General features: G+C 66.3%; 108 protein-coding genes and 1 tRNA gene (2 of these 109 cut by a window edge). 54 read left to right on the top strand and 55 right to left on the bottom strand.

Translation table 11 applies throughout. From position 1 onward, the window contains the following. The 3 genes in view from K4G53_RS07465 to K4G53_RS07455 are tightly spaced (at most 60 nt apart) and all read left to right on the top strand, a layout consistent with a single transcriptional unit that may run on beyond the window. Nucleotides 1-938 carry the 3' portion of a circularly permuted type 2 ATP-grasp protein gene (locus tag K4G53_RS07465; RefSeq protein ID WP_221385076.1) on the top strand. Its footprint begins 619 nt before the window's first position, so only the last 938 of its 1,557 coding nucleotides appear in the window; the start codon falls outside the window, past its left edge; it ends in the stop codon at nt 936-938. A gap of 60 nt (nt 939-998) precedes the next feature. Then, the gene (locus K4G53_RS07460; RefSeq protein WP_221385075.1) at nt 999-1,925 is read left to right on the top strand and encodes an alpha-E domain-containing protein; all 927 of its coding nucleotides are present in this window, start codon (nt 999-1,001) and stop codon (nt 1,923-1,925) included. Beyond that, on the top strand, nt 1,922-2,773 hold the full coding sequence (locus tag K4G53_RS07455) for a transglutaminase family protein (protein WP_221385074.1): 852 nt from the start codon (nt 1,922-1,924) through the stop codon (nt 2,771-2,773). The genes K4G53_RS07460 and K4G53_RS07455 overlap by 4 nt, the downstream gene beginning before the upstream one ends. Nucleotides 2,774-2,832: 59 nt before the next feature. Here K4G53_RS07455 and K4G53_RS07450 read toward each other — a convergent pair whose 3' ends face one another. The 3 genes from K4G53_RS07450 to glgC form a co-directional block, all read right to left on the bottom strand. Beyond that, entirely contained in the window at nt 2,833-3,300 is a 468-nt protein-coding gene (locus tag K4G53_RS07450) for a pyridoxamine 5'-phosphate oxidase family protein (protein WP_221385073.1), read from the bottom strand. Between the two features lie 18 nt (nt 3,301-3,318). Next, nucleotides 3,319-4,770: an SDR family NAD(P)-dependent oxidoreductase gene (locus K4G53_RS07445; RefSeq protein WP_221385072.1), complete on the bottom strand. Its 1,452-nt coding sequence runs from the start codon at nt 4,768-4,770 to the stop codon at nt 3,319-3,321. Between the two features lie 91 nt (nt 4,771-4,861). Continuing rightward, the gene (glgC, locus tag K4G53_RS07440; RefSeq protein ID WP_221385071.1) at nt 4,862-6,274 is read right to left on the bottom strand and encodes a glucose-1-phosphate adenylyltransferase; all 1,413 of its coding nucleotides are present in this window, start codon (nt 6,272-6,274) and stop codon (nt 4,862-4,864) included. A gap of 102 nt (nt 6,275-6,376) precedes the next feature. Here glgC and glgA point away from each other — a divergent pair, with 102 nt between their 5' ends. Then, a complete protein-coding gene (glgA, locus tag K4G53_RS07435; protein ID WP_221385070.1) occupies nt 6,377-7,582 on the top strand; it encodes a glycogen synthase in 1,206 nt (401 codons plus the stop codon). Nucleotides 7,583-7,679: 97 nt separating this feature from the next. Here the strand turns inward: glgA and K4G53_RS07430 are convergent, their stop codons facing one another. Together K4G53_RS07430 and K4G53_RS07425 are read right to left on the bottom strand one after the other, a co-directional pair. Then, a complete protein-coding gene (locus tag K4G53_RS07430; protein WP_221385069.1) occupies nt 7,680-9,794 on the bottom strand; it encodes an acyl-CoA dehydrogenase in 2,115 nt (704 codons plus the stop codon). Nucleotide 9,795: 1 nt separating this feature from the next. Continuing rightward, complete coding sequence (locus K4G53_RS07425; protein WP_308287845.1) at nt 9,796-10,509, bottom strand: TetR/AcrR family transcriptional regulator; 714 nt, start codon at nt 10,507-10,509, stop codon at nt 9,796-9,798. Between the two features lie 61 nt (nt 10,510-10,570). Here K4G53_RS07425 and K4G53_RS07420 point away from each other — a divergent pair, with 61 nt between their 5' ends. The 3 genes from K4G53_RS07420 to K4G53_RS07410 are packed head-to-tail and all read left to right on the top strand — an operon-like array spanning nt 10,571 to nt 14,214. Beyond that, nucleotides 10,571-11,929, top strand: a complete 1,359-nt coding sequence (locus K4G53_RS07420) for an acetyl-CoA C-acetyltransferase (RefSeq protein WP_221385068.1) — start codon at nt 10,571-10,573, stop codon at nt 11,927-11,929. Between the two features lie 9 nt (nt 11,930-11,938). Beyond that, nucleotides 11,939-13,279 carry a 3-oxoacyl-ACP reductase gene (locus K4G53_RS07415; RefSeq protein ID WP_221385067.1) on the top strand — a complete coding sequence of 447 codons (1,341 nt, stop codon included), beginning with the start codon at nt 11,939-11,941 and terminating at the stop codon, nt 13,277-13,279. Beyond that, nucleotides 13,276-14,214: a MaoC/PaaZ C-terminal domain-containing protein gene (locus K4G53_RS07410; RefSeq protein WP_221385066.1), complete on the top strand. Its 939-nt coding sequence runs from the start codon at nt 13,276-13,278 to the stop codon at nt 14,212-14,214. Before K4G53_RS07415 ends, K4G53_RS07410 begins: the two co-directional genes overlap by 4 nt. Here K4G53_RS07410 and K4G53_RS07405 read toward each other — a convergent pair. The 5 genes from K4G53_RS07405 to K4G53_RS07385 form a co-directional block, all read right to left on the bottom strand. Beyond that, on the bottom strand, nt 14,211-15,263 hold the full coding sequence (locus tag K4G53_RS07405; protein WP_221385065.1) for an aromatic acid exporter family protein: 1,053 nt from the start codon (nt 15,261-15,263) through the stop codon (nt 14,211-14,213). The genes K4G53_RS07410 and K4G53_RS07405 overlap by 4 nt on opposite strands. Nucleotides 15,264-15,357: 94 nt before the next feature. After that, nucleotides 15,358-16,467 (bottom strand): serine hydrolase domain-containing protein, encoded by a 1,110-nt coding sequence (locus tag K4G53_RS07400; protein WP_221385064.1) that lies wholly within the window; start codon nt 16,465-16,467, stop codon nt 15,358-15,360. Between the two features lie 31 nt (nt 16,468-16,498). Then, on the bottom strand, nt 16,499-17,581 hold the full coding sequence (locus K4G53_RS07395; RefSeq protein ID WP_221385063.1) for a glutathione S-transferase family protein: 1,083 nt from the start codon (nt 17,579-17,581) through the stop codon (nt 16,499-16,501). A gap of 9 nt (nt 17,582-17,590) precedes the next feature. Beyond that, entirely contained in the window at nt 17,591-18,331 is a 741-nt protein-coding gene (locus K4G53_RS07390; RefSeq protein WP_260323384.1) for a M50 family metallopeptidase, read from the bottom strand. Between the two features lie 125 nt (nt 18,332-18,456). Continuing rightward, nucleotides 18,457-18,759 carry a DUF4193 domain-containing protein gene (locus tag K4G53_RS07385; protein ID WP_221385062.1) on the bottom strand — a complete coding sequence of 101 codons (303 nt, stop codon included), beginning with the start codon at nt 18,757-18,759 and terminating at the stop codon, nt 18,457-18,459. A 204-nt stretch (nt 18,760-18,963) separates the two neighbouring features. Between K4G53_RS07385 and K4G53_RS07380 the strand changes: the two genes are divergently transcribed. The 3 genes from K4G53_RS07380 (at nt 18,964) to K4G53_RS21270 (ending at nt 21,640) form a co-directional block, all read left to right on the top strand. Next, nucleotides 18,964-20,103 (top strand): glycosyltransferase family 9 protein, encoded by a 1,140-nt coding sequence (locus K4G53_RS07380; RefSeq protein WP_221385061.1) that lies wholly within the window; start codon nt 18,964-18,966, stop codon nt 20,101-20,103. Further along, nucleotides 20,100-21,071: a glycosyltransferase family 9 protein gene (locus K4G53_RS07375; protein WP_221385060.1), complete on the top strand. Its 972-nt coding sequence runs from the start codon at nt 20,100-20,102 to the stop codon at nt 21,069-21,071. Before K4G53_RS07380 ends, K4G53_RS07375 begins: the two co-directional genes overlap by 4 nt. A 194-nt stretch (nt 21,072-21,265) precedes the next feature. Further along, nucleotides 21,266-21,640, top strand: coding sequence for a three-helix bundle dimerization domain-containing protein (locus K4G53_RS21270; protein ID WP_260323383.1), 375 nt, complete (start codon nt 21,266-21,268; stop codon nt 21,638-21,640). A gap of 28 nt (nt 21,641-21,668) precedes the next feature. Here K4G53_RS21270 and K4G53_RS07365 read toward each other — a convergent pair whose 3' ends face one another. Both K4G53_RS07365 and K4G53_RS07360 read right to left on the bottom strand, forming a co-directional pair. After that, entirely contained in the window at nt 21,669-22,067 is a 399-nt protein-coding gene (locus K4G53_RS07365; protein WP_221385059.1) for a nuclear transport factor 2 family protein, read from the bottom strand. A gap of 45 nt (nt 22,068-22,112) precedes the next feature. Then, entirely contained in the window at nt 22,113-23,135 is a 1,023-nt protein-coding gene (locus K4G53_RS07360; RefSeq protein WP_221385058.1) for an NADPH:quinone reductase, read from the bottom strand. Nucleotides 23,136-23,340: 205 nt separating this feature from the next. On the opposite strand from K4G53_RS07360, the gene K4G53_RS07355 reads away from it, so the two are divergent. Beyond that, on the top strand, nt 23,341-23,877 hold the full coding sequence (locus K4G53_RS07355; RefSeq protein WP_221385057.1) for a GNAT family N-acetyltransferase: 537 nt from the start codon (nt 23,341-23,343) through the stop codon (nt 23,875-23,877). Between the two features lie 117 nt (nt 23,878-23,994). Here the strand turns inward: K4G53_RS07355 and K4G53_RS07350 are convergent. Further along, nucleotides 23,995-24,077: transfer RNA gene (locus K4G53_RS07350), tRNA-Leu, on the bottom strand. A gap of 168 nt (nt 24,078-24,245) precedes the next feature. Between K4G53_RS07350 and K4G53_RS07345 the strand changes: the two genes are divergently transcribed. Further along, complete coding sequence (locus tag K4G53_RS07345) at nt 24,246-25,550, top strand: M20/M25/M40 family metallo-hydrolase (RefSeq protein WP_221385056.1); 1,305 nt, start codon at nt 24,246-24,248, stop codon at nt 25,548-25,550. A gap of 7 nt (nt 25,551-25,557) precedes the next feature. Next, entirely contained in the window at nt 25,558-26,721 is a 1,164-nt protein-coding gene (locus tag K4G53_RS07340; protein ID WP_221385055.1) for an acyl-CoA dehydrogenase family protein, read from the top strand. A 50-nt stretch (nt 26,722-26,771) separates the two neighbouring features. Here K4G53_RS07340 and K4G53_RS07335 read toward each other — a convergent pair whose 3' ends face one another. Next, nucleotides 26,772-27,005 (bottom strand): DUF5703 family protein, encoded by a 234-nt coding sequence (locus tag K4G53_RS07335; RefSeq protein WP_221385054.1) that lies wholly within the window; start codon nt 27,003-27,005, stop codon nt 26,772-26,774. Between the two features lie 40 nt (nt 27,006-27,045). On the opposite strand from K4G53_RS07335, the gene K4G53_RS07330 reads away from it, so the two are divergent. Continuing rightward, entirely contained in the window at nt 27,046-27,312 is a 267-nt protein-coding gene (locus K4G53_RS07330) for a hypothetical protein (protein WP_221385053.1), read from the top strand. Between the two features lie 22 nt (nt 27,313-27,334). Here the strand turns inward: K4G53_RS07330 and K4G53_RS07325 are convergent, their stop codons facing one another. Continuing rightward, a complete protein-coding gene (locus K4G53_RS07325) occupies nt 27,335-28,267 on the bottom strand; it encodes an aldo/keto reductase (RefSeq protein WP_221385052.1) in 933 nt (310 codons plus the stop codon). Between the two features lie 51 nt (nt 28,268-28,318). Between K4G53_RS07325 and K4G53_RS07320 the strand changes: the two genes are divergently transcribed. Both K4G53_RS07320 and mshC read left to right on the top strand, forming a co-directional pair. Further along, entirely contained in the window at nt 28,319-29,152 is an 834-nt protein-coding gene (locus K4G53_RS07320; RefSeq protein WP_221385051.1) for an undecaprenyl-diphosphate phosphatase, read from the top strand. A 15-nt stretch (nt 29,153-29,167) separates the two neighbouring features. Further along, a complete protein-coding gene (gene mshC / locus K4G53_RS07315; protein WP_221385050.1) occupies nt 29,168-30,445 on the top strand; it encodes a cysteine--1-D-myo-inosityl 2-amino-2-deoxy-alpha-D-glucopyranoside ligase in 1,278 nt (425 codons plus the stop codon). Nucleotides 30,446-30,539: 94 nt separating this feature from the next. On the opposite strand, the gene K4G53_RS07310 is transcribed toward mshC, so the two are convergent. Continuing rightward, nucleotides 30,540-31,445, bottom strand: a complete 906-nt coding sequence (locus K4G53_RS07310; RefSeq protein ID WP_221385049.1) for a PAC2 family protein — start codon at nt 31,443-31,445, stop codon at nt 30,540-30,542. A gap of 151 nt (nt 31,446-31,596) precedes the next feature. On the opposite strand from K4G53_RS07310, the gene K4G53_RS07305 reads away from it, so the two are divergent. From K4G53_RS07305 to K4G53_RS07220, 18 genes are all read left to right on the top strand, one after another. Beyond that, nucleotides 31,597-32,307 carry an HAD family phosphatase gene (locus K4G53_RS07305; RefSeq protein WP_221385048.1) on the top strand — a complete coding sequence of 237 codons (711 nt, stop codon included), beginning with the start codon at nt 31,597-31,599 and terminating at the stop codon, nt 32,305-32,307. Then, nucleotides 32,300-33,466, top strand: coding sequence for a site-2 protease family protein (locus K4G53_RS07300; RefSeq protein WP_374226152.1), 1,167 nt, complete (start codon nt 32,300-32,302; stop codon nt 33,464-33,466). Before K4G53_RS07305 ends, K4G53_RS07300 begins: the two co-directional genes overlap by 8 nt. Nucleotides 33,467-33,561: 95 nt before the next feature. Then, nucleotides 33,562-34,626: a tRNA (adenine-N1)-methyltransferase gene (locus K4G53_RS07295; protein ID WP_260323380.1), complete on the top strand. Its 1,065-nt coding sequence runs from the start codon at nt 33,562-33,564 to the stop codon at nt 34,624-34,626. Nucleotides 34,627-34,708: 82 nt separating this feature from the next. After that, on the top strand, nt 34,709-36,460 hold the full coding sequence (arc, locus tag K4G53_RS07290) for a proteasome ATPase (protein ID WP_221385047.1): 1,752 nt from the start codon (nt 34,709-34,711) through the stop codon (nt 36,458-36,460). Continuing rightward, a complete protein-coding gene (dop, locus tag K4G53_RS07285) occupies nt 36,457-38,130 on the top strand; it encodes a depupylase/deamidase Dop (protein ID WP_221385046.1) in 1,674 nt (557 codons plus the stop codon). Before arc ends, dop begins: the two co-directional genes overlap by 4 nt. Nucleotides 38,131-38,216: 86 nt before the next feature. Then, the gene (locus tag K4G53_RS07280; protein ID WP_221385045.1) at nt 38,217-38,420 is read left to right on the top strand and encodes a ubiquitin-like protein Pup; all 204 of its coding nucleotides are present in this window, start codon (nt 38,217-38,219) and stop codon (nt 38,418-38,420) included. 80 nt (nt 38,421-38,500) lie between these two features. Next, nucleotides 38,501-39,322: a proteasome subunit beta gene (gene prcB / locus K4G53_RS07275; protein WP_221385044.1), complete on the top strand. Its 822-nt coding sequence runs from the start codon at nt 38,501-38,503 to the stop codon at nt 39,320-39,322. A 1-nt stretch (nt 39,323) separates the two neighbouring features. Continuing rightward, complete coding sequence (gene prcA / locus K4G53_RS07270) at nt 39,324-40,034, top strand: proteasome subunit alpha (RefSeq protein WP_221385043.1); 711 nt, start codon at nt 39,324-39,326, stop codon at nt 40,032-40,034. 8 nt (nt 40,035-40,042) lie between these two features. Continuing rightward, complete coding sequence (gene pafA / locus K4G53_RS07265; RefSeq protein ID WP_221385037.1) at nt 40,043-41,407, top strand: Pup--protein ligase; 1,365 nt, start codon at nt 40,043-40,045, stop codon at nt 41,405-41,407. A gap of 131 nt (nt 41,408-41,538) precedes the next feature. Next, nucleotides 41,539-42,504 carry an FKBP-type peptidyl-prolyl cis-trans isomerase gene (locus K4G53_RS07260; protein WP_221385035.1) on the top strand — a complete coding sequence of 322 codons (966 nt, stop codon included), beginning with the start codon at nt 41,539-41,541 and terminating at the stop codon, nt 42,502-42,504. 63 nt (nt 42,505-42,567) lie between these two features. Continuing rightward, a complete protein-coding gene (locus tag K4G53_RS07255) occupies nt 42,568-42,963 on the top strand; it encodes an FKBP-type peptidyl-prolyl cis-trans isomerase (RefSeq protein ID WP_221385027.1) in 396 nt (131 codons plus the stop codon). Nucleotides 42,964-43,063: 100 nt separating this feature from the next. After that, nucleotides 43,064-45,049, top strand: coding sequence for a YafY family protein (locus K4G53_RS07250; RefSeq protein ID WP_221385025.1), 1,986 nt, complete (start codon nt 43,064-43,066; stop codon nt 45,047-45,049). Nucleotides 45,050-45,058: 9 nt separating this feature from the next. After that, nucleotides 45,059-45,406 carry a hypothetical protein gene (locus K4G53_RS07245; RefSeq protein WP_221385023.1) on the top strand — a complete coding sequence of 116 codons (348 nt, stop codon included), beginning with the start codon at nt 45,059-45,061 and terminating at the stop codon, nt 45,404-45,406. Nucleotides 45,407-45,438: 32 nt separating this feature from the next. Then, nucleotides 45,439-45,711, top strand: coding sequence for a Sec-independent protein translocase subunit TatA (gene tatA / locus K4G53_RS07240; protein ID WP_045731378.1), 273 nt, complete (start codon nt 45,439-45,441; stop codon nt 45,709-45,711). Between the two features lie 48 nt (nt 45,712-45,759). Beyond that, nucleotides 45,760-46,554, top strand: a complete 795-nt coding sequence (gene tatC / locus K4G53_RS07235; RefSeq protein WP_221385021.1) for a twin-arginine translocase subunit TatC — start codon at nt 45,760-45,762, stop codon at nt 46,552-46,554. A 20-nt stretch (nt 46,555-46,574) separates the two neighbouring features. Beyond that, entirely contained in the window at nt 46,575-49,493 is a 2,919-nt protein-coding gene (locus K4G53_RS07230) for an RNA helicase (RefSeq protein WP_221385019.1), read from the top strand. Nucleotides 49,494-49,546: 53 nt separating this feature from the next. Further along, nucleotides 49,547-51,202 (top strand): amidohydrolase, encoded by a 1,656-nt coding sequence (locus K4G53_RS07225; RefSeq protein ID WP_221385017.1) that lies wholly within the window; start codon nt 49,547-49,549, stop codon nt 51,200-51,202. A gap of 92 nt (nt 51,203-51,294) precedes the next feature. After that, complete coding sequence (locus K4G53_RS07220; protein ID WP_221385016.1) at nt 51,295-52,041, top strand: polyprenol monophosphomannose synthase; 747 nt, start codon at nt 51,295-51,297, stop codon at nt 52,039-52,041. Nucleotides 52,042-52,154: 113 nt separating this feature from the next. On the opposite strand, the gene K4G53_RS07215 is transcribed toward K4G53_RS07220, so the two are convergent. From K4G53_RS07215 to K4G53_RS07195, 5 genes are all read right to left on the bottom strand, one after another. Then, a complete protein-coding gene (locus K4G53_RS07215; protein WP_018761356.1) occupies nt 52,155-52,502 on the bottom strand; it encodes an RNA polymerase-binding protein RbpA in 348 nt (115 codons plus the stop codon). 255 nt (nt 52,503-52,757) lie between these two features. Continuing rightward, the gene (locus K4G53_RS07210) at nt 52,758-53,702 is read right to left on the bottom strand and encodes an SPFH domain-containing protein (protein WP_221385014.1); all 945 of its coding nucleotides are present in this window, start codon (nt 53,700-53,702) and stop codon (nt 52,758-52,760) included. Between the two features lie 22 nt (nt 53,703-53,724). Then, on the bottom strand, nt 53,725-54,198 hold the full coding sequence (locus K4G53_RS07205; protein ID WP_221385012.1) for an NfeD family protein: 474 nt from the start codon (nt 54,196-54,198) through the stop codon (nt 53,725-53,727). 127 nt (nt 54,199-54,325) lie between these two features. Continuing rightward, nucleotides 54,326-55,210 (bottom strand): putative RNA methyltransferase, encoded by an 885-nt coding sequence (locus K4G53_RS07200; protein ID WP_221385005.1) that lies wholly within the window; start codon nt 55,208-55,210, stop codon nt 54,326-54,328. A 59-nt stretch (nt 55,211-55,269) separates the two neighbouring features. Then, nucleotides 55,270-55,950 carry a peptide deformylase gene (locus K4G53_RS07195; RefSeq protein ID WP_221385003.1) on the bottom strand — a complete coding sequence of 227 codons (681 nt, stop codon included), beginning with the start codon at nt 55,948-55,950 and terminating at the stop codon, nt 55,270-55,272. A gap of 53 nt (nt 55,951-56,003) precedes the next feature. Between K4G53_RS07195 and K4G53_RS07190 the strand changes: the two genes are divergently transcribed. Then, on the top strand, nt 56,004-56,417 hold the full coding sequence (locus K4G53_RS07190; RefSeq protein WP_221385001.1) for a nuclear transport factor 2 family protein: 414 nt from the start codon (nt 56,004-56,006) through the stop codon (nt 56,415-56,417). Here K4G53_RS07190 and K4G53_RS07185 read toward each other — a convergent pair. The 3 genes from K4G53_RS07185 to K4G53_RS07175 are packed head-to-tail and all read right to left on the bottom strand — an operon-like array spanning nt 56,414 to nt 59,501. Then, the gene (locus K4G53_RS07185) at nt 56,414-57,580 is read right to left on the bottom strand and encodes an NAD(P)/FAD-dependent oxidoreductase (protein ID WP_221384999.1); all 1,167 of its coding nucleotides are present in this window, start codon (nt 57,578-57,580) and stop codon (nt 56,414-56,416) included. The two genes, K4G53_RS07190 and K4G53_RS07185, sit on opposite strands and share 4 nt — an antisense overlap. Before the next feature lies 1 nt (nt 57,581). Continuing rightward, nucleotides 57,582-58,265 carry a class I SAM-dependent methyltransferase gene (locus K4G53_RS07180; RefSeq protein ID WP_221384998.1) on the bottom strand — a complete coding sequence of 228 codons (684 nt, stop codon included), beginning with the start codon at nt 58,263-58,265 and terminating at the stop codon, nt 57,582-57,584. A 27-nt stretch (nt 58,266-58,292) separates the two neighbouring features. Continuing rightward, nucleotides 58,293-59,501: a type III polyketide synthase gene (locus K4G53_RS07175; RefSeq protein WP_260323413.1), complete on the bottom strand. Its 1,209-nt coding sequence runs from the start codon at nt 59,499-59,501 to the stop codon at nt 58,293-58,295. A gap of 558 nt (nt 59,502-60,059) precedes the next feature. On the opposite strand from K4G53_RS07175, the gene K4G53_RS07170 reads away from it, so the two are divergent. Further along, nucleotides 60,060-60,461 carry a DUF3054 domain-containing protein gene (locus K4G53_RS07170; protein WP_221384996.1) on the top strand — a complete coding sequence of 134 codons (402 nt, stop codon included), beginning with the start codon at nt 60,060-60,062 and terminating at the stop codon, nt 60,459-60,461. Nucleotides 60,462-60,569: 108 nt separating this feature from the next. Next, nucleotides 60,570-60,851: an Lrp/AsnC family transcriptional regulator gene (locus K4G53_RS07165; RefSeq protein WP_221384994.1), complete on the top strand. Its 282-nt coding sequence runs from the start codon at nt 60,570-60,572 to the stop codon at nt 60,849-60,851. 8 nt (nt 60,852-60,859) lie between these two features. Here K4G53_RS07165 and trpD read toward each other — a convergent pair whose 3' ends face one another. Further along, nucleotides 60,860-61,915, bottom strand: coding sequence for an anthranilate phosphoribosyltransferase (gene trpD / locus K4G53_RS07160; RefSeq protein ID WP_221384992.1), 1,056 nt, complete (start codon nt 61,913-61,915; stop codon nt 60,860-60,862). Nucleotides 61,916-62,027: 112 nt separating this feature from the next. Between trpD and K4G53_RS07155 the strand changes: the two genes are divergently transcribed. The 4 genes from K4G53_RS07155 (at nt 62,028) to K4G53_RS07140 (ending at nt 66,396) form a co-directional block, all read left to right on the top strand. Next, complete coding sequence (locus K4G53_RS07155; RefSeq protein WP_217509392.1) at nt 62,028-62,702, top strand: heme-copper oxidase subunit III; 675 nt, start codon at nt 62,028-62,030, stop codon at nt 62,700-62,702. Between the two features lie 86 nt (nt 62,703-62,788). After that, on the top strand, nt 62,789-63,577 hold the full coding sequence (locus tag K4G53_RS07150) for a cytochrome c (RefSeq protein ID WP_221384990.1): 789 nt from the start codon (nt 62,789-62,791) through the stop codon (nt 63,575-63,577). 100 nt (nt 63,578-63,677) lie between these two features. Then, complete coding sequence (locus K4G53_RS07145; RefSeq protein WP_221384988.1) at nt 63,678-64,748, top strand: ubiquinol-cytochrome c reductase iron-sulfur subunit; 1,071 nt, start codon at nt 63,678-63,680, stop codon at nt 64,746-64,748. Beyond that, complete coding sequence (locus K4G53_RS07140; RefSeq protein ID WP_221384987.1) at nt 64,726-66,396, top strand: ubiquinol-cytochrome c reductase cytochrome b subunit; 1,671 nt, start codon at nt 64,726-64,728, stop codon at nt 66,394-66,396. Before K4G53_RS07145 ends, K4G53_RS07140 begins: the two co-directional genes overlap by 23 nt. A 114-nt stretch (nt 66,397-66,510) precedes the next feature. On the opposite strand, the gene K4G53_RS07135 is transcribed toward K4G53_RS07140, so the two are convergent. Continuing rightward, on the bottom strand, nt 66,511-67,281 hold the full coding sequence (locus K4G53_RS07135) for a GntR family transcriptional regulator (RefSeq protein WP_221384985.1): 771 nt from the start codon (nt 67,279-67,281) through the stop codon (nt 66,511-66,513). A gap of 167 nt (nt 67,282-67,448) precedes the next feature. On the opposite strand from K4G53_RS07135, the gene K4G53_RS07130 reads away from it, so the two are divergent. After that, nucleotides 67,449-67,742 carry an HPr family phosphocarrier protein gene (locus tag K4G53_RS07130; protein ID WP_221384983.1) on the top strand — a complete coding sequence of 98 codons (294 nt, stop codon included), beginning with the start codon at nt 67,449-67,451 and terminating at the stop codon, nt 67,740-67,742. A 74-nt stretch (nt 67,743-67,816) separates the two neighbouring features. Here the strand turns inward: K4G53_RS07130 and K4G53_RS07125 are convergent, their stop codons facing one another. The 5 genes from K4G53_RS07125 to K4G53_RS07105 all read right to left on the bottom strand — a co-directional run bounded on the left by K4G53_RS07125 (nt 67,817) and on the right by K4G53_RS07105 (nt 73,013). Next, a complete protein-coding gene (locus K4G53_RS07125) occupies nt 67,817-68,218 on the bottom strand; it encodes a cytochrome c oxidase subunit 4 (protein WP_221384981.1) in 402 nt (133 codons plus the stop codon). Then, nucleotides 68,215-69,942, bottom strand: coding sequence for a cytochrome c oxidase subunit I (ctaD, locus tag K4G53_RS07120; protein WP_221384979.1), 1,728 nt, complete (start codon nt 69,940-69,942; stop codon nt 68,215-68,217). Before ctaD ends, K4G53_RS07125 begins: the two co-directional genes overlap by 4 nt. Nucleotides 69,943-69,952: 10 nt before the next feature. Next, entirely contained in the window at nt 69,953-70,825 is an 873-nt protein-coding gene (gene coxB, locus K4G53_RS07115) for a cytochrome c oxidase subunit II (RefSeq protein WP_221384977.1), read from the bottom strand. A gap of 188 nt (nt 70,826-71,013) precedes the next feature. Further along, on the bottom strand, nt 71,014-71,400 hold the full coding sequence (locus tag K4G53_RS07110; RefSeq protein ID WP_221384975.1) for an iron-sulfur cluster assembly accessory protein: 387 nt from the start codon (nt 71,398-71,400) through the stop codon (nt 71,014-71,016). A 173-nt stretch (nt 71,401-71,573) separates the two neighbouring features. Continuing rightward, complete coding sequence (locus K4G53_RS07105) at nt 71,574-73,013, bottom strand: dipeptidase (protein WP_221384974.1); 1,440 nt, start codon at nt 73,011-73,013, stop codon at nt 71,574-71,576. 91 nt (nt 73,014-73,104) lie between these two features. Here K4G53_RS07105 and K4G53_RS07100 point away from each other — a divergent pair, with 91 nt between their 5' ends. Continuing rightward, entirely contained in the window at nt 73,105-73,707 is a 603-nt protein-coding gene (locus K4G53_RS07100; RefSeq protein WP_221384972.1) for a DUF3043 domain-containing protein, read from the top strand. A 79-nt stretch (nt 73,708-73,786) separates the two neighbouring features. Here the strand turns inward: K4G53_RS07100 and K4G53_RS07095 are convergent, their stop codons facing one another. Continuing rightward, nucleotides 73,787-74,857: a quinone-dependent dihydroorotate dehydrogenase gene (locus K4G53_RS07095; protein ID WP_221384970.1), complete on the bottom strand. Its 1,071-nt coding sequence runs from the start codon at nt 74,855-74,857 to the stop codon at nt 73,787-73,789. Nucleotides 74,858-74,958: 101 nt separating this feature from the next. Between K4G53_RS07095 and K4G53_RS07090 the strand changes: the two genes are divergently transcribed. Then, entirely contained in the window at nt 74,959-75,951 is a 993-nt protein-coding gene (locus K4G53_RS07090; RefSeq protein ID WP_221384968.1) for an alpha/beta hydrolase, read from the top strand. 27 nt (nt 75,952-75,978) lie between these two features. On the opposite strand, the gene K4G53_RS07085 is transcribed toward K4G53_RS07090, so the two are convergent. From K4G53_RS07085 to leuA, 3 genes are all read right to left on the bottom strand, one after another. Beyond that, a complete protein-coding gene (locus K4G53_RS07085) occupies nt 75,979-76,830 on the bottom strand; it encodes an isoprenyl transferase (RefSeq protein ID WP_221384961.1) in 852 nt (283 codons plus the stop codon). A 2-nt stretch (nt 76,831-76,832) separates the two neighbouring features. Beyond that, on the bottom strand, nt 76,833-77,585 hold the full coding sequence (recO, locus tag K4G53_RS07080) for a DNA repair protein RecO (protein WP_221384959.1): 753 nt from the start codon (nt 77,583-77,585) through the stop codon (nt 76,833-76,835). A gap of 84 nt (nt 77,586-77,669) precedes the next feature. Then, entirely contained in the window at nt 77,670-79,409 is a 1,740-nt protein-coding gene (leuA, locus tag K4G53_RS07075) for a 2-isopropylmalate synthase (protein ID WP_221384957.1), read from the bottom strand. Nucleotides 79,410-79,662: 253 nt separating this feature from the next. On the opposite strand from leuA, the gene K4G53_RS07070 reads away from it, so the two are divergent. Beyond that, a complete protein-coding gene (locus K4G53_RS07070) occupies nt 79,663-81,615 on the top strand; it encodes a M13-type metalloendopeptidase (protein ID WP_221384955.1) in 1,953 nt (650 codons plus the stop codon). Between the two features lie 115 nt (nt 81,616-81,730). Here K4G53_RS07070 and K4G53_RS07065 read toward each other — a convergent pair whose 3' ends face one another. From K4G53_RS07065 to K4G53_RS07045, 5 genes are all read right to left on the bottom strand, one after another. After that, nucleotides 81,731-83,200 carry an LCP family protein gene (locus tag K4G53_RS07065; RefSeq protein ID WP_221385103.1) on the bottom strand — a complete coding sequence of 490 codons (1,470 nt, stop codon included), beginning with the start codon at nt 83,198-83,200 and terminating at the stop codon, nt 81,731-81,733. Between the two features lie 214 nt (nt 83,201-83,414). After that, nucleotides 83,415-84,374 (bottom strand): GTPase Era, encoded by a 960-nt coding sequence (gene era, locus K4G53_RS07060; RefSeq protein ID WP_221384953.1) that lies wholly within the window; start codon nt 84,372-84,374, stop codon nt 83,415-83,417. Further along, nucleotides 84,358-85,689 carry a hemolysin family protein gene (locus K4G53_RS07055; protein WP_221384951.1) on the bottom strand — a complete coding sequence of 444 codons (1,332 nt, stop codon included), beginning with the start codon at nt 85,687-85,689 and terminating at the stop codon, nt 84,358-84,360. The genes era and K4G53_RS07055 overlap by 17 nt, the downstream gene beginning before the upstream one ends. Beyond that, nucleotides 85,686-86,159 carry an rRNA maturation RNase YbeY gene (gene ybeY, locus K4G53_RS07050; protein ID WP_221384949.1) on the bottom strand — a complete coding sequence of 158 codons (474 nt, stop codon included), beginning with the start codon at nt 86,157-86,159 and terminating at the stop codon, nt 85,686-85,688. The genes K4G53_RS07055 and ybeY overlap by 4 nt, the downstream gene beginning before the upstream one ends. Beyond that, nucleotides 86,156-87,244, bottom strand: coding sequence for a PhoH family protein (locus K4G53_RS07045; protein WP_221384942.1), 1,089 nt, complete (start codon nt 87,242-87,244; stop codon nt 86,156-86,158). The genes ybeY and K4G53_RS07045 overlap by 4 nt, the downstream gene beginning before the upstream one ends. A 419-nt stretch (nt 87,245-87,663) precedes the next feature. Between K4G53_RS07045 and K4G53_RS07040 the strand changes: the two genes are divergently transcribed. Further along, nucleotides 87,664-88,584, top strand: coding sequence for a GerMN domain-containing protein (locus K4G53_RS07040; protein WP_221384940.1), 921 nt, complete (start codon nt 87,664-87,666; stop codon nt 88,582-88,584). Here the strand turns inward: K4G53_RS07040 and K4G53_RS07035 are convergent. The 3 genes from K4G53_RS07035 to hrcA form a co-directional block, all read right to left on the bottom strand. Beyond that, the gene (locus tag K4G53_RS07035; RefSeq protein WP_221384938.1) at nt 88,571-89,350 is read right to left on the bottom strand and encodes a 16S rRNA (uracil(1498)-N(3))-methyltransferase; all 780 of its coding nucleotides are present in this window, start codon (nt 89,348-89,350) and stop codon (nt 88,571-88,573) included. The genes K4G53_RS07040 and K4G53_RS07035 overlap by 14 nt on opposite strands. A gap of 2 nt (nt 89,351-89,352) precedes the next feature. Further along, complete coding sequence (gene dnaJ, locus K4G53_RS07030; protein WP_221384937.1) at nt 89,353-90,480, bottom strand: molecular chaperone DnaJ; 1,128 nt, start codon at nt 90,478-90,480, stop codon at nt 89,353-89,355. A gap of 90 nt (nt 90,481-90,570) precedes the next feature. Then, the gene (gene hrcA, locus K4G53_RS07025) at nt 90,571-91,584 is read right to left on the bottom strand and encodes a heat-inducible transcriptional repressor HrcA (RefSeq protein ID WP_221384935.1); all 1,014 of its coding nucleotides are present in this window, start codon (nt 91,582-91,584) and stop codon (nt 90,571-90,573) included. Nucleotides 91,585-91,764: 180 nt separating this feature from the next. Between hrcA and K4G53_RS07020 the strand changes: the two genes are divergently transcribed. Both K4G53_RS07020 and K4G53_RS07015 read left to right on the top strand, forming a co-directional pair. After that, nucleotides 91,765-92,613, top strand: a complete 849-nt coding sequence (locus K4G53_RS07020; RefSeq protein WP_221384933.1) for a DUF3097 domain-containing protein — start codon at nt 91,765-91,767, stop codon at nt 92,611-92,613. A gap of 75 nt (nt 92,614-92,688) precedes the next feature. After that, nucleotides 92,689-93,099, top strand: a complete 411-nt coding sequence (locus K4G53_RS07015) for a DUF4870 domain-containing protein (RefSeq protein WP_221384931.1) — start codon at nt 92,689-92,691, stop codon at nt 93,097-93,099. A 73-nt stretch (nt 93,100-93,172) separates the two neighbouring features. Here the strand turns inward: K4G53_RS07015 and hemW are convergent, their stop codons facing one another. Beyond that, nucleotides 93,173-94,402, bottom strand: a complete 1,230-nt coding sequence (gene hemW / locus K4G53_RS07010) for a radical SAM family heme chaperone HemW (protein WP_221384929.1) — start codon at nt 94,400-94,402, stop codon at nt 93,173-93,175. Nucleotides 94,403-94,438: 36 nt separating this feature from the next. After that, entirely contained in the window at nt 94,439-96,292 is a 1,854-nt protein-coding gene (lepA, locus tag K4G53_RS07005) for a translation elongation factor 4 (RefSeq protein WP_221384927.1), read from the bottom strand. Nucleotides 96,293-96,458: 166 nt separating this feature from the next. On the opposite strand from lepA, the gene K4G53_RS07000 reads away from it, so the two are divergent. Continuing rightward, nucleotides 96,459-97,034, top strand: coding sequence for a type II toxin-antitoxin system PemK/MazF family toxin (locus K4G53_RS07000; protein WP_221384919.1), 576 nt, complete (start codon nt 96,459-96,461; stop codon nt 97,032-97,034). A gap of 140 nt (nt 97,035-97,174) precedes the next feature. Continuing rightward, nucleotides 97,175-97,435, top strand: a complete 261-nt coding sequence (gene rpsT / locus K4G53_RS06995; protein ID WP_221384918.1) for a 30S ribosomal protein S20 — start codon at nt 97,175-97,177, stop codon at nt 97,433-97,435. Nucleotides 97,436-97,540: 105 nt separating this feature from the next. Here the strand turns inward: rpsT and holA are convergent, their stop codons facing one another. The 10 genes from holA to K4G53_RS06945 all read right to left on the bottom strand — a co-directional run bounded on the left by holA (nt 97,541) and on the right by K4G53_RS06945 (nt 112,027). Beyond that, nucleotides 97,541-98,557: a DNA polymerase III subunit delta gene (gene holA, locus K4G53_RS06990; RefSeq protein ID WP_221384916.1), complete on the bottom strand. Its 1,017-nt coding sequence runs from the start codon at nt 98,555-98,557 to the stop codon at nt 97,541-97,543. After that, nucleotides 98,491-100,350 (bottom strand): ComEC/Rec2 family competence protein, encoded by a 1,860-nt coding sequence (locus K4G53_RS06985; RefSeq protein ID WP_308287844.1) that lies wholly within the window; start codon nt 100,348-100,350, stop codon nt 98,491-98,493. The genes holA and K4G53_RS06985 overlap by 67 nt, the downstream gene beginning before the upstream one ends. A 298-nt stretch (nt 100,351-100,648) precedes the next feature. Beyond that, nucleotides 100,649-101,536, bottom strand: a complete 888-nt coding sequence (locus K4G53_RS06980) for a helix-hairpin-helix domain-containing protein (protein ID WP_221384912.1) — start codon at nt 101,534-101,536, stop codon at nt 100,649-100,651. A 156-nt stretch (nt 101,537-101,692) separates the two neighbouring features. Beyond that, nucleotides 101,693-102,499 carry a hypothetical protein gene (locus tag K4G53_RS06975; RefSeq protein WP_221384910.1) on the bottom strand — a complete coding sequence of 269 codons (807 nt, stop codon included), beginning with the start codon at nt 102,497-102,499 and terminating at the stop codon, nt 101,693-101,695. Between the two features lie 82 nt (nt 102,500-102,581). Beyond that, nucleotides 102,582-103,403 carry a hypothetical protein gene (locus tag K4G53_RS06970; protein WP_260323376.1) on the bottom strand — a complete coding sequence of 274 codons (822 nt, stop codon included), beginning with the start codon at nt 103,401-103,403 and terminating at the stop codon, nt 102,582-102,584. A 487-nt stretch (nt 103,404-103,890) separates the two neighbouring features. Then, nucleotides 103,891-104,871, bottom strand: a complete 981-nt coding sequence (locus K4G53_RS06965) for a DegV family protein (protein ID WP_221384907.1) — start codon at nt 104,869-104,871, stop codon at nt 103,891-103,893. 76 nt (nt 104,872-104,947) lie between these two features. Beyond that, a complete protein-coding gene (leuS, locus tag K4G53_RS06960) occupies nt 104,948-107,476 on the bottom strand; it encodes a leucine--tRNA ligase (protein WP_221384905.1) in 2,529 nt (842 codons plus the stop codon). A gap of 339 nt (nt 107,477-107,815) precedes the next feature. Further along, on the bottom strand, nt 107,816-109,330 hold the full coding sequence (glpK, locus tag K4G53_RS06955; RefSeq protein WP_221384903.1) for a glycerol kinase GlpK: 1,515 nt from the start codon (nt 109,328-109,330) through the stop codon (nt 107,816-107,818). 38 nt (nt 109,331-109,368) lie between these two features. Continuing rightward, nucleotides 109,369-110,118 (bottom strand): MIP/aquaporin family protein, encoded by a 750-nt coding sequence (locus K4G53_RS06950; RefSeq protein ID WP_221384901.1) that lies wholly within the window; start codon nt 110,116-110,118, stop codon nt 109,369-109,371. A gap of 91 nt (nt 110,119-110,209) precedes the next feature. Then, nucleotides 110,210-112,027, bottom strand: coding sequence for a glycerol-3-phosphate dehydrogenase/oxidase (locus K4G53_RS06945; RefSeq protein WP_221384899.1), 1,818 nt, complete (start codon nt 112,025-112,027; stop codon nt 110,210-110,212). Nucleotides 112,028-112,153: 126 nt separating this feature from the next. Here K4G53_RS06945 and K4G53_RS06940 point away from each other — a divergent pair, with 126 nt between their 5' ends. The 4 genes in view from K4G53_RS06940 to K4G53_RS06925 are tightly spaced (at most 19 nt apart) and all read left to right on the top strand, a layout consistent with a single transcriptional unit that may run on beyond the window. Next, nucleotides 112,154-113,119, top strand: a complete 966-nt coding sequence (locus K4G53_RS06940) for a sugar-binding transcriptional regulator (RefSeq protein WP_221384897.1) — start codon at nt 112,154-112,156, stop codon at nt 113,117-113,119. Between the two features lie 19 nt (nt 113,120-113,138). Then, nucleotides 113,139-114,008, top strand: a complete 870-nt coding sequence (locus K4G53_RS06935) for an aldo/keto reductase (protein ID WP_221384895.1) — start codon at nt 113,139-113,141, stop codon at nt 114,006-114,008. 8 nt (nt 114,009-114,016) lie between these two features. Then, the gene (locus K4G53_RS06930) at nt 114,017-114,946 is read left to right on the top strand and encodes an alpha/beta fold hydrolase (RefSeq protein WP_221384893.1); all 930 of its coding nucleotides are present in this window, start codon (nt 114,017-114,019) and stop codon (nt 114,944-114,946) included. Next, nucleotides 114,943-115,343, top strand: partial view of a glycosyltransferase family 1 protein gene (locus K4G53_RS06925; RefSeq protein WP_221384892.1) — the 5' end (the start) only. 676 nt of this gene lie beyond the right edge of the window; the window shows 401 of its 1,077 coding nt (coding positions 1-401); it begins with the start codon at nt 114,943-114,945; the stop codon falls past the right edge of the window. The genes K4G53_RS06930 and K4G53_RS06925 overlap by 4 nt, the downstream gene beginning before the upstream one ends.

Below are 115,343 nucleotides of genomic sequence, written 5' to 3'. Positions count from 1 at the left end.
GGCTGCTCTCGGCCCTGCGCAAAACCGCGCCTGCCGGCGTCGACGACCCCACCGTCGTCGTCCTCACCCCCGGCGTCTTCAACAGCGCCTACTTCGAGCACACCCTGCTGGCCGGCCTGATGGGCGTGGAGCTGGTGGAGGGCCGGGACCTGATCTGCCGCGGAAACCGTGTCTACATGCGCACCACCGCCGGCGAACAGCGCGTTGACGTCATCTACAAGCGGATCGACGACGACTTCCTGGACCCCCTGCAGTTCCGCGCGGACTCAATGCTCGGCTGCCCAGGGCTGGTCAACGCCGCGCGCGCCGGCGGCGTCACCATCGCCAACGCGGTGGGCAACGGGGTGGCCGACGACAAACTGGTCTACAGTTACGTTCCTGACCTGATCCGGTACTACCTCGGCGAGGAGCCCATCATCGCGAACGTGGACACGTACCGGCTCGAGGAGAAGGAGGCCCGGGAATACACCCTGGACAACCTCGCCGAACTCGTGGTCAAGCCGGTCGACGGCTCCGGCGGCAAGGGCCTTGTCATCGGCCCCGACGCCTCCAACGACGAATTGGACGCCCTCCGCCAGCGGATCATTGCCGACCCCCGCGGCTGGATCGCCCAGCCCGTGCTGCAGCTTTCCACCGTCCCCACGTTGGGCGGGGACAAATTCGGCCCCCGGCACGTGGACCTCCGGCCGTTCGCGGTGAACGACGGCGAGAACGTCTGGGTGCTGCCCGGAGGCCTCACCCGCGTGGCGCTGAAAGAGGGATCCCTGATCGTCAACTCCAGCCAGGGCGGCGGGTCCAAGGACACCTGGGTCCTGGCGGACTCGCCCCAGATGCCGGTGGAAACCGTTCCCCGCCAGTCGGTCACGGTCCGTGAACGGGTCTCGGTCTGGCCCGTGGAAAGCAACTGGCGCGACCGCCAGTCGGAGCAGCAGCAGTGACCCCGGCCGCCCGGCCATCGATTTCCCCAGCAATTCCGCGCACGCAGGAGGTAGCCGCGAATGCTTAGCCGTATTGCCGAATCCTTGTTCTGGATCGGCCGCTACGTGGAGCGCGCCGATGGCACCGCCCGCATCCTTGACGTGCATCTGGAGCGGCTGAACCACCTCCCCATGGAGGAACGCAGGAGCGTGGCGCAGGAACTCCTCGCCGTCATGGGCGCACGCCCGCAGAACGAGGATTTCGGCCTGCCGGAACTGCTGCACGCCCTGGCGTATGACAAGACCAGCGCCACGTCCATCGCCGGCTCCCTCGGCGCTGCCCGCGAGAACGCCCGCCGCGCCCGGGAGACTGTTTCCTCCGGGCTGTGGGAAAGCCTGAACACCACGTACTACGGGCTGAGCCAGCACCGCAAGGACGTGGTGGGCACCTACCGGTTCTGCAACTGGACACTGGAACGCACGGCCATGGTCAGCGGCCTCGCGGACACCACGGTGAGCCATGACGAGAGCTGGCTCTTCCTGGTGCTGGGCCGGTCGCTGGAACGCGCGGACATGACCGCACGCATGCTGTCCACGCGAGATGTCCTCTCCGCCGGCATGTCCTGGGTGAACATGCTCCGCTGCGCCGGCGCCTACGAATCCTTCCTGCGGACCCGGCGGGCAGCCTTCGGCGACCAGCACGCCGCCGAGTTCCTGCTCCTGGACCGCCTCTTCCCGCGCTCGATCGTCTACGCCCTGCGCGACGCCGACGAGTGCCTGGCCAAGCTGGACCCGTCAGCGCAGCGCGTGGGGTTCATCAACGACGCCCGCAGGATCGTGGGGCAGGCCCGGACATTCCTCGAGTTCCACCGCACCGACGACCTCATGTCCGAGCTTCCCGAGCACATGGAGCGCGTGCAGAAAGCCGTGTCCCAGGCCTCGGACGCCATTTCCCGTAAGTACTTCAATCAGGCGGACGAACTGGCCTGGGTGGGAGAAGTTTCATGACCCGGCTGAGCATCGTCCACCGGACGGCGTACAAGTACAACAAGCGCGTCACCCTGTCCTACAACGAAGCACGGATGACCCCGCTGACGGACTCCCAGCAGGTGGTCCTGGAATCGGTGGTCAAGGTTTCCCCGACGCAGGCGGCCGTCAGCACCTACCGTGATTACTGGGGCACCAGGGTCACGGCCTTCGACATGCAGATGCCGCACGAACGCCTGGAAGTGGTGTCGAACATCACGGTGGAGGTGCACCGCGCCGAGAAGATCCCTTCCGAATCGGACATCGTCGGCTGGGACGTCCTCGCCAGCCCCGAAACCCTCAACACCTTCAGCGACTGGCTGCCGCAGTCCCGGCTCAGCGGCCCGGGCGACGAGGTCCTGGGTATCATCCCGGAGGTCGTGGCCGGCAAGAACCCGCATGACGCGGCCATGGCCGTCTTCGCGTGGATGCGCGGCGAGATGACCTACATGTCCGGCTCCACCGCGGTCACCACCAACGCGGAGGAGGCCTGGGGCCAGCGCAAGGGAGTGTGCCAGGACCTGGCGCACCTTGCCATCGGCGCGCTGCGCAGCTGCGGTATCCCCGCCCGCTACGTGTCCGGCTACCTCCACCCGCGGTCCAGCGCGGGCATCGGCGAGACCGTCGCCGGGCAGTCGCACGCCTGGCTGGAGTGGTGGGATGGCGAGTGGCGGAGCTGGGACCCCACCAACCACAAGCCGGCCGGCGACTTCCACGTCACCGTTGCGCGGGGCCGGGACTACCGCGACGTGTCGCCGTTGAAAGGCATCCTGTCCGGCGGTGGCGGGTCCGCCCTCAACGTCAGCGTCGAAATCACCCAGCTGGCCTGAGGGCCGCCCGGGTCAGCCGGGCCGGCCGGGGCACGGGGTTCCGGCGCCGCGGCAGCCAGTTACTCGAACGAGGTTTTCGCGGAGCTGCTGATCTGGGTCCACCAGGTCATCGGATCCGTGACCTTGAAGCGGCGGCCCGTGACCGAGTCAGGGGTGATGCGGACGAACGCGTCCTTCCGCCCGGCCTGCCACGGGAACAGGTACAGGCGGGAGGTCTCGAGCACTTCCTCGGTGCTCTTGACGAGGTCGGCGGTTCCCTTAATGACCACGCTCCAGGCCAGGCCGGTATCAGCGTCCACCCCGTCCGCCTCCACAGCCACGGGGGCGTCACCGGTTGCAGCCGACAACTTGGTGCCTTGGCTGGTGCGGAAGACCAGCGTGCCGCCGTCCACCGTGAAGTTCACCGGGAAGATATCCGGGCGGCCGTCAACGAGGACCGCCAGCCTGCCCACGGACACCGTCCGCAGCATGGCCCAGCATTCGTGGTGTTCGAGGTTCTGCACTTGGGAGGATGACTCGTTGCTCATGCCGTGAGCATACAACCATCACCAAGGGCTGGGCTTGTAATCCTTCAGGAAGACCCCGTACTGGTCCTCGCCGCGTTCACCCATGACAATGGGGTCGTAGACCCGTGCCGCGCCGTCAACCAGGTCCAGGGGTGCATGGAAGCCCTCCTCCATGAGCCGGACCTTCGTGAAGTGCGGGCGTTCGTCGGTGATCCAGCCGGTGTCCACGGCAGTCATCAGGATGCCGTCCGTCTCCAGCATTTCCCGGGCGCTGGTGCGGGTCATCATGTTCAGGGCGGCCTTGGCCATGTTGGTATGCGGGTGCCCCGGCCCTTTGTAAGCCCGGGAGAACTGGCCTTCCATGGCGGAGACGTTGACGATGTACTTCCGCCGTGCCGTGGAGCGCTGCATGGCGCCGCGGAGGCGGCTCACCAGCAGGAACGGTGCCGTCACGTTGCAGAGCTGGACCTCCAGCATCTCCAGCGGATCCACTTCGTCCACCACCTGGGTCCAGCTGTTGATGGTGGCCAGGTCGGGGACCAGTCCGCCGGCGTCGATGGCCGTCCCGGAGGCTATGCGTTCGAGCGAGGCGGACCCTGTGGACAGCGCCAGCGAGGTGATGGCGTCGCCGGCCAGGACCGGGTGTTCCGTGACGCTGCCCGCGAGTGCCAGCGGATGCTTGTCGTGGGCGTGGCCGAAGGTCAGCAGTTCGGGGCCGCCGTTGGCCTGCTCCAGTGCAGCGGGAAGCGGCTCGTCCTCGGCATCCACCAGGGGCTTGTAGGCGTTGCCGGACCGGCGGACCGTCTGGGCCGCGTTGTTGATGATGATGTCCAGCGGACCGGCCTCGTTGAGGGAGTCGGTCAGGGCCATGACCTGGGCCGGGTCGCGGAGGTCGATGCCGACAATCCGGAGCCGGTGCAGCCACTCGCCGCTGTCCTCCATCGCCGCGAACCGGCGGGCGGCGTCCTTGGGGAACCGGGTGGTGATGGTGGTGTGGGCGCCGTCGCGCAGCAGCCGCAGGGCGATGTACATTCCGATCTTGGCGCGCCCACCGGTGAGCAGGGCGCGCCTGCCGGTCAGATCGGTCCGGGCGTCGCGCTTGCTGTGGCTGAAGGCTGCGCAGTCGGGGCACAGCTGGTGGTAGAAGGCGTCCACCTGGGTGTAGTGCTGCTTGCAGATGTAGCAGGGGCGGGACCTGATGAGGTGGCCGGCCACCTTGCCGGTCGCTGAGGTGGCCAGCTTGTTGCCGCGGGTTTCGTCGTCGATCCGGTCCGGGGCGGCAGTGGCTGTCTGCGCGATGACGGCTTTGTCCGCTTCGGCAATCAGGTCGCGCTTGGTGACCCTGCGGTGCCGCTTGACGGCTTTGAACATCTTTCCGGTGGCACGCCGCACCGAGATGTAGTCGGGGTGCTCCTCGTCGTACGCGTGGATCGTGTTCAGGACCTTGAGGCAGGCCTGGATTTCCTCAGGGGTCAGGTCGGGGGAGCTCATTAGCCCAATTTTACAGCGTACGCCGCTGGCCCGGAGCACCGATGTGGTGCTCCGGCCCGCTTGGTCGGATGGTCCGGGCGGGGACGCCGGGTCAGGACACCCGTGCGCCGTCCGGTGAAGCCTTCGCCGCTGCTGCCGCATGGGTTTCGGCCACCTTGCCAACGGTCTCGCGCACCTCGGGGAACTGCTCTGCCGCGGCCCTCACGGCGTTGGGCACCGCACCCAGGTGCTGGGCGGCAAGCTGCCTTTCAGCGTCACCCGGTTCCGGAACCTCCTGGCCTTTGGACAGCACCGTGATGCCGGATTCGGTGACCTTGAAACCGCGGGCCCGGTCCAGGTCCGGGTCAAGGCCGATGGCCGCGCCGGCGGGGACCTTGACGTTCTTGTCCAGGATGGCCCGCTTGATCACGGCGCCTTCGCCCACCTGCACCTTGTCCATCAGCACCGAGTCCGTAACCCGGGCACTCGTGGCCACATAGACGTCGTTGGACAGCACCGAACCCTCGACGATGCCGCCGGAAATGACCACGCCGCTGGCAACGATGGAATCCAGCGCCGTTCCCACGGTGTTGTTGTCACCCCGGACGAACTTCGCGGGCGGGGAGATGCTTTGCCGGGTGTAGATGGGCCACTCGGAGTTGTAGAGGTTGAAGACCGGCAGCGGGGAGATGAGGTCCATGTGGGCGTCGTAGAAGGAATCGATGGTGCCGACGTCGCGCCAGTAAGTGCGGTCGCGCTCGGTGGACCCGGGAATGTCGTTCAGGGTGAAGTCGTAGACGCCGGCCTCGCCACGGTTGACGAAGTAGGGGATGATGTCGCCGCCCATGTCGTGCTTGGTGTCCAGCCGTTCCGCGTCCACATGGAGCGCAGCCACCAGGGCGTCGGCGTCGAAGACGTAGTTGCCCATGGAGGCCAGGAACTGTGAGGGATCCGCGGCGAGGCCGGGGGTGCTCGCAGGCTTCTCCACGAATGCGGCAATCTTCTGGGAGTCGTTCTGGTCCACTTCGATGACGCCGAACTGGTTGGCCATGTGCAGCGGCTGCCGCACTGCAGCCACCGTGGCCTTGGCGCCGCTGTGGACGTGCTGGGCCACCATCTGGGCGAAGTCCATGCGGTACACGTGGTCCGCGCCGACCACGACGACGATGTCGGGGTTGGCGTCGTGGATGAGGTTCAGGGACTGGTAGATGGCGTTGGCGCTGCCAAGGAACCAGCTTTTGCCCACGCGCTGCTGGGCGGGAACGGAAGCGATGTAGTTGCCCAGCTGGGTGGACATGCGCCACGTCTCGGAAATGTGGCGGTCAAGGCTGTGCGACTTGTACTGGGTCAGGACGACGATCTGCAGGTAGCGGGAATTGACCAGGTTGGACAACGCGAAGTCGATGAGGCGGTAACTGCCCGCAAAGGGCACGGCTGGCTTGGCCCGGTCTGCCGTCAGTGGCATCAGTCTGTTTCCCTCGCCGCCTGCGAGGACAATGGCCAGGACTTTTTTATTCAACGGCATAGTGGTCGCTCCTGTACGCCTTCGTAACTCCCCAAGACAGTCCGGTACGCCCGGACTCCTTCACACTAGAACAGTTATGCGTGAAGGACTACCTTGGGTCATGTGCGAATAGACATTGTGACTAAAGAGTTCCCGCCGGAGATCTATGGTGGCGCCGGGGTGCACGTCGCCGAATTGAGCAGGGTGCTTAGTAAGCACGTTGACCTGCAGGTTCGTGCGTTCGGCGCTCCCCGCGACGCTGACTACCACGGCGCCACCGTGAGCTCGTACCAGGTACCGGAGGACCTCGGCTCGGCCAACGCGGCGGTGCAGACGCTCGGTGTGGACCTGCGGATCGTCCCGGACATCGAAGGCGCGGACCTGGTCCATTCGCACACCTGGTACGCCAACATGGCAGGGCATCTTGCGTCCCTGCTGCACGGTATTCCGCACGTCCTGAGCGCCCACAGCCTGGAACCGCTGCGCCCCTGGAAGGCCGAACAGCTTGGCGGCGGCTACGCCCTCTCGTCGTGGGTGGAGAAGACGGCCTACGAGGCTGCGGCCGCGATCATCGCCGTGTCCGAAGGCATGCGGCAGGACATCCTGCGCAGCTACCCCAACGTCGACCCGGAGAAGGTCCGCGTGGTGCACAACGGCATCGACGTCGACCTGTGGAAGCGTGACGAAGACGACGACGCCGTCCGTGCCCTGGGCATCGATCCCGCCAAGCCCAGCGTGGTCTTTGTGGGAAGAAACACACGGCAGAAGGGCGTTCCCTACCTGCTGCGGGCGGCGGCAAAGCTTCCCGCCGACGTGCAGCTGGTCCTGTGCCTCGGCGCGGCGGACACGCCTGAACTTGCCGCCGAGACCGCCGCCTTGATCGAGGACCTGCAGAAGCAGCGCACCGGCGTGGTGCTCATCGAACGGATGCTGCCGCGCCACGAGCTGATCCAGGTGCTCAGCCACGCCACGGCGTTCGCCTGCCCCTCCATCTACGAGCCGCTCGGCATCGTCAACCTCGAAGCCATGGCGTGCGGGGCGGCCGTGGTGGCCAGCGCAACCGGCGGCATTCCCGAGGTGGTGGAGCACGGCCGGACCGGGCTGCTCGTGGACCTGGAACAGGTCACCGACGGCACCGGCACGCCGCTGGATCCGGAAAAGTTCGTCACGGAATTCGCCGCCGCGCTCACGGACGTGGTGTCCGACCCCACCCGTGCCCGCGCCATGGGCCAGGCCGGCCGCGAGCGCGCAGAGAAGCACTTCTCCTGGGAATCCATCACGGAAACCACCCTCGAGGTGTACCGCTCGGTGCTGCCGGCAGCCGGCTGACCGTTTCTCCGGCAGTACGACGACGGCGCCGCTCCCCGCGCAGGGGAGCGGCGCCGTCGTTATTCATGCGCCTCGGAGGACGCGTGGCCCCGCAGGGTCAGCGCTTCTGCCCGCCTGCCGTCCGCGCCAGGAGCACCTTCTCATCCACCGGGGACTGCCCGCTGGCACGCTCGCTGCGCAGGTGCGCGCGGGCCTCGTCCTGCCGTTCCTTCTCGGCGCCCGTGGCGATGGCCGCCCGGATATGGTCGTCGCCGTAGCCGAACGCTTCCACCAGATCCAGGGCGTGCGGGCGGATTTTCTCCAGCAGCCTGTTGATGTACCCGCCCACGGTGCGGGCCCGCTGCATCGACAGGCGCCCGTTCATCAGGTACCAGGAGAGGTTCTTTTCGATCAGGGACAGGCCAAAGAGGTCACGCAGCCAGGTCAGGACCAGCTTGGTTCCCGGATCCTCCACCCCGTGCAGTGCATCGGTGAACGCTTCCCACTGAAGCAGTTCAGCATGGGCCTGGGCTGCTTCGATGAGTTCGTTCTGGTGCCGGTTGAACAGTGCCGCGCCCTTGTCCTGCGGCAGCCGGCCGCTGCCTTTGAGCGCGGTGGCCGCCTCTGCCACCATGGTCTGGACCCTGTCGGTGAGCAGGGCGCGCTGGCTTTCCTCGTCGCGCAGCGCTATGGCGGCCTTCTGGACCGAACCGGTGTCGGCCATGAACTGGGCCACCTGCCGCAGGCCGGTGCGGTGGACGGCGGCCCCGGCCGCCTGGCCCACCACGTACCGGGCCAGGACACCGAAGTCGACGTTGCGGAATTCCTTCGCGTAGTCGGCCAGCAGGCGCTTTGCCACAAGCTGGAGCAGCACCGTGTTGTCGCCTTCGAAGGTGGCGTAGACGTCCAGGTCGGCCCGGAGCGAGGCGAAGCGGTTCTCGATCAGGAATCCGGCTCCGCCGCAGGCTTCCCGGCACTCCTGAAGGGTGTCCAGGGCATGCCAGGTGCTCAGCGGTTTCAGGGCGGCGGCCAGGGTCTCCAGGTCCTGGCGGTCCGCGTCGGTGTCATTGGCACCGGAGAAGACGTCGTCAAATTTCCCGAGCAGCTGCTCGTGGGCGAAGCTGGCCGCATAGGTGGCGGCAAGGCGGGTGAACAAGCGCCGCTGGTGGCGCTGGTAGTCCAGCAGCACTTCTTCGTCGGTGTGGGACGAGGCGTTGAACTGGCGGCGTTCGGTGGCGTACTGGATGGCGGCCTTGAGGGCCACCTTGGACGCGGCAACGGCTGCACCGTCCAGCGAAACCCGGCCTTGCACCAGGGTTCCGAGCATGGTGAAGAAGCGCCGGCCGGGGCTGGCAATGGGTGAGCTGTAGGTTCCATCGGCGTCGACGTTGCCGTAGCGGTTCAGGAGGTTGGTCCGCGGGATCCGTACACGGGTGAAGTGCAGCCGGCCGTTGTCGATGCCGTTGAGGCCGCCCTTGACGCCGTCGTCTTCGCCGCCGATGCCCGGCAGGAATTCCTTGGTGGCCGGGTCCCGAAGGTCCACATAGAACGCGTGCACACCATGGTTCACGCCCCGGGTCACCAGCTGGGCGAAGACGACGGCGGCCAGGCCATCATTGGCTGCGTTGCCAATGTAGTCCTTCCACGCAGCCCTGAACGGGGTGTGGAGCTCGAACTCCCCGGTGGCAGGATCGTAGGTGGCCGTGGTGGCGATGCTGGCGACGTCGGACCCGTGGCCGGTTTCCGTCATGGCGAAGCAGCCGGGGATGTCCAGGCTCATGATGCCCGGCAGCCACTTGGCGTGGTGGTCAGCGGTTCCCAGGTGCATCACCGCGGAGCCGAACAGCCCCCACTGGACGCCGGCCTTAATCTGCAGGGACGGGTCCGCCACCACCAGCTCCTCGAAGCCGGCAATGTTGCCGCCGTGGTCGTCGGACCCGCCCAGCTCAGAGGGAAAGGCGCGGTGCACGGCCTCGTTGTCAACGAGGTACTTCAACTGGCCGAACACCCGTGCGCGGTGCTCCGTGTGCGTCAGGCCCTCAATCTTGTGCAGTTCCGGCCGCGCGGCGAGTTCCCTGGCCTGCAACCGGACCGCGGACCACCGGCCCAGCAGCTGTGCACCCAGGGCCGCGACAACGACGGCGGGCCGGGTGCCGGCGGATTTGTGTGCCGCGGCCGGGCTGGCCGCGGGGCGGAATGCCTTGCGGGTGGATCGGTCCACTACTTCAGTCATGTCACAGTCCTTCGTTGGCGGATAACTTTGTTGTCTGTGAGCCCGTGGTGAGCTCGGGGGCAATGCCTACGCACAGCCATGCGGTGATCTGGCGTGCCATGGTTTCCTGGTCGGGCTTGGCGGGGGAGTCGGGCGTGCTGAGCCACTGCTCGCCGGCATTCCGCACCAGGCCGATGGCGGCCTTGGGCCAGTAGCCGATGACGTTTTCCCGGCCGCCGCCCAGGTGGGAGCGCATGGGCGTGGCGATCATCTCCGCAACGGCGTCGAAGAAGTGGCCCAGTGCACTGCCCATCGCGGACGCCGGCGTGCCGCCAGGATCGCCCGGCGCGTGGCTGGTGACAAAGGTGTACACGCTGGGGCTGGTGTCGGCCATTTGAAGGTAGGCCGAGACCATCGCCAGCAACCCTTCCCGCGGTGTCTGGGCGCCCTGCGCAGCTTCCCGCATGCGGTGCTGCATCTGGCTCAGGACCACCTCGCCCACCGCCTGTTGCAGCCCTGCCTTGTCGCCGAAATAGCGGTAGAACACGGATTTGGACGTTCCCGCCGCTGTTGCGATCTCCTCCATGGAGGCGTCGCTGCCAAGGGCGTGCACGGCTTTGCGCGCCTGTTTGATGAGCTCCCGGCGGCGTTCCTCCCGGTGGCTCTGCCAGCGCGAGGACCGGCCGTCGGGGCTGGCGCCGGACTGGTGTTCGGTGCTGGTATCCGGGTTGTTCACGATACTGAGCGTATCAGGTACGCTGGGTATCGGTAACCGCTTGTGACCAGAGGAGCTATCCATGTCCATTGACGGACAGTCCGTGCCCGGCCCAGGGGCAGCAGCCCAGGGAACCACCGTTCCAGCCACCCGCAGGGCGGTGATTGTCGGCGGCAACCGGATCCCGTTCGCCCGGGCCGGCGGGGCTTATGCCAAATCTTCCAACCAGGACATGCTCACCGCAGCGCTGGACGGGCTGATTGCCCGCTTCGGCCTCCAGGATGAGCGCATCGGCCAGGTGGCCGCCGGCGCGGTGCTGAAGCACTCCAGGGACTTCAACCTGACCCGCGAGGCTGTCCTGGGTTCCGCGTTGTCCGCCGAGACACCCGTCTACGACCTCCAGCAGGCCTGCGCCACGGGCCTTGAGACAGTGGTCGGCCTGGCAAACAAGATCAAGCTGGGCCAGATCGATTCAGCCATCTCCGGCGGAGTCGACTCGGCATCGGACGCACCCGTAGTGGTCAGCGAGGGCCTCCGCGAGATCATCCTGGACCTCAACCGGGCCAAGACCCTTCCGCAGCGGCTGCAGATCCTCAGCCGGCTCCGTCCCAAGGACCTGGCACCGCTGGCACCGGGCACCTCGGAGCCCCGTACCGGCCTGTCCATGGGCGAGCACCAGGCGCTCACCACGGCGCAGTGGAAGATCACCCGGGAGGCCCAGGATGAACTTGCGCTGAACAGCCACCGGAACCTTGGGGCAGCGTTCGACTCCGGCTTCTTTGACGACCTGATGACCCCGTACCGGGGATTGACCCGGGACGCCAACCTGCGCGCGGACACGTCCATGGAGAAGCTGGCCTCACTGAAGCCGGTCTTCGGCCGCAATCTTGGTGCCGACGCCACCATGACCGCCGGCAACTCCACGCCGTTGACCGACGGCGCCTCCACCGTCCTCTTGGCGTCCGAGGAATGGGCCGACGCGCGCGACCTGCCCAAGCTCGCCGCCGTGGTTGACGCCGAGGCGGCAGCGGTGGACTTCGTCCACGGCAAGGACGGGCTGCTGATGGCGCCGGTGTTCGCCGTCCCCAGGCTGCTGGCCCGCCACAACCTCACCCTGGCCGACATCGACTACTTTGAAATCCACGAAGCCTTCGCCGCGACCGTGCTGAGCACCCTGGCTGCCTGGGAGGATGACGAATTCGGCCGCACCCGCCTGGGCCTGGACGGTGCCTTCGGCAGCATCGACCGCTCACGCCTGAACGTCAACGGTTCCTCGCTGGCCGCCGGCCACCCCTTCGCGGCGACCGGCGGGCGCATCGTGGCCACCCTCGCCAAGATGCTCCACGCCAAGGGGAACTCCAACGGCCGGCCTGCCCGCGGGCTGGTATCCGTGTGTGCCGCCGGCGGCCAGGGCGTCGTCGCAATCCTCGAATCGCTGTAGGGGGCCCGCATGACAGATACATACACCCAATTGGTCAGCAGCGGCCCGGCCCGGAGCCTCGCTAAGAAGCTTGGCTTGCCGCAGCCGGTGGCCCTTCGCCGCTACGAGCCGGGCCAGCCGTTGGTCACCGGTCCGGTCGTCGTACAGGGAAGCACGGCCGGTGCGGACAAGCTCGCCGCCGAACTGCTGTCCTGGAACCTGGACGTCCGGCGGCATGCCGTCCCGGCGGAGAAGCTGGGGGCCATCATCCTGGTCCTGGACGAACTGGAGCATCCGGCAGACCTCGAAAAGCCTGTGCTGGCTGCCGCCGCCTCCCTGCGCGACCTGCGGCCGGGCGGCCGCGTCATCACGGTATCCCACCCAGCGTCGGAAGCCTCCTCTCCTGCGTCTGCTGCGGCACGGCAGGGGGTGGACGGCTTCCTGCGGTCACTCGCGAAAGAGCTGCGCGCCGGAGCAACGGGCAATGGTGTGCTGCTGGCGGACGGGCTGCCCCCGACCAGCCCCAGCTCGCTCGGTGCCATCCGGTTCTTCCTCTCCGGCCGGTCGGCGTTCGTGGACGGACAGTTCCTGACGGTCTCCAGCGAACACGGCGAACTACCCGGCGACCCCGAAAAGCCACTAGCCGGGAAAGTGGCTGTTGTGACCGGTGCGGCGCGCGGCATCGGCGCCCAGATTGCCCGCACGCTGCACCGCGACGGCGCCACCCTGGTCCTCGTGGACATCCCGGCGGCAGGTGACCAGCTGGCGGCCGTGGCCAACGGGGTGAGGGCCACGGCCCTGCAGCTGGACATCAGTGCGGCCGACGCCGGGCAGCGGATTCTCGACCACGCAGTGCAGCGGCACGGCCGGCTGGACATCGTGGTCCACAATGCAGGGATCACGCGGGACAAGCTCCTTGCGAACATGGACCAGGCCCGATGGAGTTCGGTCATCAACATCAACATTGCCGCCCAGCTCCGGATCAACGAGGCCCTGCTGGCATCGGAGCACTTCCGCTCTTCCCCGCGCATCGTTTCGGTTGCCTCCACCAGCGGTATCGCGGGAAACCGCGGGCAGACCAACTACGCGGCCTCGAAGGCGGGAGTGATGGGAATGGTCCACGCCACCGCACCGCTGCTGGCTGCCCGCGGCGGAACCATCAACGCCGTCGCCCCAGGCTTCATTGAAACCGAGATGACCGCACGCATTCCCTTTGCAGTCCGGGAGGTGGCCCGCCGCCTGAACTCGTTGCAGCAAGGCGGCCTGCCATCCGATGTAGCGGAAACGATTGCGTTCCTTGCCAGCGACGCCGCCGGCGGTATCAACGGAGAGGTGCTGCGGGTGTGCGGGCAGAACCTGGTGGGGGCATGACGCTGCCGCAGACGGTGATCCTCCCCGAGATGCCGTCCTTGTCCAAGCTCTATGTCAATGCTGCCGCGCAGGCTGCGCGGCGGAGGCTTCTGGGCGCGCACGACACCGCCACCCTTCCCGCTGAAGGGCATGAGGTCAGGGGGGTCAAGGTCGACGTCGAAAACCTCACGGCATACCAGCACCTGATCGGCGAGACCGCCAGCGACGTCCTGCCTGCCGGCTTCATCCACGCCCTCGCCTTTCCCCTGGCCATGAGCGTGCTGAACCGCGACGACTTTCCGCTGCCCCTGCTCGGCATGATCCACGTGCGGAACAGCATTGAACAGCGCTCGCCGCTGGTGTTCACGGATCTCCTGGATGCCACCGCCCGGGTGGAGAACCTGCGCGGGCACCGGGCCGGCACGCAGGTGGACGTCGTGGTGGAAGTGGGCCCGGCAGGGACCGGCCGTGTGCACTGGCGGGGGGTTTCCACGTACCTGGCCAAGGGCGTTTTCCTGCCGGGAATCGATAAAGCCTCCGCTGCCGAGCCGAAAGCCGACTTCTCAGCGCCCGATCCCACCGCCCTGTGGCACCTGGGGGTGGATACTGGCCGGGCGTACGCCGCGGTGTCGGGGGACTTCAACCCGATCCACCTCAGCGTTCTGTCCGCCAAGGCACTGGGCATGCGGCGTTCCATCGCCCACGGCATGTACCTTGCCTCCCGGGCGCTCGCAGACGTGGGCCCCGCCCGGGGGGACTCCTTTGCCTGGGACGTGGATTTCGAAGCGCCCGTGTTCCTTCCGTGCCGCGTTGCGCTGGAAATCAGCACGGAGCAAGGCGGAGCGGGTGCGTGGAAGCGTTCCACCTTCGTTGCGTGGAATCCGCGGTCGGGCCGGCGCCACTTCAGGGGGACGGTGGAGGCGCTCCATGAAGCCCACGGCCTGCCGGTGACCTAGGTGGCCGGTTGGACGGCCCGCAGGATCCGGTGCAGGCTGAGGAGTATCGACTCGGAAGCAGGGACCGTTCCCTGGCCGGCGTCCCGGTCGGCGGTGGCGGCCATGCAGGCCTCCACCGCCGCCTTTGCGGCGTCGAAGCTGTCCCTCGGAACGTCCACATCGGTGTCGTTGTAGGAGGACAGCAGTACTCCGGTGGCTGAGATGGCGTCGGCCAGCGGTTCGCTGTCCTCCAGCGGGATGGCGTAGGGGACGTCGTCCTTCCAGATCACGTCGGAGAGCACGTCGGTCATGTCCTGGATGTGGAACGTCACCCGCTCCAGCTCCCGCAGGTGGCGGTAGTCCTGGTCCACGTCCCGGGGGTGCAGCTTTCTCCGGGGATTGGCGCGGCGGCTGGCGTCCGCCTCCTTGACAAGGTGCCGCACGGACCTGGCGGCCTCTGCCAGCTCATCAGAGCGGCGGGACCATTCCTCGTGCTCCGGAGGCCAGTTTTCCTTGAGCGCGGCGCCCATGTCGGTCAGTTGTTTCCCCAGGGCCAGGCGCAGTTCGGCCAGGCTCGAAGCCGCGGCGCTCAGATGCAACGGGGGGAAAATCAGGAAGTTGACCGCCACGCCCACAGCCACGCCGGCCCCCATCTGCACCAGGTATCCGAAGGAAAAGTCGTCCGGGTTCTTGCCGCCAACCAGCAGCACCAGCAGGGCCGCCGTCGGAATCCAGTCGCTGCCTGAGCCTATGCGCGGGAGCCCGCCCAGCAGCACACCAATGCCCATGAAGATGGCCACCGTCAGCGGTGAGGGGTCGGCGATGCTGACCAGGATGAAGGCGAGTCCAATACCCAGCGCCAATCCGGCAAGGGTCTGCAGGCCCTGGCGGACAGAGCCGGCAACATTGTGGTACATAGCCACGAGTGCGCCCAGCGGCGCATAGTAGGCGTAATGCGAGGCCGCGCCCGGCATGAGCGGTGCGATCATGAACGCGAGCCCTGCGGCCAAAGCCGCTTTTCCTGCCAGCTGCAGCCGTTGGGCCGCAAAGGCCGCTGAAAGTCCTTCCACTGCCTGTTTGAGAAATTGGGTCCCCCGAGCCCACCGTACGTCCGGTCGTGCTTGAGTATTACCCATCCGGTTTACAGTAGGCGGCAACGGCGCCTTAGGACAAGGCGGCGGCCGCGCGCCGCACCTCGGCGGCCAGCCGGTGTGCCCTGCCTGGCGTGCGGCCCTCTTCAGCCCTGCGTGGTATGTAACCGAAACCAATCCCGTAAGCGGGGTCGGCGAATCCGAGGGCCGCATTGGCTCCCTCGTGGCCGAACGCCCTCCGGCTGCCGAAGTTCCGCGACGGATGGGGTTTCATGAACACCACGGCGAACGCGTTGTCCAGTCCTGAGGACCGGTCCAGGCCCCACACCTGCTCGCGCGACATCGCCTGGATGGTCGAGGCCGACAGGAATGCCGGCCGACCGTCAACGCCTGTGACCGCAGCAGCATAAAGCCGGGCGAGCCCCTCTGCCGAACCCACGCCGCCCGCGGCTGACATGCCGGCAGCCCGGACTGCCCGGATATTGGGTAGCTCCATGATGGTGCTGACGGGTGCGTTGCTGTTGACACCCTCGAGGCTCAGCGGATCCACCCACGCCTGCTCAGGGTCTTCCTGGTACAGGACCTCCAGGAACCGCGGTTCCTCGTCCCCGGGCAGGCCGAGGAAGAAGTCCACGCCCTCAGGCCGGCGGATTCGCCGGTCATAGAGGTCCTGCAGTTCCTCGCCTGCAGTGCGGCGGCAAAGTTCCTCCATGAGGATGCCGATGGTCAGCGCGTGGTATCCGAACTGCCGGCCGGGTTCCCAGGAAGGTGCGGCAGCGGCAAGCCGGGCCGCCGCCCGGGGCGTGGTGAACTCGTCGAGCGCGAAGCCGCCGTCGGGGCCCATCAGGCCGGCCTGGTGCGACAGAGCCTCACGGACCAGCAGCCTGTCCTTTCCGTGGACGGCGAACTCCGGCCAGTAGTACGCAACCTGCTTGTCCAGGTCCAGGAGTCCGTCCTGGACAAGCAAAGCGATGACCATCGCGCCAACACCCTTGGAGCAGGAGTAGGCGCCGGTAATGGTGCCGGGCGCCATGTCCGGACCGCCGGTCAGGCTGAGCACCTGTTCGCCGTTGTGGTACGCGGACAGTTGGGCGCTGTACCCGGCGTCGGAAGCAAGGAATGACTGGAACAATGCGAGCACGTTCTCATAGCCGGGCGCAACAAAGCCGAGGGGAGTCTGCATCCTCCCAGTCTAGACGGAAAGCGTTTTCCTTCTAGTGCGCCGCTCCGTGCCCGGCTGCGACTTCCTCTCCGGCCTTGACCGGACCCGGCGGTGTTCCGTTGCCGAACGGCCGGCCGCCAAGGGACTCCCGGCCATGGTCCTCTAGCCACCCGGCCAGGTCAGGACCGGCGGGAACGATCCCGGTGGGATTGATGTCCTCGTGCACGATGTAGTAGTGCTGCTTGATCTGCACGAAGTCGATGGTGTCCCCGAAACCCGGCGTCTGGAACAGGTCCCGGGCATAGCCCCACAGGTTCGGCATCTCGCTGAGCTTCTGCCGGTTGCACTTGAAGTGTCCGTGATAGACCGGATCGAACCTGGCAAGCGTGGTGAACAACCGGACGTCGGCCTCGGTGATGGTGTCTCCCACGAGGTAGCGCTGGCGGGAGAGGCGGTCCTCAAGCCAGTCCAATGCAGTCCACAGCCTGTCGTACGCCGAGTCGTACGCCTCCTGGGACCCGGCGAAGCCACAGCGGTAGACACCGTTGTTGACCTCGGTGAAGATGCGCTTGTTGACCTGGTCAATTTCCCCGCGGAGGTGGGCCGGGTAGAGCTCCGGTGCGCCCGGCCGGTGAAACTCGGTCCATTCGGTCGAAAAGTCCAGCGTGATCTGGGGAAAGTTGTTGGTCACCACTTCGCCGGTGGAAACCTCGACGATGGCCGGAACCGTGATCCCGCGGGGGTAGCCGGGGAACCTCTTGAAGTACGCCTCCTGCAGGCGTTCGATCCCCAGGACCGGATCCACCCCTCCGGGGTCGAGGTCGAAGGTCCAGGAGCGGGCGTCATGGGTGGGTCCGGGCTGTCCAAGGGAAATGGCATCCTCCAGCCCCAGCAGCCTGCGGACAATGACCGTCCTGTTCGCCCATGGGCATGCCCTGGCCGCGATCAGCCGGTAACGGCCGGATTCCACTGGCCAGCCGGGTTCGCCGTTGTTGCCGGGAGCGCCATCCCTCGTGATGCGGTCCTCGATGTAGTTGGTGTCGCGGGTGAACTCCGCGCCGCCGGTCACGTAGGCTCCGCGGGTGCTGTGCTGGGCAGGGGCTGCGGTATGGGTGCTGTCTGTTTCCTGGCTCATGGCACCAGACTATGCGCCTTTGAGCAGGATGGTTGAGACCGGCTGCCACGCCGCGAACCACGCTCCGGCCACCAGGACGGCGAACAAAGCGATCCACAGTGCGGACGGAACGGCCGTGGCACGGTACAGCAGGTAGGCGTCGGAACTTCCCAGGCGCTCACGGCGACGCACGTGCACGTTCGCCAGCTTCAGGAGGTCCCGGACGGCGGCGACGAGCAGCGCAAGGCCGAGGCAGACCACCACATGGCCCGTGAAAGCAGCAGGCACCAGGACGATGAGGGCCGCAATACCGGCAATGGCGGCACCTGTGATCAGGAAACCGGCGGCATTGCGCAGGAACAGCAGGGACACAGCCAGCGTCAGGGCGCTGGCCGCCAGGGCGGCCGGACCCCATCCACTGACGCCCGCCCAGACGAAGGCCGCGCCAACGATCGCGGGGACCGGATACCCCCAGAAGCAGGACCAGGCCGTCGCCAGCCGGCTCCGGCTGCGGGTGGTGGTGGTCCCGGAGTGGTCAAGGCGAAGCCGGATGCCCGACAGCCTCTGGCCGGTGGTTACGGCGGCGAAGGCGTGCCCCAGCTCATGGGTAGCGGTGGCCAGGAGGCCGAAGTAGCGCCATGAACGCCGGGGGATGGACAGTGTGATCGCTGCCGCAAGAGTCAGCAGCATCTCCGTCCAGGTGATGTCCGGGACGGGTGCCTGCAGGAAGGCGTTCGTAAAGGTGTCCCAGAATCTGCCGGGGCTGGTCAATGCTGCCTCCTGGCGGCCGGACGTCGTCGTATATTCCTGCCCACGCCAGCGGTACTGGCCGGGGGGCTTAAAGCCGAAAGGCACGCCAGGGCGTGCCTACGGATGACGTTGCGGAAGTGTGTCGCTTAGCCTTCGCACTCGGTGCAGTAGCTGTGGCCGTCCTTCTGGCGGGCGATCTGTGACCGGTGCCGCACCAGGAAGCAGGAGTAGCAGGTGAACTCGTCCTCGGCCTGTGGAATGACCTGGACCACGAGTTCCTCCGCGACAAACTCACCGCCAGGGACCCCGGCGCTGTCCAGTCCGTCAGCTTCGTCAAGCTCCAGCACAACGCTGCGTGCGTCGGGAGCATTGGCTGACTGGAGCTGCTCGAGGGAGTTGTCCTGCGATTCCTTGACGTCGGAGCGCAGTTCATCGTAATCGGTTGCCACTTTAGGTGCTTCTCTTTTCTTTGGTTCGCTTTCGGGTATGAAACGTACAGCATCAACCCCCTATTCCCCAACAGGGGGCGTAGATCCGCCACCTGTTGGGTAAAGGATCAGCAAGCAGCCAACAGGTTTGAGACCGCGTTCCGGCTGCATGGGCAACGAAGGGGCGGCGCAGGCCGTTCCCAGCGACTAGGGAAGGGTCCTTACATGGAGCAACTCACGGCGGAGTTCGGTGGGGCCGCACAAATTGGCATGGGCGTTGGTCCGGTGCTGGAGAAATTTCCGGACGTCGCCAGGATTGCCGTCCTCCGCGGCGGTGGGCTGGGTGACCTTATCTTCGCCATTCCGGCCATGGCGGCGCTTAAGGCTGCCTATCCCGGGGCGGAGCTCACCCTTCTGGGCACTCCCATCCACCAGGCACTGCTGGACGCCGTCACGAGCCCGGTGGATGAGGTGCGGGTGCTGCCGTTCGCCGAGGGTGTGCGGCCGGGGGAGGAGGACGCGGAGGCGCTGGAGGAGTTCTTTGCCGACATGCGCGGACGCAACTTCGACCTCGCCGTCCAGCTGCACGGCGGCGGCCGCTACTCAAACCCGTTCCTGTCGCGGTTGGGCGCACGCCATACGGTGGGCACCCGGACTGCTGACGCCGCAAGCCTGGAACGGACAATCCCGTACCTCTATTACCAGCACGAGCCCTTGAGGGCGCTGGAGGTTGCCGGCTTCGCGGGCGCCTTCCCCGTTGACCTGGAGGCGCGGCTGGCCCCCGCCGGCGGGGGAGCCTTGCAGGACAGGGGAGACGACGACGGGCGGCCACTGGTGGTGCTTCATCCAGGGGCTACCGACCCACGGCGCCGGTGGCCGGCAGAAAAGTTCGCCGAACTCGCGGCTGCCTGCGCTGCGGACGGTTCCCGGGTGGTGATCGTCGGCGACGGCAGTGAACAGGAGCTGGCCGAACGGATCAGCGGACTTGCATCCTCGTCCGCGGTGTCCTCGGTCGCCGGTGCCCTCGACATGGCAGGCCTTGTGGCGTTACTTGCCAGGGCCGACGCCGTCGTGGCCAATGACAGCGGTCCCCGGCACCTGGCCCAGGCCCTGGGTGTCCCCACGGTCGGAATCTTCTGGGTGGGTAACGTCATCAATGCCGGCGCGCTCGGCAGGAGCCTGCACCGCGTCCACGCTTCCTGGGTGACGGCCTGCCCTACGTGCGGCATCGACGTGACCCAGGTCGGCTGGACAGCTCCGCGCTGCTCCCACGACGAATCGATCGTGGGCACCATTGGAGTGCAGGATGTATATGAGGATGTGCGCAGCCTGACGGCCACCGGGGCCGCAAAGGGGAAGGCATGAACGGCGGGGGAGCTGCACAGGAGGCCGTGGACAGTTTCCTGCCTGATGGCAAGCCCGAGCTCCTGGTGCTTCGCGCCTTGAAGCTGGGAGACCTGTTGGTTGCCGTGCCGGCTCTGAAGGGGATCCGCCGCGCGTTTCCCGGGCACCGGCTGAGGTATGCGGCGCAGGGCTGGCTGTCCGAAGCGCTCGGGCTGGTAGGCGGCTACGAGTTGCTGCCCACCCACGGCCTTGACGAGCCGTTGGCGATGGAGCCGGGCGTGGTGGATGTTGCCGTCAACCTGCATGGCAGCGGACCGGAGAGCCAGGGCCGGATCGAAGCGCTTAAGGCGCGGCAGGTGATTGGACACCGCAGCCCGCATCGTGAAGGGCCGCCCTGGCGGCCGGAACTGCATGAACGCGAACGGTGGGTCCGCCTCGTGCAATGGCACGGAATAGCGGCCGACCCGCTGGACGTCCATTTGGACAAACCCCATGTTCCAAGTCCCATCCCCGGTGCGACAGTCCTCCATGTGGGCGCGGCCTACGGCAGCAGGCTGTGGCCGGCAGAACGCTTCGCCGCAGTGGCTGCAGCGCTCGCAGAAGCAGGGCATCAGGTGGTCTTCACCGGCGGCCAATCCGAGAAGGACAGGGCTGAAGGGGTCTGCCGCCTCGCGGGGCTGCCTTCGGAAGCTGTACTGGCCGGAGTGCTGGGGCTGGGCCAATTTGCGGCTACGATTGCCTCCGCCCGCTTGGTGATCTCCGCTGACACCGGCGCCGCTCACCTGGCATCCGCCTACGGCACGCCGTCCGTGGTGCTGTTTGGCCCCGCGCCACCCGAAATTTGGGGTCCGCCGCCGGGACCCCACGTCGTGCTCACCCGGGCTGAACTGCGGCGTGGTGACACGTTCGCTGCCCAGCCGGACCCGGCCCTGCTGGCGGTCCAGGTGCAGGACGTCATGGCAGCCGTCAGGGGGCTGGGGCTACTTTAGGAATGTGGGCCAGCGCATCCTCAATGTGGTTCTGCCAAGGGTTGCGGCGCGCCGCCAGGGCCTAGAATGTGGTATGGGCACTGAGATGGCAATTGCCTTGGTGTTTGTGACGGCGTTCCTGTGGATGGCAGTAACGCTGACGATTTTGTCCGCCATTGACCGGCCGGAGCGGAAAGCGCGGCGGCAGGAACGGCGTGACATACGGGACGCGCGGCGGATCGAGTACCGGCCGGTGGCCGCTGGGACGCAGGGGCGGAACCGGCACCCCCGGCCCCGAAGGCTGCACCCTCACTGACGGCGTGGATAACCGCTTCCGCACCTGCCCGACCGCCGGGTCAAGTCTTGACCGCAGCCGCCCATGGGCCGACACTTTTGCGATGGGCGTGAGTGAAGAGTTGCGGGCGTTGGCGGAAGTGGTGGACCGGCTGGCGGCCAGGTTTCCCGGTCTATCCAGGGAACAGATCGAGGACGTCGTCCAACAGGAGCACAGACTGCTGGACACGGGGAGGGTGCGCGCGTTCGTGCCCGTCCTGGTCGAGCATGCGGCCCGGGACCGGCTGGCGCGGTGAATCCGGCAAGGCGCTATCCGATGCGGGATCACTCGGCGACGGTGTCGCCGTGGCGGTGTGCCACCTTCCACAGGCCGTCTTCCCGGCGATAAACCTGCGTGGCACGCAGGACGTAACTGCGGGGCATGCCGTCGACGGAAGCCGATGTATGTTCCAAACCGGCAGTGTAGGCCATGTCGCCCTGGACGTCGTAGGCCAATAGTTCAAACTCGTATGCCGTGCACTTCGAAAACTGTTGCGCAAGGCTGACGAACAATTCGTCCAGCTCCCTTTGCCCGAAGGCACTTCGCCACGCGCCCAGGACACTGACGGGTTCGTTGCGGGACCAGATGGCACGGCGTGGTCCGGCGTCGCCGTTGTGGAGAGCCAGTTCGGCGTCGTGCAACGCAGTCCGTACCCAGGCCAGGAAATCATCGGAGTCAGTCACCGCTCCAGTATGCGCCGGGCCGCCCATTCATGTCGGCAAGGCCGCTTAGGGGGCTGCGATGTCGACGAGCACCTTTCCAACCGTGCCCTGTTCAACGGCGTCGTGGGCTGCAGCCGTCGCCTCGAGCGGGAAGCGGGTCACCGGCAGCCCGTGTTCCTCCCCGACGCGGAGCGCGCCCGCGGCCAGGGCGTCCGCCACGGCGGCCACTGCGTGCTGTTTCTGCTCGTCCGTGACGGTGTAGGTGAGGATGAACTGGTACCGGACGTTCTTTGTCATGCTTTCGCGGATGGGCACGTTGAGTGATTCCCCGGGGTTGGCGGCGTAGATGGAGATGGTTCCCCCGGGTTTGAGCACCTGCAGGTCCGTGCCGATGTTCGCTGGGGCGTTGACGTCCACGATGATGTCAACACCCTCCGTCACTTCCGCGCGGACTGAAGCAACGACGTCGTCCGTCCGGTAGTTGACCACCTTTGCCGCACCGGCGCGCCGCGCGAGGTCAGCCTTCCGGTCCCCGCTGACGGTTGTGATGACTGTTGCACCGGCCCAGCATGCGAGCTGGATGGCGGCGTGCCCCACTGCACCGGCGCCGCCGGTGACCAGCACGGTCCGGCCCGCCAGGGCCCCCGCGGAGAGCCTGGCAGGCCCGTCCTCGTTGGACGTCAGTGCCCGGTGCGCTGTCAACGCTGGTATCCCCAGGGAGGCGCCGGTGTCGAAGGACTCGGTGTCGGGAAGCGCCACGGCCTTATGCGCCGGTACGACGACGTACTCCTGGGCCGTGCCTTCATTGCAGCCCCAGGCAACATCCCAGAGCCAGACCCGGTCACCAACACTGAGTCCACCCACTCCGGGGCCTACTTCGTCGATCACGCCGGCTCCGTCCTGGTTAGGGACCTTGGGTGCGTCAAGCTTCTTGCTCCCGCCTCCGGACCGTGATTTCCAGTCAGTGGGATTCACCCCGGACACCACGAGCCGGACCCGGACTTCGCCGTCCCCGGGGTTGGCGATCGGCCTGTCCTGAAACCGCAATACCGTCGAAGGCCCTGTCTCTGCATATACGATCGCTTTCACTTCTGCTCCCATGTCCCGATCCGGTCTGGCGTACCGCACCAACCTATCGCTGTCCCTGGCCCTGGAAATGCACCGCGATGCCAATGGGGGCGGCCGGGTCCTCAATCCTCGCACCAGCGCTGATGTCCATTGCATGGACAGGCATCTGTGGCCCCGGACTTCGCGCGGGGCCCCACGAAGGCACCCGGATGGGTAGTGTGGGCGGATGGATTTCTCTTCTGTTCTCGCAGGCGGCATCGTGCTCCGGCCAGTCCAGGAATTGGATGCCCGGGCGCTGGCAGAGGCATTCCAGCGGAACCGCACACACCTCGCCCCGTGGGAGCCAATCCGCCCCGAGACGTTCTACACAGTCCACGGCCAGCGAGAGGTGATCACCAGGCAGCGTGGTGAACTCGCCGCGGGCACGGCTCTTCCGATGGTGCTCGCAAGGGGCAGCAGCATCGTCGGACTGCTGACGCTGAGTTCGATCGTGCGCGGTGCCTTCCAGAACGCACACCTTGGCTACTGGATTGACCAGGCGCAGCAGGGGTCCGGAGTCATGACCGCGGCGGTGGCCGCAGCCGCGGACATCGCCAAGGCGGTGCTGAACCTCCACCGCCTTGAAGCCGCGACGCTGGTGCACAACACCGCATCCCAAAGGGTGCTTGAGAAGAACGGCTTCGAGTCCTATGGCACGGCGCGCGGCTACCTCCGGATAGCCGGCCAGTGGCAGGACCACCGATTGTTCCAGCGGATACTCTGACCTCCGGGTACGTCCCTGCCTTAGGTCGCCAACCCGGCACGGCTGGCGAGCGGGCCGCGTGGCGCAGGAACAAGGAAAGCCCCGGAAAATCAACGATTTTCCGGGGCTTCCCATGTGTGCGCGGAGGGGGACTTGAACCCCCACCCCCTTTCGAGGACTAGCACCTCAAGCTAGCGCGTCTGCCATTCCGCCACCCGCGCAGGTGGTATTCGGGGAGCCGTTCACACCTTTCAGTGTTTCGCGCCTCTCCGAAGCAGCGAGAAAAACTCTAACACGACTTTTCGTGAACAACGAATCGGGCCAACTCGGTAGGCTGAGGGCAGCGATTCAGCCCGTTTTCCACCCAGTCCCAAGCGAGGAGCCTTCACATGCCTGACGTCCTGCCCCAGGATGAAGTAGTCCGGATCTGCCAGGAGCTCATCCGGATCGACACCTCCAACTACGGCGACGGATCCGGACCGGGGGAGCGGGCTGCCGCCGAGTACGCCGCCGGGCTGATCGAAGAGGTGGGCCTTGACGCCGAGATCTTCGAGTCCGCCCCCGGCCGCGCCAACGTGGTCACCCGCATGGCCGGCGAGGACCCGTCCGCCAGCGCACTCGTAGTGCACGGCCACCTGGACGTCGTTCCGGCCCTTCGCGACCAGTGGTCCGTCGACCCGTTCGGCGCCGAACTGAAGGACGGCCTCATCTGGGGCCGCGGCGCCGTCGACATGAAGGACATGGACGCCATGATCCTCTCGGTCCTGCGGGGCTTCGCAAGGGAAGGCAGGAAGCCCAAACGCGACATCATCTTCGCCTTCTTCGCCGACGAGGAAGCCGGCGGCGTCTACGGCGCCCGGTACGCGGTGGACAACCGCCCCGAACTGTTCGAGGGCGCCACCGAGGCCATCTCCGAGGTGGGCGGCTTCTCCGCCACCATCGGCGGCCAGCGCACCTACCTCCTGCAGACCGCCGAGAAGGGCATCTCTTGGCTCCGGCTGGTGGCCCACGGCCGCGCGGGCCACGGCTCCCAGATCAACACCGACAACGCCGTCACCCGGCTTGCCGGGGCCGTCACACGCATCGGCGAATACAAATGGCCCATCGAGCTCACGCCCACCACCCGCCAGTTCCTGGACGGCGTGACCGAACTCACCGGGGTGGAGTTCGACGCCGACAATCCGGACCTCCTGCTCAGCCAGCTTGGAACGGTGGCGCGCTTCGTCGGAGCGACCCTGCAGAACACCACCAACCCGACGCTCCTCAAGGGCGGCTACAAGCACAACGTCATCCCGGAGTCGGCGGAAGCGCTGGTGGACTGCCGGACCCTGCCGGGCCAGGAACAGCAGGTCCTCGAAATCGTCCGCGAGCTGGCAGGCAACGGCGTCGACGTTAGCTACGTCCACAATGACGTCTCCCTTGAGGTCCCGTTCGCCGGCAACCTCGTGGACTCCATGATCGATGCCCTGCACAAGGAGGACCCCGGTGCGAAGGTCCTGCCCTACACCCTCTCCGGCGGTACGGACAACAAATCGCTGAGCCGCCTCGGAATCACCGGCTACGGCTTCGCGCCGCTGATGCTTCCGGACGAGCTGGACTTCACCGGCATGTTCCACGGCGTCGACGAACGGGTCCCCGCCGACTCCCTCAAGTTCGGCGCCAGGGTGCTCGACACCCTGCTGACCAACTACTGAGGCCCTGGTGACGACCCCGGAGCAGCTCCTGCCCGACACCCTCCTGGAGCGGATCCGCAGCCGCGCCGCGGGTTATGACCGCGACAACGCGTTCTTCCACGAGGACCTGCAGGAGCTTGCCGCCGCCGGGTACCTGAAGCTTTTCGTTCCAACGTCCGACGGCGGCCCGGGCTTCGGGCTTGAAGCGGCGGCGCAGTGCCAGCGAAGGCTGGCAACGGCGGCTCCGGCCACCGCCCTGGCCGTCAACATGCACCTCGTCTGGACCGGCGTCGCGCACGTCCTGGCAGCCCGGGGCGACGACTCCCTGGACTTCGTCCTCCAGGAGGCCGCGCAGGGCGAGGTGTTCGCGTTCGGCAACTCCGAGGCGGGCAATGACGCGGTCCTCTTCGACTCCCGGACGGTTGCCGAACGTGACGCGGAAGGCGGATACACGTTCACCGGCACGAAGATCTTCACCAGCCTTTCCCCGGCGTGGACACGGCTGGGGATCTTCGGCAAGGACCAGGACGCGCGGAACGGCGCCGGGGAACTGGTCCACGGCTTCATCACCCGCCAGACCCCCGGGTACCGCATCCTCGACGACTGGGACACCCTGGGGATGCGCGCCAGCCAGTCCGCCACCACCGTCCTGGACGGCGTACACGTGCCGGCTGACAGGATCTTCCGCAAGCTCGCCGTCGGGCCAAATCCGGACCCGCTGGTCTTCGCGATCTTCGCCTGCTTCGAAACCCTGCTCGCCGCCGTCTACACAGGCCTGGGCGAACGCGCACTGGCCGTAGGAGTGGAGACGGTAAAACGCCGCACTTCGTTCAAGAACGGCGGACGAAGCTACGCGCGGGATCCGGACATCCGCTGGAAGGTGGCAGAGGCCGCCATGGCCATGGACAACCTGTACCCGCAGCTGAAGACCGTGGCCGCCGACGTCGACGCCCTGGCGGACCACGGGGCGCAATGGTTCCCGAAGTTGGTGGGCCTGAAGGTGAACGCGACGGAAACGGCTCGTCGCGTGGTGGACCTGGCCATCCGCGTCAGCGGGGGTTCGAGCTACTTTCGGGGGTCGGAACTTGAGCGGCTGTACCGGGATGTGCTCGCCGGGATGTTCCACCCGTCCGACGACGAATCAGCCCACAACACGGTGGCCAACGCCTGGCTCGGGCCCCTGGAAGACTAGGCGGTCCGCTGGGCGGCGCGGTTCTGGACGGTCCGTTGGGCGGCGCGGCTCTAGACGGTCCGTTGGACCTGCATCACCCGGCGGCGCAGCCAGAAGCGCCGGCCGCCGCCAACGTAAAGCTTGCTGCGTTCCAGTTCCCACTTGCCGTATTCGGAGTGTTCCACCAGGCGGCGGCGCGCTTCAGGCAGGGAATCATCGGCGCTGACGGTCAGTACGAGGTACTCGTACTGCCTGGCGTAGTCCCGTTCCCGCTGGACCGAGCTGGTGAGAAATTGTTCCTTCATTTGCTCTCCATTTTCGTCCGTTTCCGGCTAACGTGAAGTCATGAGCATCGATCCGCGTGTCGCGCTTTCGTCCCTGACCACCGCTTTGGAAGAACACCTTATAGCAGCATCGAACCGCCGCGGTGACGGTGACCCCTCAGTCGAGTCGGCATTTTTCGCCGTCGCCGACGCCTTCGAAGTCTACGAAGACGCACTTTACGAGGCCTACAACGAAGTAACCCCGCTGCAGGTCTTTGACGACGAAGACGAAGAGGGAGAGGAAGCCGACGTGGACGAGGATGAGGACCTCGAGATCGTCGAAGAATAAGGGTAAGCGGCAGCCTCAGCAGTCAGGCGGCCGAAACGTCCTCCAGCGCCCGGGCAATCTGGGGCGGCAGCGGCGTCAGCTGCGCATCCAGGAGTTCCTTTAGTTGCACGGGTGTGCGCGGACCCACAATCGCGGTAGCGACGTTGTGCTGTGACAGCAGCCAGGCCAGCGCGACGTCCTGTGGGGTACGGCCCAGGCCGTTGGCGGCCATGCAGACGGCGTCCACAATGCGGGAAGGCTTCTCGCCAAGATATTTCTCCACATACGCGGCCCCATTTCCGGACGCGCCACGGGAGCCGGCGGGGATGCCGCCACGGTATTTCCCGGTGAGGACTCCGCGGCCAAGCGGACCCCAGGCCATCAGGCCCAGCCCGGCGTCTCCGAGGGCCGGTATCAGTTCAGCCTCGGCCCGCCGTTCAAGGAACGAGTATTCAGCCTGGGCCGCCACCAGCGGGAAGCTGCTGACGGCGGCGGCCTTGGCCGCCTGCCAGCCCCGGAAATTGGAGATCCCTGCGTAGCGTGCACGCCCGGTCCGCACAGCAAGCTCCAGTGCGGACAACGTTTCCTCCAGCGGCACATTGGCATCCCAGGCCTCCGCGAACCAGACATCAACGTAGTCCGTGCCCAGCCGTGCCAGGCTCGCGTCCAGGCCGGTGAGCATCGCATTACGCGATGCATCCACCGCCCGCCGGCCATCCGGCGTCGTCATTCCCGCCTTGGTGGAGATGGAAACCTCCGTCCGGGACACCACGTCTCCCAGGAGTGACCCGATGACAGCCTCGGAACCGCCTCCCGCGTAGGACGCGGAAGTGTCCAGGTGGCGCCCACCGGCGTCGAGGAAAGTGCGCAGCAGTTCGGAAGCGTCCTGTTCGTCGGTTTCTCCACCCCAGGACCGGGTGCCCAGGGAGAGGGCCGAGACTCGCAATCCACTGTTGCCGACGTAGCGCTGCTGCATAGCAGCTAGCTTACGGGCAGAACCACCGCTGCCATGCCGTAGGGTCTTAGCGTGAACTGGTTTGAAGCGGCCCTGCTGGGCCTAGTGCAGGGACTGACCGAATTTTTACCGATTTCATCAAGCGCACACCTGCGGATCGTGGGCGAGTTCCTCCCCAACGCTGAGGACCCCGGAGCTGCATTCACGGCCATCACCCAGCTCGGCACCGAGACTGCAGTGCTGATCTATTTTTGGCGGGACATCGTCCGGATCGTCAAGGCATGGGCCGGGTCCCTGACGGGGAAGGTGTCGCGGCAGGATCCCAACGCCCGCATGGGCTGGCTGGTCATCCTCGGCAGCCTCCCCATCATCGTCCTGGGGCTGCTTTTCCAGGACCAGATCGAATCAGTCCTCCGCAGCATGTGGCTTGTGGCAACCATGCTGATCGTCTTCGGCCTTATCCTCGCCGTGGCAGACGCTGTGGGCTCGCAGGAGCGTGAGCTCAGCCGGCTGACCTACAAGCACGGCATCCTCTACGGCCTGGCGCAGGCCATGGCGCTGATTCCCGGAGTATCCCGCTCCGGCGGCACCATCACCGCGGGCCTCCTGATGGGCTACACGCGCGAGGCCGCCGCCCGGTACTCGTTCCTGCTGGCCATTCCCGCCGTTTTCGGCAGCGGGCTCTACCAGCTCTACAAAGTGGTGACCAAAGAAGGCATCACCGGCCCGTTCGGGTTACCCGAAACGGCGCTGGCCACCGTGATCGCACTGGTAGTGGGCTATGTCATCATCGGCTGGTTCCTGAAGTTCGTGTCCACCAGGAGCTACCGGCTCTTCGTCTGGTACCGGATCTTCCTGGGCCTTGCCTTGTACCTCCTGCTCGGTTTCGGCGTCATCAGCGCCTAGGACTAGGCTTGGTCTGTGAAATCCTGGACGACCCGCCCCGTACCTGACCTGCCCGGAAACATGCCCGCCCTCCGGCTGTTCGATACCGCCGCAGGCCGAGAGGTGGCGCTGGAGTCCGAAGCAAGGCCGTCCATGTACGTTTGCGGCATCACTCCCTACGACGCCACCCACATGGGGCACGCAGCCAGCTACGTGGCGTTCGACCTACTTAACCGTGCGTGGCGGGACGCCGGCGGCGAGGTGTCCTACGTCCAGAACGTCACCGACGTCGACGATCCCCTCCTGGAGCGCGCCACGGCCACCGGCGTCGACTGGCGCAAGCTCGCGGCGGAGCAGGTGGAGCTTTTCCAGACGGACATGGAAGCGCTGAACGTTCTGGCCCCGGACCACTACGTGGGCGCCGTCGAATCGATCGGGCTGATCGTTCCCGAGGTGGAGCGGCTGGTCAGCATGGGCTTGGCGTACACGGTGCCGGGTGCCAACGGTGAGCCCGACGGCGACGTTTATTACGACGTCGAGGCGGCCGGAAAGCAGTCAACCGCTCCCGGCGCCTGGACCCTGGGCTCCATCTCCCACCTCGCCGAAGCCCAGATGCTGGAACTGTTCGCCGAGCGCGGCGGCGACCCCGGACGCGCCGGCAAGCGGCAGGCACTGGACCCGCTGCTGTGGCGGGTTGCCCGCGAGGGCGAACCCAGCTGGCCCGGCGGAAGCCTGGGTGCCGGCCGGCCGGGCTGGCACATCGAATGTACCGTCATCGCCCAGAAGTACCTGCCCTCGCCGTTCACGGTGCAGGGCGGCGGTTCCGACCTCATCTTCCCGCACCATGAGATGGGAGCCGGGCATGCCTTCTCCCTGGCCGGGGTGCCGCTGGCCAGGCACTACGCCCACGCGGGCATGGTGGGTCTGGACGGCGAGAAGATGAGTAAGTCCAAGGGAAACCTGGTGCTGGTCTCCAAGTTGCGGGCGGCGGGGGAGGACCCTGCGGCCATCCGGCTGGCGATCCTCGCCCACCACTACCGTTCGGACTGGTCATGGACCGATGAGGGTTTCGCGGCAGCAAAGGCGGACCTGGCGGCGTGGCGGCAGGCGCTTGGCCACGCCCCGGCCGGGTCCGGCGCAGCGTTGCTGCGCGAGATGCGCGAAGCTCTTGCCGCAGACCTTAACGCCCCTGCTGCGGTGGCCGCCGTCTCGCGCTGGGCACGGAAGGCAAATGCCGACGGCGGTCCGGCCAGTTCCGCGGACCAGGACCTCGTGAGCAACGCAGTGGACGCCCTGCTGGGGATCCGACTCTAACCTTCGGGGTCCACGGCTGACAGAAAGGTGGCCTCGCCGGGATTCTTTCCCGGCGGGGCCCCCTTTTTGGTCTCAATGTCAGGGCCGGTTGCCGTCAGGGCCGGTCCTGGCCCCGCCGCTTCAGGTACCGCTCGAATTCACGGGCAATCGACTCGCCACTGGCTTCCGGCAGGTCGGCAGTGTCCTTGGCTTCTTCCAGCTGCCGGACATACGCGGCGATCTCCGGATCCTCGGTGGCCAGTTCATCCACGCCGCGCTCCCACGCGTCCGCTTCCTCCGCCAGTTCATGCGTGTCCAGCGGCACCTGCAGCAACTCCTCAATCCGGTGCAGGAGGGCCAGCTGGGCCTTGGGGGAGGGGGCCTGCGCAACATAGTGCGGAACAGCCGCCCACAGCGACACCGTGGGAATCCCCGCCAGGAGCGCCACTTCGGAAAGTACGCCCACGATCCCCACAGGACCTTCGTACTGTGAGGCTTCCAGGTTCATCCGCTCCCGCAGCTGGGCGTCATCCGAGGAGGTGCTTACCGGAATGGGCCGGCTGTGCGGAACATCCGCGAGGAGGGCCCCCACCAGGACCACGTAGTCGACGTTCAGTGCCTCGGCGTGGACCAGGAGCTCCGCGGTGTACGCGCGCCACTTATAGGACGGTTCCGTGCCCTGCACGAAGATGACGTCCACGTTGGAATTCGGCGCACTGGCCTTGTAGATCCGGGTGGACGGCCATTTGATCTTGCGCTCCCCGGCCGCGTTCCGCCGGACCGTGGGTCGCGTGAACTGGAAGTCGTAGTACTCATCGGCGTCAATGGACGCCACCTTCTTGCCGCCCCACAGCTTGTTCAGGTAGCGCAGCGAATCGCTGGCCGCTTCTCCGGCGTCGTTCCACCCTTCAAAAGCGGCAAGCATCACAGTTACGCGCTGCCCGTCAGCCACTGGCTGCAGGAACCGTTCCCGCTCGGGTCCGGCACCCTGTTCGGCGGTGTCTCCCTCGAAGCTATTCATTTCTTCACCCTACGTCCAAGGAGCTCACTCGTGCAGGGAATGAAGCGCCGCAAATCCCCGGAAGACGAAGGAAGATCCACATTGCCGGTGCCGGCTTCGCCGAGGGCGTAGCCCACAGCCCCCGCCCAGACAGTCCCCGTAGACTGAAGGCATGCGACTGCCAGCCTCCGAAAGCCCGCTCAAAGCCGTCCTCTGGGACATGGACGGAACCATTGTGGACACCGAGCCCTACTGGATCGCTGCAGAGCATGCGCTGGTGGAGGCCCACGGCGGAACCTGGTCCCACGAGCAGGCCATGCAGCTGGTGGGGCAGTCACTGACGTTTTCCGCCGGCCTGCTGCAGCAGGCCGGGGTCAAGCTTGAAATCCGGGAGATCATTGACTCGCTCACCGCTGAGGTGATCAGCAGCGTCAGGCAGCAGGTCCCGTGGCGGCCCGGTGCCCGTGAACTCCTGGAGGAGCTGCACCAGGCAGGGGTCCGGTGCGCCCTCGTCACGATGTCGGAGGGGCCACTGGCACGGCAGGTGGTGGACAGCCTTCCCCGGCCGTACTTCGAGATCCTGGTCACCGGCGACACGGTTGCCCGGGGGAAGCCGCACCCGGAGGCGTACTTGACCGCCGTGGAGCTGCTGCAGGAACGCGACCCGGAGCTTGGGATCCACCACTGCGTGGCGCTGGAAGACTCCGTTCCCGGGGTGGCCGCGGCTGTTGCTTCCGGCGTAGCCACGGTGGCGGTTCCGCACATCGTGCCGCTGCCTGACGACGGCAGCTACGCGCTCTGGGAATCCCTCGCGGGCCGGTCCCTTGCCGAGCTTGAGGCCCTGCTGGAAACTGCCCCGGCTGCGGGTTATCCCCGTGGCTGAGCCGGCCGGGCCGGGCCGCCGCGAAGGCATCCCGCTGGGACGCATCGCGGGCGTTCCCGTAGTGCTCGCTTACTCCTGGTTCGTCATTGCCGCCTTCACGGTGATTGCCTACGGTCCGGTCCTCGCGCGGAACAACCCGGTGCTGGGGGCCAGCGCCTACCTGGTCGCGTTCGCCTACGCCGTGCTGCTCCTGATCTCCGTCCTGGTCCACGAGCTAGCCCACGCGCTGACCGCCAAGATCTACGGCTGGCCCACCCAGAAGATCGTCCTCAACCTGTGGGGCGGACACACCCAGTTCGAAAGCTTCACGGCGTCCCCCGGCAGGTCCGTCCTGGTGGCACTGGCAGGGCCCGCCGCCAACTTCGTCCTTGCCGGCGGCGCCTGGCTGGTGCTGGCCACCTTCAGCCTGGGAAGCGTCGCCGAGATCCTGACCAACATCTTCATGTGGGCCAACTTCCTCATCGGCATCTTCAACGTACTTCCGGGCCTGCCGCTTGACGGCGGACGCCTCGTCGAGTCCATTGTCTGGAAAGCCACCGGAAGCCAGGCGAAGGGCACCGTCGCCGCCGGCTGGGGAGGCCGGATCATTGTCCTGGCCATCGCGGCCTGGTTCATTCTCCGGCCGCTGGTGGCTGGGGACGAACCGGACTTCAGCCTCCTCATGATCACCGTACTGGTGGGCAGTTTTCTGTGGATGGGCGCGTCTGCGGCCATCCAGCAGGGGAAACTGCGGGGGCGGCTTCCCCTGGTGAGTGCAGTGGCCTTGTCGACGCCGGCTGCCGGGCTTCCTGCCACCGGCACCGTTCAGGATGCGTTGGCTTTGGGGGCTGCGGAAGGCGTATCCGTGGTGGTGTGCGGATCCGACGGCAGGCCCCAAGGCGTGGTGGACCCCCGTGCGCTGGCCTCAGTGCCGGCACCGGCGGCGGCCTCGACCCCCGTGACGGCGGTTTCCTTCCCGCTCGCACCCGGCGCCTACGTGCCGGAATGGTCTAAGGGGCAGGAGCTGATCCAGTTCCTGTCGCAGCTCGAAGGGCGCCACTACGCCGTCGTCGACCACAACGGCAGGGTGACCGGTTTGCTGACTCAGGAAGCCGTCCTTGCCGCCATGACAGGAAAGCGTCCCCCCAACGATAGGTACCCGCAGGGCCAGAACCGGTAGAGTTACCTGCCGGTCATGCATTGCCGCCGGGAACCACGACGTCCAAAGACCCAGTGGCGGCGGCACCATAGGTTTATAAGAGCGAGGAAGACATCATGAGCAGCGAAACCGCCGTCAACGACGCCCAGGGAGCAGCACCAACACATGCTGCCGCCAGCGGCTCGCAGCCGGTGGGTGCTGCCCGTCGCCGCGGCCCTTTCCGCGAAGGGGAACGCGTCCAGTTGACCGACGAACGGGGGCGCATGAACACCATCACCCTTGAGCGCGGCGGCGCCTTCCACACCCACCGCGGCTTCCTGAACCACGACGAGATCATCGGCAAGGTGGACGGGTCGGTGGTCGTTAACAACGTGGGCCAGCAGTACCAGACCCTGCGCCCGCTGCTCTCCGACTTCGTCCTCTCCATGCCGCGCGGGGCCGCCGTCGTCTATCCAAAGGACGCCGGCCAGATCGTCACCATGGCGGACATCTTCCCCGGGGCACGCGTGGTGGAGGCGGGCGTCGGTTCCGGCGCGCTGTCCATTTCCCTGCTCCGCGCCGTCGGCGACAACGGCTACCTGCACTCGTTCGAACGCCGCGAGGAGTTCGCCGACATCGCCCGTGGAAACGTCGAGACCATCTTCGGCGGCCCGCACCCGGCATGGCAGGTTTCCCTCGGGGACTTCCAGGAAGAAGTGGTCAAGGCCGAGGCACCCGGCTCCGTGGACCGCGTGGTCCTGGACATGCTGGCGCCCTGGGAGTGCCTCGACGCCGTCGCCACTGTCCTTGCGCCGGGCGGCGTCTGGATCAACTACGTGGCCACGGTGACCCAGCTTTCCCGCACCGCGGAAGCCATCCGTGCCGATGGCCGCTTCACCGAACCGGATGCCTGGGAATCCCTGGTCCGCGGCTGGCACCTCGAGGGCCTCGCTGTCCGCCCCGACCACCGGATGGTGGCCCACACAGGATTCCTGCTGGTCACCCGGCGGCTCGCCGACGGCGTCACCGGCATTTCGGTCAAGCGCCGCCCCTCTAAGACGGAATTCAACGAAGACGACGTGAATGCCTGGACCCCCGGCGCCGTAGGGGAGCGGGCAGTGTCAGACAAGAAGCTCCGCCGCGCCGCCCGCGACGCCATCGCGGGGACCAACGTCGTGGACACCCCCGAGGTCACGAACTAGTCCAGATTTCGAGAGTCTCCATCCCTACCCGCCCTCTTGGGACTAATGTCTTAAGAGAAGCGCAGGAAGGGGCTGATACATCATGGAGACACCAAACCAGGACTCCGGACGTACACCGGCAGAGCAGTCTGCCGCCAACGACCTCTCGGTTGCTGACCGCCAGGTCAACATACTTCGGGACAAGCTCAGGCACATCGACCGCCAGCTCGCAGCGGCAACGCAGAACAACTCGAAGCTGGTCAGCATGCTTGAGACTGCGAAGGCAGAGATCCTCCGCCTGAAGAACGCCCTCGACCAGGAAGGGCAGCCGCCCTACAGCTTCGGCACCATCCTCCAGATCAACCCGAAGCGGCAGCCCTCGCCGGGCAGCAGCGGCCAGGCCGCCACGGAGGAATCGGTGGACATCTTCAATGCGGGCCGGAAGATGCGCGTGGGCGTCAGCCCGCTGGTCAACATCAACCAGCTCGCCGTGGGGCAGGAAGTCCTCCTCAATGAGGCACTGCTGATCGTCGCCGGGCTCGGGTATGAACGCGCCGGCGAGCTGGCCACGCTGAAGGAGATGCTGGGACGCGACCGTGCCCTGGTGGTCGGCCGGGCAGACGAAGAGCGTGTGGTCCGGCTCTCCGGCGCCCTCCTGGCGGAAAAGCTCCGGGTGGGCGACGCCCTCTCCGTGGACTCGCGGACCGGCTATGCCCTGGAAAAAGTCCCGCGCTCCGAAGTCGAGAACCTGGTCCTCGAAGAAGTCCCGGACATCACCTACGAGGACATCGGCGGCCTCGGCCCGCAGATCGAACAGATCCGCGACGCCGTCGAGTTGCCGTTCCTGCACCCTGACCTGTACCGGGAGCACGGACTGAAGGCCCCCAAGGGCATCCTGCTGTACGGCCCTCCTGGCTGCGGCAAAACGCTCATCGCCAAGGCCGTGGCCAATTCGCTGGCTGCCCGGGCCGCCGAACGCTCGGGAAACGTGGACCTCAAGAGCTACTTCCTGAACATCAAGGGCCCGGAGCTCCTGGACAAGTACGTTGGCGAAACGGAGCGGCACATCCGGCTGATCTTCTCCCGCGCACGGGAAAAGGCCTCCGACGGCAGCCCGGTCGTGGTGTTCTTCGATGAAATGGATTCGCTGTTTCGCACCCGCGGCACGGGCATCTCGTCCGACGTCGAAACCACCATCGTGCCGCAGCTCCTGAGCGAGATCGACGGCGTGGAGCGGCTCGACAACGTCATCGTCATCGGCGCCTCCAACCGTGAGGACATGATCGACCCCGCAATCCTGCGGCCCGGCCGCCTGGACGTGAAGGTCAAGATCCAGCGACCCGATGCCGAAGCCGCCGCCGACATCTTCAACAAATACATCACCCCGGACCTGCCCTTCCACGAATCGGACCTGGCCGAGCACAACGGGGACGTCCAGGCCACCGTGGATGCCATGGTGCAGCGCACGGTGGAGGCCATGTACTCCACGGACAAGTCCAACGAGTTCCTTGAGGTCACCTACGCCAACGGCGACACCGAGATGCTCTACTTCAAGGACTTCAACTCCGGTGCCGTGGTCCAGAACGTAGTGGACCGGGCCAAGAAGTACGCCATCAAGGACCTGTTGACCACCCACCAGAAGGGGCTGCGCATCGAGCACCTGCTGCGTGCGGTGGTTGACGAGTTCCGCGAGCACGAGGACATGCCCAACACCACCAACCCGGACGACTGGGCACGCATCTCGGGCAAGAAGGGTGAGCGCATCACCTACATCCGCACCATTGTCCAGGGCAAGGCCGGGCAGGAGCCGGGCAAGTCGATCGAGACCATGCCCACCACGGGACAGTATCTATGACCGGAGCACAGGGACCCGCCGCCGGGGAAGGACTCCCCGTCGGCGGGGCGATGCGGGTCATGGGAGCCGAGACCGAATATGGGATCCACGCCCCTTCCGCACCTTCCGCCAATGCCACCATGATGAGCGCCCGGGTGGTGCAGGCGTATGCCCAGGTCACCCGGCAGCGTGCCGCCGGCGGCGCGGAAACGCGGTGGGACTACACGGACGAAGAGCCCCTGCACGATGCCCGCGGCTGGACGGTGGACCGGGGCGCCGCGCACCCCAGCCAGCTCACGGACCAGCCACCAGTGCTCGACGCCGAGGCGGTCGCCTTGGCGTACGGGCGCGAGGAACTCGAACTCGACGGGCAGGACGAATCAGGCACCCTCCTGATGAACATGGTCCTGGGCAACGGCGCGCGGCTCTACGTCGATCATGCACATCCTGAATACTCCAGCCCGGAAGTGACCAATCCCCGGGACGCGGTGGCGTGGGACGCCGCCGGCGACCTGGTGGCCCTGGCAGCCGTACGCAGGCTGGCAGCCGATCCTGCCCTGCCTCCCGTGAACCTGTACAAGAACAACACGGACAACAAGTCCGTCTCCTACGGGTCGCACGAGAACTACCTCATGCCCCGCTCCGTACCGTTCGGGGACATTGTGCGTGGGCTGACGCCTTTCTTTGTCAGCCGCCAGGTTATCTGCGGAGCCGGCCGGGTGGGGATCGGGCAGGACAGCGGCGTTCCGGGTTTCCAGATCAGCCAGCGGGCTGACTTCTTCGAAGCCGAAGTGGGCCTGGAAACCACCATCCGCAGGCCCATCATCAACACCCGGGACGAACCCCACTCCACCGCGGACAAATACCGGCGGCTGCACGTCATCATCGGCGACGCCAACCTCAGCCAGGTCTCCAACTACCTCAAGTTCGGGACCACAGCCCTGGTGCTCAGCCTCATCGAGGCGGGACTGGCGCCCAGGATCGAAGTCCATGAACCAGTCATGGCCCTCAAAACCGTGAGCCACGATACCTCGCTGACAGCCAGGTTCCGGCTGGTGGACGGCAGGCGGGTCACCGCCCTGGACCTCCAATGGATGTACCACGAGGCAGCCGCCAAGCTTGCCCAGGACACCGGGGTGGGGGACGCGGTGGACGGCGATGGGCACACCCACGAGGTGCTCGAACGGTGGGCCACCGTCCTGACCCAGCTCGACAGTGACAGGGCGGCCGCGGCCTCCTCGGTCGAGTGGCTCGCCAAGCTTTCCCTGCTGGAGGGTTACCGGCAACGCGACGGACTGGAATGGAGCGACGCCCGGTTGGGGCTGGTGGACCTCCAATGGGCCGACATCCGGCCCGAGAAAGGCCTGTACTACCGGCTCCTGGCCCGGGAACGGATGCAGCGGGTGGTGGAGGACTCCGCCATCGCCACCGCAGTATCGGAACCGCCCGCAGATACCCGGGCGTTCTTCCGCGGCAAATGCATCAGCAGCTTCGGCAAGGATGTGGTGGGCGCAAGCTGGGACTCCGTGATCTTCGATGTGCCGGGGTATGGCCGGCTCCAGCGCGTGCCCACCCGGGAGCCGCTCAGGGGAACGAAAACCCTGACCGGAGCGTTGTTCGAGCGCTACCGCGAAGCGGGCCCGTTCCTCGGTGAACTGCTGGGACACAACAGCGCTCCGCCTGCGGCATAAACCGCGCCGGACGGCCCGTACCGTGGCAGGATGGGCATATCAGGGGATCCGCCGGATCCACTGGGAAGTAACAGGGAGGGATACCAATGGCAGGCCAGGAGCAGCAGCAGCCGCAGTCACGCGACAGCCAGGTCGACGACGACATTCCCGAGGCACCCCCGGCACCGCCCGAGGCGCAGGCCTCGGCCTCGACAGAAGGCGTGGACGACCTGCTCGACGAGATCGACGGCGTTCTGGAATCCAACGCCGAGGAGTTCGTCCGGGCATTCGTTCAAAAGGGCGGCCAGTAACCGGGACCGCATGGTGGCGGAAGCCGCGGACGGCCGGAATCTGTACCGACGTTGAAGTACCACGTACAAGGAGTGCATGAGTGCAGGAATCAACCGCCAACCAGGTAGCCGCCAACGCCACCTCGTCCTTTGCCGAACACCTGCAACGGGACCGGCCGGAGCTTTTGCCCTTCACCCGGTCCCTCCAGGGCGGCGCGCCAGGTGCCGCCCCGGTGCAGGTGCCGCATGCCACCACCATCGTCACCCTGAGCTACGACGGCGGTGTCCTGATGGCGGGGGACCGGCGTGCCACCATGGGGAACGTCATAGCCAGCAGGCACATCGAGAAGGTCTTTCCCGCTGACCGCTTCTCGGTGCTGGGCATCGCCGGAACAGCCGGCATAGCCATCGACCTGACCCGGCTGTTCCAGGTGGAACTCGAGCATTACGAAAAAATCGAAGGAACCCAGCTCAGCCTCGAAGGCAAGGCCAACAGGCTGGGCGCCATGATCCGTGGCAACCTTCCCATGGCGCTGCAGGGCCTCGCTGTGGTCCCGCTCTTCGCAGGGTTCGACACCAGCGCCGGTGTCGGCCGGCTGTTTTCCTACGACGTCACCGGCGGCCGGTACGAAGAACACGAACACCACACCGTCGGGTCCGGCTCCGTCTTTGCCCGGGGCGCCCTCAAGAAGCTCTGGCGTCCCAACCTCACCGCCGCCGAAGCACTGTCCGTCGCGGTCGAAGCCCTGTACGACGCCGCGGACGACGACTCCGCCACGGGCGGTCCGGACACCGTCCGGCAACTGTGGCCGGTTGTCTTCACAGTGGACAGCACCGGCGCACGCCGGGTTCCCGACGCTGAACTGGCTGCTGCCTCAAGAAACGTCATCGAAGCCCGCACCATCGCCGGACGGGAGGCCTGAGATGACCCAGCAGTTCTATGTTTCGCCCGAACAGTTAATGAAGGACCGCGCGGATTTCGCGCGGAAGGGCATCGCCCGCGGCAGGTCGGTCGTGGTCATCAGTTGCGCGGACGGCATCGCGCTCGTGGCTGAGAACCCCTCACCATCGCTGCACAAGATCGGGGAGATCTACGACAAGATCGCCTTCGCCGCCGTGGGCAAGTACAACGAATTCGAAAGCCTGCGGCAGGCAGGGGTGCGCTACGCGGATGTCCGCGGATACTCCTACGATCGTGAGGACGTCACGGCCCGGGGACTCGCCAGCGTCTACGCGCAAAGCCTCGGCGCGGTTTTCACCGCGGAGCAGAAACCCTTTGAGGTGGAACTCGCAGTTGCCGAAGTTGGCCCCTCCCAGGCGGAGGACCACCTGTACCGGCTGACGTTCGACGGGTCCATTGCCGACGAACACAGTTTCGTCGTGATGGGCGGGCAGGCGGAGCGGGTCTCATCGGCCATCGAGGCAGGATGGCAGGCGTCACTGGGCTTCGCCGACGCCGTCCGGCTGGCGCTGAAGGGGCTCACTCCGGTCCAGGAGGGGGACCAGCCGGCCACGACGCTGCCGCCCAGCGCACTCGAGGTGGCGGTGCTGGACCGGCTTTCCGAAACCTCGCGCGGCTCCCGGCGGGCCTTCCGCAGGCTCAACGCTGCGGACATCACAGCACTGCTGGCCTAGGAGGACCAATGGACAAGAGAATCTTCGGCATCGAAACCGAATTCGGGATCTCGTACTCGAGCCCCGACTCCAGGCCTCTTGCTCCCGAGGAGGTGGCCAGGTACCTCTTCCGCAAGGTTGTCAGCTGGGGACGATCGTCCAATGTCTTCCTCACCAACGGCTCCCGGCTGTACCTGGACGTCGGGTCCCACCCCGAGTATGCCACCGCTGAATGCGACGACCTCGCCCAGCTGATTGCCCATGACCGTGCCGGCGAACTCATCCTTGACGACCTGGTGGATGAAGCCCAGGCGCGGCTGGCCGCGGAGGGGTTCAACGGGACCGTCTACCTCTTCAAGAACAACACCGACTCGGCCGGCAACTCATACGGCAGCCACGAGAACTACCTCATCCCGCGGCGCGGCGAGTTTTCCCGGCTGGCCGAGATCCTCATCCCGTTCCTGGTGACCCGCCAGCTCATCGCCGGGGCAGGGAAGATCCTGAAGACCCCGCACGGCGCCACCTACGCCTTCTCCCAGCGCGCCGACCACATCTGGGAGGGTGTGTCCTCAGCCACCACACGGTCCCGCCCCATCATCAACACCAGGGATGAGCCGCACGCCGACGCCGAGTTCTACCGCCGGCTGCATGTCATCGTGGGCGACTCCAACATGTCCGAAGCAACCGCCCTGATGAAGGTCGGAACCGTGGACCTGGTCCTGCGCATGATCGAAGCCGGCGTTATCATGCGCGACATGCGGATGGAGAACCCGATCCGCAGCATCCGGGAAATCTCCCATGACCTCAGCGGCCGGGCGCTGGTCCGCCTGGCGAACGGACGCCAGCTGACCGCGCTGGAAATCCAGCAGGAATACCTCACCAAGGTCACCGCCTTCGTTAAGGAGCACGGCGCCCACAACCCGCACGTCCCGGTGATCCTCGATCTCTGGGAACGCACGCTGCATGCGATCGAAAGCGGCGACACCAGGGCCATCGATACCGAGATCGACTGGGCCATCAAGAAGAAGCTCATGGACAACTACCGGGAGCGCCACAACCTGAACCTTGATGCGCCGCGCATCGCCCAACTGGACCTGACCTACCATGACATCTCCCGCAGCCGGGGCCTTTATTACCTGCTGCAGTCCCGCGGTGCGGTGCGCCGGATCGTGGATGACACCGTCATTAAGAGTGCGGTGGACGCCCCGCCGCAGACAACGCGTGCGAAGCTCCGCGGCGACTTCGTCCGCCGCGCCCAGGAATTGGGGCGTGACTACACCGTTGACTGGGTGCACCTGAAGCTCAACGACCGGGCCCACCAGACCATCCTCTGCAAGGACCCATTCCGGAGTGTCGATGAGCGCGTCGACGCGCTCCTTGACTCCATGGGCTGAGCAGTTCCGGGCTGGCGTCCAGCTTCAGGGTCTATTCTGGATAAGGTCCTTTTTTTCAGGGGACCTGCCACGATGCTGTCCGCTGCCAGGCGGGACGTCGTATCCACCCTGCCCCGACGAAAGTTTCTTACGTGCGCCGACTACTAGCAATCCTTCTTCCCGGCCTGCTGCTGCTGACCGCCTGTGGAGGCCAGAGCTCCCAGCCGGAGCCCACCAGCCAGTCCGCCGGGGAGACTGCAAAGTTCGACTCCCTCAAACTGACCGACAACGGGGACAAAAAGGCCCCGGGCGTGGAATTCGAAAAGCCCCTTACCGTGAGCGAACCAACCATCAAGGTGGTTTCCGAAGGCAGTGGCGACGCGCTCAAGGCGAACCAGGTTGCGAAGATTTCCATCCTGGCCCTGAACGGTTCCGACGGCTCCCAGCTCGAGGACACCTTCGCCAACGAACCCGAATCGCTTGAGCTGAACGACGAGCTCAAGACCAGCAGCGCCGTCATCTACAATGCCTTCGTGGGCGCGAAGGTCGGGTCCAGCCTGGCACTTGCCGTTCCCGGACAGCAGAGTGCGCCCGCCAGCGCCGGCCCGTCCGGTGGCGCCACGCCGAGCCCCAGCGCCGCGGCCGAACCGTCCCAGCTGCTGATCATCAAGGTGCTTTCCGCCGCGGATGCCACGCCTGTCCTCGACAAGCCACAAGGCGAGACGGTAACCCCGCCGGCCGGACTGCCCACCGTGACGGAAAAGGACGGTGTCCCGGAAATCAACGTCCAGGGCGCCGCGGCCCCCACCGCACTGGTATCCCAGGACCTGATCAAGGGCACCGGTGCCACCGTCAAGGAGTCCGACACCCTGACGGTCAACTACGTGGGTGTCAACCTCGACGGCGGCACCAAGTTCGACTCGAGCTTTGACCGCGGCCAGCCCGCAACGTTCCCCCTCACCGGAGTCATCAAGGGCTGGACGCAGGGCCTGGCCGGCAAGACGGTAGGGTCACGCGTCCTGCTGGTCATCCCGAAGGACCTGGCCTACGGCGACGCCGGCCAGGGCCAAGCCAAGGGCGACCTGGTGTTCGTAGTGGACATCCTCGGGGTCAAGTAGCAAGACTTACACCAGATGCCGCGTCACCGCGGCACCCTTCAGCACAGACACAGAGGAGAAAGCATGTCGTTTGGACAGCGGGAATTCGACCGCCAAAAGCCCGAGATCGATTTTCCGGAGGGCGACGTCCCCACGGAACTGGTCATCACCGACCTCATTGAGGGCGAAGGCCGCGAAGCCAAGGCAGGGGACACCGTCTCCACCCACTACGTCGGCGTCGCCTGGTCCACGGGCGAGGAGTTTGACGCTTCCTGGGGCCGCGGTGCACCGCTGGACTTCCGCGTCGGCGTCGGGCAGGTCATCCAGGGCTGGGACCAGGGACTGCTGGGCATGAGGGTGGGCGGCCGCCGCCGTCTCGAAATCCCCTCCGAGCTGGCCTACGGCTCCCGTGGCGCCGGCGGGGCGATCGCACCCAACGAGGCCCTGATCTTCGTTGTGGACCTCGTCGGCATCCGCTGACCAGTTCCACCAGCAGCACCAAGCGCGGCAGCACCGGGAACCATTCCCGGTGCTGCCGCGCTTTCTGCGTTCACCCGCGGAGTTTAGTAACGTAGCCAACGTGTCCGTACCCCGCACTGAACGACTCCTCAACTTGCTGATTGCGTTGCTGAACACCCGTTACGGGCTCCGCCGCAGTGAACTGCGCGAAAAGGTCTACCACGACACTTCGGGCAATGATGTGGCCTTCGGGCGCATGTTCGAACGGGACAAGAACGACCTGCGGGACATGGGCTTCGAGGTCGAAACGTTGACGGACCTCGGCTGGAGCGAGGACGATCCCGCCACCACCCGCTACCGGATCGGCAAGGAGTCCAACCGGCTCCCGGACGTCCAGCTTGGACCCGAGGAATGGACCGTCCTGCTGCTGGCCGCCCAGCTCTGGGAACGGGCCGCGCTGGGAACTGCCGCCCGCAGCGCGGTGCGGAAACTCCAGGCTTCGAGCCGCCTTGCCGACGTCGAGCTCCCGGCCGGGGTCCAGCCGCGGATCAAGCCTGCCGGACAGGCCTTCGATGACATCGTCGCCGCCATGCACGCCAGGCATCCGGTGACCTTCACGTATCTTGCCGGCAGTACCGGGAGGGAGGAACCGCGCACGGTTGAGCCCTGGGGGCTCGGCAGCCGCTTCGGGCAGTGGTACCTGGTGGGCCACGACCGCGGACGGAATGCGGTCCGTTATTTCCGGCTTTCCCGGATGACCAGTGCCGTCACCACCCTGGCCAGGGAAAGTTACTCACCGCCGGCGGACTTCAATATCCGCGAGGAACTGGACCGGCTTCCAGAATTGCCGCTCCGCACCGCCGTCGTAGACATCAAAGCAGGGCGCCTGCTGGCACTTCGCCGCCGTGCGGTGGATTGCCTGCCGGATGAGGCGGCAGGCGGTCCCGCCGACGGCTACGACCGGCTCAGCCTGGAGTACCGGGATCCGGAGGTGCTGGCAGAGGAACTGGCGTCCTACGGGCCCGACGCGCTGGCCGTTGCCCCTGCCGAACTCACCGGGGCGGTCCGGCGCCGGCTGCGCGCTGCGGCGGACTTCAGCGCGTCGCCCGTGCCCGCCTACGCGTTTACCGGCACCCGGCCGGGGACGGCCGCGAAGGGCACCTCCGAGGACCAGCTCAGGCGCATGCTCCAGCTGGTCCCCTTCCTGGTGCACAACCAGGGCCTCCACATCCAGGATGTGGCCACGCACTTTGGTGTCAGCAGGGACCAGCTGGAAGCGGACCTTCGCATCCTCATCTGCACGGGCTTGCCGGAGGGCTATCCGGATGACCTGCTGGATATCCAGTGGGAGGACGACCATGTCTTCATCACCCAGGACCTGGACCTGAAAAAGCCTGTCCGGTTTACCGTCGAGGAAGCCTGCGCCCTCCTGACCGGACTGGAAACCCTCAACGGCCTACCGGACCTTCCCGGCGGCGGTGCCTTGGAATCCGTCACGCTGAAGCTGCTGGCAGCGGCCGGCGAAGAGGGCCTCCGCGCTGCCTCCCTGGCAGGGCCCCAGGTGGTACCCGCCGACGCCGCTACCCATGCCACCGTACGCCGGGCCATCGAATCACGCGCACAGCTCCATCTGACGTACCTCTCGCCCCAGCGTGACGCCGTCACCGAGCGCGACGTGGATCCCTTGCGGCTCTATTCGCTGGACAACACCTGGTATTTCGAAGCCTGGTGCCACCGGGTGGACGGACTGCGCAACTTCCGCCTGGACCGGGTACAGGACGTGTACCCCAACGGGGCGCCCGCCAGGTCGGCGTACCCGCCTGCCGGCGGCGTACCGGCCAAGCTTTTCACCGCGAACGACGACGACACGACCGTCACGCTGCAGCTCACCCGCCAGGGGCGCGGGCTTGCGGAGGACTATTACGCCGAGCGCACCGCGGAACTTCCCGACGGCGGGCTGGTGGCCGACGTCAGGTTCGGCAATACCGCCTGGCTGCCAATGTTCGTGGCCCAGCACGGCGGTGCGGCAAGGATCCTGGCGCCCGCCGAACTGGCACGGGCCGCGCAGGAATGGCTCGCGGCCTCGCTGGCGCGTTACGGCGGATAGACTTTCGAGATGCCTTGGTGGTCCTGGATCCTGATATGGGTGGCGCTTGTTGCGCTGTCGCTGCTGTTTTACGTCCTGTTGGGCATCCGCCTCTTCCGCCAGTTCATGGCCACCGTCAGGGATCTGGGCGAGGCCGGCAGCATGCTCGGCAGGCTGGGCCCCCTGGACCAGCAGCCGGAGCCCGACGACGAAAAACGTGCGGCGCCCGGCTCCGCTGTTTTTGCCTCACCCGCACTCATGCGACATGATTACGAGGCATCCAAATCCAAGACGCGCGAAGAACGCCGCCGCCGGCGGGTCCAGCGCAAGAAGGACCGGGGCCAGCCCCAGGCACTCGGGGATCTCGACTTCACATAGAAGTAGGATGTATTTAGAGGAAAGGATTTCCCGTGGGAAGACTCTTTGATGGCCCCTGGCCCATCGTCATTATCATCGTTGTCGCTTTGCTTCTCTTTGCTGCGCCCAAGCTCCCGGCCATGGCCCGGAGCCTCGGACAGTCGATGCGCATCATCAAGTCCGAGGTCAAGGAAATGAAGAACGACGGCAAGACCGAATCCACCGATGCCAGCGGCCCGGTGGAAGGCACCATCGTGAACCACCCCAAGGCGAAGCCAGGTGAGCCGACAGACGGCACCGACGTTCCGCCGTCTAACCGCGCCTGACCTCCAGTGGCACTGTCGCGGTCCCGTAAAGCCAATCCCGAGGGACGCATGTCCCTTTGGGAGCACCTCAAGGAGCTGAAGAACCGGCTGATCAAGTCGGCAATCGGCGTCGTCATCGGCGGCATTGGGGGCTGGATTCTTTACGATCCGCTGCTGAAGGCACTGGCTGCACCGGTCAACCGGATCTCGGATGAGACCGGCGGCCTCGCGGCCATCAACTTCGGCACCATCGCCTCGCCCTTCGACTTCAAGCTCCAGATGTCGCTCCTCATCGGGGCAGTCATCTCCAGCCCCATCTGGATCTACCAGCTCTGGGCCTTCATTACCCCGGGGCTGACGTCCAAGGAACGGCGCTACACCCTGGGCTACATGGCGGCCGCCATCCCGCTGTTCCTTGCTGGTATCTGGGTTGGCTGGCAGGTGGTCCCGCAGGTGGTGCACGCGTTGACCCAGTTCACGCCCGAGGGATCCTCCAGCGTCATCGACGCCCGCACATACATTGAATTCGTGACCCGGATGGTGCTCGTCCTCGGTATCGCGTTCCTGGTCCCGGTGGTGCTGGTGGGCGTCAACATGGCAGGACTCGTCTCCGGCCGCACCATCCTCAAGGCTTGGCGGATCACGGTCTTCCTCGTGTTCGTCCTGGCGGCCATCGCGGCGCCGGGCGCGGACGCCATTTCCATGTTCATGCTGGCCGGTCCGCTCCTGGTGCTGTTTTTTGCCGCCATCGGCATCTGCATCATGAACGACAAGCGCCGCGCACGCCGCCAGTCCCGGCAGGCCGAAGAGACCGAGGCCACGGCCGACATCGCCACCCCGAGCAGTGAGCTAAAGAACCTCTAGGCTGCCGCTAGGCTAGGACTATGTCCTCCACCTCCGGGCCGGTCTCCTCCGGGCCCACCGATCCCGAAGAGCTGTCACCTGCTGAACGGTACCGGGCCAGCGCCGAGCGCAGGGCCGAGGCAGCGACCTACCTTGGGTCGTTCACCCGGACCCTGGACTTCGAGCTCGACGACTTCCAGCGGCAGGCATGCCGCTCCCTGCAGGACGGCAGAGGTGTCCTCGTGGCCGCCCCCACCGGTGCCGGCAAGACCATCGTGGGGGAGTTCGCCATCTACCTGGCCCTGCAGCGCGGCCTGAAGGCTTTCTACACCACCCCCATCAAAGCGCTGAGCAACCAGAAGTTCACCGAACTCACCGCCAAGTACGGCGCCGGCAACGTCGGGTTGCTGACCGGCGATACCAGCATCAACGGCGATGCCCAGGTAGTGGTCATGACCACCGAGGTCCTGCGGAACATGCTCTACGCGGACTCGGAGACCCTGGCTGACCTGGGCTACGTGGTCATGGACGAGGTCCATTACCTTGCGGACCGTTTCCGCGGCGCCGTCTGGGAAGAGGTCATCATCCACCTGCCCAGCGAGGTCCAGGTTGCTTCGCTGAGCGCCACGGTCTCGAACGCCGAGGAATTCGGCGCCTGGCTCGACACCGTCCGCGGCGACACCGACATCATCGTCTCGGAGCACCGGCCGGTGCCGCTGTGGCAGCACGTCATGGTGGGCCGCCAAATCATGGATCTCTTCGCCGGGGAAACCACTTTCGATGAGATCGCTCCGCCGGTGGAACCGGGTGATGGCGAACCGGAGCGCGCGGGACTGCCGCGCGGAACCTCCAAGGGCCGCGGTTTCGACGTCAGCCCGGACCTGCTCGCGGTGGCGCGCAGCGAAAGCCAGCAGGGCTACCGCAGCAGCCCGGTGGGCCGCGGCCAGCGCGGCCGGCGCGGAAACGACCGTCCAGGCCGCGGGGCTGAACCGACGGGTGTTCGCCGGGCCAGCCGTCCCCAGGTGATCGCCAGCCTGGACCGCATGGACCTGCTGCCCGCCATCACCTTCATCTTTTCCCGCGCCGGATGCGAGGCGGCGGTGGCACAGTGCGTGTCATCGGGGCTGTGGCTCACCACCGAAAAAGAGCAGCGCATCATTGCGCAGCGGGTTGATGAAGCGGGCCAGGACATTCCGCCGGACGATCTCGACGTCCTGGGTTTCTGGACGTGGCGGGACGGCCTGTTGCGCGGCTTCGCCGCCCACCACGCCGGAATGCTGCCCACCTTCAAGGAGGTGGTGGAAAAGCTGTTCGCCGACGGCCTCGTCAAGGCTGTCTTCGCCACGGAGACGCTGGCACTGGGCGTCAACATGCCCGCCCGTTCCGTGGTGCTGGAGAAACTGGACAAGTTCAACGGTGAGGCCCACGTGGACATCACCGCGGGGGAGTACACCCAGCTCACCGGCCGTGCCGGCCGGCGCGGCATCGATATCGAGGGCCATGCCGTGGTGCTGTGGCAGCCCGGCACGGACCCGACGGCGGTCGCCGGCCTGGCATCCCGGCGCACTTATCCCTTGAACTCCAGCTTCCGGCCCACCTACAACATGAGCATCAACCTGCTGGCCCAGTTCGGCCGGGCCAGGGCGCGCGAGATCCTGGAGTCCTCCTTCGCGCAGTTCCAGGCCGACCGTTCCGTGGTGGGCCTGGCACGGCAGGTCCGGAGCCGTGAAGAATCGCTGGCGGGCTACGCGAAATCCATGACCTGCCACCTGGGCGACTTCACCGAATATGCCCGCCTGCGCAGGGAACTTTCCGACGCCGAGAACGCAACATCGCGCTCCAAGTCCCGCATGCGGAAGTCCCTCTCGGACGACTCGCTGGCGCGCCTGCTGCCCGGGGACGTGGTGAATGTCCCCGGCGGACGCGCCCCCGGGCCCGCCGTCGTCCTGAGTTCGGACCACAGCAGCCGTGAACCGCGGCCCGCTGTTCTCACGCTCGACAGCCAGCTCCGCAGGATCGGCATTGACGACCTTGAGGGCCCCATCGCCCCCGTCACGAGGATCCGGATCCCCAAATCCTTCAACGCCAAGGTACCGAAATCGCGGCGGGACCTGGCCTCTTCGGCGCGGAACGCGCTGCGGGAGAACCGGCCGCCGGCACCGGGCCAGAACCGCAACCAGGACTTCGGCCGTGGCGCGGCGCTCCCCAACCAGGAGAAGCGCATTGCGGACCTCCGCCGGGCCCTGCGCTCCCATCCCTGCCACGGCTGCAGCGAACGCGAGGACCACGCCCGCTGGTCCGAGCGGTGGTGGAAGCTGCGGCGGGAAACCGATGGCCTGGTCCGCCAGATCCAGGGGCGGACCAACACCATCGCCAAGACCTTCGACCGGGTGTGCGACGTCCTGTCCGCCTATGGCTACCTCGAGGATGCGGGCGACGACGGGCTGCGCATCAGCCGTGACGGGCAGCGGTTGCGCCGGATCTACGGCGAGAAGGACCTGCTGATCTCCCAGGCCCTGCGGCTGGGCGCCTTCGACGACCTGGACGCCGCGGAGGTGGCCGCCCTGGCCAGCGCGCTGGTGTACCAGGCCAAGCGCGAAGACCGCGGGCTCCGGCCACGCATGCCAAGTGTCTCCCTCGAAACGGCGGTGGACATCGTGGTGAGGGAGTGGTCCGTCCTGGAAGACGTGGAGGAGGAGAACAAGCTCCCGCTCACTGGTGAACCCGAGCTGGGCCTCGTCTGGCCACTCTACAAATGGGCCCGGGGGCGGCACCTGCAGGATGTCCTCAGCGGAACAGACCTCGCCGCCGGGGACTTCGTCCGCTGGGTCAAACAGGTGGTGGACCTGCTCGACCAGCTGGCCAAGATCCCAGGCCTGGATCCGCGCCTGGCCCGGCTGTGCGCCGAGGCAATCTCCTTGATCCGCCGCGGCGTCGTGGCCTATTCGTCCGTCCTCTGATTCGCCAACGCCGGCCCCCGGCCGGCCCGTTCCATACCAGGAGCCTGCCCAGTATGACCCTTCCCGATGGCCAGCCCATGTCCCGCCCCAAGCCCGTGCTGTACCGCAACGGGTCCGTTTACACTGCAGCGGACCCCTTCGCAACGGCCATGCTCGTCGACGGGGACACCGTGGCCTGGGTTGGATCGGAGCAGGCCGCGTCGTCCATCGCTGACAGCTCCATGGAGATCATCGACCTGCGGGGCGCACTGGTCGCCCCGGGCTTTGTTGACTCCCACATGCACCTGACCGAAACCGGGATCGCCCTGGAGTCACTGCAGCTGGGTGACGTGGCGTCTGCCCGGGGGCTGCTCGACGCCGTGGCATCAGCACCCGGCGAAGGACCCGTCCTGGGCCACGGCTGGGATGACACGGCGTGGGAGGACCCTACTCTGCCCACCGCGGAGGAGCTGGAACGGGCCTCCGGCGGCAGGCAGGTCTACCTGTCACGGGTGGACGTGCACTCGGCATTGGTTTCGGCGTCACTGGCACAGGCCGCGGACCTGCGCGGCAAGGACGGGTACGACGGCGGCGGGCGGGTGACCCGGGCAGCCCACGCGGCTGCCCGGTTGGCCACGCGGCGGATGCCGGACGGGACGCTGCAGCGGCACCAGGCCCGCGCCCTGGCCGAAGCGGCAGCGAACGGATACGTTGCGCTGGCCGAGATGGGTGCACCCCACATCGGGGGCGCAGACGACCTGCGGCTGGCCGCCGGTTGGAATACGGACAGGGCCGGGACGCAGCCGTATCCCGAAGTCCTTCCGTACTGGGGGGAGCTGGTCGCCTCCGAGGAGCAGGCACGCGGCCTCCTTGACCAGTTCGGCTTTGGCCTTCGGGGCCTCGCCGGGGACCTGAACATCGATGGGTCCCTCGGGTCCCGGACGGCTGCCCTCCGCGCCGGGTATGAAGACGCGGCAGGGGAGCGGGGCAGCCTGTACCTGGACGTCGACCAGGCGGCCGCCCACCTTGCAGCCTGCTCGCTGGCCGGGATCCAGGGCGGATTCCACGTCATCGGCGACGCCGGCCTGGACGTTGCGCTGGCGGCCCTGGACCGTGCCGCGCAGGAAGTGGGCGAGCAGCGGGTGCGTGCAGCAGGCCACCGCCTCGAGCATGTCGAGATGGTCGATGCCGCAGCCATTGGGAAGCTCGCCCGCTACTCGGTCACCGTCAGCGCGCAGCCTGCGTTCGATGCGGCGTGGGGCGGCCCCGGCGGCCTGTACGAACGAAGGCTGGGGGAGCGGAGCAGGGCCATGAACCCGTTCGCGGCTCTTTACGCCGCCGGCGTTCCGGTCTGTTTCGGAAGCGACAGTCCGGTGACCCCGCTCCGCCCCTGGTCCAGCGTCCGGGCCTGCCTGGAACACCACAACACCGATGAACGGATCTCCGCGCGCGCGGCATTCCTGGGCCACACCCGGGCCGGTTGGCGTGCGGCCCGCCACTCCAACCCCATGGCAGGCCAGCTGGTGCCGGGTGCTCCGGCAAGCTTTGCGGTGTGGGAAGTCGAGGAACTGATGGTCCAGGTCGCCGATGGCCGCGTGCAGTCGTGGAGCACCGATCCGCGGGCCAGGACACCGCTGCTGCCCGCACTGGACACCGGCGCCGACCCGGTCTGCCTGCAGACGGTCAGGAACGGCACCGAACTGTTCGCCAGCCCGGCCCTGCGATCCTGACCCAGCAACCCGTCCTATAATGGGGAGTTGCGCCCGCCGCCGACCAGCTTGGCATCCGGTGCTCCGACCACTTCCCCCAGGAAAGGCCCTTTGTGCGCGTCCTTACGATCATTCCCACCTACAACGAACTTGAATCGCTGCCCAAGACGCTCCAGCGGCTGCGGACGGCTGTTCCGGCGTCGGACGTCCTGGTGGTCGATGACAACAGCCCGGACGGCACTGGCAAACTTGCCGACGGCATCGCCGCCGAGGATTCACAGGTCCACGTCCTGCACCGCAAGGGCAAGGAAGGGCTGGGCGCGGCCTACATCGCAGGCTTCAAATGGGGCCTTGAGGCTGGCTACGACGTCCTGGTGGAGATGGACGCCGACGGCTCCCACAAGCCCGAGCAACTGCCGCAGCTGCTGGAAGCCGTGGACCAGGGCGCGGACCTGGCGATGGGTTCGCGCTGGGTTCCCGGCGGCAGCGTGGTCAACTGGCCGCTGTACCGGCAGGCGATTTCCCGGGTGGGAAGCACCTACGCCCGCCTGATGCTGGGACTGAAGATCAAGGACGTCACCGGCGGCTACCGCGCGTTCCGCCGCACCACGCTGGAGAAGCTCAACCTGGACCAGGTGGACTCGGTGGGCTACGGCTTCCAGGTGGACCTGGCATGGCGCGTGGCCAAACTGGGCCTCCGCATCGAGGAACGGCCCATCACTTTCGTGGAGCGCGAGCTGGGTGCCTCCAAGATGAGCGGCAACATCGTGCTCGAAGCCATGATTAACGTGACCAAGTGGGGACTCGCGGCGCGCTGGAACACCCTGGCCGGAAAGCTGAAGAACCCGTCCCGGCCCTAAGCTTTTGGTGGCGCCGGGCAACGGCACAGGAGGCTCGGCACAAGAAGCACGGCACAAGAAAAGGAGGCTTCCCGCACACGGTGCGGGAAGCCTCCTTTTCTGCAAATCCGGTCTTAGGCCGAGCGGCGTTCACCGCGGCGTTCACGCAGAATGGTCAGGCGGTCCTCGAGAATCTGTTCCAGCTCGGGCAGGGAGCGGCGTTCCAGCAGCATGTCCCAGTGCGTGCGAACAGCCTTGTCATTGCTGGTGTCAGGCTTTTCACCGTCCACCAGGAGCGCTTCCTTGCCGGTCTTGGACACCCAAACCGGAGGAATCTCGGCCTCGGAGGAGAACGTGACGAAGACCTGCTCGCCGTCCTCGCAACGGTATTCGACGCGCTGGCGCGGAGCCGGCTCAACTCCGGATTCGGTCTCCATGCTCTGCGCGCCAAGGCGCATGCCCCGCAGGCTGCGATCGCTCATGATTTCTCCCTCTGTTCGGTTCGCGGATCAAAACCCCGCGTAAGCCGGCGGTGGCCACGCACCGCCGGACTAGTGTGTGCACTGTGCTGCATCATAGGATTCAACGCATTGCGAAGCTTGGTTGTTCCAGCGGGTATTCCCTGCCGGACAAATACCCAATTATACGGGCGCCATATCATCTGGACCAAAACAGCGAGGGATCCGCGGTCATGCGGATCCCTCGCGTGCCCTGTGCACCTGTTTCGTGCACCTTGGTTACGGCTCGGCAGGCCTGGCGGCCACCTCGTCGAAAAGCCCGCCGGCGGCGGAGTCCGGAGCGGTGCCGCCCAGCGCGTTTCCGATTCCCTTCAGCGCTTCGCCCACTTCGCTGGGGATGATCCAGAGCTTGTTGGACGAACCCTCGGCCAGCTTCGGCAGCGTCTGCAGGTATTGGTAGGCGAGGAGTTTCTGGTCCGGGTTGCCCTTGTGGATGGCGTCGAAGACCTTCTGGATTGCCTGCGATTCACCGTCCGCACGGAGAATCGCGGCCTTCGCTTCACCTTCGGCCTTGAGGATGGCAGCCTGCCGCTGCCCTTCCGCCGTGAGGATCGCAGACTGCTTTGTTCCCTCGGCAGTGAGGATCGCCGCACGGCGGTCACGCTCGGCACGCATCTGCTTCTCCATTGAATCCTGGATGGAGTGCGGCGGATCGATCGCCTTCAGCTCCACCCGGGAAACCCGGATGCCCCAGCGCCCGGTGGCCTCATCCAGCACGCCTCGCAGCTGCCCGTTGATCTGGTCGCGGGACGTCAGGGCTTCCTCCAGGTTCAGGCCACCGACGACGTTGCGCAAGGTGGTGGTGGTGAGCTGCTCCACGGCCTGGATGTAATTGGCGATCTCGTAGGTGGCTGCCCTGGGGTCGGTCACCTGGAAGTAGACGACCGTGTCGATCGAGACCACGAGGTTGTCTTCGGTGATGACCGGCTGCGGCGGAAACGAGACCACCTGCTCGCGCAGGTCCAGGAGCGGGAGGAGCCGGTCCACGAACGGAATCAGGATGGTCAGGCCAGGGTTGAGCGTCCGCTGGTACTTGCCAAGCCGTTCAACGACGCCGGCGCGGGCCTGCGGGATGATCCGCACCGACCGGACCAAAACAATAATCACGAACACGATCAGGACCATCAGCACGATGGCCAGTGCGGTTCCGCCCACGTTTTCCATACAACTCCTTGTTCCCCAATTGTCAGGCTGTATCCGGACCGGCAACCGCCTCCGGCGGTGCCGACACAACTGCTGTAGCGCCGTCGATTGCGGCCACCACCACTTTTTGCCCGGCGGGCAGGACACCGGCGGCCGAGCGGGCGCTCCAGATGTCGCCGCCTATCTTCACCAGGCCGCCGTCGGAAGTGACGGCCTCCATTACCACGGCCGGTTCACCGATCAGCCGGTCCACGTTGGTGCGCTGTTCGGCGGGGCCCTTCTTGAGATGCCGAAGTGCCACTGGACGGACAAAGGCCACCATGAGCAGTGACACGATGCAGAAGACCACCACCTGCAGCCAGGGTTCCGCGCCGGCGAAGTCAGCAACCAGCGCGGCAAGTGATCCGCCGCCCAGCATGATGAAAAACAGGTCAAGGGTGATCATTTCGACCACGGCAAACGCCAGGAAGGCCGTGAGCCACAGTGCCCACCAGTTTTCCCCTAGCCATTCGAACATCCTGGTTCCCCCTTCGCCACGGGGAACCGCCTCTGCGGACCCGCCGGTAGCTGTTCCTTCATCCTAGTCCGCCGGACGCGCCGTATGGTGGGGCGCACACGGGCTCCGGGGCTTAGTGGCCAAGTCGTTACGCGGCGCTGTCCCTCCGCGGCCGGAAGACCAGGATCCGGAATTTTGCGTCGGCGGTGACCGGCTCCCTGGAGCCTTCAAGCCGGGCCGCGATCGCTTCCCGGTCCAGGTGGTGGCCCGCCGGTCCCATGAACGCCAGGTCGGCGGCTTCCCGCCGCGTCAGCAGCAACGGAATATCGACGTCGGTGCTGGTTTCCGCTTCGAAGTCCCGGGCCATGGATTCGGCCAGCCTGTTGTCCTTGCCCTCCTCGATGCCTAGCATCCCCGTGACCTTGGCGATGCTGGCGAGATGTCCTGGCCTGGGCGTGACCACCACCAAGGCTCCGCTGGGCCGGAGGACCCGGGCGAACTCGGCGGGATTGCGCGGGGCGAAGACCACCGTGACGGCGTCCACGGACGCGCTGGCCAGCGGCAGCGGCTGCCAGATGTCCCAAACGAGGTTGACGGCTTCCGGGTTGAGCCGGGCGGCACGGCGCAGGGCGAACTTGGAGATGTCCAGGCCGACGGCCCCGGCGCGGACTCCCCGCGCTGCTGCGGCGTCGAGGATTTCCCGGAGGTAGTGGCCGGTCCCCGTGCCCGAGTCCAGCACGGCGCCGCCCTCCTGCGGCAGGAAGGGAACGACGGCGGCTGCCAGCGCTTGCGCCAGCGGCCGGTAATGCCCGTCACCGAGGAAGTTGAACCGGGACTCAACCATCGCCGCGCTGTCGGCTTCGAAGGCTGTCCCTTTGCCGACCAGCAGGTTGAAGTAGCCCTGCCGCGCCGCGTCGAAGCTGTGGCCGGACGGGCACCTGAGGCGCCCCTGGTGTCCGGCGCCCCCGGCTGCGGGCTCGAAGCGGCTCCTGCACACCGGGCACAGCAGGGGCAGGTCGGCGGTGGAAGGCATGGGAACCATCTTAGGGCCGCGCGTGCCGGGGACGGGCTGCGCCTGCCCGGGCCCAAAGGTCAGGGAAGGGAAATACCCGCCGGGCCGTCGTCGAACCCCAGCCCCTCGCGTGCCTTGCCAATCCCTGCTTCTGCCCAATGGGCAGCGTATTCGGCGTTGCTGCTCAAGGAACGGAGCTGGGCGCGGTCGATGTATAGGATCCCGTTGAGGTGGTCGGTCTCATGCTGCACGATCCGCGCCTGCCAGCCGGAGAACTCCCTCCGCTCGGCTGTGCCTCCGGGTGTCTGAAAATCGAGCAGCACGGTGTCCGCCCGCGCCACGACGGCCTGCAGGCCGTTCAGGGAAAGGCAGCCTTCATAAAACGATGCCAGTCCAGACCCCACAGGGGTGTAGCGGGGGTTGAGGATGGCCAAAAAGTCCAGCGGCTCCCTGTTGCGCAGCGCCGCGGCCTCCGGGGTGACGTCGTAATGGTCCTCCAGGACTGCCAGCTGCAGCGGGATGCCCAGCTGCGGTGCCGCCAGCCCAACACCGGGCGCCTCATGCATGACCTCGCGCATGACGCCTATCAGGCGCTCAAGCTGTCCGGCCGGGAGCTGGCCGTCGAATGCAGCCGCCCGCTGCCGCAGGGCGGGATGGCCTGCCTGCACGATCGGCGGCAGGGTGCCGGCAGCAAGGATCCGCTCGACGGTCTCGACGATCTGTTCGGTGCTGGCGGTGGTCTGCGGAACGGTGGAGGTCATGGTCACAGCCTACTGGCGGACCGGGAGCGGCCACCTGCGCTAGTGTCGGGTGCATGGCTGATGAATCCCCGGCGCCCGCCCCGCCCCTGGAGCGTGTCCTGGCGTTTTTACGGGTGCTGGAGGCAGGCGGGGGAGCGGAGGATATCCGGCCGTTCCTGGCTGAATCGTTCGTATTGACCGAAGCCCCGCACCTTCTGGCACCGGAGGGGTCCACGCGGACGCTGGCGGAGGTGCTGTCGGGTGCGGACCAAAGCCGTGAGGTGGTGGCGGACCAGAAGTTCACCATCCGCAGGACAACCTGTGAGGACGGGCGGGTCGCTGTGGAGGCCGACTGGTCGGCAACCGTCCTGATGGACCTGCGCTACTGGGACCGCGGTGAGACCATCCGGGCCAGGACGTCGTCGGTGTTTGAGGTCAGCAACGGCGTCATCACCAGCCAGGACAGCTACGACTGCTACTTCCGTTAGCCGCGCGGTGCATCCCAGTCCATCGTGAAACGCCTGGCCACCCACCGGTTCACGGCAGGCCTCGACGCCGCGGCGCCAATGGCGGCGGTCCGGATCCGCTGCAGCGGAGGCGGAAGCGGCCTGCCCAGCATCATGTTGATTTCGGCCTGCCGGCGCGCCACGGCTGCGGCCCGCCGCCGGGTTTTCTCGAAGCGCCGGAATTGTCCGTCCAGGGGCCGGCCTTGCAGCGTGGATTGCACCAGTGGCGCCAGCGCCTGGGCGTCAAGCCAGCCCAGGTTCATGCCCTGGCCCCCGATGGGACTGATCTCATGGGCGGCGTCGCCCAGCAGCACCGACCGGCCCTCGCGGGTGCGGCGCGCCAGCGTGGACTGCACGCTGAATGCGCTCAGCATGGAGTTGGTGTCCGGATCAGGGCGGATGCCGGTGCGCTCCATGACCATCGCGGCCAGGTCCAGTGGGCCCGCTGTGTTTGCCGGGCCGCCCAGCCGGACCACCCACCGCCGGATCCCGCCGGGAAGGGGAAACGACTCAACAATCCCGGCGGGCTCAAGGAACAGGACAGCGTCGTCCCCGTAGCCGGTGCCGTCGGCGAAATCGCCCATGAGGTAATGGTCCGGATAGGCCCTGCGGGTAGTCGCCAGGCCCAGGGCGCCGCGCAGCTGGGAGCGCGCACCGTCTGCGGCCACCAGGAATGATGCCGTCGCGGTGCTGGCGTGCCGTGTGGCACTTCCGCACGTCTCGAACGTCAGGGTGACGGGGCCGCCGTCGTCCTTAACCCCCACCACCGTGGCGCCCCTGACCAGGGCCGCGGGGTCCAGGGCCCGGACGCGGTCCTCCAGCAGCTGCTCCGTCCTGAACTGGGGGAGTGCCAGCACGAACGGATAGTCCCCGGACACGGCGTCGAAGGACATGGTCCCCACGGTCCTGCCGCCGCTCACCGCGCGGCCCCGGCGGATCTGTACCCCTTCGTGGACCATGGCTGCCGCCACCTGGACCCGGTCGAGTGCCTGCAGGGCGGGCGGATGGATTCCGATGGCGCGCGTGTGCAGGTTCCGCGTGTGCCGCTGCTCCAGGACCCTGACCGACACCCCGTCCTGGAGCAGCACGGCGGCCAGATAAAGACCCACCGGACCGCCGCCGACGATCAGCACATCCGTGTCCATGTCACCCCCGGCGGTAGGCAAGGACCTGGTGGAAGGCCGACGACCTTTCCACCGTCCACCCGGGAGGTGCGGCAGCGGACAATTCGGCCGGCTTGTAGCTCCGGCGGATCGACGTCAGGCCGTCCCCGCGGATGAAGGAATGCCGGAAGGGGAGGGCCGCAACACTGAACAGGGCAAAGGCTGCGGGGCTGCGTACGAGGTCGTTGTGCAGGGCCTTGTCCGCCGCGAGGATTTCGGAGTGCTTCAGGAGCTGCTGGAGCTCCTCGGGCACGAGGTGGTGCAGGACATGGTTGGAGATGACGACGTCGAATTTCCGGCCCTCGCCGACCAGGTCGCCGCTGTGTGCCTGGCGGAATTCGATGCCGGGGGCGGGCGGACGCCGGAGGGCGAAGCTGGCCGCGCGGGGGTCGGGGTCGATTCCGGTGATGTGCAGCGGCGTGCCGTCCCGTGCCGCCCACCGGGAAAGCATGACGGCGAGGTCCCCGCCGCCGCAGCCGATGTCCAGGACGGTCACGGGCCGCCGCCCGTCCCGCACCACCGTGCGCACTTCCTTCACATAGAGCCGTCGCCAGCCCGACAGGGCCCGGTTGATGATGCCGAATTGCCGGTAGGTGTTTTCCAGGAGCCGCGGGTCGCAGTCCGGAAGGTCCATCTTCTCGGTGGCCCCGGCGGCGCGCTGGTGCATGAGGATCCCCATCTTGTGGTCTCCGCGTCAGCCGACGCCCGCTTCATCAGGGATGCCCGCTTCATCCGGAAGGAAACGTTCCGGCTCCACGGCAGATGCCTGCCGGAGCTTGGTGAACAGTCCCGTTTCCACCGTGAGCCCGGGTCCGAAGGCCATGGAGCAGATGCGTTCTCCGCCGTCGTCACCTTCCGCCAGCTCCTGCTCCAGGATGTGCTTGAGGACAAACAGGACGGTGGCGCTGCTCATGTTGCCGTAATTGCGGAGGGTTTCACGCGCGGGGACCAGTTGGGTGTCGGTCAGGCCCAGCCGGGACTGGACTTTGTCCAGGATGCTCCGGCCTCCCGGGTGGATGGCCCAGTGGGGGACGGCAGCGTAGGGGAGTGCCGCCAGGTGCGGCTCCCGTTCGAGGAGCGGCTGCAGGGCGCCGACAATGTGGTCATCGATGATGTGCGGCACATAGTTGCCCAGCACCATTTCGAATCCGTTGTCGCCGATGTTCCATGCCATGGAATCCTCACCGACGGGGGTCAGCACAGTCTCGAAGTGGTCCAGCGTGAGCAGCGCCCTTTCTTCCGTGCCGGGCCGGGCGGTGACGACGGCGGCTGCGGCCCCGTCAGCGAACAGCGCCGAGCCCATGATGGTGTCGGGATCGTTGGACGTCCGGACATGGAGGGAACACAGTTCGGCGCAGACAACCAGGACGACGGCGTTCGGGTCCGCTTCACAGAAGAGCTTTGCCGCCCGGAGCGCAGGGAACGCGGCATAGCAGCCCATGAATCCCAGGTGATAGCGCTGGACAGCCGGGTTGAGGCCCAGTTCCCGGACCACTTTGTAGTCGGGGCCGGGGTTGAAGAAGCCTGTACAGGAGACGGTCACGAGATGAGTTATGTCAAGTAAATCGAGTTCGGGGGCAGCATCCAGGGCAGCGCGGGAGGCCTTCACAAAGAGTTTCGTGGCTTCCCGGGCAAAAATATCGTTGCGGACCTTGGTGCTGGGGTTCAGGAGCAGTCCGGTTTGCTGGTCGTAGAACTGCGGGTTGTCCGAGCGGGACGAGTTGGTCAGTTCATCGACGGCGGTGAACCTCGTGTCGATGGCGGCGCCGTCAAAACAGGTAGTTACCAGCCGGGAACCCAGGCGGGACAGGCCGGGCTGGGCTGCAAACACGTCACGGGCTTCGGACTGGATCAGCATTGTCGTCGGGACTGCAGTTTCAAGTGAACGCACGTAGACCGTCATTGACTCATTCTTGACGCGCACCGGGATAAAGACAATGGTGCGCACGGCGTGGACCTGCGCGTTTATTCCCTTTGACCAGCGTCATTGAACTCATCGAAGGCCTGTTTCACGGCGTCCTGCCGAGCCCCCTGCTGCGGCCCGCTACTAAACGCCGATAATCTACATTATGTAAAGTAACGCGAATCCCTCGCTGCCCCACCACACTCCTCGCTATGCCGGCGACGCTGGCCGGCCCCGCCGCGGCAGTGCATCGAACTAGTGCCGGCGGCGGATGGATGCCCCCACAACAGCACCCACTCCGAGCCCCGCAGCGAATCCCCAAAAAGGAGTATGGAAAATTGCAAGGCCGAGGCTGATTCCCAAGGCTGCACCGACCAAACTGCAAATCCAGAGCGGCTTGTTCACCTGAACCTCCCGATGTGCCTCGTCCGGTTTTCTGCACCGGCGCCCGAGCCGAGCCTACTCCCCCGCTGCTGCCGGAACGGCCTGCCCGGTGACCCGCATCAGCAGTAGTCCGGCAGTACTTGCACTGCCCCTCGGGCCGATAAGCTCGAAAGTATGAGTTCCGTGGAAACGAAACCGGCCAACAAGGTACCCGCAAAAATTGTCCTGGCGGCGGCCCTTGCCGACGCCATCCTGATCCTCACCTTCGCAGCGATCGGACGCGACGCGCATCACCGGGAGGATCCGGTGGCTGGCGTGTTCCTTACTGCGTGGCCGTTCCTCGCGGGCGCAGCACTTGGCTGGATCGCAGCCAAAGCGTGGCGCGACCCTCTGTCCGTGCGCCGCGCCGGGGTCGTCGTGTGGCTCGGCAGCCTCGCTGGGGGCATGCTGCTCAGGGCGCTTACCGGCCAAGTGGTCGTGCTTCCCTTTGTGATTGTTGCCACGCTGAGCCTGGGGCTCTTCCTGGTCGGCTACCGCCTCGTGGCCGCGGCAGCAGGCAAGTTCCGCAACAGATGACGCCGGAGGCGGATCCAGGCCGCCGGCAGGTACCGATGTAATAGGCTGGCAGCAGAGAAAAGCTTGCCGGGCACTGGCAGGGCGCAACAAATCCGAAGGGGTTTAGACGTGGTTACCGCATTCGTTCTGATCAAGACTGACGCCTCCCGCATTCCCGAGACCGCCGAGGAGATTTCAGCCATCGACGGCATCAGCGAAGTGTATTCCGTCACCGGGGAATGGGACCTGATCGCGGTGGCCAGGGTCCGCCGGCACGAGGACCTGGCGGATGTCATCGCGGACAAACTCTCCAAGGTACCGGCGGTGGTCCACACCACAACCCACATTGCCTTTCGGGCGTACTCGCAGCACGACCTGGATGCCGCGTTCTCCCTCGGCTTCGAGCAGTAAACCTGCCGTTATGACCGGCTGAGCGAGACCCAGCGGTCCAGAACCGCGGCGGCTGCCCCGGAGTCGATCGACTCGGCTGCCCGTTCAAACGCCTTCTGCATGCGTTCGAGGAAGGTCCCTTCGGCCTTGAGGTCGAAGGCGACCAGGCCGGCGGCGGCGTTCAGCAGCACGGCGTCGCGGGCAGGACCTTCCTTCCCGGCCAGAACCTCCCGGACCACGCCGGCGTTGGCCATCGCATCCCCGCCGCGAAGCTGTTCAACAGTTGCCAGGCGGATGCCCAGGTCCTGGGGCGAGAAGACCAGTTCGCCTACTTTTCCTTCGCGGATCTCCCACACGGTGGAAGGGCCGGTGGTGGTCAGCTCATCGAGGCCGTCGTTTCCGCGGAAGACAACTCCCCTGCTCCCCCGGCGTGCCAGGACGCCCGCAACGAGCGGCGCCATCCGTGCATTGGCAACACCCACAGCGGATGCCTGCACCTTGGCGGGATTGGTCAGCGGTCCCAGGAAGTTGAAGGCAGTAGGAATAGCCAGTTCACGGCGCGGCACCGCAGTGTGGCGGAACGAGGGGTGGAAGACCTGCGCGAAGCAGAACGTGATCCCCGCCTCTTCGGCGTTGCGGGCCACGCGCTCTATGGGCAGGTCGAGCCGCACGCCGAGTGCCTCGAGCACGTCCGCTGATCCCGACGACGACGACGCGGCCCGGTTGCCGTGCTTCACCACCTTCGCTCCGGCGCCGGCGGCCACGAGGGCGGCCATGGTGGAGATGTTCACGGTGTTGAGCTGGTCACCGCCGGTGCCCACGATGTCCAGCTTTTCCCCGGAGATCGCCACCGGATTGGCATGGGCAAGCATCGCCTCGACCAGACCGGAGAGTTCATCCACCGTTTCACCCTTGGCGCTGAGGGCCACCAGGAACCCGGCAATCTGGGCGGGTGTTGCTTCCCCGGACATGATGGTGTCCATGGCCCAGGAAGTGTTGTCCGCTGTGAGGTCGGCGCCGTTGATCAGTGCCGAAATCAGTCGGGGCCATGTGTTGCCGGGCGCTGCAGATGCCTGTGAAGTCACCTCCTGATGCTATCGAGCGATGGCGTGCACTGACCAATGTGAACGGTCGCGGGAACTTTTCGCCGCGATTTCGCGTCTTTGTAGAAAAAGTCCTCCGAAAAGGCGGTTTGCGTTGGGCAGCACGGACTTTTACAGACATAATGTCTATGTGACATCTGCGACCCATGCCCCCAGTACCCCGGCGCACCCCACGCTGAACCGCCCCAACATGGTTTCTGTCGGAACCGTTGTGTGGCTGTCCAGTGAGTTGATGTTCTTCGCCGGTCTCTTTGCCATGTACTTCACGCTTCGCTCCACGAGCGGGCAGATGTGGGCGGAAGAGACGGCCAAGCTCAACTTCCCGTTTGCGCTCGTTAACACGATCGTCCTCGTGGCCAGTTCCTTTACTTGCCAGATGGGCGTCTTCGCCGCAGAGCGGCTGCAGCCCCGCCGGACCGGAGGTGCACTGCAGTTCGCCCGCTGGGGAATGAACGAGTGGTTCACCCTCACGTTCCTGATGGGTGCATTCTTCGTCGCCGGCCAGACCACCGAATACGCGATGCTGGTGTCCGAGCACGTTTCGCTCTCCTCCAACGCCTACGGCTCAGCCTTCTACATGACCACCGGCTTCCACGGCCTCCACGTCATCGGCGGCCTCATCGCCTTCCTGCTCATCATGGGCCGGTCCTTCGCTGCGAAGAAGTTCGGACACTTCGAGGCAACGTCCGCGATCGTCACGTCTTACTACTGGCACTTCGTTGACGTCGTGTGGATCGGCCTCTTCCTGGTCATCTACGTACTCAAGTAGCCAGCTTTGATTCTTTTTCTACAAGAGGCAGAATTTCAGGTAGCGGCTCCCGGAGCCGGCGCAGGATCGAATAAAGGAACCACCACGTGAAGGCACTCTCACAAAAGCGGCGTCACCCACTTGCAGCAATAGCGCTGCTTCTGATGGGCCTCCTCATCACTGGTGGGCTGTACGCCGTTGCCACCACCGTCAACGAGGCCAAGGCTTCCACCACCACCTACAGTGCGAGCGACGTGGAAGAGGGCGGCAAGCTGTTCGCCGCCAACTGCGCCACCTGCCACGGCATGGGTGCAAGTGGCTCCAAGGATGGTCCCTCGCTGGTGGGTGTCGGTGCCGCTGCTGTTGACTTCCAGGTGGGCACCGGACGTATGCCCATGCAGATGAACGGCCCCCAGGCCATGAAGAAGCCCGTCCAGTTCAATGACGAGCAGACCCACCAGCTTGCAGCCTACGTTGCTTCCCTGGGAGCCGGCCCGGCGATTCCTGAAGAGCACCTGCTGGACGAGGGCGGCGACGCCGCTGCCGGTGGCGAGCTCTTCCGCACGAACTGCGCCATGTGCCACAACGCCGCTGCTGCCGGTGGCGCCCTGACCCGCGGTAAGTTTGCCCCCGCCCTTGCGGACGTTTCCGGCAAGCACATCTACGAGGCCATGGTCACGGGTCCGCAGAACATGCCGGTGTTCAGCGACGCGAACATCTCCCCGGAGGGCAAGCGCGACATCATCACCTTCCTGAAGCAGATCGAAACCACCGGTTCCCCTGGTGGTGCCGATCTCGGATCCCTGGGTCCGGTAGCCGAAGGGCTGTTCGTATGGGTTGCCGGCCTCGGCGTCATCATCGCCTTCACCATCTGGCTGACGTCCCGGACTTCCTGATATTCCGCAGGGAACCAGAAACTTCTGCTGACCCGGTCAGCAGCTTGATATTAGAAACTAACCCGGCGATCGCCGGGACGAGAGAAGGATGAGGCGAATTATGGGCAACCATAGTGACGGCAGTCCGAACCACTCGGGCACCGTAGCTACGGCTGGTCAGAATGAGGTGGAGAAGTTCCAGGATCCTGGAATCCCTCCGCACCGTTTGCGCCTGGCTGACACGGACCCGAAGGCCGCCAAGCGGGCAGAACGGCAGGTCGCCTTACTATTTGGCGTTTCTGTTGTTGGAACCCTGATCTTCCTGGTGGCGTACTTCGCCATCGATCTGGGTGACGATTCCAGCATTGCCACCATCCGGCTCCAGAACGCCCTGCTCGGCGTCGGCACTGCCTTCGCCATGCTGGGCATCGGTACCGGCATCGTGCACTGGGCCAAGGCCCTGATGCCCGACCACGAGGTTTCCGAGGAACGCCACGCGATCCGGTACGAAGAGGACCGCCAGGCTGCTGTCCGCATCGTCGACGACATCGTCGAGGAAACCGGCATCAAGCGCCGCCCACTGATCCGGAACACCCTTCTCGGTGCCGTGGCCCTTGCCCCGCTTCCGGCGGTTGCCATCTTCGGCGACCTCGGTCCCCGTCCCGACGACAAGCTCGCACACACCATGTGGGCCCCCCAGGACGGCAAGCGCAAGCGCCTCACCAGGGACCCGGACGGGACCCCCATCAAGGCATCGGATGTCACCATCGGTTCGGCGTTCCACGTCATCCCGGAAGGCCTGAACGAACTCGAAGAAGGCAAGCTCAACGAGAAGGCCAAGTCCGTTGTGCTGCTCATGCGTCTTGATCCGGCATCGCTAAACCCCTCCAAGGGTCGTGAAGAGTGGGGCTACAACGGCATCGTTGCCTACTCGAAGATCTGCACCCACGTCGGTTGCCCCGTTGCTCTCTACGAGCAGCAGACGCACCACCTGCTGTGCCCGTGCCACCAGTCCACCTTTGACCTCACGCAGGAGTGCAAGGTGATCTTCGGCCCCGCCAGCCGTCCTCTCCCCCAGCTGCCCATCGCAGTTGATGACGAGGGCTACCTCGTCGCTACCAGCGACTTCCATGAACCCGTAGGACCAAGTTACTGGGAGCGTGATATGCATGAGCGCAGCATCAACAGCTGAGCCCGCTTTCGTCGCCAAGACCAAGACAGGCCGGTTTACCGACTTTGTCGATTCACGTGTTGGCGGTTCCGGGATCCTCCGCGAGTTCGGCCGCAAGGTCTTCCCCGACCACTGGTCCTTCATGTTCGGTGAAGTGGCGCTGTACTCGTTCGTCATCCTGCTTCTCTCCGGCACCTTCCTGACGTTCTTCTTTGATCCGTCCATGGCGGAAACGCACTATGACGGTGGATACGTACCGCTCAAGGGCGTCGAGATGTCGGTGGCCTACAGCTCATCGCTGAACATCTCCTTCGACATCCGCGGCGGACTGTTCATGCGCCAGGTACACCACTGGGCAGCACTGCTCTTCGTGGCGTCCATCGCTGTACACATGCTGAGGGTCTTCTTCACCGGCGCGTTCCGCAAGCCCCGCGAAATGAACTGGGTTGTGGGCGGTGTCCTGCTGATCCTGGCCATGGCTGCCGGCTTCACCGGCTACTCGCTCCCCGATGACCTGCTGTCCGGCAACGGCCTGCGCATCATCGACGGCGTGATCAAGTCGATCCCGGTTATCGGCACGTACATCTCGTTCTTCCTGTTCGGCGGGGAGTTCCCCGGTACGGCCATCATCAGCCGCCTCTACATGCTGCACATCCTGCTGGTGCCGGCACTGATCCTGCTGATGATCGTGCTGCACCTCTTCATGGTTGTCGTCCACAAGCACACCCAGTACCCGGGTCCGGGCCGCAACGACAACAACGTCGTCGGCTACCCGCTGGGTCCGGTGTATGCAGCCAAGGCCGGCGGCTTCTTCTTCATCGTGTTCGGCGTGATCGCGCTCATGGCCGCGTTCTTCACCATCAACCCGATCTGGAACTACGGTCCGTACGACCCCTCCCCCGTTTCCGCCGGTACGCAGCCTGACTGGTACATCGGATTCGTCGACGGCGCCCTGCGCCTCATGCCGGGAACCTTCGGCGACTGGCACGTCGAGCAGATCTTCTTCGGACAGGTCTTCACGTTCAACGTCCTGCTGCCCGCCCTGGTACCGGCCGGCATCCTGTTTACCGTGATGTTCACCTACCCGTGGATTGAGCGCTGGGTGACCAAGGACGACCGTGAGCACCACGTCCTTGACCGTCCGCGTAACGCGCCGACCCGTACGGGCATCGGTGTCGCCGGCTTCATCTGGTACTGCGTCATGTGGGCAGCTGCCGGCTCCGACCTCATCGCCACGCACTTCCACGTGTCCCTGAACGATGTCACCTACTGGCTGCGCGCCTTGTTCTTCGTGGGACCGATCATCGGCTTCATCGTCGCCAAGCGCGTCGCCCTGGCGCTGCAGCGCAAGGACCGCGAGATCGCACTGCACGGCCGGGAGACCGGACGTATCGTGCGGCTCCCGCATGGTGAGTTCATCGAGGTTCACGCTCCGCTCGACGAATACAAGCGCTACAAGCTTGTTGGCTTCGAGTCGCCGGAGGTGCTGCCTGCCGTACCGAACGAGCACGGCGTCGTGACCCGCAAGGAAAAGCGCCGCGCTGCGCTTTCCCGCTGGTTCTTCGAGGACCGGGTCGCCCCGGCCACCCCCGCAGAGCTTGAGGCTGCACACGGCCACGGCCACGCCGCTGTCGAAAGCACAGAGGAAGCGAAGAGCCTGACCCACTAGGGTTCAAGCCCAACGGATAGGGCCCGGTCCATATGGACCGGGCCCTATTTGCGTCCGGGCGTCAACCCAGGTTGGGGGCGCTGCCGCGGGATGGCGCGGCGTGACGCGAAGGGACTAGTGGTTCCTTGCCCGCCGCGCACCTGGCCGCTGCAGAGGAACCCAGAGCTTGTAGCGGTCCGCGCGGTAGTACGAAACGGAGTAGTCCACCATGGCCCGTGCCACGAAGGCGTGGCGCTGGATCTTGAGCAGCGGTGCCCCGACATCCACGTTCAGCAGCCGGGCGGTGGAGGGCGAAGCGGCGGTCGCTTCGATCATGTCCTCCCCCCACTCCATGACGAGGCCGAACTGTTCGCTGAGGACGTTGTACAGGGAAGTCGGCGGCTCGCCGTCGAGAAGGCCCGGAACACGGTGGGCGGGGATGAAGTTCTCGTCAACGCTCATGGGCTCGCCATCGGCCAGCAGCAGCCGCCGGAAGCGCACCAGCGGCGTGCCCTCATCCAGCTGCAGTTCGCGGGCCAGGAAAGCGCTGGCGCCAATCTGTTCAAAGCTCAGAACTTTCGCGGCAGGAACCATTCCGCGCCGCTGCATCTCTTCGCTGTAGGACGTCAGCTTCACCTGCAGGTCGAGTTTTGGCTTGCGAACGAATGTACCCAGGCCAACGACACGCTCAATGACTTCCTCGCCCACGAGCGCATCAATGGCCTGCCGCACGGTCATCCTTGCAAGCCCGAAACGCTCCGCCAGGTCCCGTTCGGAAGGGAGGGCCGAGCCCGGCGGGCACGACTGGGCAATGTAGGCCCGCAGTATCTCGCGCAGCTGAACGTAAATGGCGGTACCGCTGGTGCGGTCGATTTCACCGGTGATTGCCGTGGCGCCAGCTGCCATCTGTATGTCTCCTGCCGTGGGGTCTGTACTCCAATTTTAGGACGGTCTAGACCAGCCCGGAGACAGCACGCCTTCTTTCGCGGGACCGGTTTACGGCCAGCTATATTGGGTCAGGAAAATCAGACAACAGGCGGGATTGGGGCCCGTCGCGACGAAGGAGTCCCCCTTTGCCAACACAAAAGGCCGTGGTCACCGCCCCGGTGGGCCTGCACGCCCGTCCTGCTGCGGTGTTTGTCCGCGCGGCGACGGAAACGGGACTTCCCGTGACCATCAGGAAGGCCGGCGCAGAGGATGTTGACGCCACCTCGCTGCTGCACGTGATGACTGCCGACTTCCCGGTGGGCTGCGAGGTGGAGCTTTCCATCAGTGACGCGGCCCTGGACGGCGCACACGGCCGCCGGGAAGCGGAAGAGGCACTGGGCAGCCTCCGCCGGCTGCTGGAGTCGCAGGGGGCCTCGTAGCCCCCTTTTTGACGACAACGACGACGGGCCCCACCTTCCGGTGGGGCCCGTCGTCGTTGTTTAGCTGGTTCTGCCTAGTGCGCGTGGTCTCCGCGGCTGTATTCGTAGACCCAGCCCACGAGCGCGACCACTGCGATGCCTCCAGCGACGAAGACGATCCAGAAGCCGACAGCCAGGCCAAGGAAGCCGGTGGCGCAGGCGATGCCGAGGACCAGAGGCCACCAGCTCCAGGGGCTGAAGTGGCCCTGTTCGCCGGCGCCCTCGTGGATCTCGGCGTCGCTGCGGTCCTCAGGACGCATGCCGACGCGCTTGCCGGTGAAGCCGAGGTAGGCGCCGATCATGCCCGCGAGGCCACCGACCAGGAGAATACCCAGAATGCCGACCCATTCACTCCAGTTGGTCAGGAAGCCGTACACCAACGCAACCGGGACGAAGAAGAAGACGCCCGAGCCAAAGATCCAGGATTCGATTTTCACTGTGCGGTGTCCTTCTGGTCGGCGTTGCCGAGGGCCCGCGCTGCGGGAGCCGGCGACTCAACGGTGTGGACCTGGCGGAGTTCAGGGTGGTGCAGGTCCAGGGCGGGGCGCTCCGAACGGATCCGGGGCAGGGAGGTGAAGTTGTGCCGCGGCGGCGGGCAGGACGTGGCCCACTCAAGCGAGGCCCCGAAGCCCCAGGGGTCGTCCACCTGCACCTTTTCGGCGCTGCGCCAGGTGATGTAGACGTTCCAGAAGAACGGAATCAGGGAAGCGCCGAGCACGAACGAGGCCACCGTGGAGAACTGGTTCATCCAGGTGAAGTTGTCTTCCACGAGGTAGTCGGCGTAGCGGCGGGGCATGCCCTCGACGCCCAGCCAGTGCTGGATCAGGAAGGTGCCGTGGAAGCCGAGGAACAGGAGCCAGAAGTGGATCTTGCCCAGGCGCTCGTTGAGCATCTTCCCGGTCCACTTGGGCCACCAGAAGTAGAACCCGGCGAACATGGCGAACACCACCGTGCCGAACACCACGTAGTGGAAGTGCGCCACCACGAAGTAGGAGTCCGAGACGTGGAAGTCCAGCGGCGGCGAGGCCAGGATGATGCCGGTCAGGCCACCGAAGAGGAAGGTGATCATGAAGCCGATGCTCCACAGCATCGGGGTCTCGAACGTCAACGACCCGCGCCACATGGTGCCGATCCAGTTGAAGAACTTCACGCCCGTGGGGACCGCGATGAGCATCGTCATGAAGGAGAAGAACGGGAGCAGGACCGCGCCGGTGACGTACATGTGGTGGGCCCACACCGTCACCGAAAGGGCGGCGATGGCGATGGTGGCGTACACCAGGCCCTTATAGCCGAAGATCGGCTTGCGGCTGAAGACCGGGAAGATCTCGGAGACGATGCCGAAGAACGGCAGCGCGATAATGTACACCTCGGGGTGGCCGAAGAACCAGAACAGGTGCTGCCAGAGGACGGCGCCGCCGTTTTCGGGATCGAAGATGTGGGCACCGAACTTCCGGTCCGCGCCGAGCGCGAACAGTGCCGCGGCCAGCGGCGGGAACGCCATGAGAACCAGGATCGCAGTGACCAGGGTGTTCCAGGTAAAGATCGGCATGCGCCACATGGTCATGCCCGGGGCGCGCATGCAGATGATGGTGGTGATGAAGTTGACCGCGCCGAGGATGGTGCCGAAGCCGGACAGCGCCAGGCCGAACACCCAGAGGTCACCGCCGACGCCCGGTGTGAACGTCGTGTTGGACAGCGGCGCGTAGGCGAACCAGCCGAAGGACGCAGCACCCTGCGGGGTGATGAAGCCGGAGACGGCGATGGTGGAGCCGAACAGGAAGAACCAGAACGCCAGCGCGTTCAGGCGCGGGAACGCCACGTCCGGGGCGCCGATCTGCAGCGGCATGATCACGTTGGCGAACCCGGCAAACAGCGGGGTGGCGAACATCAGCAGCATGACGGTGCCGTGCATGGTGAACAGCTGGTTGTACTGTTCCTTGGTCTGCAGGATCTGCATGCCGGGCTCGAACAGCTCGGCACGGATCAGCAGCGCCATCACGCCGCCCAGGCAGAAGAACACGAAGGACGCGATCAGGTACATGTACCCGATGGTCTTGTGGTCCGTGGAGGTGATCCAGTTGACGACGATGCGCCCCTTGGATTTTGGCACCACGGGAGCCGCCAGGGTTCCCGCGGGTGCGGTTTGGGTGTACGTAGCCACGTCGCTCCCCTTACTTGGTTTCGTTCAGGTTCGGGTTGCGGTCGTACTCCACGCCAAGCAGGCCGGTGTTGCCTTCAGCCTTGAGCTGGTCCATGTGCGTCTGGAATTCGGATTCCGACACCACCTTGACGCGGAACAGCATTTCGGAGTGGTACTCGCCGCAGAGTTCGGCACACTTGCCGTCGTAGGTTCCCTCCTTGGTGGGGGTGAACCTGATGTAGTTGGTCTTCCCAGGGATCATGTCGCGCTTCTGCAGGAAGGCGGGAACCCAGAAGGAGTGGATAACGTCGCGGGCGTTGAGCTCAAGATCAACGGACTTGTTGACCGGCAAGTACAGCGTGGGGAGCTGTTCCTTGTCGATGGTGTTGCCGGTGAGGTGCGCCTGGACGCCGGCTTCGTGCAGGTCTTCCTTGATCACGTCGCCGGACTTGTAGTTGAAGTCCCATGCCCACTGCTTGCCGCGGACGTCGACGACGACGTCGGCCGGCTGGGAGCGGTCGTCAATGGCCTGCTGGTCGCGGTCGGTGAAGTAGAAGAACACCAGCACCATGAACAGCGGGATCGTCAGGTAGAAGACCTCCAGCGGGAGGTTGAAGCTGGTCTGCCGGGGGAAGCCGACGGTGCCTTTGCGGCGGCGGTAGGCGACCAGGCACCAGACGATCAGACCCCAGGTAATGATGCCCACAACCAGGGCGGCAATCCATGAGTTGACCCAGAGGTCCATGATGCGGTCGGTGTTGCTGGTGGTGCCACGTTCTGTGGGCAGCCACCCCTTCTCTACCTCTGGCGAACATCCGGTCAAAACCAACGCGCCGGCAATTGCCAAGCTTGAGATCGTGGTGATCGTTTTGCGTCGGCTGCCGGTTCGGTTCTGCGAACTCACAGACGGCCCTTCCTACTTGTTGCTGTTGTCCGGGCAGCCATCGGCGGCCCCGGGCACACTAAAAAGTTTTACTACTCGGTGTAGAGCTTACCGCTCCCCCGGGCGTTTCGCCCACATGTCGGCGCCGAGCCTCCATGCCGTTTTTCACGGCAGGAAGCCCGGCGCGGGCATCGGGCGAAATAACCGGCTTAGTGGAACGAATCGCCGCAGGCGCAGGAGCCGCCGGCGTTCGGATTGTCGATGGTGAAGCCCTGCTTCGAGATGGTGTCCTCGAAGTCGATGCTGGCACCGCTGAGGTACGGCACGCTCATCTTGTCCACGACCACTTCGACGCCGTCGAAATCGCGCACGGCGTCACCGTCAAGGAGCCGCTCGTCGAAGTAGAGCTGGTAGATCAGCCCGGAGCAGCCGCCGGGCTGCACGGCGACGCGGAGGCGAAGGTCCGTGCGGCCTTCCTGTTCGAGGAGGCTGCGTACTTTGCCTGCAGCTACATCGGTCAGGTTGACCTCGTGAACGGGCAGTTCCTCGCTGGCCGCGGGGGCGGCGGTGCTGTTTTCGTTGGTTGCGGTGCTCATTGGCCTACCTTCTTAGGACGGTCTGGCGGCGCCGCTCTGACGGCGCCTGCCCCTACGGATACGGTATGGGCTATAGCTACATGCTACGCGCGGCAGTCCTGTAGCTCTAACTGCTGACGTAACCCGCAAAGTCTCCCGGTTGTTCCCTGGAAGCGCATGTTCAGGACGCTGATTCAGAGCCCTTCGTCATTCAGCCCGGCCAGAAGCAGTGCCTCGGCCAGGATCGCGTTGCGGAAATCGCCGATATGCAGGGATTCGTTGGCGCTGTGGGCCCTGGAGTCAGGGTCCTCGACACCGGTCACCAGGATCTGGACATCGGGATACAGCTCCGTCAGATCCGCGATGAACGGTATGGAGCCGCCAATTCCGGTTTCCACGGCCGGGACGCCCCATGCCTCCCCCAGCGCCCGCATGGCCAGCACTGCGGCAGCGGATGAGGTATCCGTTTGGAACGGGTTGCCGGCCTCCCCCGGCGTGAAGACGACTTTGGCACCGAAGGGCGCGTTGGCTTCCACGTGCCGGCGGACCGCTTCCATGGCGTCGGCAGGCACCTGGCCGGGCGCCAGCCGGAGACTGAATTTGGCCCGGGCGCGCGGCAGCAGGGTGTTGGATGCAACCTCTACGGCAGGCGCGTCGAACCCTATGATCGACAACGCAGGCTTGGTCCACAGCCGCGACGCTATGTTCCCCGACCCGGCCAGGCGCACACCGTCCAGCACGGAAGCGTCAGCCCGGTAGTCGGCCTCGGGCATGTCGACGGCGGCCGAATCCGTAGCCACGAGTCCTTCGATGGCAACGTTCCCCTCGTCGTCGTGGAACGTGGCGATCAGGCGGGACAGCAGGGTTGGCGCGTCCAGGACCGGTCCGCCGTACATGCCGGAGTGGACGGCATGCTCCAGGACCTGCACCTCGATGACGCCGTCCACGAGGCCGCGCAGGCTGGTGGTCAGGGCCGGAATCCCCACCTTCCAGTTGCTCGAGTCGGCGACGACGATGACGTCGGCCCGGAGCAGTTCGCGGTTCGCTTCCAGGAAGGGCCGGAAAGTCGGCGACCCCGCCTCCTCCTCCCCCTCGATGAAGAAGGTCACGCCCAACCCCAGGGAACCGGCGAGGACCTCCGAAACGGCCGCGTAGGCAGCCGCGTGCGCCATGATGCCGGCCTTGTCATCCGCCGCGCCGCGCCCGTAGAGCCGGCCGTCCTTTTCCACGGCGGCAAACGGCTCCGAATTCCAGAGGGATTCGTCGCCCACGGGCTGGACGTCGTGGTGTGCGTAGAGCAGGATGGTCGGCTTGCCCGGAGCAGCAGGGCGGCGGGCGACGACGGCGGGCCCGCCCGGCGTGCCGTCCGGCTTGTTGCAGGCCAGGATCTGCACGTCGGCAAGTCCGGCTGCCCGCAGCAGGCCGGCGACGGCCTCGGCGCTTTGCTCGAGCGGGGCCCGGTCAAAGCTCGGCCAGGCGATGCCGGGGATGGCAACCAGTTCCTTCAGCTGCGCGAGGGTTTGGTCAAAGGAATGGTCCACGGCCGAGCGAAGGTCGTCCGCCCGGGTTCCGTCGGAACGGGAGCCTGAAGGGCCCGGGGAATTGCGCGGGGTGTCCGCCGATGATGAAGTCATGGCGAAAACATTACCCGCGTCACATTGCGCCGCAGTTGAAGGCGGGCTGGACGCAGGCCGCCGGCCGCCCTCCGCAAGGTATTCTGTTCAGGTGTTCGGACGTAGAAAAGAAGCGCCCTCGGCGCAGGCAACAGTAGACCAGCAAGCTCCAGAGGCGGCGGCCCGGCAGGGCAGCTCCGCAGGCAAAGGCGCACCCACTCCCACCCGCAAGGCCCAGGAGGCTGCCCGCAAGCGCCCGCTGGTGCCCGAGGACCGCAAGGCCTCCAAGGCTGCCGAACGCCAGGCCGTCCAGGACCAGCGCCTGAAGATGCGCCGTGCGCTGGACACCGGCGACGAGAAGTTCCTGCCGCTGCGGGACAAGGGTCCCCAGAAGCGGTTTGCCCGCGATTACGTGGATGCCCGCTTCAACCTTGGTGAGTACCTGATGTTCGGCGCCCTGGTCTTCGTGCTGGTGTCCCTGGTGGTCCCGGCTTCCAGCGACATGATGATCTACGTCCTGGGCGCTTTCTGGGTCATGTTCCTGGCAGTGTTCGTCGACGCCTTCATCCTTTCCCGCAAGCTCCGGAAGCGGCTGGCGGAAAAATTCGGCGAGGTGGAGCGCGGCACCGTGTGGTACGGCTCCATGCGTTCCCTGCAGTTCCGCAAACTGCGCCTGCCCAAGCCCCAGGTGAAGCGCGGACAGTACCCGGCCTGACGTCCTCCCGGGAAAGAATCCCGGCAGCATTGAAAAAACGAGCCCCGGCGGTAGTACCGCCGGGGCTCGTTGTGCATTCTCAGGCGCGGCGGTTCTTCGCCAGCTGCCGGTTGATCCGGGCCGCCCAGAACGGTCCCTCATACAGGAAGGCAGTGTAGCCCTGGACCAGGGTGGCGCCGGCATCCAGCCTGTCCTGGACATCCTGTGCCGACTCCACCCCGCCCACTGCCACGAGAACCAGCTGGCCGCCGGTGGCTTTCTTCAACCGCTGCAGGACCTCGAGGGAGCGCTGTTTCAGCGGCGCCCCGGACAGCCCACCCGCCCCGCACTTCTCCACGTCAGCCGCCGGTGAAACCAGCCCGGTCCTGGCGATCGTGGTGTTCGTGGCGATGATGCCATCCAGCTTCAGGTCCAGCGCAAGCCTGGCGACGTCGTCGATGTCCTCGTCACTGAGGTCCGGGGCGATCTTCACCAGCAGGGGCACATGCCGTCCGGCGGCACGGTCCGCCTCCTCGCCCACCGCGGTGAGCAGCGGGCGGAGGGTTTCAACATCCTGGAGCAGCCGTAGCCCGGGGGTGTTGGGCGAGCTGACGTTGACCACCAGGTAGTCGGCGGCGGGGGCCAGGCTGCGTGCGCTGATGAGGTAGTCATCCACTGCGTCGGCGAGCTCCACGACCTTTGTCTTGCCGATGTTGACGCCGATGACCGGCCGCACGCCGGGGTACCTGCGCTGAAGTGCCGCGCGCGCTGCCTTCAGGCGCGGCGCGACTGCGGAGGCGCCGTCGTTATTGAATCCCATCCGGTTGATGACCGCGCGGTCCTGGACCAGGCGGAAGAGACGCGGCTTGTCGTTTCCCGGCTGGGCCTGCCCGGTGATGGTGCCCACCTCTACGTGGCCGAACCCCAGTTCCGTCAGGGCCTCGATGCCGTGCCCTTCCTTGTCGAACCCGGCGGCCAGCCCGAACGGCGACGGAAAAGTCACACCGAACGCCGTGGTCTGCAACGACGGGGCCGGGGCGGTCAGCTTCTGCAGGAGTTTTCCGGCACCCGAGGCATGCACCAGCCTGATGCCCGTGAATCCGATTTTGTGGGCGCGTTCTGCGTCCATCCATGAAAAGGCAAGCCTGAAGAAAGTGGGATAAACGCGCATGGCACTAGTTTTCCGTCTCGCGGGCTCCAAACCAAAACGGCGCAGCGAAAACGTTCGTCCTGGCACGGCACCGCCGGTTGCGGCCGGATTAGCATGAGGACATGGAGTGGCAGCCGGACATCCTGGGCGGGGAGTTCCAGTCCCACGCCTTCACCGCCAGAGGGTCCGACGGAGTGGAACGCACGGCCACCCTGGTCCGGCTCCGTCCGGCCGGCGCCCAGCCCCCTCCCGCCCACGGCCACCGCGCCGTGTTGTTCCTCCACGGCTGGAGCGATTACTTCTTCAACGTGGATCTGGCGCGGTTCTGGGCCGCGGCCGGCTACCACTTCTATGCATTGGACATGCATAACCACGGACGGAGCCTGCGCCCCGAATCACCGGGCGGATACGTCGCTGACCTCGCCGCCTACGACGCCGAGATCAAGGAGGCGTGCCGCCTGATCGCCGGGGAAAGCGGCCCGGACCCGGTAACCCTGATGGGCCATTCAACCGGCGGCTTGGTCGCTGCCCTCTGGACGAGCCGCCACCCCGGGACCGTGTCCCAGCTGGTCCTCAACAGCCCGTGGCTGGAGATGCACGGAAGTTCGCTGGTGCGCCGGGCCGCGTCCAGCATGGTGCGGCCCGTGGCCCGGTTCCGGCCCCAGGCAATCCTCCGCCTGCCCGAGCGTGGACACTACTGGCGCACCATCAGCAGTGCCGCGGACGGTGAGTGGCCGCTTGATGAGCGCTACCGGCCGCCGATGGCCTTTCCCGTGCGTGCTGGCTGGCTGAGGGCAATACTCGCCGGGCATGCACGGGTGGCCCGTGGACTGGAGATCGAAGCGCCGATTCTTGTCCTGCTATCCAAGGGGAGTGCGAATGGGCTCCTCTGGTCGGAGGAGATGCGGCGGACCGACGCCGTCCTGGACGTCAACATCCTTGGCGTGCGCGCGTTGACGTTGGGCCGTACCGTCACCGTGGAACGGATCGACGGCGCCCTCCACGACGTCTTCCTCTCCCCCGGCCCGGTCCGCGCTGACGCCTACGCACGCCTGGCCCGCTGGCTTGGGGCCTACGGCAGCCTGGCCGGCGGGCCGCCCGGCGGCAGCGCATGAAGCCAGCCCCCATGAGGGCCGGTGAGGCTAGGCCCCGGAGGTATCCGGCCCGGCGTCCGCAGCCGGCGCCGCGGCATCGACGGCACCCCCGTACCGGCGGTCCCGCCGGGCATATTCCTCGACGGCGGCCCAGAGCGTTCTCCGGTCCACGTCCGGCCAGAGCGTGTCCATGAAGACGAATTCCGCGTAGGCGGACTGCCAGAGCAGGAAGTTGGACAGCCTCTGCTCCCCGGAGCTGCGCAGGAACAGGTCCACGTCCGGCAGGTCGGGTTCATCGAGGTATTTCTGGATGGTGCGCTCGGTGATGGCGCCCGGCTTCAGCTTGCCCGCAGCCACGTCGGCGGCAATCGCAGAGACAGCATCGGTGATCTCGGCGCGCCCGCCGTAATTAACACACATGGTCAAATTACAGGTGGTGTTCGCGGCCGTGAACTCCTCCGCTTCCTCCAGCTCCCGGATGACCGAGCCCCACAGCCGGGGGCGGCGCCCGGCCCACCGGACACGGACGCCCCAGTCGTCCAGCTGGTTGCGTTGGCGGCGCAGCACATCCTTGTTAAATCCCATCAGGAAGCGCACCTCTTCCGGGGACCTGCGCCAGTTCTCCGTGGAGAAGGCGTACACGCTGACGTATTCGATCCCCAGCTCGATGGCGCCGGCCATGACGTCCAGGAGGGCCGGTTCCCCTGCCTTGTGGCCCTCGATCCGCGGCAGGCCGCGCTGGTTGGCCCACCGGCCGTTGCCGTCCATCACGATGGCGACGTGCCGGGGAACGAATTCGGCCGGTATGGACGGGGCCACTGCACCTGACGGGTGCGGGTAAGGCGCCAGCACAGGATGAGTGCGTTTGCGGGCAGGACTGTTCTTTTTCCCCAGGACCACTGTCAGTTACGCTCCACATGCTTGAGGGATTTCAGGACTCGTTCGAGATGCCATTGCAGGTATGCAGCCACCAGGCCCGCAGCTTCCTTCCGGTGCTGGGGAAGCGACGCGTCGGCCGTCCCCCAGTCTCCGGTCAGCAATGCCGCCAGAAGGGAGACTGTTTCCGGGGCGGGTGCCGGTGAACCGGGCGGCCGGCAGCCACCACACACCATTCCACCGAGAGGGGCGGAGAAGGCCGAGTGCGGACCCGGCAGGCCGCAGCGGGCGCAGTCGGTGAAGCTGGGCGCCCAGCCCCCGGTGGCCAGGGCACGGAGCAGGTAGGAATCCAGGATGAGGCCGGGCGCGTGTTCGTCGCGGCTCAAGGCCGCAAGGGCGCCCACCAGCAGGTTGTACTGGGCGGTGCCTGCCTCCCCGTCCACGTCCGTGAGCTTTTCGGCTGTTTCCGTCATGGCCGCGGCAACGGTGTACCGGCCGTAGTCCGCCGCGATGCTGCCGCCGTACGCACCTTTGGCCACGGCCTGGGTGACGATGTCCAGTGTCCGGCCTGACACCAGCTGCAGGTCCGCCACCATGAACGGTTCAAGCCGGGCCCCAAAACGGCTGCTGGTGCGCCGCACTCCTTTGGCAACGGCACGGACCTGGCCGTGGTGCTTTGTCAGGAGGGTGATGATCCTGTCCGCCTCGCCCAGCTTGTGGGTGCGCAGCACCACAGCATCGTCCCGGTATGCCCGGGAGGCAAAAGAGTGTTGGGCCACGCTCTATCTTCCCATCCTGGCGGCACCTCGCTGCCGCCGATGCGGCTGTGCCGCCGGCAGGACCGGCGGCACAGCTCACGGATGTCAGGACTGGGCGTCCCGGATGGCGCGGTTCACGGCCGAGATCACGGCCTTTAGCGAGGACATGCTGGTGTTGGCGTCGATGCCGACGCCCCACAGGACCCGCTCCCCCACGGCACATTCGACGTAGGCGGCCGCCATGGCGTTGCCGCCCTCGGACAGGGCGTGCTCGCTGTAATCCAGCACCCGCACGTCCACCCCGTCCTCGTGGAGGATGTTCAGCAGGGCGGCAATCGGGCCATTGCCCGTGCCGGTGCGGCTGACCTGGGCACCGTCAATGGTGAGGGAGGCGTGCAGCGTCATGCCGCCGTCGTCATCCGTTTCGGTCTTGACCCCGCCCAGGGAGTAGCGGCCCCACTGCCCGTCGGCCTTGCCGGAGGGCAGGTATTCGTCCTGGAAGATCTGCCAGAGCTGGGCGCCGCTGACCTCGCCGCCCACGGTGTCCGTGCGGCGCTGGATGACGCCGGAGAATTCGATCTGGGCGCGGCGCGGCAGGTCCAGGCTGTGCTCGTTCTTCAGCAGGTAGGCGACGCCGCCCTTGCCCGACTGGGAATTCACGCGGATCACGGCCTCATAGCTGCGGCCGAGGTCCTTGGGGTCCACCGGCAGGTACGGGACCTGCCAGGTGAAGTCGTCCACGGCCTTGCCGGCTGCGGCGGCGTCCCGTTCCAAGGCTTCGAAGCCCTTCTTGATGGCGTCCTGGTGCGAACCGGAGAACGCGGTGAACACGAGGTCTCCGCCGTACGGGGAACGTTCGGGGACCGGCAACTGGTTGCAGTATTCCACCGTGCGGCGGATGTCATCGATGTTTGAGAAGTCGATCATGGGGTCGATGCCCTGCACGAACAGGTTCAGGCCCAGGGTTACCAGGTCCACGTTGCCGGTACGTTCCCCGTTGCCGAAAAGGCAGCCTTCGATGCGGTCGGCTCCAGCCATGTAGCCCAGTTCGGCAGCCGCGACGCCGGTGCCGCGGTCGTTGTGCGGGTGCAGGGACAGGATGATGCCCTCGCGGGGGTGCAGGTGCCGGCTCATCCATTCGATGGAATCGGCGTAGACGTTGGGGGTTGCCATTTCAACGGTGGCGGGGAGGTTGATGATGACCTGGCGGTCCGCCGAGGCTTCGAAGACGTCGGCCACGGCGTTGCAGACCCGCACGGCGTATTCCAGTTCGGTGCCGGTGAAGGACTCCGGGGAGTACTCGTACGTCACGTGCGTGTCCGCCAGGGTTTCCTCGTACTTCTTGCACAGGCGGGCACCCTGCAGGGCGATGTCCAGGATTCCGTCCTCGTCCTGGTTGAAGACCACGCGGCGCTGCAGCACCGAGGTGGAGTTGTAGAGGTGGACGATGGCCTGCTTGGCGCCGACCAGGGATTCGTAGGTCCGCTCGATCAGGTGTTCGCGGGCCTGCGTCAGGACCTGGATGGTGACGTCGTCGGGGATGTGGTTGCCCTCGATGAGCTGGCGGACGAAATCGAAGTCCGTCTGCGACGCGGACGGGAAGCCCACCTCGATTTCCTTGTAGCCCATGCGGACCAGCAGGTCGAACATCTTCATTTTGCGGGCCGGGCTCATGGGGTCGATCAGCGCCTGGTTGCCGTCACGCAGGTCCACCGCGCACCAGCGCGGCGCCTTGGTGATGACCTTGTCCGGCCACGTGCGGTCCGGCAGTTCGACCTTGATCTGGTCCTGGAAGGGCGTGTAGCGGTGGAACGGCATTCCTGAGGGCTTCTGTGCGTTTCGCATTACTTATCGGGGCCTTTTCTGTGGTTCTTCTTTGAAAGGGTGGCCGGGCAACACAAACTCCGCAGCGAGGGTGGGCCTAGCGCTGGATCGCGCCTGTGGCCTCGCCGCGGCAGCTAAGAAGAAGGAGCTCTGCACGCACCTTTTGAGGGTAACACGGGTGCGTAAGATGAAAGGGCACTACCGTCCGTAAAGTCCAGCATGCAGACGCCCCCGGTGTTCGGCCGGCTGCGGCATCCCAGCAAAAGGAGTTTCAGTGCCCATATCGGGGATCGACCTGTCCACCTTTGATCACACAGTCCGGCCGCAGGACGACCTCTACCAGCACGTCAACGGTGCCTGGCTGAAAGCGACCGAAATTCCCGATGACCGACCCCTCGAAGGAACCTTCACCGCCCTCCGTGACGGGTCGGAAATAGCGGTCCGCGACATCATCGAGGAAGCGGCCGCCAAAGGCGCGGAGGCCAGCGGCATCGAACGGAAGATCGGTGACCTTTACAACAGCTTCATGGACGAAGCCACAGTTGAAGGAAAAGGCATGGAACCGATCCGGGAGCGGCTCGCGGAGGTTTTCGCCACCGGCTCCCCGTCGGCCCTCCTGGCCCTCGCCGGCCGGCTGTTCCGGGCGGACGTGGGAGGCCTCTTCTACATCTATCCCGCCCCGGACGCCGGAAACCCCGACCGGGTCCTGCTCTACACGGGACAGGGTGGCCTTGGCCTTCCGGACGAGTCCTACTACCGCGAGGAGAAGTTCGCCCCGATCGTGTCGGCCTACACGGCGCACGTGGAAAAGATGTTCGGGCTGGCAGGGCTTCCGGATCCCCGCGGGGCAGCCGGCCGTGTTGTGGACCTGGAATCCAAGCTAGCCTCGCACCATTGGGACAACGTCACCCTGCGCGATCCGCAAAAGACCTACAACCTTCGGACTGCGGACGAGGCAGCCGCGATGTTCCCGCTCCTGCCTACTTGGTTTGAGGCTGCCGGCATCGCTAAGGACAAGCGCGCCGAGATCGTTGTGAGCACCCCCGATTTCTTTGCCGGCGCCGCGGGGCTGCTCGAATCCGTGCCGCTGTCCACCTGGCAGGAATGGCTGGCGATGCGTGTTGTCAGCGCTGCGGCGCCATATTTGTCCGCCGCGTTCGTGGACGCCAGCTTTGCGTTCTACGGCACCACCATCAGCGGCACCCCCCGGAACAAGGACCGGTGGAAGCGCGGGGTTGCGGTAGTGGAAGCCGCCCTGGGCGAGGCGGTGGGACAGATCTACGTTGCCCGGCATTTTCCGGAGACGCACAAGGAACGGATGCAGACCCTGGTGGCGAACCTCATCGAGGCTTACCGCCGCAGCATCACGGACGTGTCGTGGATGGGTGAGGACACCAAGGCGGAGGCGCTGCGCAAGCTTGAGGCCTTCCGTGCCAAGATCGGCTACCCCGACGAGTGGATTGACTACTCGGCGGTGGTGATTGAGCCCGGCGACCTCCTGGGCAACGTGGAACGGGCGCACAACGCCGACGTCGACAGGCACCTTGACGAGGTGGGCAAGCCGGTGGACCGGAACAAGTGGCTGATGACGCCGCAGACGGTCAACGCCTACTACCACCCCATGATGAATGAGATCGTGTTCCCGGCAGCAATCCTGCAGCCGCCGTTCTTCACGGCCGAGGCCGACGATGCGGTCAATTACGGTGGCATCGGCGCCGTGATCGGGCACGAGATCGGGCACGGTTTCGATGACCAGGGCTCACAGTTCGACGGCGGCGGGGCCTTGCGCAACTGGTGGACGGACCAGGACCGCCAGGCTTTCGAAGCCCTGACGGCCCGGCTCGTGGCACAGTACGATGCCCTCTCACCTGGCGCCGCGCCAGGGCACCACGTCAACGGCCGCCTCACCCTGGGCGAAAACATTGGAGACCTGGCGGGGCTCACCATCGCCTACAAGGCCTACCGGATCAGCCTGGACGGCAAGGAGCCGGAGGTCATTGACGGGCTCACCGGGCAGCAGCGGTTCTTCGCCTCCTGGGCCGCCGGGTGGCGCCAGGTGATCCGGCAGGAAGAGGCCATCCGCCGGTTGGCCACCGATCCCCACTCCCCCAACGAGTTCAGGACCAACGCCATCGCGAAGAACCTGGATCCGTTCCACGAGGCGTTTGATGTCACCGAGGAAGATGGCATGTGGATGCCTCCCGGTGACCGCGTCAGCATCTGGTAACGGGATACAGGACAGGCCCCGCCGCACGGCGGGGCCTGTCCTGTATGTGGCGGTTTGAGGCCGCCCCGTATGCACCACTGCTGGGCTTTTGGATGCGCCGGCTGGTTGGACGCCGCTACTGCCGCACGATCAGGTCCGGGTTTGCCTGCTGGCAGACCTTGTCCCCCGCGGTCTGGTTGACGATGTCCTGGGGCAACGCGGCTGCGCCGCCCCCGGATCCTGCCCCGAACGTGGTCCCGGTGGTGAAGTCGCTGCCGACATAGACCTGCACGCCTGTGACGGCAGGTGCCGGGATCATCAGGGTTGCCGGAATGCCCAGCAGGGCTGCGACGTCGGCGGCAACGTCGGCGAAGCCGTTTCCGTAGTACACCGCCGTCTTGCCCACCGGCTGCGCAACGAACTGGCCCGTCTGGGTGAAGCCGCCGGCTACCAGCGCCTGGACGAGTTCCTGGGCGCGGCCCGCAACGCCGCTTCCGTTGGCGACGGTGACGGGCTGGATGGCCTTGTTGTAGGTGGGCGCGGGCGTCGCAGTTTCGGTGGGCTCCGCCGACGGCGGCGCCGTTTCACTGGGCGCCGGCGTGGTGGGCGCGGTGGGGTCCGTCAGGTCCACATTCTTGCGCATGGCCGAAAAAAGCTGCGCGCCTGCGGGTTCGGCGATCACCAGCCGGTTGGGGTCGACGGGTGCGGGCGTGGTCGGGACTGCCACGAATGCCACCTTGCTGATGTCGATGTCCTTGAGGCGGTTACCGATGGTCAGCAGTGTGGGGATGGAAGCGAGCCCGTCATCAACCGTGAGGTTCTGGGTGACAACGTCAGCGATCTTCAGCATCTTGGCGGGGTCGGACAACGTGCCCTCGTCCTTGATCTTCCGCGTCAGCGAGGACAGGAAGCTCTGTTGGGCCTTGATGCGGCCGAGGTCGCCGCCGTCGGCATACGCATGGCGGGCGCGGAGGAAGGCAAGTGCCATCTCTCCCTGGACCGATGATGTTCCCGCCGGCAGCCGCAGCCGGGAGTCCGGATCGTAGACGGCGTCGCTGATGCAGACCTCCACGCCCCCCACCGCGTTGGAAAGTTCCTTCACGGCGTTGAAGTCGGCCATCATGAAGTGGTCCACCTGCATGCCCGTGAGCTTGTTGACGGTGTCCACGGCGCAGCCGATGCCCGCCTCGCTCATGGCCTCGTTGATCATGACGCCGGTGCGGGCAGGGAAGTCCTTGTTGGTCTTCCTGTCCTTGCAATCGGGGATGTCCACCAGCAGGTCACGGGGGAAGCTGATGACGTTGACGCGCTTGTTGTCCTCGGAGATGTCCATCAGCATCATCACGTCCGACTTGCCGTAGCCAGTGGAATCATCAGCCGTTCCGTATTCGGAGTTCTTGCCATCACGCGTGTCCGAACCGAGGATCAGGATCTGCATCCGGCCCGTGGCATCGCTCACCGGGGACTCCGTGCCCTCGCCGCCGGCATTCAACGGCGCCTTGGAGATGTTGTTCTGCAGACGGAAGAGCCAGAACCCGGCAAAGGCTAGGCCGGCCACGAGAACCACGGCCACCACGGCGGTGGTGGCCTTTAACCACACCGGCATCCCGCGGAAGGGGCCCAAATGGCGGGCCGCTCCCAGGCCGGTGCCACTCGCGTGGCGGGACACGGGCCCCGGTCCGGCAGGCACATCAGCCTCGTTGTCGCGTGTATCGCGGCCTCGACCCACGTGGTGAACCTTCCTCTAAAGACGAATCCGGTCCATTTTAGTGGTCCAGTCTGTAAATTAAGGGGTTGGCCCCCAAGAGGGCCGCTAGGGGTTAGAAACCCAGTTTGACGAGCTGTTTGGGGTCCCGCTGCCAGTCCTTCGCCACCTTGACGTGGAGGTCAAGATAGATGCGCGTGCCCAGGAGGGCTTCGATGCCCTTGCGGGCGTTGGTGCCCACTTCGCGGAGCCTGCTCCCGCCCTTGCCGATGATGATGGCCTTTTGCGAGGGTCGCTCCACGTAGAGGTTAACGCGCACATCCAGCAGCGGATTGTCCTCAGGCCGGTCCTCCCGGGGAACAATCTCCTCGACCACCACGGCGAGGGAATGGGGAAGTTCATCACGGACGCCTTCCAGCGCAGCTTCGCGGATCAGCTCCGCCACCATCACGGCTTCGGGTTCGTCCGTCAGTTCACCGTCCGGGTACAGCGGCGGCGACGGCGGCATGTGGCTGATCAGCACGTCGGCCACCGTTTCCACCTGGAAGCCGTCAGTTGCCGAGACAGGGACGATGTCCTTCCAGCCGTCCTCCCCCATGACTTCGCGTCCGAGCTCGGCGACGGCGAGGAGCTGTTCCGTGAGCTGCTGGCGGTCCACCAGGTCCGCCTTCGTCACGATGGCCACCACAGGCTTGCGTCCCACCGCGGCGAGCTGCGCTGCGATGAACTTGTCGCCGGGGCCGATCTTTTCGTTGGCCGGGAGGCAGAATCCGATGGCGTCAACCTCGGACAGCGTGTCGGCGACAAGGTCATTGAGCCGCTTGCCGAGGAGGGTGCGCGGGCGGTGCAGGCCCGGGGTGTCCACCAGGATCAGCTGGGCGTCCTCGCGGTGGACGATGCCCCTGATGGTGTGGCGCGTCGTTTGCGGCTTCGCGGATGTGATGGCCACTTTCTTGCCGACCAGCGCGTTCGTCAACGTGGACTTGCCCGCGTTAGGCCGTCCGACGAGTACCGAGAAACCGGCGCGGAAACCGCCGAAGTCCTCGGCGGCTGCATCCTTATTTTTCTTGCTCACGGGGAACTCCCTGCTGGGTTGCTTCGGCCTCTTCCAGGAGGCCTTCAAGGTCAGTCTCTACTCTTGGCACCGGCGCCGCAATGATGTGGCTTACCCGGTTCCGGCGGCCTTCCAGCCTGTCGGCGCGCAGCGACACGCCCTGTACTTCCATGCTGCTTCCCACGATGGGAACACGGCCCAGGGCCTTGGCGAGGAGGCCACCCACGGTGTCCACCTCGTCGTCGTCGAGCTCGAGATCGAACAGCTCACCAAGGTCATCGATGCCCATCCGCGCGCTGACACGGTAGGAGCCGTCGCCCAGCGCTACGGCTTCGGCGCTCTCGGTGTCATATTCGTCGACGATTTCCCCGACAATTTCCTCGATCAGGTCCTCAAGGGTGACCAGGCCGGCAGTGCCGCCGTACTCGTCGATCACGATGGCCACGTGCGTGGATTCCTTCTGGAGCTCCCGCAGGAGGTCGCTGACGGGCTTGGATTCGGGCACGTACCGCACTTCGCGGGCCAGGGCCTCCACCACCGGCTGTTCCTCGTCCGCAGCCAACTGGTGGATGGCGGCGGCAACGTCCTTGAGGTAGATGATGCCCAGGATGTGGTCAGTGTTTTCGCTGATGACGGGGATTCGGGAATACCCGGAGCGCAGGAACAGGGACATGGCCTGGCGAAGGCTGGAGCCGGCGTCAATGGTGACGATGTCCGTCCTCGGCACCATGACGGCGCGGACGAGCGTATCGCCGAAATCGAACACGGACTGGATCATTTCCGCTTCGGTGTCCTCGATCATGTCCGATTCGCTGGCCCGGTCCAGGAGCTCACGGAATTCCTGCTCACTGAAGAATGCATCATCGCCCCCGGGCGCGCCGGGGGCTGCAGAACTGCCCAGTGCCACGAGCCAGCCGGGGATGGGTCCGAGGATGCTTGTCAGGAAGCGGACCATGGGCGCCGTGAAGCGGACGACGGCGGTGGAATGGAGCCGCCCAATCTGGCGCGGCGAAACACCCACTATGACGAATCCCAGCAGCGCCATGATGCCGGTGGCCACCAGTCCCGCCAGCCAGACGTTGTCCAGCAGGCTTGAAACGAGGACCGCGACGGCCACTGCGGAAGCCATCTCGAACCAGACCCGCCAGAATCTCAGTGCCCGCGTGTGGGCTACCGGCTGGGCAAGGATCCGGCGCATGGCAGTCCCGCGGCTTCTCAGCAGGGCCTGTTCGGCGTCGTGGCGAGGAAGGAAGCTGAAAGCGGCTTCCGCTGCCGTCAGCACTGCCGCGACGGCAAGGAACACCAATGCCATCGCGACCAGGAGCAGTTGCGTCACTGGGTTGTCTCGGCGGGTGCTTCTTTGCCGGTGAAGCCGGACAGCAGTTCCCGCTGGAGCCCGAACATCTCCGCTTTTTCTTCCGGTTCGGCATGGTCGTAGCCGAGCAGGTGCAGGATCCCGTGGGTGGTCAGCAGCAGCATTTCGTCCTGCAGGGAGTGGCCCGCGTTTTTGGCCTGCACCTTGGCAACCTGCGGGCAGATCGCAATGTCCCCCAGCATCCCCTGCGGCGTGGGCCGGTCGGGGGTTCCCGGGGTGAGCTCATCCATGGGCACCGACAGGACATCGGTGGCACCCGGTTCGTCCATCAGCTCGATGTGCAGCTTTTCCATCGCCGGTTCGTCCACCAGGAGGATGGACAGCTCGGCCTGGGGATGGATGTAGAGCTGTTCGAAGATGTAACGGGACAACGCAACAAGTTCGGCTTCCTCAACCTGGACACCGGATTCGTTGTTCACCTCAATGCTCACGCGTGTTCCCCCCGCTTTTCCCTGCTTGCTGAGTGCTTGACCCTGTTCCGCTGGACTTCGTCCCAGAGGCTGTAGGCATTGACGATGTCCCCCACGAGCCGGTGGCGGACGACGTCGGCGGCGTCCAGGACGGAGAAGTTGACGCCCTCTATGCCCTGCAGGATTTCCTCCACGATGCGCAGCCCCGACCGGGTGCCGAACGGCAGATCCACCTGGGTGACGTCCCCGGTGACCACCATTTTGGAGCCGAAACCGAGCCTCGTCAGGAACATCTTCATCTGCTCGGGCGTAGTGTTCTGAGCCTCGTCCAGGATGATGAAGGCGTCATTGAGGGTCCGTCCGCGCATGTAGGCCAGCGGTGCCACTTCGATGGTGCCGGCGGCCATCAGCCGCGGGATGGACTCTGGGTCCATCATGTCGTGGAGGGCGTCGTAGAGCGGACGCAGGTAAGGGTCGATCTTGTCGCTCAGCGTCCCCGGCAGGAAACCCAGCCGCTCCCCCGCCTCTACCGCCGGGCGGGTGAGGATGATGCGGCTGACCTCTTTTTGCTGCAGCGCCTGGACAGCTTTGGCCATGGCGAGGTAGGTCTTGCCGGTTCCGGCAGGGCCGATGCCGAAGATGACCGTGTTGGCATCGATGGAGTCGACATAGTTTTTTTGGTTCAGCGTTTTGGGACGGATGGTCCTGCCACGGCTGGAGAGGATGTCGTGGGTCAGCACGTCCACCGGGTTCTGCAGGGACTGGGTGCGCAGGAGCGCTGCGAGCTGCTGCAGGACAGCCGGGGTGATGACCGTGCCGCGGGCCACCAGCCCGCGGACTTCCTGGAGGAGCCGCATGATCCGGGGAACATCACTGCTGGGGCCGCTGATGGAAAGCTCGTTGCCGCGCGCATGGAAGTTGACGTCCGGAAATTGCTCCTCGATGAACCTCAAGGCCTCATCATGGCTGCCGAGGGATTGAACCATCTGGTCTGAGTTCTCGAAAAGGACAACTTCAGTGCGGATGCCGGGAAGGGAATGGGGAAATTCCCCCGGGCTGCCTTCGCCCGTGTTGAGCCGCCGCCTGCCGTTTGCTGATTCAGTCATGGTGCTGGCCCGCAGGCCCGTGGTCCCCTCGAAGTTCGGCATATGTTTTCGTTTGCTTCGCCGGCGGCCGCTGCACGGCGCCAAGTTCAGCGATCCATTTATCTTACGTCAGCATGCACCGGGGGCGGATGACGCGCCGGTGTTGAAGTGCGGGAGCCCCGCGGCTCTCCGGCGGCGGACACGGACCGTCCGCTTGGCATGAGGGACGGTTTGTATCAACTTCATATCGGGCTCATATCGTTACCGTTGCAGTTGGGCGGGTACAGCCTAATCACCGCGCGGGCGCACCGGCGGCTGTGCCATGCTGGAAATCCAGCGTCTGCTGGGACACCAGGCCGTCAGGGGATCGGCCCGCCACGCCACGAAAGGACAAGGGCAAGGAAGTGCCGGAAACCTCTGCGCCCTCATGGGCTGGACGAATGGCGGGCCGGGTGCGCCCCGTCGTCCTGGCAGGAGTCCTCGTCCTCGTTCCGGTGCTGTCGGGCTGCACGGCCGAAGGGGGCCCGACGCCCTCCCGCTCGCTCGCCTCAGTGCCCGCCACGGGCGGCACCATGCCGGATGGTCCCGCCACCAGCGCGCCGCTGGAGACCACGCAGTCTTCGAACAAGGCCCCGGTGTACTGGATTGGCCGCAGCGGGGGCAACATCTTCCTGTACCGCGAGTTCCGGGACGTTCCGGAGCAGGAGAACCCGGTAACGCGTGCCCTGCGGGCCATGATGTCGGACAAGCCCCTTGACCCGGATTTCTTCACGCCGTGGCAGAACCCCGGCAAGCTCGCCACGTCGATCTCGGGCAAGGATGTCATCACCGTTGACGTCTCCGCGGACGCCTTCAACAGCAACCTCGACGCCGACATGGCCGCCCGCGCCATCCAGCAGCTGATCTATACGGCCACTGCGGCCGCCGCGAGTTCGGGGCTGATCGATACCGGACAGCAGATCCGCGTCCGGATCCTGGTGGACGGACACACGGACTATGTGGCGTTCGGGCATGTGCAGCTGGGTGCCCTGATGACCCGCGCCGCCGGACTGGTGGCGCCGGTGTGGATCATCGATCCCCAGGAGGACGCGGAGGTACCCGGAGGCAGCATCAAGATCACCGGACGCAGCACCTCCCCCGGCAGCAAGCTGCACTGGCAGATCCTGCAAGCGGCGGACGGCGGCAGCAAGACACCTTTCCTGACCGGCGAGACCACCGCCGCAGCGGAGCAGGGGCAGGCGGGCGCCTTCACTCTCGCCCTCACCCTGCCTCCCGGCGATTACGAACTGCGGGTGGGGCAGGCCGGTTCCGGCGGCGAGCCGGACCGGAACGAGGACACGCGCACCTTTACGGTTCGCTAGCAGCCCACAGGCCCAGGACGTCGCTGGCAAGCACGACGGCGGCCGGGCCGGCCGTTGACGAGCGCAGGACATGGTGCCCCAGCAGGGCGGTAACGGCGCCCGCGCTGCAGAGCTTCGTTACTTCACGTGGGCTGATGCCGCCCTCGGGACCAACGATCAGCAAAACCTCCCGTGGGCCCTCGCTGCCGCGGCCAGGCCATGCTTCGAGGACGGAGCGCAGCGGCCGCACGGCGTCCTCGTGCAGGATCACCGCAAGGTCCGCCGCTTCTACGGCCGCGCGCAGCCCGGCGGACTCGACGGCGGGCCGGACATCCGGGATCCACGCCCGCCGCGCCTGCTTTGCCGCCGCGGCTACGGAGGACTGCCACTTGGCGTGGGCGCGGGCTGCCCGGTCGCCTTTCCACCGCACGATGGACCGTTCGGACTGCCACGGTATGACGGCATCAATGCCCAGTTCGGTGGCCGTTTCGATGGCCAGTTCATCCCGGTCACCCTTCGCCAGGGCCTGGACCAGCACCAGTCGGATGTCCGGGCGGGGTTCTGCCGCCACGGTTACGCACTCCACCTCAAGGCCGGAGGGCGCGGCCGAAACGACCTTCCCCGTCATGCGGGTGCCGGCGCCGTCGACAATGTCCACGGCCTCACCCGGTGAAAGCCGTTTGACGGTGACCGCGTGCCGCGCCTCCGGCCCTTCGAGGACGAACAGTCCACCGGGGACCAAGCCGTCCAGGGCGCCTGCGGCGGTGAAGAAGACGGGGTTGCTCACCGTTACAGGTTACCGAGCCGGTCCCGAAGCTTGGCGAACATGCCGCCACTGGCAGCGAGCTTGCCCTCGGTGATCTGTTCACCGCGCAGCTTGGCAAGCTGCCGCAGGAGGTCCTCCTGCTGGGAATCCAGTTTGGCCGGGGTGTCCACCTGGAGGTGGACCTTCAGGTCGCCGCGGCCGTACCCGCGCAGGTGGGTGACCCCAAGGCCGCGCAGGGTGATGATCTCCCCCGACTGGGTCCCGGGCTTGACGTCGATCTCCTGGGTGCCGTCGAACGTTTCCAGGCTGACGTCCGTGCCCAGGGCCGCGGCCGTCATGGGGATATGCAAGGTGGCGTGCAGGTCGTCGCCTTCCCTAACGTAGGTGGCGTCGTTGTTGACGCGGATTTCCACGTAGAGGTCACCGGCGGGACCGCCGGCAGGGCCGGCTTCACCCTGCCCGGCGAGCTGGATGCGGGTTCCGGTGGCCACGCCGGCGGGAACCTTGATGGTCAGCGAACGGCGGCTGCGGATGCGGCCCTGGCCGCTGCATTCGTTGCACGGGTCCTTGATGACCGTGCCGAATCCTTCGCAGGTACCGCAGGGCGCTGCCGTCATGACCTGGCCCAGGATGGAGCGGACTGCCCGCTGCACCTGGCCACTGCCGCCGCAGATGTCGCAGCGCTCCGGCTGGGTTCCGGGGCGGCAGCAGGATCCGTCGCAGGTGGGACAGACAACCGCGGTATCCACTTCAAGCTTCTTGTTGACGCCGAACACGGCGTCCCGCAGGTCGATGCGGACAGAGATCAGGGCGTCCTGGCCCCGGCGTACACGGGATGCCGGGCCGGACGTGCCGCCGGCACCGAAGAAGGTGTCGAAGATATCCTGGAAGGCAAAGCCCTGGCCCGCGTAGCCGGCTCCGCCGAATCCATTGTCCGTCCCGTTCTCGTTGCCCGTGGTGTCGTAGACACGGCGCTTCTGGGGGTCGGAGAGGACCTCATAGGCGTGAGTTACTGCCTTGAAGCGCTCCGCAGCGTCCGCACCGGGGTTTACGTCCGGGTGAAGGGTGCGGGCCAGCTTGCGGTAGGCCTTCTTGATCTCTTCTCCCGTCGCCTCCGGCGAGACTCCTAGGACGTCATAGTGGCTGCTCAAAGTTCGTATCTCTTCCTTGTTGTACTGCATGTACTGGGGCTGCCCGGCCTTAGCCGGCCACCGCAACAACCAGCGGCCGGCATGACGGGGTCAGGGCCCCAGAATCCTGGAAAGGTAACGCGCCACGGCCCTCACCGCGGCCATGGTGGTGGGATAGTCCATCCTTGTGGGGCCGAGGATCCCTACTTTTGCGGCACTGTCCGGCCCGTAGCCGGTGGCCACAACGGAGGCCTCGGCGAGCCCGTCATACGGGTTTTCCCTCCCGATGCTGACGGCCACACCACGGTGGTCCTGGGCCATCTCGCTCAGCAGCCGCAGCATCACCACCTGCTCCTCCAGCGCCTCAAGCACCGGGCCGATGCTGAGCGGGAAGTCCACGTTGGACCTGGCGAGGTTGGCGGTGCCGGCCATCACCATCCGGTCCTCCCGGCTGCTTTGCGCCAACGCCTCAAGGCCATGGGCCAGCGCGTGGGCCGCCTGCCGCTGGGACGGGGCGGCAGCGGCGACGACGGCGGGAAGCGCCTGGCTGAGCTGGCTCAGCGGTGTGCCGGCCAGGGCCCCGAGGAAACGCGTGCGCAGGGCCGCCAGCACGTCGTCGCCAAGGTCCTGTCCGACGTCGATGACCCGTTGCTCCACTTTGCCGCTGTTGGCGATCAGGACCACGAGGACCTTACGCGGGGCAAGCAGGACGAATTCGATGTGGCGGACCAGGGCCCTGCTCAGGTGGGGGTACTGGACTACGGCCACCTGGTTGGTGAGCTGCGCAAGCAGACGGACGGTGCGGTCCAGCACGTCATCGAGGTCGTCAGACCCCTCAAGCAGGGACTGGATGGCGCGGCGCTCCGCGGCGGAGAGTGGCTTGACCGCCGAAATCTGGTCCACGAACAGCCGGTAGCCCTTGTCGGTGGGGATGCGTCCGGCGCTGGTATGCGGCGCCGTGATCAGGCCCTCATCCTCCAGGGCCGCCATGTCGTTGCGGATGGTGGCGCTGGAGACCCCAAGATGATGCCGCTCCACCAGGGCCTTGGAACCGACCGGCTCGCGGGAGTGGACGTAATCCTCCACGATGGCCCGCAGTACTTCCAGTTTGCGTGGCTCGCTCACTCTCCACCTCCATCCATGGTCCGGGGCCTCCGCCCCGCCTGCATGCTGCCACCAACAAGGGTTTAGCACTCGACATGCCTCAGTGCTAACAGTCTATTATGCCGCCGCGCGTTGTTAGCATTGGTACCGCTCCGGGCGAAATTCCGGTGCTCACTACCTAGCGCTAGGCGGATCACATCCATGGATTACCAGAACTGGGGCCCCCGGGACATGTCCGCGCCGGTCCGCGCGGAGCTGCCCGAAGTTCCTGTTGAACGCGGGATGGTGCTCGAGGACGTCCAGTCGGGCTGGGTGGGTGCCGTGACCCGCGTGGAGAAGTCTGGCGGCATGCACGTGGTGGCGTTGGAGGACCGGCGCGGCAAGTCCCGTTCCTTCCGGCTGGGCTTCGGGTTCCTCCTGGACGGCCAAGCCATCCGGCTGATGCCTCCGGCGCCGCGGGCCGCTGCGGGCGTGCCCGCAGGCAGGACGGCATCGGGATCGGTGCGGGTCGAAGGCCAGCGTGCCCAGGTGGCCAAGGCGAGCCGGATCTGGGTGGAGGGCAAACACGACGCCGAACTTGTGGAGAAAGTCTGGGGCGACGACCTCCGCGTGGAGGGCATCGTCGTCGAGCCCCTGCACGGCATCGACGACCTTGCCGCGGCGGTGGCCGACTTCCGCCCCGGGCCGGCCAGGCGCCTCGGCGTCCTGGTGGACCACCTGGTGCCCAATTCGAAGGAATCCCGCATCGCGGACGCAGTGATGGCCTCGCCCGGCGCCGCCGGGAACGTGCTGATTGTCGGCCACCCCTACGTCGATGTCTGGCAGGCGATCCGGCCGGCCGTCCTGGGGATCGACCGATGGCCCGCCGTCCCCCGCGGCCAGGACTGGAAGACCGGCATCCTGAAAGCCTTTGGCTGGCCCCATGCAACCAAGGAGGACGTCGGGCTCGGATGGCAGAAGCTGTTGGGCGCCGTCCGTACCTACGCAGACCTGGAGCCCTCGCTGCTCGGCAGGGTGGAGGAAGTGATCGACTTCCTCACCGTGCCCTGAAGGCCGGACGCCGCCCCAAGAGACAGTATTCTTGGTAGTAGTCAGCAAAACTTGCACCCCCGAAGGAAACAGACTGTGGCAGAAAACGCACGTGATCACAGGGACGGCCAGGGCCGTTCCGAGTACCATGGCGTGCCGGCCAACGCCCTGCCGCTCACGGCCAGTGAAGACCGCCAGTGGGCAACCCTGGCACACTTTGGCGGCATCCTGGGATGTGTTCCCGCACTGCTGATCTACCTGATCTTCCGGGACCGTGGCCCCTTCACCGCGCAGGAATCCAAAGAGGCCCTGAACTTCAGCCTGCCGCCCACCATCGCCGCGGTACTGGCCAACATCCTGGTGTTCGTTCCCGTGGTCGGCAACATCTTCGCCGTGATCGCCACGCTGATCTGGGTCGCCCTCACCTGCTTCTCGGTAGCGGCCGGCATCCATGTGAACCGCGGCCAGCCGCACCGCTACCCCTACAACCTGCGCTGGATCAAATGACCTCAAAAGACTTTGGGGCCCACACCCGCAGGGTTCCCTGACCGAGCTTGCGAGGTTAGGGGGCGGGTGGGGATTAGTCCGGCAGGATGCGCCGGACCACCGCGTCCGCGAGGAGCCTGCCCTTCAGTGTGAGGACCAGGCGGCCGCGGAACGCGGCAGCGGGTTCCACCAGTCCGTCGGCGATGAGGCCGGCCACCTCGTGCCGCCCCGCTGCGCTGAGCGCGGAGACCTCGAGTCCGGACTGCAGGCGCGCCTCAAGCATCACCCGTTCCAGCCGCCGGGTTTCCGGATCCAGGGTCTCCCTGCCGGCGGCCGGCGACAGCCCTTGGGACAGGCGGTTGGCGTAGGCGGAGGGGTGCTTGACGTTCCACCAGCGGACCCCGCCCACATGGGAATGCGCACCGGGGCCGATCCCCCACCAGTCGTCTCCCCGCCAGTAGGCGAGATTGTGGCGGCACGCCTGCTCCGGTGTGCGTGCCCAGTTGCTGACCTCGTACCAGCCCAGGCCGGCCTCGGCGATCAGCTGGTCGGCGAGCTCATACTTGTCGGCGTGGTCGTCGTCGTCAATGCCCGGGACCTCGCCCCGGCGCATCTGCGCCGCCAGCTTGGTGCCGTCTTCAACGATCAGCGCATAGGCGCTGATGTGGTCCGGCTGGTACGACAAAGCGGTTTCAAGCGAGCACCGCCAGTCAGCCAGGGACTCCCCCGGTGTCCCATAAATGAGGTCCAGGCTGACGGCGAGGCCCGCATCGCGTGCCCACTGGACCACCTGCGGCACCCGGCTTGGGGTGTGGGTCCGGTCCAGTACCTTGAGCACATGCGGGACTGCGGACTGCATGCCGAATGACACACGGGTGAAGCCCGCGTCCTTGAGGACGCCGAGGGATTCCGGCGTGACCGAATCAGGGTTGGCCTCGGTGGTGACCTCCGCCCCATCCTCGATGCCCCATTGGTCAATGGCGGACCGCAGGATCAGAGCGAGGTCGTCAGCAGGCAGCAGGGTGGGAGTGCCGCCGCCGAAGAACACCGTGCTGAGCTTCCGTTCCGGCACGCCTGAGGCCACGAGCACCTTGCCGGCCAGCTGCACCTCGGAAACAGCCGTCCGGGCATAGGCATCCTGGGAGGCGCCGCCGCCAAGCTCTGTAGCGGTGTAGGTATTGAAGTCGCAGTATCCGCAGCGGACAGCGCAGAACGGGATGTGGACATAGAGCCCGAACGCACGGTCCCCCGCACCGTCCGCTGCCTGCGGGGGCAGGATACCGTCCGGCGGGGCGGGGTCGCCGAGGGGCAGGGTGCTAGGCACTGCAGGGGCCTCCGGTGCATCCGGACGCGGTGTTCACTACTTCTTGGCCTTGTCCTTGGACTCGTCAGTGGTCAGGGCGGCGATGAAGGCTTCCTGGGGAACCTCCACCCGGCCCACCATCTTCATACGCTTCTTGCCTTCTTTTTGCTTCTCCAGCAGCTTCCGCTTACGGGAGATGTCACCGCCGTAGCACTTGGCCAGCACGTCCTTGCGGATGGCGCGGATGCTTTCGCGGGCGATGATCCGTGAGCCGATGGCGGCCTGGATGGGCACCTCGAACTGCTGGCGCGGAATGAGTTCGCGCAGCTTGCTGGTCATCATCACGCCGTAGGCGTACGCCTTGTCCTTGTGGGTGATGGCGCTGAAGGCGTCCACCTGTTCGCCTTGGAGCAGGATGTCCACCTTGACCAGGTCGGCCACCTGTTCGCCGTCGGCTTTCCAGTCCAGCGAGGCGTAGCCGCGCGTCTTGGACTTGAGGAGGTCGAAGAAATCGAAGACGATTTCCGCCAGCGGGATCCAGTAGCGCAGCTCCACCCGGTCCTCCGAAAGGTAGTCCATGCCCTTCATTTGGCCGCGGCGGCCCTGGCACAGCTCCATGATGGCGCCCACGAACTCATTGGGCGCCAGGATGGTGGCGGACACCATGGGTTCGCGGACTTCCTTGATCTTTCCGGCGGGGAATTCGCTCGGGTTGGTGACGGTCAGGACGCTCTTGTCCTCGAGGGTCACCTCATAGACCACGTTGGGGGCCGTGGAAATCAGGTCCAGGTTGAACTCGCGCTCCAGGCGTTCCCGGACGATCTCCAGGTGCAGCAGGCCCAGGAAGCCGACGCGGAAGCCAAAGCCCAGCGCGGCGGACGTCTCGGGCTCGTAGACCAGGGCGGCGTCGTTGAGCTTGAGCTTGTCCAGGGCGTCGCGCAGGACCGGGTAGTCCGTACCGTCCAGGGGGTAGAGGCCGGAGAACACCATCGGCTTGGGGTCCGCGTAGCCGCCCAGGGATTCCGACGCCGGCTTGGCCAGGTTCGTGACCGTGTCACCGACCTTGGACTGGCGGACGTCCTTCACACCCGTGATCAGGTAGCCCACCTCGCCGACGCCGAGCCCCTTGGACGGGGTGGGTTCCGGTGAGCTGACGCCGATCTCCAGGAGTTCGTGGGACGCCTTGGTGGACATCATCTGGATGCGTTCGCGGGGGTGCAGCATGCCGTCCACCACCCGCACGTAGGTCACCACGCCGCGGTAGGTGTCATAGACGGAGTCGAAGATCATGGCGCGGGCGGGTGCGTCAGCATCGCCGACCGGCGCGGGCAGGTCCGTGACGATCTTGTCCAGCAGCGCCTCAACCCCGACGCCGGTCTTGCCGGACACCAGGAGGACGTCCTCGGGGTTGCCGCCGATCAGGTTGGCAAGTTCCGCGGCGTACTTTTCCGGCTGCGCGGCAGGAAGGTCGATCTTGTTCAGCACCGGAATGATGGTGAGATCGTTTTCCATGGCGAGGTAGAGGTTGGCGAGAGTCTGGGCTTCGATGCCCTGGGCAGCATCCACCAGCAGGACCGCTCCCTCGCAGGCCGCCAGGGACCTGGACACTTCGTAGGTGAAGTCCACGTGGCCCGGGGTGTCGATCATGTTCAGTGCGTAGCTGACGCCGTCCACTTCCCAGGGCATGCGCACGGCCTGGGATTTGATGGTGATGCCGCGTTCGCGCTCGATGTCCATCCGGTCCAGGTACTGTGCCTTCATATCGCGTGCCTGCACCACTCCGGTGGACTGCAGCATGCGGTCGGCCAGGGTGGACTTGCCGTGGTCGATGTGCGCGATGATGCAGAAGTTCCGAATAATGGCCGGATCTGTCGCGGCGGGCACCGGTGCGGTGCGGGCCATGGGAGACACGCAGGGTCCTTACTGTTGGATTTTCCGCGGCCCTCCGCCACGCACCCCAAAGGGCACCCGCGCATGAACCGCTTTTCTTCAACCTCCAGTGTCCCACGTCCTGGCCGCTTGCACCGCATCATCGGCCAGCACCGTCGGGTGGATGCCACGGCTATAGGCTGACGGGATGGCGATCAATCTGCGCACCCTGGGAAACGCCGTCCGGGCAGGCCTGCGGCTGCTGGCCAAGCCCGCTCGGCCGGAGACAGCATCCAAGGCCCGGCGGCCCTCATCCAGCACCTCCCCGCCCAGTCCTGCAACGTCCCCGGCCGGTTCCTCCTATCCCGGGGATTTCAGCGGCAGCGCCACCATCAGGTACGCGCCCAGGCCCGATGGTGATCCGGACCCGGGTGAAGTGGTGTGGACCTGGGTTCCGTACGAAGAGGACCACACCAGGGGCAAGGACCGCCCGGTGCTCATCGTGGGGCATAACGGCCCGTACCTGCTGGCGCTCATGCTCACCAGCAGGGACCGGGTTCCCGCTGCATCCACAAGCAGCGATTACGTCGACCTCGGCGCGGGCGGCTGGGACCGGCAGGACAGGCCCAGCGAGGTCCGGCTGGACCGCGTCCTGCAGATCCGGGCGGACAGCATCCGCCGCGAGGGGGCGGTGCTGGACCGGGAGCGGTTCGAAGCCGTCGCCGCCGGACTGCGCCGCCGACACGGCTGGACCGGCAGCCAGAATGGCCACGCACGCGGCTGACCTGCTATTCTTTATAGCTGTGTGTCCGTGCAGGTCGACGGTCACTGATGGTTGGCCGCCATAGGTATCCCCACGCCGCTCAGTCAAGGCCAGCCTGAAAGCCCTCTAGACCATTTCCGCATTACAAAGAGAGTTCACACGTGGCGAATATCAAGTCCCAGAAGAAGCGCATCCTGACCAACGAGAAGGCTCGCCTGCGCAACAACGCAGTCAAGTCCGAGCTGAAGACTGCCATCCGCGCCGTCAACACCGCCGTTGAGTCCGCTGACAAGGAAGCTGCTACTACTGCGCTCGTTGCTGCCAGCCGCAAGCTGGACAAGGCTGTCAGCAAGGGTGTTCTGCACAAGAACAACGCAGCGAACCGCAAGTCGGCGATCTCCAAGAAGGTCAACGCACTGTAACGTTTCCAGTTCCCACGAACTGATGGATGTGGCCGGTACCTGCGGGTACCGGCCACACGCCTTTAAACCGTTCTTGAGGTTCCTGGGCGGGACTGCGCCGGTGGCTTACCTGCCCTGGACGGACATGGCGATCACCGTCACGGCGTGTTCGACGGCGTACACGGGGTCGCGGGAGAGCCCCTTCACCTGCGCGTCGGCTTCGGCCGTGGCCTGGATGGCGCGTACCAGGCCTTCGGGCGTCCAGCGGCGGACGTCCCGCTGGGCCTGCTCCACCAGCCAGGGCTGCATCCCGAGGTCCGCCGCGATCTGGGCGGAGGAACCGGATGCCCCGGCCACCCTTGCCACGGTCCGCAGCTTTGCCGCGAGGGCAGCCACCAGGGGGACCGGGTCTGCTCCTGTGGCGAGGGCGTGCCGAAGGGTGGACAACGCCAGAGGCGCGTTTCCCGCCATCGCCGCATCGGCCACCTTGAAGGCTGTGGCTTCGATCCGTCCCCCGTAGTACCGGTCCACCACTTCGGCAGTGACGGTGCTTCCGGCGTCCGCGATCAGTTGGCTGCAGGCGGCAGCGAGTTCCGAAAGATCGGCCCCTACTGCGTTGACCAGCGCCTGGACGGCGTCCTGGTTGATGCGCCGGCCCTCGGCCTTGAATTCTGCCATCACGAAGGCGGCTTTGTCGGAATCCTTCTTCAAGGGCTGGCAGTCGACCACCGGCCAACCGCCCTTCCTGATGGCGTCGAGGAGCTTCTTGCCCCGTGCTCCCCCGGCATGGCGGAGCACCACCACTGCGTCCGGCTCGGGATGCTGCAGGTAGTCCAGGGCATCGGCCAGGAAGGCATCGTTCATGCCTTCCACGGCCTCGATTTCGATCAGCTTGCTCTCGCCGAAAAGCGATGGGCTGACCCGCATGGCCAACGCTCCGGGTTCATACGCCGCGGCGTTGATCCGGCTGAGCTCCACGTCAGGCGCCGTTGTCCGGACCTGGGCCCGGACTTTGTCCATGGCGCGAATCCCCAGGTAGTCTTCCGGGCCGCTGACGAGCACCACGGCTGCGGGGACTACATCGCGCCAGGAGGCGGTATTCGACGCCGGGGCGCGGGTTGCCCGCTTTTGCGCGGCGGCCATCGCAGGGTCCTTTCGGAAGATTTAGTGGAGTATCCCAGCCTGCCATGTCCCGGGCCGCCGTCCAAGCTGCCGGGGCTGCCGGGGTCACGGATGCTGGCAAGCCGGTCCTCCAGCAGCCCGATCCCCGCCTCGATCCATGCGTGGACAGCAAGGACCCGGGCGAGCGACCGGCGCGGCCGGGTGGCCGCCCAGAGTGCGGCAAACGTCAAGAGCGACAGGAGTGCCATGGAGAGCAGCCCTGGAACTCCTTCCGGCCATGGCAGCGACGAACCCGGCAGTTGTGCCGCAGCCCTGGCAGTGGCGGCTACCCCCGCGCTGAAAGTCCCCGCCACGGCTATCAGTGCGGCGGCCAGCCAGGGCAGCAGGACCACCAACGGAACTGCCGCAGTTCCGAGCAGGGTTACCGGCGCCACCAACGGCGAAGCCACCACATTGGCCAGGAGGGCATACGTGGCAAATTGCGGTTGCAGGAGGACGATGACCGGGCCGCAGAGCAGCTGGGCCGAGAGCGGCACCGCAAGCGCGGCCGCCGCCCACCGCGGAACCACCCCGGGAATCCAGGCGATGATCCGCCGCCCCAGGACGATGATCCCCAGCGTGGCCAGCACGGACAGCAGGAATCCGAAGCTGGCGCCGAGCGCGGGATCGGCCAGCAGGAGCCCAATGACCGCAAGGCACAGGAAGCTCAGGCCCCGCCCGGACCGGCCACCAGCCAGCGCGGCAACCGCAATGGCCCCCATCAGGGCGGCGCGCAGGACACTTGCGTCCGGACCTACCAGCACCACGAACAGCCCAAGCCCGCCGAGGGCAGCGGCGGCCGCCGGGGCGCGGGGCAACCGGCACCTCCGGCACGCGAGCAGCAATGCGCCCAGGACCAGGGAACAGTTGGCGCCGCTGACGGCCGTCAGATGCGTCATGCCTACAAGCTTCATGGCACTTTCCAGCCCCTCGTCCAGCGCACTGGTGTCGCCGGTGACCATTCCGGGCAGAAGCCCCCGGGCGTCCGGGCCGAGGAAGGCTGCGGCGGCTACGAATCGCGCCCGCAGGTCGCTGGCGGCACCGTCGAGCCACGAACCGCCGCTGGCCTTGCCGGGTGCCGACGAGGCGGCAAGGGTCCCGGCTTCCGGGCTCCCGTGCCCGGCGTGGTGCAGCTTACCGGTGGCACGCAGGGTTTGCCCTGGCAGCACAGCGCCCCAGCCGCGGCCGCCCATGACCAGCAGCTGCGCCCGCGTGCGCACGAGCACGCCGCCAGTGGCCACTTCGCGGGTCCAGACCGGGACCGCCCACCGCTGGGCTGTACCACCGGGCCCGGGTAGAGCGCGCGGGCTGCCTGCCACTTCGACGACGGCAACGGCTGACTTGCCGGACGCTACTGCTTCGGCGAGGGGCCCATCCGACCTTTGGCTGGAGGCTGTTGCAGAATGGGCGGCGGCGGCAGCGGCCAGCGCGAGGGAGACGCCCACGGCCGCGGAAAAGCTTCGGCGCCGAATCCGCCGGCTTCCGGGCTGTGTTCCGGGGGCGACGGCGGGACGCGCCCTTCGTTTCCATCTGTCTTTCGCGGCGACAGCCAGGAAGAGGCCGCCGAGGGCTGCCAGTATGCAGCACAGGGCGGCCAGGTCCTTGGGCGGCAGCCAAAGACCTGCCACGGAGGCACTCCACACCAGCACGGCCGGCAGGGCGAGCCGCAGGTCGGTGCGGCGCCGCGGACCGGGTTCAGTGGCTTCCTGCGCTTTGCCGCCCTCGGCGATCCGCTCCCGGATCTGTTCCTTGACCCGCGCCCGGTATCCCTGCACTACCTGTCGGGGGCGTGTAGACAGGCCGAACATTCGTGGGGGCCCCGCCGCAGGTGCAGGAGACGGAGCTCCGGGAGATGCCGGCGTTCCTGAGGAAGCTGCTGTCCCGGACGAAGCCGGTTTTCCTGTGGCTTGCGGAGCCTTGGACCCTGCGCCCCCACCCCGGACGGCGGACTCAATGTACCGGCCCCACGGGCTGTTATGGCCCTTGGGGGTGTTGGGTTTGGAACCCAGGATGGACCTCGCCTGCCCGCCATCCCTGCCCCTCCTGCCCGGTTGCGTTGCCACGGTGGCCGCCTTAGACCGTGACCAGCGGCAGTAACGCCTCAAGCATTTTGGGCCCCACGCCATCCACTGCATCGAGCTCTTCGACGGTTTTGAACGCGCCGTGCTCCTTGCGCCAGTCAACGATCCGCTGGGCCAGCACAGGGCCGACTTTTGGCAGCGTGTCCAACTCGGAGGCGTCCGCGGTATTGAGGTTGATCTTTCCGCCCGCAGCGCCTGCTGGTCCCCCGGAGGAACCTGAGCCACCCGCCGCTGAGGCACCCGCCCCGGAGGGATCCGCCGCCGCGGGGTCCCCTTGCTGCGGGACATGGATCTTCTGGCCGTCCTCCACCACGAGCGCAAGGTTGAGCCGGTTCACGTCCGCGTCCGGCGTGGCACCACCGGCGGCCGCGATGGCGTCGTTGATGCGGCTGCCCTGCTGCAACCGGATGACACCGGGCTTGGCCACGGCTCCGGCCACGTGGACCACGACCAGTGCAGCCGGCGTGGGCTGCCCGGGACCAGGATCAGTGGAAGGTCCGCCGGTGCCGTCCCCGGGTGCGACGCCTCCGGGCGGGCCGCTGCTGTTTTCCGGACTGACGCTGCCCAAGGGCAGGACTTTCGGGTCAGCCGCGCCGGCCTGCCACCAGAACCAGGCGCCAGCCGCCACCGCCAGGGCAGCCAGAAGCATGGCAGCCCGGAACCCCACCCGCCACCTCAGCGCAGGCGACCCACCCGATCCGCCTGCGGAGCCGGCACCGGTACCTGCTCCGTCCGGTTCCACGCCTCCCCCGTATTCGAAACCGCCAAGGGCCAGTCCCTCCTCCGGCGCTCCGGCAGTGGACTCCCCCAGTGCCGCCTGAAGCCGCTCCCTCGCAGGCCGCGCCTGGCGACCTGCTGCTCGAGCATCCCGGCGTGACATGGCTCCACCGTAGGGAGACCCGAGGTCATCAGGGAGACCCCGGAGTCCCTATGTGGAAAAGCGCGAGCCCCGCGGCCCACGTCCCGGCTGCTGCCGCCCATCTCCCTGGCGGGTCAGGCCTGCCGCTGGGCGGCAGGATCGACGTGATGGCAGGTGCTACTGCTTCTTCGTCTCCTCGACAAACTGCTGCGCGATCTGCGACATCAGGTTCAGCGCCTCTTCCTCAGTTATCGCCGCCCCTGTGTTCGATCCCATGTCGAGGGACACCGTTCCGGCCAGGACGCGGAGCCCGACCCCAACACCATTTCCGTCAAAGGATTCCTTGGTCACGTAGGCCTTGTCCCCGATGTCCGGCCCAGGGAGGAGCTGGATCGTGAACGTCCGGGGCCCGTTGGCTGAGGGGATTGCCTGGTCAAACGTGGCGCAGCGAACCATCAGCTCCTGGCTGTAGTCAAAATCGGCTTTGACGAGCGCCTCCCTGGGAGCGTTTCGCGCATCGAAGAGGATCATGCCGACTCCGTGTTCGCCCAGGTTGGAAATCTCGGCCAGCGCGAAGCCCATGGAGGGATCCAATAACGCCTCGTGCTGCCACGACCTGTGGAATACATTGCACTCAGCCGGTTCGGTGGGGCCCAGTATGGACGAAGGTGAAGCAGACGCTGGCGGCTGGGTCATTAGGGTATAAGACTTCCGGGCCATGGCGGTGTCCCCGACGCTTCCTCCGTGCGGTTCCAGCACTCTGCTGCTGAGAGCCATGAGCTCTTGGTCGGTGAGGACCTTCTGCGGCGTGGCGGTGGCCTCAGCTGACGGCGAGGTGGTGCCGCTGGCAGGTACGGGCGGGCTGGAATCGGTGCGTGACGCGGTGCCGCCCGGCGTCCCGGATCCGCACGCCGTGAGGATCAGCAGTCCCGCGGCCAACAACACGGCTCTGTCAAAAATGCCGGCACGCGTGGGCTTCCGCACGGCTCTCCCGGCTTGTCGATGCATCTGGATCCTCATCCGTTATGTGGGCCTTCCACGGCTTTTTGGGACGGGACAGGCTGGCTCAGAAGTTAATCCCCCTGACCAGGGTGATGAACTGGTCTTTCGTCTGCTCTTCCGTGGGCCCGCTAGGCGAGATCAGGATCTGCGCGGTGAAGATGGCCATGTTCTGTCCGCGGGCGACCATCAGCGACATGATCGTGACCGGTACATCGCTCGGGGGCCGCAGGGCTTTTGGTCCCCCAGGGTCTGACCGGACAACGAGGATGGCTTTGTCGCCAACACCTTCAATGCTTTCGCCGTCCGGCGGCAGGCCCCTTGAGAGCAGGGAAGCCCCGCCCTCATGGAACTCGATGGAGAACATCAGTGAGTCCGGTCCAGGCGTGCCCGGCGCGCCGAAGTGGTAACGGCAGTTGCCCTCACCCGGGAGGACCTGCGCCTGGGTTGTGGTGCCAAAGGCCTGCCGGAGCGCATCGGCACTGACCAGGGCACAGACGGGGCTGTTCGTAGAAGTCTTCGGACCGACAGGGGGCGCAGGCGGAACACGAAGTTCAGCCCCGTTGCCCCACCCGCCCTCCACAAGCGCCTGCGCAAGTGCCCGCGCCGTAGCGTCACCGTCAGGCACCGGGATTGCCGGGGACATGGGCGGCATGGCCACAACGCGCAGGTCGAGGGACTCGTTGCCCCGGACAGCCGTGAGCACCGTGTTTGCTGACGCCCCTCCGGCTTCTCCTTGGAACCATCCCGTCCACTGCATGCAGGCGAAGTCACCGAGGCCCTCCACGACAGAGCAGTCCGGTGTCTTTTTCGTTTCGTCGATCTCCGCCGCCGACGCGGGCGAGGTCAAGGAGACGCTGAGCGCAAGTACCTTGTCGGCCTTGCTCATGTAGCTGCACAAATACGCCGGGCTTCCCGGCGGCTTTCCACCCGTACCCATTTGAGCCAAGCCAGGATCAATTCTTGCAGCGATTTCCGGCGTGATCAGGTCACAGGCCGGACTGCCGGACCCGGCTGAGGCAGTTTGCTTTGGTCTGTTCGAGGAAGACTGCCCCGCTTCGGCGGAGGGCGGCCGTGTTGGTGACGAGGGCGCACCGCCTTGCCCGCAACCCCCGAGTAGAAGGGCAAGCGCTGCGCAAAGCACGAGACCTCGCCGAGGTGCGGGATTCCGGTCAGCGCACATTGCTTTCGCCTCGATTCGCTCAAAGCCGCCAACTACCCGACGGTACCGATGCGCTGATGCTATGGGCGTGGAGGATGCGTCAGAAGAGGCTAAGGACCCACGGAAAAGAAAACGACGTCAACTGCTGAAAACACCGCGAACGGCAACCTAAACACCGCCACCAAGGGGCGGCACCAAGCGAATGGCGAAAGCCTTAGCTGGAAAGGCCGGCGGCGTCCCAGGCAGGATCAGGGTGTTTACCCACGATGACGGCCAGGACTCCCAGCCCGGCATGGGCGGCCAGCACCGCGGGAAGGGAGCTGATCTGGGCGGGAGGGCAGTCAGGTAGAGCTGCCGCCAGCCTGGCGGCAAGGCCTTCCGCTTCGGCGCTGTTGCCGAAGTGGTGGACAGCCAGGCGCACGGACTGGCCTGGGAGCGGGGCAGCCTCCGCGGCGACGATCTCCTCAAGGCGCGCAACCGCCTTGGCTGCGGAACGCACCTTTTCCAGCGGAACTATCCGGCCGCCGTCGACCGCCAGCAGTGGCTTGATGGCAAGCATGGTGCCCAGCAGCGAGGCTGCCGCTCCGATCCGTCCGCCGCGGCGCAGCTGCTCCAGGCTGGGAACGTAGAAGTAGACCCTGGTCTGTGCTGCCTGGGCCCGGGCCGCAGCAGCAACCGTGGCAGCGTCGGCGCCGGCAAGGGCAGCCGACACGGCAGCCTGGACGGCCATGCCCTGTGCCATGCCTACGGTCTGGGAATCGACGACTTCCACCGGGATCCCGACTTTTGCGGCCCCAAGGCGTGCGGCGTCCGCCGTTCCGGACAGCCCGGAAGAGATATGCACCGATACGACAGCTTCGAAGCCCCGCCGTTCGGCGGCCCGGTACGCCTGCTCGAACTGTCCGGGCGACGGCCGGGACGTTTTCACCGCGGTCCCGGCGGCGAGAGCTACGGCGATGGTGTCCAGGATGTCGTCCTCACCCTCGCCGTAAATTTCCGATCCCACCATGACGGGCATGGGTACCACGGACAGCACGCCGTCGCCGGCAAGCCCGGCCAGCCATTCCGCCGGCAGGGCAGCCGCGGAGTCGGTCACCACGGCCGTGCGTACCTGGACCGGGGCGCGGGAGGTTTGCCGCAACGCGGCCACCCGTGCCCGGAACCACGCCCAGGCTGCGGCATTACTGTCTGGCAAAAGGGGCCTCCCGGATGTGGAGACCGGCCACCGGAGCAGGTCCGGTGGCCGGTGATTCCTTACTGCGAACCGGCTGCTAGGCCGGGACGATGTTCACCAGCTTAGGGGCCCGCACGATGACAGTCCGGATGCCGCGGCCGTCCAGGGCACGCTGCACGTTTTCTGAGGCCAGGGCCAGTTCGCGCAGCTCGTCCTCGGATACCTGCGGGGATACCTCCAGCCGGTCGCGGACCTTGCCCTGGACCTGGACCACGGCGGTGACCGTGTCCTGGACCAGCAGGGCCGGATCGTGCGCGGGCCAGCCCGCGTTGGCCACCGAGGCGGGGTGGCCCAGGATGCTCCACATGTCCTCGGCGGTGTAGGGCGCGAACAGGCTCAGGATGACGGCGACGGCCTCAACGGCTTCGCGGACGGCAGGGTCCGCCCCGCCGGCACCGGAGTCGATGGCCTTGCGGGTGGCGTTGACCAGCTCCATCAGCTTGGCCACCACCACGTTGAACTTGTTGGCGTCCAGGAGTTCGGCGGCATCGGCAATGGTGCGGTGCGTCACCGAGCGCAGGGCGCGGTCACCGGCAGCGAAGTCCGCCCCGGGGCCGCTGCTGACGTCCTGCGCCAGGCGCCAGGCGCGGGCCAGGAACTTGGCGGAGCCGGACGGGGAAACGTCGGCCCAGTCGACGTCGTCCTCGGGCGGGGAGGCGAAGATCATGGTCAGGCGGACGGCGTCCACACCGTACTTGTCCAGTTGTTCGCCGAGGTCCACGCCGTTGCCCAGCGACTTGCTCATGGCCTTGCCGCCGTTGAGCACCTGGCCCTGGTTCAGGAGGGCGCTGAACGGCTCGTTGGCCTCGATCATGCCGAGGTCGTTGATGACCTTTGTGAAGAACCGCGCGTAGAGCAGGTGCAGGATGGCGTGCTCTACACCGCCGACGTACTGGCCCACCGGCATCCAGTCGTTGATCTTCTGCGGATCGAAGGGGCCCTCGGTGTACTGGGGCGAGACGAAGCGCAGGAAGTACCAGGAGGAGTCCACGAAGGTGTCCATCGTGTCCGTATCCCGCTTTGCGGGGCCATGGCAGGAGGGGCACTCAACGTTGACCCAGGACTCCGCGGCTGCAAGCGGCGAGGTTCCCTTGGGCGCCAGGTCTTCGCCGCGCAGGTCCGACGGCAGCGTCACGGGAAGCTGCTCGTCGGGCACGGGCACTTCGCCGCAGGCGGGGCAGTGGATGATGGGGATCGGGGTGCCCCAGAAACGCTGGCGGCTCAGCAGCCAGTCCCGCAGCCGGAAGTTCACGAACTTCTCGCCGGTTCCCTGCCGCTCGAGCATCGCGATGGCGGCGGGGATCGCCTCAGCCTTGGGCAGGCCGTCCAGCTCGCCCGAGTTGATCAGGGTGCCCTCCCCCGCTGTCGCCGTGCCGGAGACTGCGGGGTCCTCTTCGCCGGTGTCCAGGACGGCGCGTACCGGCAGGTCGAACGTGCGGGCGAAGTCCAGGTCGCGCTGGTCGTGGGCGGGCACGGCCATGATGGCGCCCGTGCCGTAGTCCGCGAGCACGTAGTCGGCAGCCCAGACCGGCAGCTTCTCGCCGTTCAGCGGGTTGATGGCGTAGCGGCCGGTGAAGACACCGGTCTTTTCCCGCTCCGTGGACTGGCGCTCGATTTCCGACAGCGCCTTGACCTGCTCGCGGTACGCGTCCAGGGCTGCGGCGTGCTCATCGGTGACGAGTTCGACGGCGAGCGGCGCGTCGGCAGCCACCACGAAGAACGTGGCCCCGTACAGGGTGTCCGGGCGGGTGGTGAAGACCGTGACGTCCTTGGCGGGCTTCCCGCCGTCGGCCTCTACGACAAAGTTGACGTGGGCACCCTCTGAGCGGCCGATCCAGTTCTTCTGCATGGCCAGGACGCGTTCGGGCCAGTGGCCGCGCAGCTGCTCCATGTCGTCCAGCAGCCGGTCGGCGTAGTCGGTGATCTTGAAGTACCACTGGTTCAGCGACTTCTTGGTGACGGTGGTTCCACAGCGCTCGCAGGCACCGTTGACGACCTGCTCGTTGGCGAGCACCGTCTGGTCCTTGGGGCACCAGTTGACCGGGGAGTTCTTCCGGTAAGCCAAGCCCCGCTCGTAGAAGCGCTTGAACAGCCACTGCGTCCAGCGGTAGTACTCGGGGTCGGAGGTGTGCAGCCGGCGGGACCAGTCAGCCGAAATGGCGTACCGCTTGAAGGAGGCAGCCTGGGTGTCGATGTTGGCGTAGGTCCACTCGCTGGGGTGGGCGTTGCGCTTGATGGCTGCGTTTTCCGCGGGCAGGCCGAAGGAGTCCCAGCCGATGGGGTGCAGCACGTCGTACCCCTTTTGGCGCAGGTAGCGTGCCACCACATCGCCCATGGCGAACGCCTCGGCGTGGCCCATGTGCAGGTCGCCGGACGGGTACGGGAACATGTCGAGCACATAGCGGCGTTCCCGGGAGCCGTCGTCCACCGGCGTGAAGACCTTGAGGTCCTCCCACACCTGCGGCCATTTGGCTTCCATCGCGGCGAAACTGTAGGTGCCCTCTTCAGGCACTTCCGCCGACACTGTTGTTGCTGTTCCGGTCTCTGTCTCCGGCTGAACGCCCACTGCTGCCCTCTTCTGTTCTGTTACGGCATCTGTGCTGCCATAACGGCCTGATCCTCCTGCTGCGGGCCCGGCGGCATACCCCGGACACACAAAAGCCCCTCGCCATGGAGGGGCTGCCGCTCAGCTATCCGTAATCTCGGACGCCGGGCGGCTAGCTAAGCAGAAGGATCGCACGCATAAATCTACTTTAGCGCACCTGCACACCCCCTCAGCGTAAGTCGCAAACGAGCGGCTGAGGTGGCATGACGGTTACGTTGATGGCAGCCGCACCTCGCCCGGGTGTGGTGGGCACCGCGAAGCGGGCGGGGCAGGTGCGGCTGCCATCAACGATGGGTCACGCTACCGAACGTCCTCGTCGACCCAATCCATGGACTTGGTGACCGCCTTCTTCCAGAGCCGCAGCTGGCGGTCCTGTTCGGCCTGGTCCATCTGGGGTTCCCAGCGCTTGTCCTCGGACCAGTTGGCCGAGCACTCGCCCAGGTCCTTCCAGAAACCGACGGCGAGGCCTGCAGCGTAGGCGGCGCCCAGGGCCGTGGTTTCGATGACCTTCGGGCGGATCACCGGGACCCCGAGGATGTCCGCCTGGAACTGCATCAAGGCGTCGTTGGCGACCATGCCGCCGTCGACCTTCAGTTCGGTGAGCGGGACGCCGGAGTCCGCGTTGACGGCATCAAGCACCTCGCGGGTCTGGAAGGCGGTGGCTTCCAGCGCGGCCCGGGCGATGTGGTTCTTGTTGACGAAGCGGGTCAGGCCCACGATGGCACCGCGCGCGTCGGAGCGCCAGTAGGGGGCGAAGAGGCCGGAGAACGCCGGGACGATGTAGACGCCGCCGTTGTCCTTGACCGAGGCCGCCAGGGTCTCCACCTCCGGGGCGCTGCTGATCATGCCCAGGTTGTCACGCAGCCACTGGACGAGCGAGCCGGTGACGGCGATGGAGCCTTCCAGGGCGTAGTGGGGCTTGGCGTCGCCCAGCTTGTAGCCCACCGTGGTCAGCAGCCCGTTCTTCGAGTGGACGATCTCCTCACCGGTGTTGAAGATCAGGAAGCAGCCGGTGCCGTAGGTGTTCTTGGCCTCGCCCGCGTCGAAGGCGGCCTGGCCGAACGTGGCCGCCTGCTGGTCGCCCAGGATGCCCGCCACAGGCGTTTCCCGGAGCAGCTGCGAGCTGTGGACGGTGCCGTACACCTCGGAGGAGGACTTGATCTCCGGCATCATGCTGCGCGGCACGCCGAAGATGCCCAGGATCTCCTCGTCCCACTGCAGCGTGTCAAGGTCCATGAACAGGGTCCTGGAAGCGTTGGTGACGTCGGTGACGTGGACACCGCCGTCCACGCCGCCGGTCAGGTTCCACAGGACCCAGGCATCGGTGTTGCCGAAGACCAGGTCGCCTGCTTCTGCCTTCTCGCGCGCGCCGTCCACGTTGTCCAGGATCCATTTGATCTTGGTGCCGGAGAAGTAGGTCGCCAGCGGCAGGCCCACTTTTTGCTTGAAGCGGTCAGCGCCGCCGTCCTTTGACAGCTCGTCCACGATGTCCTGCGTCCGGGTGTCCTGCCAGACAATCGCGTTGTACACCGGCTTGCCAGTGGTCTTGTCCCACACCACGGCAGTTTCGCGCTGGTTGGTAATGCCGACGGCGGCAATGTCGTGCCGTGTCAGGTTTGCCTTCGACAGGGCCGAGCCGATGACCTCGCGGGTGTTGTTCCAGATCTCCGACGCGTCGTGTTCCACCCAGCCCGCCTGGGGGAAGATCTGCTCGTGTTCCATTTGGCCGGAGGAGACAATGGCGCCGCTGTGGTCGAAGATGATGGCGCGGGTGCTGGTGGTGCCCTGGTCGATGGCGATTACGTACTGGTTCATGATGACGTCCTTGTCTTGGTTGTTTGTCTGGTTGTGGTTCAGGCGGCTGCGGTGACGATGATCGGTGCGATCCTGGCAACAAGGCCGCCCAAGGCTCCGCCGACAAGCGGGCCGACCACCGGGATCCAGGAGTAGGCCCAGTCACTGGAGCCCTTGCCTTTGATGGGAAGTACTGCGTGGGCGATGCGCGGTCCGAGGTCACGGGCGGGGTTGATGGCGTAACCGGTGGGTCCGCCCAGCGAGACGCCAATGCCCACGACGAGCAGCGCTACCGCCAGCGGGCCGAGGCCCGAGGGGGTGCCGCCGAAAGTAAGGATGACGAAAACGAGGACGAAAGTGCCGATGATCTCGGTGATGAGGTTCCATGGGGTGGAGCGGATGGCGGGGCCGGTGGAGAAGGTTCCGAGTTTGCCGGCGGGTTCCGGTTCGTCATCGAAGTGCTGCTTGTACGCCAGCCAGCAGACGACCGCGCCGAGGAAGGCCCCCAGCAGTTCGCCGCCGAAGTAGGTCACGGTTGATGCGAAATCCACGGCGACGCCCGGGGCGTATTCGGGCTTGCCGTTGATCAGCAGGCCGAGGGTGACGGCGGGGTTCAGGTGTGCGCCCGACTTGGCGGCGACGAAGACACCCGCGAAGACGGCGATTCCCCACCCCCATGTGACCATCAGGAACCCACCGCTGTTGCCTTTTGTCCCCCTCAAGGCCACATTGGCAACGACGCCGCAACCCAGGAGGGTCAGCATGGCCGTGCCAAAGACTTCGGAGAGGAAGACTATTCCTAGAGACATCTTTGACTCCTTCTTTGTTTAGTTGTCGGTCCTCCGCGGGTGAAGGACCGTTGGCCGGGGACGCTGGTGCGCCCCGGCCCGCTGCCCGGCCTTAAGCGACCAGGCTGTGCGTTTCCACGCGGTGGAAACGCTGCAGCACGTCCTGGGCGTGCTTGATCTCAGCAGCGCGTGCTGCGGCGTCCCATTTGAGCGGGACGGACAGCACTTCTGCTACTTCGTTCAGGAGTTCGCCGGTGACGAGCCCCCGGAAGGCCAGGGAGGTGCGCCGGATGAACACATCCACCAGGTGCCCTACCTGTTCGTTCGCCGCCATGAACTCCAGTTCACGGACACTGAGTTCCCGGGTGGACCGCAGTGCCTGGTCGGGTTCGGCGTCGAGGTAGGCGATGACGTCTTCGGCCCTGGTTCCGTAGCGGGTGAGCAGCCCGGCGGTGCGGTCCGCGTCGCGCCCGTCAGCCATGTGCGCCTTGATCCATTTCTGTTCCGCCGCCTCGTCGGCCGGGAAGCCGGCGCCGCCGCCGATGGGGAGCTGGGCAGTGGACACCTTCCGCTGGACGCCGAGTTCTGCCAGGACTTCGTTGGTCAGGTGCTCGGCCAGCGCGCGGAAGGTGGTCCATTTGCCGCCCACGAGGCTCAGGACGACGGCGCCGCTTCCGTCGGGTGCCGGGCCCCGGCGTTCGATGCGGTAGTCGCGGGAGACGAAGCCGGGCTGGGTGGCGTCATGCCGGGGCAGGGGCCGGACACCGGAGAACGTGTAGACGATCTGGTCCCGGTCCACCGCGATGTTCGGGAACACGTGGCCGATCAGGTCAAAGAAGTAGTCGATCTCCTCGTCAGTGCAGACAGCATCGTGCCTCATGTCTGCGTCCACATCGGTGGTCCCCACCAGGACCCGGTCACCCATGGGGTAGATCAGGACGATGCGGCCGTCCGTGTGCTCGAAGAAGATCTCCCGCCCCCGGCAAGCTGCCAGGAGGCCGGGGTGGTCCAGCACGATGTGGGAACCCTTGGTGCCGCCCATGAAGGAGGAGGCAGCCCCCATGGCCTCATTCGTCAGATCCACCCATGCTCCGGTGGTGTTAACGATGATGTCGGCCGTGAAGTCGAATTCCCCGCCCGTCAGTTCGTCCCGGAGCCGAACGGTGCCGCCACGCCCCGTGCCCGCGTTGGGCTGCGGCGTCAAGGACTGCAGCGAGAGGTAGTTGCTCGCCCGGGCTGTGCTGGCCTGGCCCAGGCCTGCTGCCTCTGCCCGGCCTGCTTTTTCCCCGTCCTGCAGGACGTCGAGGGTCAGGCGCTCCGGGTTGTGGACGGATGCATCGAAGTAGGTGGCCGTGTATTTGACGTCGGGGCGCAGGGCGGGCAGTTCCTGGAGCGCGCGCTTGTGGGTCCGGAACTGGTGCCGGGGAACGGTCCCGCCGTCCCTGGAGAACGCGTCGTACAGGCTGAGCCCGACTTTGATGAGGAACGCGCCACGCTCCTTGGGCTTGCCCTGCTGCTTGTGGGTGAGGAACCGCAGCGGCGCGGACAGGATTCCCGAGAACGTGCTGAAGATGGGAATGGTGGTCTGCAGGGGTTTGACGTAGTGCGGGGCGATGCGCAGCAGGCGGTTGCGCTCCACCACGGACTCGCGGACCAGCCGGAACTCGCCGTTTTCCAGGTAGCGGATGCCGCCGTGGATCATGTGGGAGGAAGCGCCGCTTGCTCCCTGGCAGTAGTCACCGCGCTCCACCAGCGCAACGTCGACGCCCTGCAGTGCGAGGTCCCGGAAGGTGCCTACTCCGTTGATGCCGCCGCCGACCACCAGCACCTTCGCGTGCGGGCGGCGGCGCAGGTTATGGACTGAAGAACGTTCGGTTCCGGATTCCGGCGCAGTGGTGGACGGTTGGACAGTTGGATCCTTGGGTCCCAAAACAACTCCCTTGGGGCTTTGTGTGATGCGGCCCGCCTGTAGGGCGCACCGCCGTTCTGCTCTATTGTTTGGAGTAATGGAAAATGGAGTCAAGCACTATGCACAAACGTGCAGGAAGGAATGATGATGGCACTTTCCCGGGACGCTGATGCGCTCCGAGCTGCACAGATGTATTACCTGCAGGACCTCACCATGGACGCCATCGCCCGCGAGCTGCGTACGTCCCGCTCCACCGTTTCGCGGCTGCTGTCCTCTGCGCGCGAGTCGGGCCTGGTGCAGATCCAGATCCGCAACCCGCTCGATACGGGGCCCGAACTGGAGGGGATGATCCGCCGCCGCTACAACGTGGATGTCCACGTTGTCCCGGTGATCGGCACGCTTAATGAAGCCGAGACTTTGGACCGCGTGGCAATGCAGGCGGCGCGGACCATCGGGCCGATCGTGGACTCAAGCGCCATCATCGGCGTCGCGTGGGGCTCCACCCTCAGCGCTGTCAGCCGGCACCTCACCAGGAAGATCACCCATGACAGCGTGATCGTCCAGCTGAATGGTGCAGGGAACATGCACACCACCGGCATCACCTACGCGAGCGACATCATGCGGCGGTTCGGAAACGCGTACGGGGCGCGGGTGGAACAGTTCCCGGTTCCGGCATTCTTCGACCATGCAGCCACCAAGACCGCCATGTGGAATGAACGCAGTGTGCAGCGGGTCCTCGAACTGCAGGCAAAGATGAGCATCGCCATCTTCGGCGTTGGCTCGGTGCACGCGGACTTTCCGAGCCACGTCTACGCCGGCGGCTACCTCGACGAGGAGGACCTGAACGCGCTGGCAAACTCGGATGTCGTGGGCGACGTCGCCACCGTGTTTTTCCGGGGTGACGGGTCCTCCGACGGCATTGTCCTGAACGAGAGGTCCACGGGCCCGGCGCTTTCCCAGCTCCGCCAGGTGCGGCGCAGGATCTGCGTCGTCTCGGGGGTTTCCAAGATCAACGGCCTGCGGGGTGCACTGGCGGCCCGGCTCGCCACAGACCTGATCGTGGACGAGGCCACCGCGCGGCGCCTGGTGGATTACGAAGGACTCACCAGCTGAAGTAGGTAGAGTCGTTCCCATGAGAACCTCTCCCCGGCTCAGCCTGAACAACGGCGTGCTGATCGACCAGCTCGGGTTCGGGCTGTACAAAGTGCCGCCCGCCGATGCCGAAGGGCTCGTGGCCACGGCCCTCGCCGCCGGCTACCGCCATTTCGACACCGCCGCCATGTACGGCAACGAAACCGGCGTGGCACGCGGCATCAGCTCCCAGCTCGGCGACGGTACCGGCAGCGGCGGGTCCGGGGAACTCTTTCCCCCGCTGTCCCGGGAAGACGTGTTCATCACCACCAAGGTGTGGAACGACCACCACGGCTATGACGCCACCCTCCGGGCGTTCGATGACTCCATGGTCAACCTCGGCCTGGACTATGTGGACATGTACCTGATCCATTGGCCCTGCCCGCGGCGGGGCCTGTTTCCGGAAACCTACCGGGCCCTGGAAACGCTTTACCGGGAAGGCAGGGTCCGCGCCATCGGTGTCAGCAACTTCCAGCCGGCCCACCTGGACCGGTTGCTGCAAAGCGCTGAAGTGGTCCCGGCCGTCAACCAGATCGAGCTCCACCCGTGGCTGCAGCAGGAGGAACTGCGGCGCAAGCATTCAGAGCTGGGAATCCGCACGGAAGCATGGAGCCCGCTGGGCCGCGGCGAGGTCCTGGCCGACCCCGTGATCCAGGCCTGCGCCGGCGAGCACCGCAGGACCCCCGCCCAGGTCATCCTGCGCTGGCACATGCAGCTGGGAAACATCGCCATTCCCAAGGCAAGCGCCGAGGCCCGGATCCGGGAGAACCTCGATGTCTTCGGCTTCCAGCTTTCCGACCGTGACATGGCAGCCATCAATGCCCTGGACCGCGGACACCGCACCGGGTCCCACCCGGACAACGTCAACTAGGCGGGGCAGTGAACACCTCGAAGCAGACCGGCCCTGCCGCGCCCGCCTACTTGAGCGCCCACCTCGATGCGCGCACCTACGCGTCCGAGGTAACCCTCGGCGGGGGCACCGTTGCCTACTGGACGTACGAACCGCTGGAGACCACGCCCCAGACCCGCACCATCCTGGTGGTCCACGGCTTCCGCGGCGACCACCACGGGCTCCTGCGCGTGGCCGACCACCTGCCCGAGATGCGGATCATCATGCCCGACCTTCCCGGTTTCGGCAGTTCGGATGCGTTTGGCCAGGACCAGCACTCGGTGGAGCGGTACGGCCAGTTCGTTGCGGACTTCATGGCAGCCCTGGACCTCGGGCCGGACACCGTGCTGCTCGGGCATTCGTTCGGCTCCATCGTGGCCGCGCACTTCGTGGCCAGCCATCCGGCAGCCGTGCATCCGCTCATCCTGGTCAACCCCATCGCTGCCCCGGCGCTCGAGGGGCCGAAGGGGGTAATGACGCGCCTGGCAGTGCTCTATTACCGGCTCGCCGCGCGCCTCCCCCGCGGGCTTGGCCTGGCGCTGCTGCGCAACCGGGTGATCGTCCGCGTCATGAGCGAAACCATGGCCAAGACGCGCGACCGCGGCCTCCGCGGCTTCATCCACGGCCAGCACCATGCCTACTTCAGTTCCTTCGCCGACCGCGACAGCCTGCTGGAGTCGTTCACCGCGTCAGTCAGCCACCACGTGGCTGAGGTGGCCGGGGAACTGAAGCTTCCGGTGCTGCTGATCGCCGGGGAAAAGGACGAGATCGCCACCCTCCCCGACCAGCACCGCCTCGCGGCGCTCCTGCCGGACGGCAACCTGAAGGTGATCCCCGGCGTCGGGCACCTCATCCACTACGAAACGCCGGAACCGGCCGCCGGCCACATCCGCAGCTTCCTGAAGGACCACCCCGCGTGAAGATCGTCATCGATGCACGTTTCACCCGCACCGACCACCATGACGGCATCAGCCGCTACGGCGCCAGCCTCATCGCCGCGGCGGCGAAGATTGCCGATGTCTCCATGCTGGTCTCGGACGAGCGGCAGCTCGCCCTGCTGCCGGACGTGCCGTACACGCTGATCAGCAGCCCGCTTTCGCCACGCGAGCTGTTCGTGGCCCGCAAGGTCAACGCGCTGAAGCCGGATGTGGTGGTGTGCCCGATGCAAACCATGGGCACCTGGGGCCGGAAGTACGGGCTGGTGCTGACGCTGCACGACCTCATCTACTACGAGCACCCCGCTCCCCCGGGCTTCCTGCCGGCACCGGTCCGAGTGTTGTGGCGGCTTTACCACAAAGCGTTCTGGCCGCAGCGGCT

The organism is Arthrobacter sp. MAHUQ-56, assembly GCF_019710585.1.
GTDB lineage: Bacteria > Actinomycetota > Actinomycetes > Actinomycetales > Micrococcaceae > Arthrobacter.
This window is presented reverse-complemented; position numbering and strand designations above follow the sequence as displayed.

Bases quoted from the DNA above. Each gene is read 5' to 3' on its own strand.
- K4G53_RS07460 (WP_221385075.1), top strand. From the start codon at position 999: ATGCTTAGCCGTATTGCCGAATCCTTGTTCTGGATCGGCCGCTACGTG.
- K4G53_RS07455 (WP_221385074.1), top strand. From the start codon at position 1,922: ATGACCCGGCTGAGCATCGTCCACCGGACGGCGTACAAGTACAACAAG.
- K4G53_RS07450 (WP_221385073.1), bottom strand. From the start codon at position 3,300: ATGAGCAACGAGTCATCCTCCCAAGTGCAGAACCTCGAACACCACGAA.
- K4G53_RS07445 (WP_221385072.1), bottom strand. From the start codon at position 4,770: ATGAGCTCCCCCGACCTGACCCCTGAGGAAATCCAGGCCTGCCTCAAG.
- glgC (WP_221385071.1), bottom strand. From the start codon at position 6,274: ATGCCGTTGAATAAAAAAGTCCTGGCCATTGTCCTCGCAGGCGGCGAG.
- K4G53_RS07430 (WP_221385069.1), bottom strand. From the start codon at position 9,794: ATGACTGAAGTAGTGGACCGATCCACCCGCAAGGCATTCCGCCCCGCG.
- K4G53_RS07420 (WP_221385068.1), top strand. From the start codon at position 10,571: ATGTCCATTGACGGACAGTCCGTGCCCGGCCCAGGGGCAGCAGCCCAG.
- K4G53_RS07415 (WP_221385067.1), top strand. From the start codon at position 11,939: ATGACAGATACATACACCCAATTGGTCAGCAGCGGCCCGGCCCGGAGC.
- K4G53_RS07410 (WP_221385066.1), top strand. From the start codon at position 13,276: ATGACGCTGCCGCAGACGGTGATCCTCCCCGAGATGCCGTCCTTGTCC.
- K4G53_RS07400 (WP_221385064.1), bottom strand. From the start codon at position 16,467: ATGCAGACTCCCCTCGGCTTTGTTGCGCCCGGCTATGAGAACGTGCTC.
- K4G53_RS07395 (WP_221385063.1), bottom strand. From the start codon at position 17,581: ATGAGCCAGGAAACAGACAGCACCCATACCGCAGCCCCTGCCCAGCAC.
- K4G53_RS07380 (WP_221385061.1), top strand. From the start codon at position 18,964: ATGGAGCAACTCACGGCGGAGTTCGGTGGGGCCGCACAAATTGGCATG.
- K4G53_RS07375 (WP_221385060.1), top strand. From the start codon at position 20,100: ATGAACGGCGGGGGAGCTGCACAGGAGGCCGTGGACAGTTTCCTGCCT.
- K4G53_RS07355 (WP_221385057.1), top strand. From the start codon at position 23,341: ATGGATTTCTCTTCTGTTCTCGCAGGCGGCATCGTGCTCCGGCCAGTC.
- K4G53_RS07345 (WP_221385056.1), top strand. From the start codon at position 24,246: ATGCCTGACGTCCTGCCCCAGGATGAAGTAGTCCGGATCTGCCAGGAG.
- K4G53_RS07335 (WP_221385054.1), bottom strand. From the start codon at position 27,005: ATGAAGGAACAATTTCTCACCAGCTCGGTCCAGCGGGAACGGGACTAC.
- K4G53_RS07330 (WP_221385053.1), top strand. From the start codon at position 27,046: ATGAGCATCGATCCGCGTGTCGCGCTTTCGTCCCTGACCACCGCTTTG.
- K4G53_RS07325 (WP_221385052.1), bottom strand. From the start codon at position 28,267: ATGCAGCAGCGCTACGTCGGCAACAGTGGATTGCGAGTCTCGGCCCTC.
- K4G53_RS07310 (WP_221385049.1), bottom strand. From the start codon at position 31,445: ATGAATAGCTTCGAGGGAGACACCGCCGAACAGGGTGCCGGACCCGAG.
- K4G53_RS07305 (WP_221385048.1), top strand. From the start codon at position 31,597: ATGCGACTGCCAGCCTCCGAAAGCCCGCTCAAAGCCGTCCTCTGGGAC.
- K4G53_RS07295 (WP_260323380.1), top strand. From the start codon at position 33,562: ATGAGCAGCGAAACCGCCGTCAACGACGCCCAGGGAGCAGCACCAACA.
- arc (WP_221385047.1), top strand. From the start codon at position 34,709: ATGGAGACACCAAACCAGGACTCCGGACGTACACCGGCAGAGCAGTCT.
- dop (WP_221385046.1), top strand. From the start codon at position 36,457: ATGACCGGAGCACAGGGACCCGCCGCCGGGGAAGGACTCCCCGTCGGC.
- K4G53_RS07280 (WP_221385045.1), top strand. From the start codon at position 38,217: ATGGCAGGCCAGGAGCAGCAGCAGCCGCAGTCACGCGACAGCCAGGTC.
- prcA (WP_221385043.1), top strand. From the start codon at position 39,324: ATGACCCAGCAGTTCTATGTTTCGCCCGAACAGTTAATGAAGGACCGC.
- pafA (WP_221385037.1), top strand. From the start codon at position 40,043: ATGGACAAGAGAATCTTCGGCATCGAAACCGAATTCGGGATCTCGTAC.
- K4G53_RS07255 (WP_221385027.1), top strand. From the start codon at position 42,568: ATGTCGTTTGGACAGCGGGAATTCGACCGCCAAAAGCCCGAGATCGAT.
- K4G53_RS07245 (WP_221385023.1), top strand. From the start codon at position 45,059: ATGCCTTGGTGGTCCTGGATCCTGATATGGGTGGCGCTTGTTGCGCTG.
- tatC (WP_221385021.1), top strand. From the start codon at position 45,760: ATGTCCCTTTGGGAGCACCTCAAGGAGCTGAAGAACCGGCTGATCAAG.
- K4G53_RS07230 (WP_221385019.1), top strand. From the start codon at position 46,575: ATGTCCTCCACCTCCGGGCCGGTCTCCTCCGGGCCCACCGATCCCGAA.
- K4G53_RS07225 (WP_221385017.1), top strand. From the start codon at position 49,547: ATGACCCTTCCCGATGGCCAGCCCATGTCCCGCCCCAAGCCCGTGCTG.
- K4G53_RS07215 (WP_018761356.1), bottom strand. From the start codon at position 52,502: ATGAGCGATCGCAGCCTGCGGGGCATGCGCCTTGGCGCGCAGAGCATG.
- K4G53_RS07210 (WP_221385014.1), bottom strand. From the start codon at position 53,702: ATGGAAAACGTGGGCGGAACCGCACTGGCCATCGTGCTGATGGTCCTG.
- K4G53_RS07205 (WP_221385012.1), bottom strand. From the start codon at position 54,198: ATGTTCGAATGGCTAGGGGAAAACTGGTGGGCACTGTGGCTCACGGCC.
- K4G53_RS07200 (WP_221385005.1), bottom strand. From the start codon at position 55,210: ATGCCTTCCACCGCCGACCTGCCCCTGCTGTGCCCGGTGTGCAGGAGC.
- K4G53_RS07195 (WP_221385003.1), bottom strand. From the start codon at position 55,950: ATGACCTCCACCGTTCCGCAGACCACCGCCAGCACCGAACAGATCGTC.
- K4G53_RS07190 (WP_221385001.1), top strand. From the start codon at position 56,004: ATGGCTGATGAATCCCCGGCGCCCGCCCCGCCCCTGGAGCGTGTCCTG.
- K4G53_RS07185 (WP_221384999.1), bottom strand. From the start codon at position 57,580: ATGGACACGGATGTGCTGATCGTCGGCGGCGGTCCGGTGGGTCTTTAT.
- K4G53_RS07180 (WP_221384998.1), bottom strand. From the start codon at position 58,265: ATGCACCAGCGCGCCGCCGGGGCCACCGAGAAGATGGACCTTCCGGAC.
- K4G53_RS07175 (WP_260323413.1), bottom strand. From the start codon at position 59,501: ATGACGGTCTACGTGCGTTCACTTGAAACTGCAGTCCCGACGACAATG.
- K4G53_RS07170 (WP_221384996.1), top strand. From the start codon at position 60,060: ATGAGTTCCGTGGAAACGAAACCGGCCAACAAGGTACCCGCAAAAATT.
- K4G53_RS07145 (WP_221384988.1), top strand. From the start codon at position 63,678: ATGGGCAACCATAGTGACGGCAGTCCGAACCACTCGGGCACCGTAGCT.
- K4G53_RS07140 (WP_221384987.1), top strand. From the start codon at position 64,726: ATGAGCGCAGCATCAACAGCTGAGCCCGCTTTCGTCGCCAAGACCAAG.
- K4G53_RS07135 (WP_221384985.1), bottom strand. From the start codon at position 67,281: ATGGCAGCTGGCGCCACGGCAATCACCGGTGAAATCGACCGCACCAGC.
- K4G53_RS07110 (WP_221384975.1), bottom strand. From the start codon at position 71,400: ATGAGCACCGCAACCAACGAAAACAGCACCGCCGCCCCCGCGGCCAGC.
- K4G53_RS07105 (WP_221384974.1), bottom strand. From the start codon at position 73,013: ATGACTTCATCATCGGCGGACACCCCGCGCAATTCCCCGGGCCCTTCA.
- K4G53_RS07095 (WP_221384970.1), bottom strand. From the start codon at position 74,857: ATGCGCGTTTATCCCACTTTCTTCAGGCTTGCCTTTTCATGGATGGAC.
- K4G53_RS07090 (WP_221384968.1), top strand. From the start codon at position 74,959: ATGGAGTGGCAGCCGGACATCCTGGGCGGGGAGTTCCAGTCCCACGCC.
- leuA (WP_221384957.1), bottom strand. From the start codon at position 79,409: ATGCGAAACGCACAGAAGCCCTCAGGAATGCCGTTCCACCGCTACACG.
- K4G53_RS07065 (WP_221385103.1), bottom strand. From the start codon at position 83,200: ATGCCGGTGTGGTTAAAGGCCACCACCGCCGTGGTGGCCGTGGTTCTC.
- K4G53_RS07045 (WP_221384942.1), bottom strand. From the start codon at position 87,244: ATGACTGAATCAGCAAACGGCAGGCGGCGGCTCAACACGGGCGAAGGC.
- K4G53_RS07040 (WP_221384940.1), top strand. From the start codon at position 87,664: ATGGCGGGCCGGGTGCGCCCCGTCGTCCTGGCAGGAGTCCTCGTCCTC.
- K4G53_RS07020 (WP_221384933.1), top strand. From the start codon at position 91,765: ATGGATTACCAGAACTGGGGCCCCCGGGACATGTCCGCGCCGGTCCGC.
- K4G53_RS07000 (WP_221384919.1), top strand. From the start codon at position 96,459: ATGGCGATCAATCTGCGCACCCTGGGAAACGCCGTCCGGGCAGGCCTG.
- holA (WP_221384916.1), bottom strand. From the start codon at position 98,557: ATGGCCGCCGCGCAAAAGCGGGCAACCCGCGCCCCGGCGTCGAATACC.
- K4G53_RS06980 (WP_221384912.1), bottom strand. From the start codon at position 101,536: ATGTCACGCCGGGATGCTCGAGCAGCAGGTCGCCAGGCGCGGCCTGCG.
- K4G53_RS06970 (WP_260323376.1), bottom strand. From the start codon at position 103,403: ATGAGCAAGGCCGACAAGGTACTTGCGCTCAGCGTCTCCTTGACCTCG.
- glpK (WP_221384903.1), bottom strand. From the start codon at position 109,330: ATGAACCAGTACGTAATCGCCATCGACCAGGGCACCACCAGCACCCGC.
- K4G53_RS06950 (WP_221384901.1), bottom strand. From the start codon at position 110,118: ATGTCTCTAGGAATAGTCTTCCTCTCCGAAGTCTTTGGCACGGCCATG.
- K4G53_RS06940 (WP_221384897.1), top strand. From the start codon at position 112,154: ATGGCACTTTCCCGGGACGCTGATGCGCTCCGAGCTGCACAGATGTAT.
- K4G53_RS06935 (WP_221384895.1), top strand. From the start codon at position 113,139: ATGAGAACCTCTCCCCGGCTCAGCCTGAACAACGGCGTGCTGATCGAC.